At 59.9% G+C, this 115343-nt stretch carries 98 protein-coding genes, 1 other RNA gene and 1 pseudogene (2 of these 100 cut by a window edge); 54 read left to right on the top strand and 46 right to left on the bottom strand.

Going from position 1 to position 115343, the window contains the following annotated elements:
• Window positions 1–748 carry the 5' portion of an NADP(H)-dependent aldo-keto reductase gene (locus tag ACEN83_RS25485; RefSeq protein WP_258682594.1) on the bottom strand. Its footprint begins 293 nt before the window's first position, so the window shows 748 of its 1041 coding nt (coding positions 1–748); it begins with the start codon at window positions 746–748; the stop codon falls past the left edge of the window.
• 246 nt (window positions 749–994) lie between these two features.
• Here ACEN83_RS25485 and rplM point away from each other — a divergent pair, with 246 nt between their 5' ends.
• The 7 genes from rplM to ACEN83_RS25450 all read left to right on the top strand — a co-directional run bounded on the left by rplM (window position 995) and on the right by ACEN83_RS25450 (window position 5882).
• Entirely contained in the window at window positions 995–1423 is a 429-nt protein-coding gene (gene rplM, locus ACEN83_RS25480; RefSeq protein ID WP_003228062.1) for a 50S ribosomal protein L13, read from the top strand.
• Window positions 1424–1437: 14 nt separating this feature from the next.
• Complete coding sequence (gene rpsI, locus ACEN83_RS25475) at window positions 1438–1830, top strand: 30S ribosomal protein S9 (protein ID WP_003228056.1); 393 nt, start codon at window positions 1438–1440, stop codon at window positions 1828–1830.
• A 268-nt stretch (window positions 1831–2098) separates the two neighbouring features.
• Window positions 2099–2692, top strand: coding sequence for a ubiquinol-cytochrome c reductase iron-sulfur subunit (gene petA / locus ACEN83_RS25470; RefSeq protein ID WP_007972576.1), 594 nt, complete (start codon window positions 2099–2101; stop codon window positions 2690–2692).
• Window positions 2692–3903: a cytochrome b gene (locus ACEN83_RS25465; RefSeq protein ID WP_007972577.1), complete on the top strand. Its 1212-nt coding sequence runs from the start codon at window positions 2692–2694 to the stop codon at window positions 3901–3903. The genes petA and ACEN83_RS25465 overlap by 1 nt, the downstream gene beginning before the upstream one ends.
• Window positions 3903–4685, top strand: coding sequence for a cytochrome c1 (locus ACEN83_RS25460; RefSeq protein ID WP_495578751.1), 783 nt, complete (start codon window positions 3903–3905; stop codon window positions 4683–4685). The genes ACEN83_RS25465 and ACEN83_RS25460 overlap by 1 nt, the downstream gene beginning before the upstream one ends.
• A 149-nt stretch (window positions 4686–4834) precedes the next feature.
• Window positions 4835–5452: a glutathione S-transferase N-terminal domain-containing protein gene (locus tag ACEN83_RS25455; RefSeq protein WP_007972581.1), complete on the top strand. Its 618-nt coding sequence runs from the start codon at window positions 4835–4837 to the stop codon at window positions 5450–5452.
• Window positions 5453–5468: 16 nt separating this feature from the next.
• Window positions 5469–5882 carry a ClpXP protease specificity-enhancing factor gene (locus tag ACEN83_RS25450; RefSeq protein ID WP_007972582.1) on the top strand — a complete coding sequence of 138 codons (414 nt, stop codon included), beginning with the start codon at window positions 5469–5471 and terminating at the stop codon, window positions 5880–5882.
• A 151-nt stretch (window positions 5883–6033) separates the two neighbouring features.
• On the opposite strand, the gene ACEN83_RS25445 is transcribed toward ACEN83_RS25450, so the two are convergent.
• The 4 genes from ACEN83_RS25445 to ACEN83_RS25430 form a co-directional block, all read right to left on the bottom strand.
• On the bottom strand, window positions 6034–6612 hold the full coding sequence (locus ACEN83_RS25445) for a BON domain-containing protein (protein ID WP_007972583.1): 579 nt from the start codon (window positions 6610–6612) through the stop codon (window positions 6034–6036).
• The gene (locus ACEN83_RS25440; protein ID WP_007972584.1) at window positions 6609–7202 is read right to left on the bottom strand and encodes a phosphoheptose isomerase; all 594 of its coding nucleotides are present in this window, start codon (window positions 7200–7202) and stop codon (window positions 6609–6611) included. The genes ACEN83_RS25445 and ACEN83_RS25440 overlap by 4 nt, the downstream gene beginning before the upstream one ends.
• A gap of 104 nt (window positions 7203–7306) precedes the next feature.
• A complete protein-coding gene (locus ACEN83_RS25435; protein WP_007972585.1) occupies window positions 7307–7669 on the bottom strand; it encodes a YraN family protein in 363 nt (120 codons plus the stop codon).
• Complete coding sequence (locus tag ACEN83_RS25430) at window positions 7669–9480, bottom strand: penicillin-binding protein activator (RefSeq protein WP_495578750.1); 1812 nt, start codon at window positions 9478–9480, stop codon at window positions 7669–7671. The genes ACEN83_RS25435 and ACEN83_RS25430 overlap by 1 nt, the downstream gene beginning before the upstream one ends.
• A 177-nt stretch (window positions 9481–9657) precedes the next feature.
• Between ACEN83_RS25430 and rsmI the strand changes: the two genes are divergently transcribed.
• The 18 genes from rsmI to lpxC all read left to right on the top strand — a co-directional run bounded on the left by rsmI (window position 9658) and on the right by lpxC (window position 29179).
• Complete coding sequence (gene rsmI, locus ACEN83_RS25425) at window positions 9658–10563, top strand: 16S rRNA (cytidine(1402)-2'-O)-methyltransferase (protein WP_495578749.1); 906 nt, start codon at window positions 9658–9660, stop codon at window positions 10561–10563.
• 75 nt (window positions 10564–10638) lie between these two features.
• Window positions 10639–10992, top strand: an RNA gene (gene rnpB / locus ACEN83_RS25420) — RNase P RNA component class A.
• 356 nt (window positions 10993–11348) lie between these two features.
• Window positions 11349–11804: a division/cell wall cluster transcriptional repressor MraZ gene (gene mraZ / locus ACEN83_RS25415; protein WP_007917012.1), complete on the top strand. Its 456-nt coding sequence runs from the start codon at window positions 11349–11351 to the stop codon at window positions 11802–11804.
• Window positions 11801–12748 carry a 16S rRNA (cytosine(1402)-N(4))-methyltransferase RsmH gene (rsmH, locus tag ACEN83_RS25410; RefSeq protein ID WP_007972589.1) on the top strand — a complete coding sequence of 316 codons (948 nt, stop codon included), beginning with the start codon at window positions 11801–11803 and terminating at the stop codon, window positions 12746–12748. The genes mraZ and rsmH overlap by 4 nt, the downstream gene beginning before the upstream one ends.
• Entirely contained in the window at window positions 12745–13038 is a 294-nt protein-coding gene (gene ftsL / locus ACEN83_RS25405; RefSeq protein WP_007998257.1) for a cell division protein FtsL, read from the top strand. Before rsmH ends, ftsL begins: the two co-directional genes overlap by 4 nt.
• Window positions 13038–14777 carry a peptidoglycan D,D-transpeptidase FtsI family protein gene (locus ACEN83_RS25400; RefSeq protein ID WP_177323526.1) on the top strand — a complete coding sequence of 580 codons (1740 nt, stop codon included), beginning with the start codon at window positions 13038–13040 and terminating at the stop codon, window positions 14775–14777. Before ftsL ends, ACEN83_RS25400 begins: the two co-directional genes overlap by 1 nt.
• Window positions 14777–16240, top strand: a complete 1464-nt coding sequence (locus ACEN83_RS25395; protein ID WP_495578748.1) for a UDP-N-acetylmuramoyl-L-alanyl-D-glutamate--2,6-diaminopimelate ligase — start codon at window positions 14777–14779, stop codon at window positions 16238–16240. Before ACEN83_RS25400 ends, ACEN83_RS25395 begins: the two co-directional genes overlap by 1 nt.
• Window positions 16233–17600: a UDP-N-acetylmuramoyl-tripeptide--D-alanyl-D-alanine ligase gene (locus tag ACEN83_RS25390; RefSeq protein ID WP_495578747.1), complete on the top strand. Its 1368-nt coding sequence runs from the start codon at window positions 16233–16235 to the stop codon at window positions 17598–17600. The genes ACEN83_RS25395 and ACEN83_RS25390 overlap by 8 nt, the downstream gene beginning before the upstream one ends.
• A complete protein-coding gene (mraY, locus tag ACEN83_RS25385) occupies window positions 17600–18682 on the top strand; it encodes a phospho-N-acetylmuramoyl-pentapeptide-transferase (protein WP_008016698.1) in 1083 nt (360 codons plus the stop codon). The genes ACEN83_RS25390 and mraY overlap by 1 nt, the downstream gene beginning before the upstream one ends.
• Window positions 18683–18688: 6 nt before the next feature.
• Entirely contained in the window at window positions 18689–20035 is a 1347-nt protein-coding gene (murD, locus tag ACEN83_RS25380) for a UDP-N-acetylmuramoyl-L-alanine--D-glutamate ligase (protein ID WP_495578746.1), read from the top strand.
• Window positions 20032–21249, top strand: coding sequence for a putative lipid II flippase FtsW (ftsW, locus tag ACEN83_RS25375; protein ID WP_495578745.1), 1218 nt, complete (start codon window positions 20032–20034; stop codon window positions 21247–21249). The genes murD and ftsW overlap by 4 nt, the downstream gene beginning before the upstream one ends.
• On the top strand, window positions 21239–22309 hold the full coding sequence (murG, locus tag ACEN83_RS25370) for an undecaprenyldiphospho-muramoylpentapeptide beta-N-acetylglucosaminyltransferase (RefSeq protein WP_046041926.1): 1071 nt from the start codon (window positions 21239–21241) through the stop codon (window positions 22307–22309). Before ftsW ends, murG begins: the two co-directional genes overlap by 11 nt.
• Window positions 22302–23762, top strand: coding sequence for a UDP-N-acetylmuramate--L-alanine ligase (gene murC / locus ACEN83_RS25365; protein ID WP_057713364.1), 1461 nt, complete (start codon window positions 22302–22304; stop codon window positions 23760–23762). The genes murG and murC overlap by 8 nt, the downstream gene beginning before the upstream one ends.
• Entirely contained in the window at window positions 23759–24742 is a 984-nt protein-coding gene (locus ACEN83_RS25360) for a D-alanine--D-alanine ligase (protein ID WP_007972609.1), read from the top strand. Before murC ends, ACEN83_RS25360 begins: the two co-directional genes overlap by 4 nt.
• 4 nt (window positions 24743–24746) lie before the next feature.
• On the top strand, window positions 24747–25613 hold the full coding sequence (locus ACEN83_RS25355; protein WP_104449356.1) for a cell division protein FtsQ/DivIB: 867 nt from the start codon (window positions 24747–24749) through the stop codon (window positions 25611–25613).
• A 15-nt stretch (window positions 25614–25628) separates the two neighbouring features.
• Entirely contained in the window at window positions 25629–26888 is a 1260-nt protein-coding gene (gene ftsA, locus ACEN83_RS25350) for a cell division protein FtsA (RefSeq protein WP_007972611.1), read from the top strand.
• Between the two features lie 73 nt (window positions 26889–26961).
• Window positions 26962–28155 (top strand): cell division protein FtsZ, encoded by a 1194-nt coding sequence (gene ftsZ / locus ACEN83_RS25345; RefSeq protein ID WP_007972612.1) that lies wholly within the window; start codon window positions 26962–26964, stop codon window positions 28153–28155.
• 112 nt (window positions 28156–28267) lie between these two features.
• Entirely contained in the window at window positions 28268–29179 is a 912-nt protein-coding gene (gene lpxC, locus ACEN83_RS25340; RefSeq protein ID WP_007939852.1) for a UDP-3-O-acyl-N-acetylglucosamine deacetylase, read from the top strand.
• 146 nt (window positions 29180–29325) lie between these two features.
• On the opposite strand, the gene ACEN83_RS25335 is transcribed toward lpxC, so the two are convergent.
• From ACEN83_RS25335 to ACEN83_RS25305, 7 genes are all read right to left on the bottom strand, one after another.
• A complete protein-coding gene (locus ACEN83_RS25335) occupies window positions 29326–30828 on the bottom strand; it encodes a sensor domain-containing diguanylate cyclase (protein WP_495578744.1) in 1503 nt (500 codons plus the stop codon).
• Window positions 30829–31075: 247 nt separating this feature from the next.
• On the bottom strand, window positions 31076–31300 hold the full coding sequence (locus ACEN83_RS25330; protein WP_116581245.1) for a hypothetical protein: 225 nt from the start codon (window positions 31298–31300) through the stop codon (window positions 31076–31078).
• Window positions 31301–31498: 198 nt separating this feature from the next.
• Window positions 31499–32863 carry a heavy metal sensor histidine kinase gene (locus tag ACEN83_RS25325; protein ID WP_495578743.1) on the bottom strand — a complete coding sequence of 455 codons (1365 nt, stop codon included), beginning with the start codon at window positions 32861–32863 and terminating at the stop codon, window positions 31499–31501.
• Entirely contained in the window at window positions 32853–33530 is a 678-nt protein-coding gene (locus ACEN83_RS25320) for a heavy metal response regulator transcription factor (protein ID WP_116581180.1), read from the bottom strand. Before ACEN83_RS25320 ends, ACEN83_RS25325 begins: the two co-directional genes overlap by 11 nt.
• Before the next feature lie 9 nt (window positions 33531–33539).
• A complete protein-coding gene (locus tag ACEN83_RS25315) occupies window positions 33540–36653 on the bottom strand; it encodes a multidrug efflux RND transporter permease subunit (RefSeq protein WP_495578742.1) in 3114 nt (1037 codons plus the stop codon).
• Window positions 36650–37810 (bottom strand): efflux RND transporter periplasmic adaptor subunit, encoded by a 1161-nt coding sequence (locus tag ACEN83_RS25310; RefSeq protein WP_095965524.1) that lies wholly within the window; start codon window positions 37808–37810, stop codon window positions 36650–36652. The genes ACEN83_RS25315 and ACEN83_RS25310 overlap by 4 nt, the downstream gene beginning before the upstream one ends.
• A 621-nt stretch (window positions 37811–38431) precedes the next feature.
• Window positions 38432–39400: a LysR family transcriptional regulator gene (locus tag ACEN83_RS25305; protein WP_102698513.1), complete on the bottom strand. Its 969-nt coding sequence runs from the start codon at window positions 39398–39400 to the stop codon at window positions 38432–38434.
• Window positions 39401–39681: 281 nt separating this feature from the next.
• On the opposite strand from ACEN83_RS25305, the gene ACEN83_RS25300 reads away from it, so the two are divergent.
• The 4 genes from ACEN83_RS25300 (at window position 39682) to ACEN83_RS25285 (ending at window position 44606) form a co-directional block, all read left to right on the top strand.
• Window positions 39682–41181 (top strand): efflux transporter outer membrane subunit, encoded by a 1500-nt coding sequence (locus tag ACEN83_RS25300; protein ID WP_495578741.1) that lies wholly within the window; start codon window positions 39682–39684, stop codon window positions 41179–41181.
• Between the two features lie 154 nt (window positions 41182–41335).
• On the top strand, window positions 41336–43528 hold the full coding sequence (locus tag ACEN83_RS25295; protein ID WP_495578740.1) for an FUSC family protein: 2193 nt from the start codon (window positions 41336–41338) through the stop codon (window positions 43526–43528).
• On the top strand, window positions 43518–43718 hold the full coding sequence (locus ACEN83_RS25290; protein ID WP_015096751.1) for a DUF1656 domain-containing protein: 201 nt from the start codon (window positions 43518–43520) through the stop codon (window positions 43716–43718). The genes ACEN83_RS25295 and ACEN83_RS25290 overlap by 11 nt, the downstream gene beginning before the upstream one ends.
• 24 nt (window positions 43719–43742) lie before the next feature.
• Entirely contained in the window at window positions 43743–44606 is an 864-nt protein-coding gene (locus ACEN83_RS25285; protein WP_495578739.1) for an efflux RND transporter periplasmic adaptor subunit, read from the top strand.
• 163 nt (window positions 44607–44769) lie between these two features.
• Here ACEN83_RS25285 and ACEN83_RS25280 read toward each other — a convergent pair whose 3' ends face one another.
• From ACEN83_RS25280 to ACEN83_RS25270, 3 genes are all read right to left on the bottom strand, one after another.
• Complete coding sequence (locus ACEN83_RS25280; protein WP_495578738.1) at window positions 44770–45168, bottom strand: DUF4440 domain-containing protein; 399 nt, start codon at window positions 45166–45168, stop codon at window positions 44770–44772.
• Between the two features lie 74 nt (window positions 45169–45242).
• The gene (locus ACEN83_RS25275; RefSeq protein ID WP_116581173.1) at window positions 45243–46067 is read right to left on the bottom strand and encodes an SDR family oxidoreductase; all 825 of its coding nucleotides are present in this window, start codon (window positions 46065–46067) and stop codon (window positions 45243–45245) included.
• Window positions 46068–46100: 33 nt separating this feature from the next.
• Entirely contained in the window at window positions 46101–46565 is a 465-nt protein-coding gene (locus ACEN83_RS25270) for a multidrug transporter (RefSeq protein ID WP_116581172.1), read from the bottom strand.
• A 250-nt stretch (window positions 46566–46815) separates the two neighbouring features.
• Here ACEN83_RS25270 and ACEN83_RS25265 point away from each other — a divergent pair, with 250 nt between their 5' ends.
• The gene (locus ACEN83_RS25265) at window positions 46816–49623 is read left to right on the top strand and encodes an RHS repeat-associated core domain-containing protein (protein ID WP_495578737.1); all 2808 of its coding nucleotides are present in this window, start codon (window positions 46816–46818) and stop codon (window positions 49621–49623) included.
• A 76-nt stretch (window positions 49624–49699) separates the two neighbouring features.
• Here the strand turns inward: ACEN83_RS25265 and ACEN83_RS25260 are convergent.
• Window positions 49700–49999 (bottom strand): annotated as a pseudogene (locus ACEN83_RS25260) (mannose-1-phosphate guanylyltransferase/mannose-6-phosphate isomerase); the annotation flags it as partial.
• 31 nt (window positions 50000–50030) lie between these two features.
• Between ACEN83_RS25260 and ACEN83_RS25255 the strand changes: the two are divergent.
• Window positions 50031–52838 carry an RHS repeat domain-containing protein gene (locus tag ACEN83_RS25255; RefSeq protein WP_495578736.1) on the top strand — a complete coding sequence of 936 codons (2808 nt, stop codon included), beginning with the start codon at window positions 50031–50033 and terminating at the stop codon, window positions 52836–52838.
• Window positions 52839–53159: 321 nt separating this feature from the next.
• Complete coding sequence (locus tag ACEN83_RS25250) at window positions 53160–55988, top strand: RHS repeat domain-containing protein (RefSeq protein ID WP_495578735.1); 2829 nt, start codon at window positions 53160–53162, stop codon at window positions 55986–55988.
• A gap of 159 nt (window positions 55989–56147) precedes the next feature.
• Here ACEN83_RS25250 and ACEN83_RS25245 read toward each other — a convergent pair whose 3' ends face one another.
• From ACEN83_RS25245 to yaaA, 13 genes are all read right to left on the bottom strand, one after another.
• On the bottom strand, window positions 56148–57599 hold the full coding sequence (locus tag ACEN83_RS25245; protein ID WP_495578734.1) for a mannose-1-phosphate guanylyltransferase/mannose-6-phosphate isomerase: 1452 nt from the start codon (window positions 57597–57599) through the stop codon (window positions 56148–56150).
• A gap of 205 nt (window positions 57600–57804) precedes the next feature.
• Window positions 57805–58461 carry an alginate O-acetyltransferase AlgF gene (locus ACEN83_RS25240; RefSeq protein WP_116581171.1) on the bottom strand — a complete coding sequence of 219 codons (657 nt, stop codon included), beginning with the start codon at window positions 58459–58461 and terminating at the stop codon, window positions 57805–57807.
• Window positions 58462–58475: 14 nt separating this feature from the next.
• Complete coding sequence (locus ACEN83_RS25235; protein ID WP_495578733.1) at window positions 58476–59651, bottom strand: alginate O-acetyltransferase; 1176 nt, start codon at window positions 59649–59651, stop codon at window positions 58476–58478.
• Between the two features lie 11 nt (window positions 59652–59662).
• A complete protein-coding gene (locus tag ACEN83_RS25230; protein ID WP_495578732.1) occupies window positions 59663–61228 on the bottom strand; it encodes an MBOAT family O-acyltransferase in 1566 nt (521 codons plus the stop codon).
• Between the two features lie 209 nt (window positions 61229–61437).
• The gene (locus tag ACEN83_RS25225) at window positions 61438–62562 is read right to left on the bottom strand and encodes a mannuronate-specific alginate lyase (protein WP_495578731.1); all 1125 of its coding nucleotides are present in this window, start codon (window positions 62560–62562) and stop codon (window positions 61438–61440) included.
• An 8-nt stretch (window positions 62563–62570) separates the two neighbouring features.
• Window positions 62571–64019, bottom strand: a complete 1449-nt coding sequence (locus ACEN83_RS25220; protein WP_495578730.1) for an alginate O-acetyltransferase — start codon at window positions 64017–64019, stop codon at window positions 62571–62573.
• Window positions 64020–64029: 10 nt separating this feature from the next.
• The gene (algG, locus tag ACEN83_RS25215) at window positions 64030–65607 is read right to left on the bottom strand and encodes a mannuronan 5-epimerase AlgG (protein ID WP_116581166.1); all 1578 of its coding nucleotides are present in this window, start codon (window positions 65605–65607) and stop codon (window positions 64030–64032) included.
• 26 nt (window positions 65608–65633) lie between these two features.
• Window positions 65634–67118, bottom strand: coding sequence for an alginate export family protein (locus ACEN83_RS25210; RefSeq protein WP_407799161.1), 1485 nt, complete (start codon window positions 67116–67118; stop codon window positions 65634–65636).
• Window positions 67115–68626, bottom strand: coding sequence for an alginate biosynthesis TPR repeat lipoprotein AlgK (algK, locus tag ACEN83_RS25205; RefSeq protein ID WP_495578729.1), 1512 nt, complete (start codon window positions 68624–68626; stop codon window positions 67115–67117). Before algK ends, ACEN83_RS25210 begins: the two co-directional genes overlap by 4 nt.
• A 9-nt stretch (window positions 68627–68635) precedes the next feature.
• Complete coding sequence (locus tag ACEN83_RS25200; RefSeq protein WP_495578728.1) at window positions 68636–69805, bottom strand: PilZ domain-containing protein; 1170 nt, start codon at window positions 69803–69805, stop codon at window positions 68636–68638.
• A 36-nt stretch (window positions 69806–69841) separates the two neighbouring features.
• A complete protein-coding gene (gene alg8 / locus ACEN83_RS25195) occupies window positions 69842–71323 on the bottom strand; it encodes a mannuronan synthase (protein WP_371924760.1) in 1482 nt (493 codons plus the stop codon).
• Between the two features lie 95 nt (window positions 71324–71418).
• A complete protein-coding gene (locus ACEN83_RS25190; protein ID WP_007972653.1) occupies window positions 71419–72735 on the bottom strand; it encodes a nucleotide sugar dehydrogenase in 1317 nt (438 codons plus the stop codon).
• 810 nt (window positions 72736–73545) lie between these two features.
• Window positions 73546–74325 carry a peroxide stress protein YaaA gene (gene yaaA / locus ACEN83_RS25185; protein WP_218482041.1) on the bottom strand — a complete coding sequence of 260 codons (780 nt, stop codon included), beginning with the start codon at window positions 74323–74325 and terminating at the stop codon, window positions 73546–73548.
• A gap of 249 nt (window positions 74326–74574) precedes the next feature.
• Between yaaA and ACEN83_RS25180 the strand changes: the two genes are divergently transcribed.
• The 6 genes from ACEN83_RS25180 (at window position 74575) to ACEN83_RS25155 (ending at window position 79847) form a co-directional block, all read left to right on the top strand.
• Window positions 74575–75699, top strand: a complete 1125-nt coding sequence (locus ACEN83_RS25180; RefSeq protein WP_495578727.1) for a polysaccharide deacetylase family protein — start codon at window positions 74575–74577, stop codon at window positions 75697–75699.
• Between the two features lie 335 nt (window positions 75700–76034).
• Entirely contained in the window at window positions 76035–77429 is a 1395-nt protein-coding gene (locus ACEN83_RS25175) for a PhoH family protein (RefSeq protein WP_007972659.1), read from the top strand.
• A 217-nt stretch (window positions 77430–77646) separates the two neighbouring features.
• Window positions 77647–78120, top strand: coding sequence for a cyclic pyranopterin monophosphate synthase MoaC (gene moaC, locus ACEN83_RS25170; RefSeq protein ID WP_007972660.1), 474 nt, complete (start codon window positions 77647–77649; stop codon window positions 78118–78120).
• The gene (gene moaD, locus ACEN83_RS25165; RefSeq protein WP_075945584.1) at window positions 78117–78359 is read left to right on the top strand and encodes a molybdopterin converting factor subunit 1; all 243 of its coding nucleotides are present in this window, start codon (window positions 78117–78119) and stop codon (window positions 78357–78359) included. Before moaC ends, moaD begins: the two co-directional genes overlap by 4 nt.
• A gap of 3 nt (window positions 78360–78362) precedes the next feature.
• Window positions 78363–78812 carry a molybdopterin synthase catalytic subunit MoaE gene (gene moaE / locus ACEN83_RS25160; protein ID WP_495578726.1) on the top strand — a complete coding sequence of 150 codons (450 nt, stop codon included), beginning with the start codon at window positions 78363–78365 and terminating at the stop codon, window positions 78810–78812.
• Between the two features lie 258 nt (window positions 78813–79070).
• Window positions 79071–79847 (top strand): ABC transporter substrate-binding protein, encoded by a 777-nt coding sequence (locus ACEN83_RS25155; RefSeq protein ID WP_495578725.1) that lies wholly within the window; start codon window positions 79071–79073, stop codon window positions 79845–79847.
• Window positions 79848–79927: 80 nt separating this feature from the next.
• On the opposite strand, the gene ACEN83_RS25150 is transcribed toward ACEN83_RS25155, so the two are convergent.
• The 5 genes from ACEN83_RS25150 to ACEN83_RS25130 all read right to left on the bottom strand — a co-directional run bounded on the left by ACEN83_RS25150 (window position 79928) and on the right by ACEN83_RS25130 (window position 85247).
• Window positions 79928–80569, bottom strand: a complete 642-nt coding sequence (locus ACEN83_RS25150; RefSeq protein WP_007972668.1) for a helix-turn-helix transcriptional regulator — start codon at window positions 80567–80569, stop codon at window positions 79928–79930.
• A 90-nt stretch (window positions 80570–80659) separates the two neighbouring features.
• Window positions 80660–81787, bottom strand: a complete 1128-nt coding sequence (locus tag ACEN83_RS25145) for an NAD(P)/FAD-dependent oxidoreductase (RefSeq protein ID WP_495578724.1) — start codon at window positions 81785–81787, stop codon at window positions 80660–80662.
• Window positions 81788–81927: 140 nt separating this feature from the next.
• Window positions 81928–82872, bottom strand: coding sequence for an ornithine cyclodeaminase family protein (locus ACEN83_RS25140; protein WP_495578723.1), 945 nt, complete (start codon window positions 82870–82872; stop codon window positions 81928–81930).
• Window positions 82873–82995: 123 nt separating this feature from the next.
• A complete protein-coding gene (gene rhlB / locus ACEN83_RS25135) occupies window positions 82996–84480 on the bottom strand; it encodes an ATP-dependent RNA helicase RhlB (RefSeq protein ID WP_495578722.1) in 1485 nt (494 codons plus the stop codon).
• Window positions 84481–84590: 110 nt separating this feature from the next.
• Window positions 84591–85247, bottom strand: a complete 657-nt coding sequence (locus ACEN83_RS25130; protein WP_495578721.1) for an alpha/beta hydrolase — start codon at window positions 85245–85247, stop codon at window positions 84591–84593.
• Between the two features lie 468 nt (window positions 85248–85715).
• On the opposite strand from ACEN83_RS25130, the gene ACEN83_RS25125 reads away from it, so the two are divergent.
• The 6 genes from ACEN83_RS25125 to ACEN83_RS25100 all read left to right on the top strand — a co-directional run bounded on the left by ACEN83_RS25125 (window position 85716) and on the right by ACEN83_RS25100 (window position 92086).
• Complete coding sequence (locus ACEN83_RS25125; protein ID WP_007972676.1) at window positions 85716–86747, top strand: amino acid ABC transporter substrate-binding protein; 1032 nt, start codon at window positions 85716–85718, stop codon at window positions 86745–86747.
• 65 nt (window positions 86748–86812) lie between these two features.
• Entirely contained in the window at window positions 86813–87994 is a 1182-nt protein-coding gene (locus ACEN83_RS25120; protein WP_104449325.1) for an amino acid ABC transporter permease, read from the top strand.
• A 10-nt stretch (window positions 87995–88004) separates the two neighbouring features.
• Complete coding sequence (locus ACEN83_RS25115; protein ID WP_495578720.1) at window positions 88005–89102, top strand: amino acid ABC transporter permease; 1098 nt, start codon at window positions 88005–88007, stop codon at window positions 89100–89102.
• A gap of 10 nt (window positions 89103–89112) precedes the next feature.
• On the top strand, window positions 89113–89877 hold the full coding sequence (locus tag ACEN83_RS25110) for an amino acid ABC transporter ATP-binding protein (protein WP_007972685.1): 765 nt from the start codon (window positions 89113–89115) through the stop codon (window positions 89875–89877).
• A gap of 249 nt (window positions 89878–90126) precedes the next feature.
• Complete coding sequence (locus ACEN83_RS25105) at window positions 90127–90786, top strand: FadR/GntR family transcriptional regulator (RefSeq protein WP_116581152.1); 660 nt, start codon at window positions 90127–90129, stop codon at window positions 90784–90786.
• On the top strand, window positions 90776–92086 hold the full coding sequence (locus ACEN83_RS25100) for a CynX/NimT family MFS transporter (RefSeq protein WP_495578719.1): 1311 nt from the start codon (window positions 90776–90778) through the stop codon (window positions 92084–92086). The genes ACEN83_RS25105 and ACEN83_RS25100 overlap by 11 nt, the downstream gene beginning before the upstream one ends.
• A gap of 7 nt (window positions 92087–92093) precedes the next feature.
• Here ACEN83_RS25100 and ACEN83_RS25095 read toward each other — a convergent pair whose 3' ends face one another.
• The 5 genes from ACEN83_RS25095 to ACEN83_RS25075 all read right to left on the bottom strand — a co-directional run bounded on the left by ACEN83_RS25095 (window position 92094) and on the right by ACEN83_RS25075 (window position 98001).
• Window positions 92094–92744: a DUF1120 domain-containing protein gene (locus ACEN83_RS25095; protein ID WP_495578718.1), complete on the bottom strand. Its 651-nt coding sequence runs from the start codon at window positions 92742–92744 to the stop codon at window positions 92094–92096.
• A 78-nt stretch (window positions 92745–92822) separates the two neighbouring features.
• Entirely contained in the window at window positions 92823–93440 is a 618-nt protein-coding gene (locus ACEN83_RS25090; protein WP_495578717.1) for a DUF1120 domain-containing protein, read from the bottom strand.
• Between the two features lie 84 nt (window positions 93441–93524).
• Window positions 93525–94667: a DUF1120 domain-containing protein gene (locus ACEN83_RS25085; protein ID WP_495578716.1), complete on the bottom strand. Its 1143-nt coding sequence runs from the start codon at window positions 94665–94667 to the stop codon at window positions 93525–93527.
• Window positions 94668–94677: 10 nt separating this feature from the next.
• Window positions 94678–97161, bottom strand: a complete 2484-nt coding sequence (locus tag ACEN83_RS25080; RefSeq protein ID WP_495578715.1) for a fimbria/pilus outer membrane usher protein — start codon at window positions 97159–97161, stop codon at window positions 94678–94680.
• 111 nt (window positions 97162–97272) lie between these two features.
• A complete protein-coding gene (locus ACEN83_RS25075; RefSeq protein WP_495578714.1) occupies window positions 97273–98001 on the bottom strand; it encodes a fimbria/pilus chaperone family protein in 729 nt (242 codons plus the stop codon).
• Window positions 98002–98473: 472 nt separating this feature from the next.
• Here ACEN83_RS25075 and ACEN83_RS25070 point away from each other — a divergent pair, with 472 nt between their 5' ends.
• From ACEN83_RS25070 to ACEN83_RS25055, 4 genes are all read left to right on the top strand, one after another.
• Entirely contained in the window at window positions 98474–99097 is a 624-nt protein-coding gene (locus ACEN83_RS25070; RefSeq protein ID WP_495578713.1) for a response regulator, read from the top strand.
• Window positions 99098–99207: 110 nt separating this feature from the next.
• Window positions 99208–99678, top strand: coding sequence for a nuclear transport factor 2 family protein (locus ACEN83_RS25065; protein WP_007972702.1), 471 nt, complete (start codon window positions 99208–99210; stop codon window positions 99676–99678).
• Between the two features lie 40 nt (window positions 99679–99718).
• Window positions 99719–100003: a GIY-YIG nuclease family protein gene (locus ACEN83_RS25060; RefSeq protein ID WP_218477595.1), complete on the top strand. Its 285-nt coding sequence runs from the start codon at window positions 99719–99721 to the stop codon at window positions 100001–100003.
• A gap of 84 nt (window positions 100004–100087) precedes the next feature.
• Complete coding sequence (locus ACEN83_RS25055) at window positions 100088–101023, top strand: glutathione S-transferase family protein (RefSeq protein ID WP_495578712.1); 936 nt, start codon at window positions 100088–100090, stop codon at window positions 101021–101023.
• A 102-nt stretch (window positions 101024–101125) separates the two neighbouring features.
• Here ACEN83_RS25055 and ACEN83_RS25050 read toward each other — a convergent pair whose 3' ends face one another.
• Both ACEN83_RS25050 and yejK read right to left on the bottom strand, forming a co-directional pair.
• On the bottom strand, window positions 101126–101476 hold the full coding sequence (locus tag ACEN83_RS25050; RefSeq protein ID WP_495578711.1) for a glutaredoxin family protein: 351 nt from the start codon (window positions 101474–101476) through the stop codon (window positions 101126–101128).
• Entirely contained in the window at window positions 101476–102480 is a 1005-nt protein-coding gene (gene yejK / locus ACEN83_RS25045; RefSeq protein ID WP_007972706.1) for a nucleoid-associated protein YejK, read from the bottom strand. The genes ACEN83_RS25050 and yejK overlap by 1 nt, the downstream gene beginning before the upstream one ends.
• 475 nt (window positions 102481–102955) lie before the next feature.
• Between yejK and ACEN83_RS25040 the strand changes: the two genes are divergently transcribed.
• Complete coding sequence (locus tag ACEN83_RS25040; protein WP_007905514.1) at window positions 102956–103237, top strand: HU family DNA-binding protein; 282 nt, start codon at window positions 102956–102958, stop codon at window positions 103235–103237.
• 304 nt (window positions 103238–103541) lie between these two features.
• A complete protein-coding gene (locus ACEN83_RS25035; RefSeq protein ID WP_495578710.1) occupies window positions 103542–103979 on the top strand; it encodes a DUF3757 domain-containing protein in 438 nt (145 codons plus the stop codon).
• A 126-nt stretch (window positions 103980–104105) separates the two neighbouring features.
• Here the strand turns inward: ACEN83_RS25035 and rlmF are convergent, their stop codons facing one another.
• The 5 genes from rlmF to ACEN83_RS25010 form a co-directional block, all read right to left on the bottom strand.
• Entirely contained in the window at window positions 104106–105137 is a 1032-nt protein-coding gene (gene rlmF, locus ACEN83_RS25030) for a 23S rRNA (adenine(1618)-N(6))-methyltransferase RlmF (RefSeq protein ID WP_495578709.1), read from the bottom strand.
• Between the two features lie 211 nt (window positions 105138–105348).
• The gene (locus ACEN83_RS25025; protein ID WP_007972710.1) at window positions 105349–108195 is read right to left on the bottom strand and encodes a valine--tRNA ligase; all 2847 of its coding nucleotides are present in this window, start codon (window positions 108193–108195) and stop codon (window positions 105349–105351) included.
• 230 nt (window positions 108196–108425) lie between these two features.
• Window positions 108426–109742 carry an MFS transporter gene (locus ACEN83_RS25020; RefSeq protein WP_495578708.1) on the bottom strand — a complete coding sequence of 439 codons (1317 nt, stop codon included), beginning with the start codon at window positions 109740–109742 and terminating at the stop codon, window positions 108426–108428.
• A gap of 241 nt (window positions 109743–109983) precedes the next feature.
• Entirely contained in the window at window positions 109984–111225 is a 1242-nt protein-coding gene (locus tag ACEN83_RS25015) for a transporter associated domain-containing protein (protein WP_495578707.1), read from the bottom strand.
• Window positions 111226–111237: 12 nt separating this feature from the next.
• A complete protein-coding gene (locus ACEN83_RS25010; protein ID WP_495578706.1) occupies window positions 111238–112050 on the bottom strand; it encodes a cytochrome C assembly family protein in 813 nt (270 codons plus the stop codon).
• Between the two features lie 210 nt (window positions 112051–112260).
• On the opposite strand from ACEN83_RS25010, the gene ffh reads away from it, so the two are divergent.
• The 4 genes from ffh to trmD form a co-directional block, all read left to right on the top strand.
• Window positions 112261–113637 (top strand): signal recognition particle protein, encoded by a 1377-nt coding sequence (gene ffh, locus ACEN83_RS25005; protein WP_007972719.1) that lies wholly within the window; start codon window positions 112261–112263, stop codon window positions 113635–113637.
• Window positions 113638–113887: 250 nt separating this feature from the next.
• Complete coding sequence (gene rpsP, locus ACEN83_RS25000; protein WP_007972721.1) at window positions 113888–114139, top strand: 30S ribosomal protein S16; 252 nt, start codon at window positions 113888–113890, stop codon at window positions 114137–114139.
• A 5-nt stretch (window positions 114140–114144) separates the two neighbouring features.
• Window positions 114145–114681, top strand: coding sequence for a ribosome maturation factor RimM (rimM, locus tag ACEN83_RS24995; RefSeq protein WP_007972729.1), 537 nt, complete (start codon window positions 114145–114147; stop codon window positions 114679–114681).
• Between the two features lie 2 nt (window positions 114682–114683).
• Window positions 114684–115343, top strand: the 5' portion of a protein-coding gene (gene trmD / locus ACEN83_RS24990; protein WP_007897583.1) for a tRNA (guanosine(37)-N1)-methyltransferase TrmD. 93 nt of this gene lie beyond the right edge of the window; 660 of the gene's 753 nt are visible here — the first part of the coding sequence; the start codon lies at window positions 114684–114686; the stop codon falls past the right edge of the window.

Here is a 115343-nt window from a genome sequence, read left to right as displayed (position 1 = left end):
GGGCGCCACCTTCGTACTTGCCTGACAGGAAACCGAACGCCAGCGGCGAATAGGCGAGCAGGCCGCACTGCTCGCGGATGGCGATTTCCGCCAGGCCGACTTCGAAGCTGCGATTGAGCAGGTTGTACGGGTTCTGGATCGATACGGCGCGCGGCCAGCCCCGGGCTTCGGCCAGGGCCAGGAAGCGCATGGTGCCCCACGGCGTCTCGTTGGACAGGCCGATGTGGCGGATCTTGCCGGCGCGGACCTGTTCGTCCAGCGCTTCAAGGGTGTCCTCCAGCGGGGTCAGGTTGGCTTCGGTCTGGTGCTTGTAGCCCAGTTGCCCGAAGAAGTTGGTGCTGCGCTCCGGCCAGTGCAGCTGGTACAGGTCGATGTAGTCGGTTTGCAGGCGCTTGAGGCTGGCGTCCACGGCTTCGGTGATGTGCTGCCGATTGTGCCGAAGGTTCTTGTCGCGGATGTAATCGATGGTATTGCCGGGGCCGGCGATCTTGCTGGCCAGGATCCAGTCGGTGCGATCGCCGCGGCTCTTGAAGTAATTGCCGATGTAGCGTTCGGTGGTGGCGTAGGTTTCGGCCTTGGGCGGCACCGGGTACATCTCGGCGGTGTCGATGAAGTTGATCCCGGCGCTCTTGGCTCGTTCAATCTGGGCGAAGGCGTCTGCCTCGCTGTTTTGCTCGCCCCAGGTCATGGTTCCGAGGCAGAGGGCACTCACGTTCAGATTGGTTCGGCCTAGCTGGCGATAGTCCATCGGGGTGCTCCTTGGGCAAAACAATCATAAAAGCAGGTTGAATTATTTTTCGCAATCTGCATAATTGCGCACCTCTTTCTGCAGTGGAAGTGATGCGCCGCCGCCGAAGAATCTTGCCGTTGAACGGACGCGCCGACCCGAGCCCCCGAAAGCGTCTGTATCCGGCTGCCTTTGACTTGTCAAAGTACGCACTATTCAGTAAGATCCGCCGTCTAATTTACAGGGCGGCCCCTGAGGCTATAAAGAATGAAAACTTTTACTGCTAAACCGGAAACAGTAAAGCGCGACTGGTTTGTCGTCGACGCTGCTGGTCAGACCCTGGGTCGTCTGGCCACCGAAATCGCGAGCCGTCTGCGTGGCAAGCACAAGCCTGAGTACACTCCTCACGTTGACACCGGCGACTACATCGTCGTAATCAACGCTGAGCAGATCCGTGTTACCGGTGCTAAAACCACTGACAAAATGTACTACTCCCACTCCGGTTTCCCGGGCGGCATCAAGTCGATCAACTTTGAAAAGCTGATCGCCAAGGCCCCTGAGCGCGTGATCGAGACCGCGGTCAAAGGCATGCTGCCTAAGAACCCGCTGGGTCGCGACATGTACCGTAAGCTGAAAGTCTATGCGGGCGCTGCACACCCTCATACTGCTCAGCAGCCCCAAGAACTGAAGATTTAACGGAATAGTTCATTATGTCGGCGACTCAAAATTACGGCACTGGCCGTCGCAAGACCGCAACCGCACGCGTTTTCCTGCGTCCGGGTACTGGTAACATCTCCATCAACAACCGTTCGCTGGATAATTTCTTCGGCCGCGAAACTGCCCGCATGGTAGTTCGTCAGCCGCTGGAATTGACTGAGACTGTCGAGAAGTTCGACATCTACGTCACCGTGATCGGCGGTGGTGTGAGTGGTCAAGCTGGCGCAATCCGCCACGGCATCACCCGCGCTCTGATGGACTACGACGAGACTCTGCGCAGCGCCCTGCGTAAAGCCGGCTTCGTAACCCGCGATGCTCGTGAAGTTGAACGTAAGAAAGTCGGTCTGCGTAAAGCGCGTAAGCGTCCGCAGTACTCGAAGCGTTAATTCGCTTTCACGTTCAAAAAAGAACGCCCAGTTTCCTCACGGAGCTGGGCGTTTTTTTATGCCTGCGATTTATCAAAGAATTGCGCTGTGACAACTTGCCACATCCGTAGACGCCCTATACTACAAGGCTTGAGGGTGGTGGGCTCCGGTAATTACCTTGTCAGAATTGGGGCTTTTCATTACCATTCGGCAAAATTTTTATAAGTACATAGTTTTACTTAGTAGATGCCTGATTTAACAGGCCACAAAGCTGATGGGAGAGGACTGAATGAGCAATGACGGCGTGAATACAGGCCGGCGTCGCTTCTTGGTAGCAGCCACATCCGTGGTGGGTGCTGCAGGAGCGGTGGGGGCTGCGGTCCCGTTCGTGGGGTCATGGTTTCCCAGTGCCAAGGCGAAAGCCGCTGGTGCACCGGTGAAAGTGAATGTCAGCAAAATCGAGCCAGGTCAGCAGATGATTGCTGAGTGGCGCGGTCAGCCGGTGTTCATCGTCCGCCGTACGCCGGAAATCCTGGGGAATCTGAAAAAGATCGAAGGCGATCTCGCCGATCCTGATTCCAAGCAATCGACGCAACCGGCCTATGTCAACCCGGAAACACGTTCGATCAAGCCAGAGGTTCTGCTGCTGATCGGCATTTGCACGCACTTGGGTTGTTCGCCTACTTTCCGTCCGGAAGTGGCACCTGCGGATCTTGGTCCGAAATGGGTAGGTGGATATTTCTGCCCGTGCCACGGCTCCCATTACGATCTGGCTGGCCGCGTCTACAAGTCGCAACCTGCGCCTTTGAACCTGCCAGTTCCCCCGCATTCCTATGAGACCGATGAGATCATTGTCATTGGCGTCGATACGGAGAAAGCGTGATGAGCAAGTTCATGGATTGGGTTGATGCGCGCTTTCCTGCGACCAAGATGTGGGAAGACCATCTCAGCAAGTATTACGCTCCGAAAAACTTCAACTTCTTCTACTTCTTTGGCTCCCTGGCATTGCTCGTTCTGGTCAACCAGATCGTTACCGGTGTCTGGCTGACCATGAGCTACACCCCGTCGGCGGAAGAAGCGTTCGCTTCCGTCGAGTACATCATGCGCGACGTCGAGTACGGCTCGATCCTGCGTCTGCTGCACTCCACCGGCGCTTCGGCGTTCTTCATCGTGGTCTATCTGCATATGTTCCGTGGCCTGCTCTACGGTTCGTACCAGAAGCCGCGCGAACTGGTGTGGGTCTTCGGCATGCTGATCTACCTGGCGCTGATGGCCGAAGCCTTCATGGGTTACCTGCTGCCGTGGGGCCAGATGTCCTACTGGGGTGCCCAGGTGATCATCTCGCTGTTCGGTGCGATCCCGGTCATCGGCAACGACCTGACCCAGTGGATTCGTGGTGACTACCTGATTTCCGGCATTACCCTGAACCGCTTCTTCGCCTTGCACGTGGTTGCCCTGCCGATCGTCATCCTCGGTCTGGTGGTGTTGCACATCCTGGCGTTGCACGAAGTCGGTTCGAACAACCCGGACGGCGTGGACATCAAGAAGCACAAGGACGAAAACGGCATACCGCTGGATGGCATCGCCTTCCATCCGTACTACACCGTGAAAGATATCGTCGGCGTGGTGGTGTTCCTGTTCATCTTCTGCTCGATCGTGTTCTTCTTCCCGGAAATGGGTGGCTACTTCCTCGAGAAGCCGAACTTCGAAGTGGCGAACGCCTTCAAGACCCCAGAGCACATCGCTCCGGTCTGGTACTTCACCCCGTTCTACGCCATTTTGCGTGCGGTTCCGGACAAGCTCTTTGGTGTCATCGCCATGGGCGCGGCCATTGCCGTGCTGTTCGTCCTGCCGTGGCTGGACCGCAGCCCGGTCAAGTCGATGCGCTACAAAGGCTGGCTGAGCAAGATCTGGCTCTGGGTGTTCTGCATCTCGTTCGTGATCCTGGGCGTGCTGGGTGTTCTGGCCCCAACCCCTGAGCGTACGTTGCTGTCGCAGGTATGTACCTTCCTGTACTTCGCCTACTTCATTCTGATGCCGTTCTACACCAGGCTCGAGAAGACCAAACCGGTTCCGGAAAGGGTGACTGGCTGATGAAAAAACTATTTGCTGTATTGATGCTTGCTGCGCTGCCGGTTTTTGCTTTCGCAGCCGAACACGGTGGTCCTGAGCTGGAAAAAGTCGACATTGACGTTTCCGACAAGGCAGCCATGCAGGACGGCGCGCGTACGTTCGCCAACTACTGCATGGGTTGCCACAGTGCCAAGTTCCAGCGCTATGAGCGTGTTGCCGACGACCTGGGCATTCCCCATGAGTTGATGCTGGAGAAGCTGGTCTTCACGGGTGCCAAGATCGGCGACCATATGAGCATCGGCATGCAGCCTGCGGATGCCAAGGCCTGGTTTGGTGCCGCACCTCCGGACCTGACCCTGGTTGCCCGTGTTCGCGGCACCGACTGGCTCTACAGTTACCTGAAGTCGTTCTACGAAGATCCTGCGCGCCCATGGGGTGTGAACAACAAGGTCTTCCCGAACGTGGGCATGCCTAACGTCCTGGCCGGCCTGCAAGGTCGCCAGGTCGTGGGATGCAAACAGGTTCCGACCGTCGAAGGCGGCAAGAAGCAATATGATCCGCTGACCACCAACCCGTTGACTCATGAAGCGTGCGATCAGTTGACCATTGTGCCGAAAAGCGGTGCTCTGACTGAAGAGCAGTTCGATGAGAAGGTCAAGAATCTGGTAACCTTCCTGGCTTACTCGGCTAACCCGGTTAAGCTGCAACATCAGCGCATCGGTACGTACGTATTGTTGTACCTGGCGTTCTTCTTCGTATTCGCTTACCTGCTCAAGCGCGAATACTGGAAAGACGTGCACTGATAAAGCTTCAAGCTATTGCTGTTAATCGCGCGCGCCCAAGGGCGCCTCTGAATAGGTAGCGAACTGGTGATCCAGTCGTTACGGGAGGCGCCCTCTGGGCGCGCTCGTTTTTCCGCTTTCGATAATTTCTACAAGCGAGGAGGATCGCCATGGGCGTGACCAATCGGTTGGCCTGTTACTCCGACCCCGCCGACCACTATTCCCACCGAGTGCGCATCGTACTGGCAGAGAAGGGTGTCAGCGCCGAGATCATTTACGTGGAAGCTGGACGCCAGCCACCTAAACTGATTGAAGTGAACCCTTATGGCAGCTTGCCCACCCTGGTCGATCGCGACCTGGCGTTGTGGGAGTCGACTGTGGTGATGGAATATCTGGATGAGCGTTACCCGCACCCGCCGCTACTGCCGGTTTATCCCGTGGCGCGTGCCAACAGTCGCCTGCTGATACACCGCATTCAGCGAGACTGGTGTGGTCTGGTGGACCTGATTCTGGATTCGCGGACCAAGGAGGCGGCCCGTGCCGTGGCTCGCAAAGAGTTGCGCGAAAGCCTGACGGGTGTGTCGCCACTGTTTGCCGACAAGCCGTTTTTCCTCAGTGAGGAACAAAGCCTGGTCGACTGCTGCCTATTGCCAATACTCTGGCGATTGCCGATTCTGGGTATAGAACTGCCGCGGCCGGCCAAGCCGCTGCTTGATTATATGGAGCGCCAGTTTGCGCGTGAGGCTTTCCAGGCGAGTCTGTCTGGTGTCGAACGCGACATGCGCTAAGGCTTAAGGAGCCGCTATGAACTCCAGTCGACCTTATCTGGTCCGCGCGCTCTATGAGTGGATTGTGGACAACGATTGCACCCCGCATATGCTGGTCAATTCCGAGTATCCGTCGGTGCAGGTGCCTCAAGGCTTTGCCAGTGACGGGCAGATCGTCCTGAACGTATCGCCACAAGCCGTGCGCCACTTGCACATGGACAACGAGGCGGTCAGTTTCGAGGGGCGCTTCGGTGGCGTGCCGCACACCTTGTACGTGCCTATCGCATCGATCCTGGGTATCTACGCCCGGGAGAACGGCCAGGGCATGGTGTTTGATCTGGAATCGCCGATGGGCGAGGACGACGACATCGAACCGGATGACGACCTTCCGCCACCAGACAGTGAGCCACCGCGTCCAAGCGGTCGCCCCAGTTTGAAGGTGGTGAAGTAATAAAAAAGGCGATCCATCCGGATCGCCTTTTTTATTACTTCACCACCTTCAAACGTAGGAGCTGCCGAAGGCTGCGATCTTTTGATCTTGTTTTTTGGAAGATCAAGATCAAAAGATCGCAGCCTTCGGCAGCTCCTACGCCGCGTGCAGGTCAGTCGATGTACTCGAACAGCTTCACAATCTTCTGCACGCCGGAAACGCCTTGCACCAGGTTGGTCGCCTGCGCAGCTTCCTGTTTGGTCAGCAGGCCCAGCAAGTAGACGATGCCGTTTTCAGTGACGACCTTGATGCGCGAGCCAGGGATGTTCGCGTCAGCGAGCATCTGGGTCTTGATCTTGGTGGTCAGCCAGGTGTCATTCTGGCGCGCCAGCAGCGAGGAGGGGGCCATGACTTGCAGCTCGTTGTGCACCTGCTTCACGCGCTGGACCGCGGCGGCGGCCTGTTCGGCCTTGGCCTTGAGGTCTGCGCGTGGCGTTTGCCCGGCGAGCAGCACGACACCGTTGTAGCTGGTGACGACGATGTGCGAGTCCTTGTCCAGGGCCGGATCGGCCTTGGCGATGTTCACGCCAACCTTGGTGTCGATCAGGGAGTCGTCGATCTTGCTGCCCAGTGTGCGAGTGCCGCGGTCATCTTCAATGGGGGCTTCACGGCTGGCGGTCACCACCGAGGTGCAACCGCTGATGCCGAGGCACAGAGTCAAGGCCAGTAGGCCAAGGCGATTAGGGGTCATTCTTCACTCCCGAACAATTGGCTGTCGATCAAGTCGCAAAGGCAATGGATCGCCAGCAGGTGGACTTCTTGAATACGAGCGGTGACGTTGGCCGGTACGCGAATCTCCACGTCCTCGGGCAACAGCAGCGACGCCATGCCGCCGCCGTCACGTCCCGTCAATGCTACGACAATCATTTCGCGATCATGTGCGGCCTGGATCGCTTGAATTATGTTGGCCGAGTTGCCGCTGGTGGAGATAGCCAGCAACACATCGCCCGGTTGGCCCAGTGCGCGGATCTGTTTGGAGAAGATTTCGTTGTAGCTGTAGTCGTTGGCGATCGAGGTGATCGTCGAGCTGTCGGTCGTCAAGGCAATGGCCGGCAGGCTCGGGCGCTCGCGCTCAAAGCGATTGAGCAGCTCGGACGAAAAGTGCTGGGCGTCGCCGGCTGAGCCGCCGTTGCCACAGGAAAGCATTTTGCCTTCGTTGAGCAGGGCGTTGACCATGACCTGGCTGGCTTGCTCGATGTGCGGTGCAAGAACTTCCATCGCCTGTTGCTTGGTGTCGATACTGGCCTGAAAAAGCTGGCGAATTCGGGATTGCATGTCCATCTGTGTGACCTTAATTAGCGCGGCTGTTCGGCACGTGAATGTGCAGCCCGCAAAGCAAAGAGCAAAAGTGTTGGGTGATAGTGTCCGGTTCGTGATGCCGGTGATCAGCCGTCGAAGGCATTCTGTAGCCAGTTCAGCTGATCGAGGTGGCTGTCGATGGCAATCACGTCGAAGCGGCAAGGGGAATTGGCCCAGCGCGACTCGCGCTGAAGAAAATATTGCGCGGCGAAAATCAGCTTTTGCCGTTTGCGCTCATCGATGCTATCGAGCGCGCCACCCCATTGAGTGTCTTTTCGGTAGCGGACTTCAACGAATACTACTGTATCGCCATCTAGCATGACCAGATCAAGCTCGCCGCGTTTGCACAACCAGTTCTGCGCCAGCAGGCGCAGACCCTGTTGTTGAAGATGCTCGAGCGCGTGGCGCTCGGCATCCATACCGCTTTGCCGGCGTGACCTGTCAGGCATCAGCGGGCGGTGTCCGGCAGGCGCTGGATCTGGCCATTGGCGAACTGGGCCCATGGCAACTGGCGCACGACCCGCTGGCTCTGAGTCATGCCGAGGCTGCCCGACTCACCGTCGATGCGGCTGTCCGGCAGGGACTTCAGCTGACCCAGGCGCGGCGCCAGTCGATAGGCGTCCACGCCCATGGCGTACAGACGTCCCAGGCTACCGGCGGCTTGTGGCCACTGGGCGGTGACCTGGCGGCGCAGTGGATCGTTGGCATCCAGCAGCCAGGGTGTTTCACAGAAACGAATGCCGTTCATGTCGTTGTACTGGTTGACGTCGCCGCTGGCGCTGAACACGTGAGAGGTGGCGTAGACCGGTACATCGCCTGCGTACTGGAAGTTCAGGGTCGGTTTGATCTGTTGGGCCTGTTGCGGTGTTGCGGCGAGGAAGATGAACTCGATGTCCTGGCGACGCGACGGCTGGGCTGCTACTTGCGAGCCAACAGTGCTTTGCAGGCTCTTGGCGCGACCTTCGCTCTGGCGCAGCTGGAACATGTCGGCAATCTGCTGGGCCAACTGGACTGGTTGGTCGACGCGCTCGGTGGCGACGATGGTGCCGCCATTGGCTTGCCAATCCTGGCTGAACGCCTTGAGCACGCGATCGCCCCATTCGCCTTTCGGCACCATGATGGCTGCGCGATGCAGGCCGTCGGCGCGAGCGCGGCGCGACACTTCACGGGCTTCGTCTTCTGCGGCAAGGCCGAACTGGAACAACTGCGCCGGGCCTTGATCGCCTTCGCTGTAGTTCAGCGCCAGGGTGGTGATCGGGAGTTGCGGGCGAGTGCTCAGCTGTTTGACCAGCGGCTTCTCCAGCGGGCCGACGACCAGTTGCACGCCATCGGCCTGGGCCTTGCGGTAGAACTCGTCCATGGATGTCAGGCGCGAGCTGTCATAAAACTCGATGGCGGGTGGTTTCTGTCCGGCCTGTTGTGCCTGGTAGTGGGCAGCCATGAAACCGTCGCGCAATGCTTTGCCAACCGAGGCCAACTGGCCATCCTGAGGCAGCAGCAGGGCGATCTTGCTCAAGGGTTGGCTGGCCAGCTCCTTGAGTTGGGTCAGTGGCTGCGGCAATTGAAGGGCGGCCGGGTGTTTCGGGTTCTGCGTGCGCCAGTTGTCGATAGCGGCCTGTTGCTGCTCCAGGGTGCCGGCAGATTTCACGGCCAGGGCCAGGGCCATCCAGCCGCCGAGATCGTCGTTGGAGCTCGGCTGCAACTGCTCGGTCGGCAGCGAGGCGATCAGGGTCCAGATCGCTTCGTGGTTTTTGCTCGCGGCTTCACCTTTAAGCATCGGGGCAATGAAGATGCGCTCGCGAGCGGCGGCGAGGGTCTGGCCATCGGCTTCCAGGGCTCGGGCGTGAACAGTGCCGGTGCGGACCTGTTGCTCGACGGGCAGTTCGCTCAAGTATTGCATGCTTGGGTGGCTCAGGGCGGTCAGTGCCGCCTTGGGCTGATTGCGGGTCATGGCCAGTTCAGCCGCCAGGGTGTTGGCGAAAATCTGCGGGCCCGGCTTGAGCTGCTCGACCGGGACCTGTTGCAGGATTTGCGCGGACTGGCCGGCATTGCCCTGGCGATAGGCCAGGTCGGCAGCGCTCAAACGCAGAAGGGCGGCATCTTCCGCAGATTTGCTTTGGGCGGCCTTCTCAAGCAGTTGCTCGATACTGGCGTCCGGTGTCCGTGGAAGTTCGCCAAGGCTGGACGAGGGCGAGCTGGCGCAAGCCGCCAGCAAGGCAGCGAGGCAGAGGGCAGATAACAGCCGCAGGCAAGCGATCATGTAAGCGTTCCTGATACTCGATCAAATTAGCGTGGAATTGTACCCAAGCACTGGCCGGGGCGCGATGTTACTGGCGTGAATCGATCAATTTAGCTGGTGTAAATGTTGCGCCAGCGCACAAACGGTTGCCGATGACGCGATTGCATGCGCGTAGCGTGAGTCTCGCTACGCGCTACAATGGCGACTTTTACCGATCATGAGGTGTGCGCTTTGACTGCTCCAGGTGCTTTGAATTCCGCTGCTGGCTCGCTTTATGTGGTGGCGACGCCCATCGGCAACCTGGATGACATCAGTGCGCGGGCGCTGAAGATTCTTCGTGAGGTGGCCTTGATCGCCGCGGAAGACACCCGTCATTCCCAGCGCTTGATGCAACACTTCGGCATTTCGACGCCATTGGCCGCCTGTCATGAACACAACGAGCGGGATGAAGGTAGTCGCTTTATCACGCGTCTGCTCGCCGGTGACAACGTGGCATTGATCTCTGACGCCGGGACGCCACTGATTTCCGATCCGGGTTATCACCTGGTGCGACAGGCTCGCGCGGCAGGCATCAATGTGGTGCCGGTTCCGGGTGCCTGCGCCTTGATTGCGGCGTTGTCGGCGGCGGGGTTGCCATCCGATCGTTTCATTTTCGAGGGGTTTTTGCCGGCCAAGGCAGTGGGGCGGCGAGCGCGCCTCGAGCAGGTAAAGGAAGAGCCTCGAACATTGATCTTCTATGAGGCCCCGCATCGCATCCTCGAATGCCTGCAAGACATGGAGCTGGTGTTCGGCCCCGAGCGCCTGGCACTGCTTGCCCGTGAGCTGACCAAGACCTTTGAAACCCTCAAGGGGCTGCCTCTGGCCGAGCTGCGCGAGTTCGTCGAGTCGGACAGCAATCAACAGCGCGGCGAGTGCGTCGTGCTGGTGGCGGGCTGGTCTGCCCCCGAGGAGGAGGGCGCTGTCAGCAGCGAGGCGATGCGCATCCTCAATCTGTTGCTCGAAGAAATGCCGCTCAAGCGTGCGGCGGCGTTGGCAGCGCAAATCACTGGCGAACGAAAGAATGTGCTGTATCAGATCGCGCTGGATAAGCAGAAGGGCGAGTAAAACCCGACGCGCAGAAGTGCGCACCGGCGCTTAACGCTTGTTCTTCGGGCGCTCTGCCGGTAACCTTCGCGGCGGAGAGTCGATCGGACAGTCGCTGCCCTCTATGAAAATTAGGGGGGGGAGGAAAGTCCGGGCTCCATAGGGCGAAGTGCCAGGTAATGCCTGGGAGGCGTGAGCCTACGGAAAGTGCCACAGAAAATAACCGCCTAAGCGCTTCGGCGCCGGTAAGGGTGAAAAGGTGCGGTAAGAGCGCACCGCACGTCTGGCAACAGTTCGTGGCTAGGTAAACCCCACTTGGAGCAAGACCAAATAGGGTCCCAAGGCGTGGCCCGCGCTGGGACCGGGTAGGTTGCTAAAGATGTCCAGTGATGGCCATCGTAGACGAATGACTGTTCAAGACAGAACCCGGCTTACAGATCGACTCTCCACCTTTTTCTCCCCTCTGCTTAAATCATTGAGCAAGGGGTACGGTGATAGCAGTTTCCCTCCTTACACATTCATCCGCAGAACCTCTTTTGTAATACCAAAAAAATCTTACTCTTAATAAATTACATTAACTTCCGAACGCAGCCTCCTGTGCTGATTCAAGTTATCGGGCAGTTTCATGTGCCGGATTCTCGTTGCCCCTCCGTTAATGCTCCTAAATCTCAGTTCTGTAAGGGTTTTCCTTTAATCCGCGCCTTGACGGTGTGGTGGGCGCATTCCTATAGTGTGCGCAAGTGGCGGAAAGTGGCATGAAGTGGGTTTTTTGAGCTCAAAACGCTAGAATTTGGAGAAACGCTGACGTGTTTCGCGGAGCCAACGCTATCAGTCTCGATGCAAAGGGCCGTCTCGCCATGCCGAGCCGGTACCGTGACGAGCTCGATTCGCGTAGTTCCGGTCAATTGATCGTAACAATTGATGCCGTTGATCCTTGTTTGTGTGTTTACCCCCTCGATGAGTGGGAAATTATTGAAACCAAACTGCGCGCACTGCCTTCGCTTCGCGAAGAGAACCGCCGCCTGCAACGTTTACTGATTGGTAATGCCGTCGATCTCGAGCTCGATGGCAGTGGTCGTTTTCTGGTTCCGCCTCGTCTTCGTGAATATGCCAAGTTGGATAAGCGCGCGATGTTGGTAGGCCAACTGAACAAGTTCCAATTGTGGGACGAGGATGCCTGGAACGCGGTTTCTGCCGCTGACCTGGCTGCTATTCAACAACCGGGCGCGATGCCTGATGAACTGCGTGATTTGATCCTGTGACTATTGATAGCGGCTTTAACCACATCACCGTACTGCTTGACGAAGCCGTCGAGGCTCTCGCCGTACGTCCTGATGGCTGCTATCTGGACGGTACGTTCGGGCGCGGCGGGCACAGCCGGTTGATCCTCAGCCAGCTCGGTCCCGATGGTCGCCTGCTCGGATTCGACAAGGATCCACAAGCGATTGCCACCGGGCAGACGCTAGCGGCCGAAGACGGCCGCTTTGTCGTTGTGCAGCGCAGCTTTGCCGAGCTCGGTTCGGAAGTCGCCGAGCGCGGTCTGGCCGGCAAGGTCAGCGGCGTTCTGCTGGATCTGGGCGTGTCTTCGCCACAGCTCGACGACCCTGAGCGCGGTTTCAGCTTCCTCAACGACGGCCCGCTGGACATGCGCATGGATCCGTCCCGTGGCATCAGCGCCGCCGAATTCGTCAATACCGCGCCCGTGGAAGAAATCGCCCGGGTGTTCAAGGAATACGGTGAAGAGCGTTTCTCCGGCCGCATGGCCCGTGCCGTGGCCGAGCGCCGCGACATCAAGCCATTCGAGCGCACCGGTGACCTGGCAGAAGTCCTGAAGGTCGCCAACCCGGCATGGGAAAAGGGCAAGAACCCCGCAACCCGCGCGTTCCAGGGCCTGCGCATTCACGTCAACAACGAACTGGGTGATCTGGAAACCGGCCTCGAAGCCGCGCTGGAGTGCCTGGAAGTGGGCGGTCGCCTGGTGGTGATCAGCTTCCACTCGCTGGAAGACCGTATCGTCAAACTGTTCATGCGCAAACTGGTGAAAGGCGAAGCCGACAACCTGCCGCGCAACCTGCCGGTTCGGCATGTCGCCTTCGAACCGAAAATCAAAGTCCATGGCAAAGCGCAGACGGCCTCCGACGCCGAACTCAAGGCCAACCCACGTTCGCGAAGCGCCGTCATGCGTGTGGCGGAGAAGCTGCGGTGAGCAAGCTTTTCGCCAAGCCATTGCCCGGCGGAAGCTTTTTCATGCTGCTGCTGTTTGTCGGCGTGCTCGTTTCGGCCATCGGCGTGTCCTACAGCGCGCACTGGAACCGTCAGCTATTGAATTCGCTGTACAACGAATTGAGCGTGCGCGACAAGGCGCAGGCGGAGTGGGGGCGGTTGATTCTGGAGCAGAGCACCTGGACCGCCCACAGCCGCATCGAAGTGCTGGCCACCGAACAATTGAAAATGCACATCCCCGGTGCCGCTGACGTGAAGATGGTGGCGCCATGATGAAACTCGAAGGTGCACTCTTTCCTTGGCGGTTCCGCGTGGTGCTGGGTTTGCTCGGCATCATGGTGGCTGCGATTGCCTGGCGCATCATCGATTTGCAAGTGGTCGACCGTGCCTTCCTTAAAGGTCAGGGCGATGCCCGCAGTGTTCGTCATATTCCGATTCCGGCTCACCGTGGCCTGATCACCGACCGTAACGGCGAGCCTTTGGCCGTGAGTACTCCGGTCACCACCCTTTGGGCCAATGCCAAGGAAATGCAAACGGCCAAAGAAAAGTGGCCGGCGCTGGCGGCTGCCTTGGGGCAGGACCCGAAAGCCCTGGCCGAGCGACTCGAAGCCCAGGCCAACAAAGAATTCATTTATCTGGTGCGCGGGCTGACCCCGGAGCAGGGCCAGGCTGTGCTCGATCTGAAAGTGCCGGGTGTTTATGGCATCGAAGAGTTCCGGCGCTTTTATCCTGCCGGCGAAGTCACCGCCCATATGGTCGGGTTTACCGATATCGACGATCACGGTCGTGAAGGCGTCGAACTGGCCTACGACGAATGGCTGGCCGGGGTTCCCGGCAAGCGTCAGGTGATCAAGGACCGGCGCGGCCGGCTGATCAAGGATGTCCAGGTCACCAAAAACGCCAAGGCCGGCAAGCCCTTGGCGTTGTCCATTGACCTGCGCCTGCAATACCTGGCCAACCGCGAATTGCGCAACGCGATCATCGAGAACGGCGCCAAGGCCGGCAGCCTGGTGATCATGGATGTGAAGACCGGCGAGATTCTCGCGATGGTCAACCAGCCAACTTACAACCCGAACAACCGTCGCAACCTGCAACCGGCGATGATGCGTAACCGCGCGATGATCGACGTGTTCGAGCCGGGTTCGACCATGAAAGCGATCTCGATGAGCGCCGCCATCGAAACCGGTCGCTGGAAACCGAGCGACACCGTCGAGGTGTATCCGGGCTCCTTGCAGATTGGCAAGTACACCATCAAGGACGTCTCCAAGACCGAAGGCCCGGTGCTCGACCTGACCGGCATCCTGATCAACTCCAGTAACGTCGGCATGAGCAAGGTCGCGTTCGATATCGGCGGCGAAACCATTTTCCGTCTGGCGCAGAAAGTCGGCCTCGGCCAGGACACCGGCCTGGGCTTCCCGGGTGAGCGCGTCGGCAACCTGCCGAACTACCGCGAGTGGCGCAAGGCGGAAACCGCCACGCTGTCCTATGGCTACGGTATTTCCGTGACCGCGATCCAGTTGGTTCACGCCTTTTCGGCCCTGGCCAACAACGGCCGCCTCGCGCCGCTGACCCTGATCAAGACCGACAAGGCACCGCAAACCACCCAGGTGCTGCCGGAGGCCGTGGCGAAAACCATGCAAGGCATGCTGCAGCAAGTGATCGAGGCCCCGCGCGGTGTGTTCCGCGCGCAGGTGCCGGCGTATCACGTGGGCGGCAAGTCGGGTACTGCGCGTAAAACCTCGGTCGGCACCAAGGGTTACGCCGAGAATTCCTACCGTTCGCTGTTCGCCGGTTTCGGCCCGATGAGCGATCCACGCTACGCCATAGTGGTCGTCATCGATGAACCGACCAAGGCCGGTTACTTCGGCGGCCTGGTATCCGCGCCGGTGTTCAGCCGCGTGATGTCGGGCACCCTGCGCCTGATGAACATCACCCCGGACAACCTGCCACCTACTCAACAAGCGAACGCAACACCGGTCGTTCCGCTGAAAGCCAATGGAGGGCGCGGCTGATGTCTCTGAGCCTGAACAAGATTTTCCCTCACGCCGGCCACGATCTACTGATTCGCGAGCTCGCCCTGGACAGCCGCAACGTGCGCGCGGGTGATCTGTTCCTCGCCGTGCCGGGCGGGAGGTTCGATGGGCGTGCGCACATTGCCGACGCCTTGCAACGCGGCGCGGCGGCAGTGGCCTATGAAGTGGAAGGCGCCACTGTGCTGCCCATCACCGAGGTTCCATTGATTCCGGTCAAAGGGCTGGCCGCTCAGCTGTCGGACATTGCCGGACGTTTTTATGGCGAGCCAAGCCATCATCTGAACCTGATCGGCGTGACCGGCACCAACGGCAAGACCAGTGTCACTCAACTGGTTGCCCAGGCGCTGGATCTGCTTGGCCAGCACTGCGGCATCGTCGGCACCCTCGGTTGCGGTTTCTACGGTGCATTGGAAAGCGGCCTGCACACCACGCCGAACCCGATTGCCATGCAGGCAACGCTGGGCGACCTGAAAAAGGCCGGTGCCAAAGCCGTGGCGATGGAGGTTTCTTCCCATGGTCTGGACCAGGGCCGCGTGACGGCACTGGCCTTCGACGTGGCGGTGATGACCAACCTGTCTCGCGATCACCTGGATTACCACGGCACCATGCAGGCCTACGGCGAAGCCAAGGCCAGGCTGTTCGCCTGGAACGATCTGAAATGCCGGGTGGTTAACCTCGACGACGACTTCGGGCGGCAACTGGCTGCTGAAAAACGTGAATCGCGGTTGATCACCTACAGCCTGCTCGACAGCAGTGCCTACCTCTATTGCCGTGAAGCGCAGTTCGACGACGAAGGCGTGCGCGCCACGCTGGTCACGCCGCAGGGTGAACACCATCTGCGCAGTACCTTGCTCGGCCGTTTCAACCTGAGCAACGTGCTCGCCGCGGTTGGCGCCTTGCTTGGCCTGGATTACGCACTGGACGAAATTCTCAAGGTGCTGCCGAAACTCGAAGGCCCGGCCGGTCGCATGCAGCGCCTCGGTGGCGGCACTCAACCGTTGGTGGTGGTCGATTACGCCCACACCCCGGATGCCCTGGAAAAAGTCCTGACGGCCCTGCGTCCACACGCCAGGGGCCGATTGCTCTGCCTGTTCGGCTGTGGCGGTGACCGCGACCGCGGCAAGCGTCCGTTGATGGCCGAAGTGGTCGAGCGCCTGGCCGATGGCGTACTGGTGACCGACGACAACCCGCGCACTGAAGATCCATCGGTGATTTTCGATGATATCCGCGCCGGTTTCACGGCTGTGGATAAAGTGGAGTTCGTTGCCGGTCGCGGTCAGGCGATTGCCCGTCTGATCGCCAGTGCTTCGGTGGATGACGTGATTGTCCTGGCCGGTAAAGGTCACGAGGACTATCAGGAAATCAATGGCGAGCGTCATGCCTTTTCCGATCTGGTCGAGGCCGATCATGCCCTGACCGCATGGGAGGTGGCCCATGCTTAAGGCCTTGCAACTGAGCGAACTGACCGGTGCGCTGAATGCTCGCCTGGTGTCGACCGATGCCGGTTTCGACGGCGTCAGCATCGACAGCCGCGCCATCAAGCCGGGTCAGCTGTTTATTGCCCTGACCGGTCCGCGCTTCGATGGTCATGATTATCTGAATGAAGTCGCTGCCAAGGGTGCCGTGGCCGCGTTGGTCGAGCGCGAAGTCGCCGACAGCACGCTCCCGCAGTTACTGGTCAGCGATACTCGCCAGGCCCTCGGGCAGTTGGGTGCGCTCAATCGCGCCGCCTACACCCATCCGGTCGCGGCTGTCACCGGCTCGAGCGGCAAGACCACGGTCAAGGAAATGCTGGCGAGCATCCTGCGCACCCGTGGCCCGGTACTGGCGACCCGTGGCAACCTGAACAACGATCTCGGTGTGCCGCTGACCTTGCTCGAACTGGCGCCGGAGCATACGGCGGCAGTGATCGAGCTCGGTGCATCGCGCCTCGGTGAAATTGCCTACACCGTTGGCCTGACCAAGCCGCACGTGGCCATTCTCAACAATGCCGGGACCGCCCATGTAGGCGAGTTCGGTGGCCCGGAAAAAATCGTCGAAGCCAAAGGCGAGATCATCGAAGGGCTGGAGGCCGATGGCGTCGCAGTGCTCAATCTCGACGACAAGGCATTCGGTATCTGGAAGACGCGTGCCGGTGCTCGCAAAGTGCTGACGTTTGCATTGAGCAACACCAGTGCCGATTTCTACGCCAGTGACCTGACCACCGATGCCCGTGGCTGTCCGGCGTTCAATCTGCACAGCCCTGAAGGTGTAGAGCGCGTTCAACTGAACCTGCTCGGCACCCATAACGTCGCCAATGCCATGGCCGCCGCCGCTGCCGCCCATGCCCTGGGTGTGTCGCTGTTCGGTATTGCCACCGGCCTTGGCGCGGTGCAACCGGTCAAGGGTCGCACCGTCGCGCAATTGGCCAGCAATGGCATGCGCGTGATCGATGACACTTACAACGCCAACCCCACCTCCATGTGCGCTGCCGTTGATATACTGGCCGGCTTTTCCGGTCGCACCGTCCTGGTGCTCGGGGATATCGGCGAGTTGGGCGAATGGGCGGAGCAGGGGCACCGCGACGTGGGCGAGTACGCCCGTGGCAAGGTTTCTGCGCTGTACGCCGTCGGGCCAATGATGGCTCACGCCGTGAACGCATTCGGTCCAGAGGCTTTTCACTTCAGCACGCAGGCTGAACTGATCAACGCCCTGCGCGCCGAGCAAGACACAAACACCACCATTTTGATCAAGGGGTCGCGCAGCGCTGCGATGGAAAACGTCGTCGCCGCCTTGTGCGGGTCCAGTCTGGAGAAACATTAATGCTGCTGCTGCTAGCGGAGTATCTGCAACAGTTCTACAAAGGCTTCGCGGTCTTCCAGTACCTGACCCTGCGCGGGATTCTCGGTGTACTGACCGCGCTGGTCTTGTCGCTGTGCTATGGCCCGTGGATGATCCGCACTTTGCAGAACCGTCAGATCGGTCAATCCGTTCGCAATGACGGCCCGCAGTCGCACCTGTCCAAGTCGGGTACACCGACCATGGGCGGCGCGCTGATCCTGTCGTCCATCGGTGTCAGTACCCTGCTTTGGGCTGACCTGACCAACCGTTACGTCTGGGTCGTACTGCTGGTGACCTTGCTGTTCGGCGCCATCGGCTGGGTCGACGACTACCGCAAGGTGATCGAGAAAAACTCCCGTGGCTTGCCGAGCCGCTGGAAATACTTCTGGCAGTCGGTGTTCGGCCTGGGCGCGGCGATCTTCCTTTATATGACTGCCGCCACGCCGGTGGAAACCACGCTGATCCTGCCGATGCTCAAGGACTACAGCATTCCGCTGGGCGCAGGCTTCATCGTCCTGACCTATTTCGTGATCGTCGGTTCGAGCAACGCGGTCAACCTGACAGACGGCCTCGACGGCCTGGCGATCATGCCGACGGTGATGGTGGGCGGTGGCCTGGGCATTTTCTGCTACCTGTCGGGTAACGTGAAATTCGCCGAATACTTGCTGATTCCTTATGTACCGGGCGCGGGCGAACTGATCGTGTTCTGTGGCGCACTGATCGGAGCCGGCCTGGGCTTCCTCTGGTTCAACACTTATCCGGCACAAGTCTTCATGGGCGACGTCGGCGCACTGGCGCTGGGCGCGGCCCTGGGCACCATCGCGGTGATCGTCCGTCAGGAAATCGTCCTGTTCATCATGGGCGGCGTGTTCGTGATGGAAACCCTGTCAGTGGTCATTCAGGTCGCCTCTTTTAAACTGACCGGTCGCCGCGTATTCCGCATGGCGCCGATTCACCACCACTTTGAACTCAAGGGTTGGCCCGAGCCACGTGTGATTGTCCGTTTCTGGATCATCACCGTGATTCTCGTGCTGATCGGCCTTGCCACCCTGAAGCTGAGGTAGAAACTCGTGTCTCTGATCGCTTCTGACCACTTCCGCATCGTTGTCGGCCTCGGCAAGAGCGGCATGTCCCTGGTTCGCTTCCTGGCGAACCGGGGCGTGGCGTTTGCCGTGGCCGATACGCGGGAAAACCCACCGGAACTGGCCACGCTCAAGCGTGACTATCCGCACGTGGAAGTGCGTTGTGGCGAGCTGGACGTCGATTTCCTGTGCCGCGCCGACGAACTCTACGTGAGCCCCGGCCTGGCGCTGGCGACCCCGGCCCTGCAGGCCGCCGCCGCACGTGGCGTGAAATTGTCCGGTGACATCGAGCTGTTCGCGCGTAACGCGAAGGCGCCGATCGTGGCCATCAGCGGTTCCAACGCGAAAAGCACCGTCACCACCCTGGTCGGCGAAATGGCGGCGGCGGCGGGCAAGCGTGTGGCCGTCGGCGGCAATCTCGGTACACCGGCGTTGGACCTGTTGCGCGACGACGTCGAGCTGTACGTGATGGAATTGTCGAGTTTCCAGCTGGAAACCACCGATCAACTCAACGCCGAAGTGGCGACCGTGCTCAACGTCAGCGAAGACCACATGGACCGTTACAGCGGTCTGCCGGCCTATCACCTGGCCAAGCACCGTATCTTCCGTGGTGCCCGGCAGTTCGTGGTCAATCGCCAGGATGCCCTGAGCCGTCCGTTGATCGGCGAGGGCCAGCCGTGCTGGACCTTCGGCCTGAGCAAACCGGATTTCAAAGCCTTCGGCATCCGTGAAGAAGACGGTGAGAAATACCTGGCCTTCGAATTCCAGAACCTGATGCCGGTGCGCGAATTGAAGATTCGTGGTGCCCACAACCAGTCCAACGCCTTGGCGGCCCTGGCCCTGGGTCATGCGGTCGGCTTGCCGTTCGATGCGATGTTGTCGAGCCTGCGCACCTTCGCCGGTCTCGAGCATCGCTGCCAATGGGTCCGCGACCTCGACGGCGTGGGCTACTACAACGATTCCAAGGCCACCAACGTCGGTGCTGCACTGGCGGCCATCGAAGGCCTGGGCGCGGACATCGACGGCAAGGTCGTGCTGATCGCCGGCGGTGACGGCAAGGGGGCCGAGTTCAAGGACCTGCGCGATCCGGTGGCGGCCAACTGCCGCGCCGTGGTGCTGATGGGCCGAGACTCCGACAAGATCGGCGAGGCCATTGGCGACGCCGTTCCGCTGATCCGCGTCGCTTCCCTGGTCGAAGCCGTCGAACAATGCCGCGCCGCCGCCCAGCCGGGCGACGTGGTGCTGCTATCGCCAGCCTGCGCCAGCTTCGACATGTTCAAGAACTACGAAGACCGTGGTCACCAGTTCGTCCAAGCCGTGGAGGATCTGGCATGAGCCTCAAAGGCATCATCAAGCCTTATCCGTCGCCGCTCATCACCGGGCGCGGTATCGACCTCGACTTCCCGATGCTCGCCGGTTGCCTGACGCTGCTCGGCCTGGGACTGATCATGATTGCCTCGGCATCGACCGAAGTGGCGGCCGTGCAGTCGGGCAGCGCCCTGTATTACATGATCCGCCACCTTGTTTACGTGGTGCTCGGCCTGGGTGCCTGCATCGTTACCATGATGATCCCGATCGCCACCTGGCAACGCCTGGGCTGGCTGATGCTGCTGGGGGCGTTCGGCTTGCTGGTGATGGTGATCATTCCAGGGATCGGCCGTGAAGTTAACGGCTCGATGCGCTGGATCGGCTTCAGTTTCTTCAACGTCCAGCCTTCCGAGATCGCCAAGGTGTTCGTGGTGATCTACCTCGCCGGTTACCTGGTGCGCCGCCAGAAAGAAGTGCGCGAAAGCTGGATGGGCTTCTTCAAGCCATTCATCGTACTGCTGCCGATGGCGGGCCTGCTGCTGATGGAGCCGGACTTCGGAGCCACCGTCGTGATGATGGGGGCCGCGGCGGCGATGCTGTTCCTTGGCGGCGTCGGATTGTTCCGTTTTTCCCTGATGGTGGTGCTGGCTGTCGGCGCAGTGGTGCTGTTGATTCAAATGCAGCCGTATCGGATGGCGCGCCTGACGAACTTCGCCGATCCGTGGGCCGACCAGTTCGGTGCCGGTTATCAGTTGTCCCAGGCATTGATCGCTTTCGGACGCGGTGAATGGCTCGGTGTCGGCCTGGGCAACAGCGTGCAGAAACAGTTCTACCTGCCGGAAGCCCACACTGACTTCGTGTTCTCGGTCTTGGCCGAAGAGCTGGGGGCGGTGGGTTCGCTGTGCACCGTGGCACTGTTCGTCTTCGTGTGTATTCGCGGTATGTACATCGGATTGTGGGCCGAGAAGGCCAAGCAGTTCTTCGCCGCCTATGTTGCCTACGGTCTGTCGTTCCTGTGGATCGGCCAGTTTCTGATCAACATCGGCGTGAACGTCGGCCTGTTGCCGACCAAGGGCCTGACCCTGCCGTTCCTCAGTTACGGCGGCAGTTCATTGGTGATCTGCTGCGCCTGTCTAGGCTTGTTGCTGCGCATCGAGTGGGAGAGTCGTACCCACCTGGGCAGCGAGGAGATGGAGTTCCATGAGAGCGACTTCGCCGAGGAGCCGCACCATGGGCGCTAACGTGATGATCATGGCCGGCGGCACCGGTGGCCACGTGTTCCCGGCGCTGGCCTGTGCCCGCGAATTCCAGGCGCGCGGCTATACCGTGCACTGGCTTGGCACCCCGCGTGGCATCGAGAACGATCTGGTGCCAGCCGCCGGTATCGAGCTGCACCGGATCAACGCCAGCGGTCTGCGGGGCAAGGGCAAGCTGTCGCTGCTCAAGGCACCGTTCATGTTGTTCAAGTCGGTCTGGCAGGCACGGGCGATCATTCGCCGTCTGCAACCGGTCTGCGTCGTGGGCTTTGGTGGCTTTGTGACCGGCCCTGGCGGTGTCGCAGCCAAACTGGCCGGCGTGCCGGTGATCGTTCACGAGCAGAACGCCGTGGCCGGTACCGCCAATCGGTTGCTGGTGCCGTTGGCCGCCCGAGTCTGTGAAGCGTTCCCCGACACCTTTACCCTGTCGGACAGCCGCCGGACCACCGGTAATCCGGTGCGCACCGAGCTGTTCCTCGAGACATCGCGACCTGCCCTGGCCGGTCGCAAGGCGCGTTTGCTGATCCTGGGCGGAAGCCTGGGCGCAGAACCGTTGAACAAGTTGCTGCCTGAAGCCCTGTCGCAAGTCGCTGCCGATTTGCGCCCGGAAGTGTTCCATCAGGCCGGCAAAAACCACGATGAAGTGACTGCAGAGCGCTATCGCGCGGCTGGCGTCGAGGCGCAGGTGCAGCCCTTCATCAAAGACATGGCCCAAGCCTACAGCTGGGCCGACCTGGTGGTCTGTCGCGCAGGCGCGCTGACCATCAGTGAACTGGCCGCCGCCGGTCTGCCCTCGATGCTGGTGCCTTTGCCCCACGCCATCGACGATCACCAGACCCGCAACGCCGAATATTTGGCCCGTGAAGGCGCAGCCTTCCTGATGCCGCAAAGAACGACTGGCGCAGCGGATCTTGCCGCACGCCTGACAGAGGTCCTGATGCAACCACAACGACTCAACGAAATGGCTACCGCGGCACGCCGCCTCGCCAAACCCGATGCCACCCGTAACGTCGTCGATAGCTGCCTGGAGGTGGCCCATGGTTGAGAGTCAGAAAGCCATGCCACAACCGGAAATGCGCCGCATCCGTCGCATCCACTTCGTCGGTATCGGCGGTGTGGGCATGTGCGGGATCGCCGAAGTGTTGCTGAACCTGGGATATGCCGTATCCGGTTCAGACCTGAAGGCTTCGCCGGTCACCGAACGCCTGGAGTCCTTCGGCGCGCAGATCTTCATCGGCCACCGTGCCGAGAACGCCGCTGCCGCCGACGTGCTGGTGGTGTCCAGTGCCGTGAACACCTCCAACCCGGAAGTCGCAACCGCGCTGGAACGCCGAATTCCGGTGGTGCCGCGTGCCGAGATGCTGGCTGAGCTGATGCGTTATCGCCACGGTATCGCCGTTGCCGGTACCCACGGCAAAACCACTACCACCAGCCTGATCGCCTCGGTGTTCGCGGCCGGTGGCCTGGACCCGACGTTCGTCATCGGTGGCCGCCTGAATGCCGCGGGCACCAATGCCCAGCTTGGCACCAGCCGCTACCTGATCGCCGAGGCCGACGAAAGCGACGCCAGCTTCCTGCACCTGCAGCCGCTGGTGGCCGTGGTCACCAATATCGACGCCGACCACATGGCGACCTACGACGGTGACTTCAACAAGCTGAAGAAAACCTTCGTCGAGTTCCTGCACAACCTGCCGTTCTACGGTCTGGCGGTGGTGTGCCTGGACGATCCGGTGGTGCGTGAAATCCTCCCGCAGGTCAAACGTCCGACCGTGACCTACGGCTTCGGCGAAGACTGCGACGTGCGCGCCATCAACGTGCGCCAGCAAGGCATGCAGACTTTCTTCACCGTGCTGCGCCCTGACCGCGAGCCGCTGGATGTGTCGGTGAACATGCCGGGCAACCACAACGTATTGAACTCGCTGGCAACCATTTGCATCGCCACCGACGAAGGCGTCAGCGATGAAGCCATCGTCCAGGGCCTGTCCGGCTTCCAGGGTGTCGGCCGACGCTTCCAGGTCTACGGCGAACTGCCGGTGGACGGCGGCAATGTGATGCTGGTCGACGACTACGGTCACCACCCGACCGAAGTCGCGGCCGTGATCAAGGCCGTACGCGGTGGCTGGCCGGAGCGCCGCCTGGTGATGGTCTACCAGCCGCACCGCTACAGCCGCACCCGTGACCTGTACGACGATTTCGTCAATGTACTGGCCGACGCCAACGTGCTGCTGCTGATGGAAGTCTATCCGGCCGGCGAAGAGCCGATTCCGGGAGCCGACAGCCGCAAACTGTGCAACAGCATCCGTCAGCGTGGCCAGCTCGACCCGATCTACATCGAGCGTGGTGTCGACCTCGCACCAGTGGTCAAGCCGCTGCTGCGTGCCGGCGACATCCTGCTGTGCCAGGGCGCCGGTGATATTGGCGGTCTCGCACCAAAACTGTTGAAAAGCGAGTTGTTCGCCGGTGCCGTTGCCGCACCGGAGAAGGGGAAGTTGAAATGACTGCTGCCTACGCCAACCTGTTCTCCACGATCGCGCCGAAAGACTTCGGCCGCGTCGCCGTGCTGTTCGGCGGCAAGAGTGCCGAGCGCGAGGTGTCCCTGAAGTCGGGCAACGCGGTTCTCGACGCGTTGCTAAGCGCCGGTGTCGACGCGTTCGGTCTCGACGTGGGCGATGACCTGCTGCAGCGTCTGCAGAGCGAAAAGATCGACCGCGCCTTCATCATCCTTCACGGTCGTGGCGGTGAAGACGGCAGCATGCAGGGCTTGCTCGAATGCCTGGGCATTCCGTACACCGGCAGCGGCATCCTGGCGTCGGCCCTGGCGATGGACAAACTGCGCACCAAGCAGGTCTGGCACAGCCTGGGCATTCCGACGCCACGTCACGCAGTCCTTTGCAGCGAGGCCGATTGTATTTCGGCAGCGACGGAACTGGGCTTCCCTTTGATCGTCAAACCGGCCCATGAAGGTTCAAGTATCGGTATGGCCAAAGTGAGTTCCGCGTCCGAATTGATCGACGCATGGAAAGCGGCCAGTACCTACGATTCGCAAGTGTTGGTCGAGCAATGGATTCACGGTCCGGAGTTCACCATCGCCACCCTGCGTGACCAGGTGTTGCCTCCGATTGCCCTGGGCACGACGCACAGCTTCTACGACTACGACGCCAAGTACATCGCCAACGATACCCAGTACCGCATTCCGTGCGGTCTGGACAGCGTCAAGGAACAGGAACTCATGGAACTCACGGCGAAAGCCTGTGAAGCGCTGGGTATCGCCGGTTGGGGCAGGGCAGACGTGATGCAGGACGCCGAAGGGCAGTTCTGGTTCCTGGAAGTCAACACCGCACCGGGCATGACCGATCACAGCCTGGTGCCGATGGCGGCCCGTGCCGCCGGTCTGGATTTCCAGCAACTGGTCCTGGCCATTCTGGCCGAGAGCGTTGCCGGCAATGCTGCCGGTCATCAAGAGTCGACGAGAGGTTAAGGCCATGCAAGGCGCTCAGCTCAGACATCAGCCTCCCGCACCCGGCCGCAAGCCGGTGCCACGGGGTGCCAGCCGAATGGTGGCCAAAGAGCCGATGTCCGCGCGCCTGCCGAAAGCCAACTTCGGTTTTCTCAAAGCGTTGTTCTGGCCGGTGCTGCTGGTGGCCTTGGGGTTCGGTACTTACGAAGGCGCGACACGCTTGTTGCCGTATGCCGACCGGCCGATCACCAAGATCAACGTGCAGGGCGACCTGAGTTACATCAGCCAGCAAGCGGTGCAGCAGCGGATCGCCCCGTACGTGGCGTCGAGCTTCTTCACCATCGACCTGGAGAGCATGCGCACCGAGCTTGAAACGATGCCATGGATTGCCCACGCCGAAGTGCGCAGGGTGTGGCCGGATCAAGTGGTTATCCGCCTGGAAGAACAACTGCCGGTGGCCCGTTGGGGCGACGAGTCGCTGTTGAACAACCAGGGCCAGGCCTTCACCCCGCGCGAACTGGCGAACTACGAACACTTGCCTCAACTGTTCGGCCCACAGCGGGCCCAGCAGCAGGTGATGCAGCAGTACCAGGTGTTGAGTCAGATGCTCCGGCCTCTGGGCTTCTCGATTGCGCGCCTGGAGTTGCGTGAACGCGGCAGCTGGTTCCTGACCACCGGACCCGGCAGTGCCGGCCCGGGGATCGAACTGCTGCTCGGACGCGGCAACCTGGTGGAAAAGATGCGCCGCTTCATCGCCATCTATGACAAGACGCTCAAAGAACAGATTACGAACATTGCGCGCATCGATCTGCGCTACGCCAACGGCCTCGCTGTTGGCTGGCGGGAACCTGTAGCGCCCACGGCAGCCCAACCCGCTGTCGCGAAGAATTAAGAAGAGGCAGGACCCATGGCAAACGTGCAAAGCGGCAAAATGATCGTCGGTCTCGATATCGGCACCTCCAAGGTGGTGGCGCTGGTAGGCGAGGTCGCGGACGACGGCACGCTGGAAATCGTCGGGATCGGTACCCATCCGTCCCGTGGCCTGAAAAAAGGCGTGGTGGTGAATATCGAATCCACCGTGCAATCGATCCAGCGCGCCATCGAAGAAGCGCAGCTGATGGCCGGTTGCCGCATTCATTCGGCATTCGTCGGCGTGGCCGGCAATCACATCCGCAGCCTGAACTCCCACGGCATCGTGGCGATTCGTGATCGCGAAGTCAGCTCGGCCGACCTCGAGCGCGTGCTCGACGCTGCCCAGGCCGTGGCGATCCCGGCTGACCAGCGTGTGCTGCACACCTTGCCGCAAGACTACGTGATCGATAACCAGGAAGGCGTCCGCGAGCCGCTGGGCATGTCCGGCGTGCGTCTGGAAGCCAAGGTCCACGTGGTCACCTGCGCCGTCAATGCCGCACAGAACATTGAAAAATGCGTGCGTCGCTGCGGCCTGGAAATCGACGACATCATTCTCGAGCAACTGGCTTCCGCGTATTCGGTACTGACCGATGACGAGAAAGAGCTGGGCGTGTGCCTGGTGGACATCGGTGGCGGTACCACCGACATCGCGATCTTCACCGAAGGTGCGATCCGTCACACCGCCGTCATCCCGATTGCCGGCGACCAGGTGACCAACGACATCGCCATGGCGTTGCGCACTCCGACCCAGTACGCCGAAGAAATCAAGATTCGCTACGCCTGCGCCCTGGCCAAGCTGGCCGGTGCCGGTGAAACCATCAAGGTGCCAAGCGTTGGCGACCGTCCGCCACGCGAACTGTCCCGCCAGGCCCTGGCCGAAGTGGTTGAACCGCGCTACGACGAACTGTTCACGCTGATCCAGGCCGAACTGCGCCGCAGCGGCTACGAAGACCTGATCCCGGCCGGCATCGTGCTGACCGGCGGTACCGCGAAGATGGAAGGTGCCACTGAACTGGCCGAGGAGATCTTCCACATGCCGGTGCGCCTGGGCGTGCCGCATGGCGTGAAAGGTCTGGATGACGTGGTCCGCAACCCGATCTATTCCACCGGCGTCGGCCTGTTGATGTACGGCCTGCAGAAGCAGTCCGACGGCATCTCGTTCTCGGGCATCGGCAGCCGCGACAGCTACAGCAACGAAGAGCCACAGGCTCCGCTGCTGGACCGCCTGAAAAAGTGGGTCCAGGGCAATTTCTGACGATTTACCGCAACACCGTTACACCGAAGCACGCAGTAGGCGAAAAAACTAGAGAATGTAAAGGAGAGGGAAAATGTTCGAACTCGTAGACAACATCCCCGCAAGCCCGGTAATCAAAGTTATCGGTGTCGGCGGTGGCGGCGGCAACGCTGTCAACCACATGGTCAAGAGCAACATCGAAGGCGTCGAGTTCATCTGCGCCAACACCGATGCTCAAGCGCTGAAAAACATCGGCGCGCGTACCATCCTGCAACTGGGCACCGGTGTGACCAAGGGCCTGGGCGCTGGCGCCAACCCTGAAGTCGGCCGTCAAGCCGCTCTGGAAGACCGTGAGCGCATTGCCGAAGTCCTGCAGGGCACCAACATGGTGTTCATCACCACTGGCATGGGCGGCGGTACCGGTACCGGTGCTGCGCCGATCATCGCCGAAGTGGCCAAGGAAATGGGCATCCTCACCGTTGCGGTGGTGACCCGTCCGTTCCCGTTCGAAGGCCGCAAGCGTATGCAGATCGCCGACGAAGGCATCCGCATGCTCTCCGAAAGCGTCGACTCGTTGATCACCATTCCCAACGAGAAGCTGCTGACCATCCTCGGTAAAGACGCCAGCCTGCTGTCGGCTTTCGCCAAGGCTGACGATGTACTGGCCGGTGCCGTTCGCGGTATCTCCGACATCATCAAGCGTCCGGGCATGATCAACGTCGACTTCGCCGACGTGCGTACCGTGATGAGCGAAATGGGCATGGCGATGATGGGCACTGGCTGCGCCAGCGGTCCGAACCGTGCACGCGAGGCCACCGAAGCGGCCATTCGCAACCCGCTGCTGGAAGACGTGAACCTGCAAGGCGCTCGCGGCATCCTGGTAAACATCACCGCCGGTCCGGATCTGTCCCTGGGCGAATACTCCGACGTGGGTAGCATCATCGAGGCGTTTGCTTCCGAGCACGCGATGGTCAAGGTCGGTACCGTTATCGATCCGGACATGCGCGACGAGCTGCACGTGACTGTCGTTGCAACCGGCCTGGGCGCTAAAATCGAGAAGCCTGTGAAGGTCATCGACAATACCGTTCACACTTCGATGGCTGCACAGCCACAACAACAGGCCCCTGTTCGTCAGGAAGCTCCAGCGGTGAACTACCGTGACCTGGACCGTCCGACCGTCATGCGCAACCAGGCCCAGGCCGGTGCTGCGACTGCCGCGAAGATGAATCCGCAAGATGACCTGGACTACCTGGACATCCCGGCTTTCCTGCGTCGTCAGGCCGATTGATGAAATGTATCAGGGCTATGAAGGTGATTGGTGTTCAGCAAAGGCGTGGTCTGCTATCATCGCCAGCCTTTGTTGATACCAGTTCGCAATTTGCGCTGAAGCGGCCCATGCCATGATTAAACAACGCACCCTGAAGAATATTATCCGTGCCACAGGTGTCGGCCTGCACTCCGGGGAGAAGGTCTATCTGACCCTCAAGCCAGCGCCTGTCGACACCGGCATTGTGTTTTGTCGCGCCGACCTCGATCCCGTGGTGCAGATTCCTGCCCGCGCGGAAAACGTCGGTGAAACCACTATGTCGACCACGCTCGTTAACGGTGACGTCAAAGTGGACACGGTAGAGCACTTGCTCTCGGCCATGGCAGGCCTGGGCATCGATAACGCCTACGTCGAGCTCTCCGCGTCCGAAGTCCCGATCATGGATGGTAGCGCCGGACCTTTCGTATTCCTGATTCAATCGGCTGGCCTGGAAGAACAGGACGCCGCCAAGAAGTTCATCCGCATCCTGCGTGAAGTGACAGTGGAAGATGGCGACAAGCGCGCTACTTTCGTCCCTTTCGAAGGGTTCAAAGTGAGCTTCGAGATCGATTTCGATCACCCGGTTTTCCGTGACCGCACCCAAAGTGCAAGCGTGGATTTTTCCAGCACTTCGTTCGTAAAAGAAGTCAGCCGCGCCCGTACCTTTGGTTTCATGAGTGACATCGAGTACCTGCGCAAGCACAACCTCGCACTCGGCGGCAGTGTGGAAAACGCTATTGTGGTCGACGCCGATGGCGTACTGAACGAAGACGGTCTTCGTTATGAAGACGAATTCGTGAAGCACAAGATCCTCGATGCAATTGGTGACCTCTACCTGCTGGGCAATAGCCTGATTGGTGAGTTCAAGGGCTTCAAGTCTGGCCACGCACTGAACAACCAGCTGCTGCGCAAGTTGATTGAGCAGACAGATGCCTGGGAAGTCGTGACGTTCGAAGACGCCAGCACTGCACCGATCTCTTACATGCGCCCGGTTGCGGCCGTGTAAGCAAAAAACCTCTCTAGTTTTTTAAAGGCTACCTTCGGGTGGCCTTTTTTTATGCCGGCCGAAAAGTGCAAAGATCGCAGCCTGCGGCAGCTCCTACAGGGAAATGCATTGCAAATGTAGGAGCTGCCGCAGGCTGCGATCTGTTTTCAGGCCGCACATACGACCCGGTTACGCCCCCTCTCCTTGGCCTGATACAGCGCCTTGTCCGCGCTGAACAGCAACTGTTCCAGGGTGATTTCGCTGGCCGCCGTCCAGGTGGCGATGCCGATACTCACGCTCATCGGTTGCTCACCGGCGTCGACCAGTGGCAGTTTTTGCACCGCCTCACGAATATGTTCGGCAATCTGCCGTGCACCGTCACTGCCTGTTTCGGCCAGGATCACCGAAAACTCTTCGCCCCCGTAGCGCGCCACCAGGTCGGTGGGGCGGTGGACATTGGCGCTGATGACTTCGGCCAATGCCCGTAACGCTTCGTCGCCGGCCTGATGTCCGTGCCGGTCATTGAAGGCCTTGAAGTGATCGGCATCGATCATCAGCAACGACAATGGCTTGCCACTGCGCTGCGCGCGAAACCATTCATGGCGCAGGGTCTGATCAAGGGATCGGCGGTTGGCCACGCCGGTCAAGGCATCGGTGGCTGCCAGTTGCGACAATTCCTGCTCGGCACTCTGGCGCAGGCGCAACTCGCGGCAGAGCAGCCAGGTCAACCACAGCAAACCGATGCACAGAACCCCGGTAGCACCGCTGATCACATAGGCCGTACGGTTCCAGGTGGCGAACACCTCATCCACCGAAAGCGCCACGATGACAGTCAGCGGCAGGTTGCCGACCCGGGTAAAGGTGTACAAGCGCCGTTGATGGTCGACACTCGACACACTTTCAAAGGTGCCATTGCGCTCCTGCAGCATGCGTACGACGTTGGGGCGGCTGGAGAAGCTTTTGCCGATGGAGTTGGGTTCCCGGTACGGCTTCTGCGCCAGGAGGATCCCGTCATTGTCGATGATGCCCAGGGTGCTGCCGGTGCCGATGTCGAGGCTGTTGAACAACTGATCGAAGTAGCTCATGCGCATCGAGGCGACCGCGACCCCCAGAAACTCACCCGTGGGCGAGGAAATGCGCCGGCTGAAACTGATGCGCCATTGGTCGCTGTCATCGCAGTCGCAGCGCGGCTTGAACGGTCGGCTGATAAACATGCCGGTGTCACGATTGAAGACATGGGCCAGGAAATAATCGCGGTCAGCGAAGTTACCCGGTTTCGGTTCGATCAACGATGAGTCGGCCAGCACGTCGCCGTGCTTGTCCAGCAGCAGGATGTCGCCCTTGTAGCGCGCGGTGGTGGAGCGGTCGAACAGCGCCAGATGACGAATCTGCGGCGAAACCTGTTTCAGGTCGTCCCGTTGGGCGGCGGCGATCAGGCCCTGCAAGGTCAGGTCATAAAGCTCGACCGTACGCAGGACATCGGCATCGATCAGTTGCGCAATGGTGGTCGCGCTGCGTGTGGCGGTCTGCTGGGCGTTGGCGTGTTCGCGGATCAGCAGAAAAGTGACGATGCACAGGATCGAGATGACCGTCAGGGTGCTGCCAAAGATCACCATGATCTCGGGTCGCCCGGACGGGCCTTGAAAATGTGGGGTTCGGCTTGCGGTCATAGGGCTGACGTCTGCTAAAGGGACGCTGTAAGCGTAGTTGCATTAGCGTCGCAGCCGGGGGAATCGTGCTTGTTGCTATAACGATTGATCAATGATGTGGGCGTCAGCGTTTGTCATTGCGAAAATTGCAATGAAAGTTGACTCGCCGCGATAAAAAAAGCCGCTGAAAGCAGCGGCTTTGCAGACAACCTTTCAAAGGGAAGAGCCGATGAAAAGTGTCGTGGGAAGCAGGAGCAAGCGGTGCAGATCAGCTGTCCTTTTCGACCTGTGGCAGCGCCTGTGTGGTCGAGGCTTGCGGGGCTTGGGTGTCTTGCGCAGCCTTGGCCGTCATCTCGATCTGATGCTCTTGGAACGCTGCAGCGCGTGCGGCGTTATGTGCGACGAAAGTCTGCGATTCTTCCGCCATCGCTAATGGCGACAGGAACAAAGAGGACAAAACGAAAGCGCTGGCAATACCCATACTGTTGGACATCTTTAAAACCTTCTTGCTTGGCAAGTGCTGTTTGGTGCGGGCAAAGATAAGGATCTTGGGCGAAGGGAAAAAGAGCGGATTCATGAAAGGACTGTTACAGCAAGAGCAAAGATCGCAGCCTGCGGCAGCTCCTGCAGGGGGAATGCATTCCAATGTAGGAGCTGCCGCAGGCTGCGATCTTTTGACTTTTGTGGCCCATCAGACAGGAAGATGAATCCCGAACGTATTCATCCCATGGTCACTGCGCACGAACACATTGCCGCCATGCATCAACGCAATCGCCTTGACGATGGCCAGCCCAAGGCCATGGTTGTGGCCGCTGTTGCTGCGCGAGGCATCGACCCGGTAGAAACGCTCGAACAGTCGTGGCAGGTGTTCACGGGCAATCGGTGAGCCGGGGTTGGCGACGCCGATGCTGACCTGATGTTCGGCGGTTTCAATGTGCACTTCAATCACCTGACCGGGCGCGGTGTGCTGCACCGCGTTGTTCAGCAGATTGATCAACGCCCGGCGCAGATGGGCGATCTCGATGCTCACTTGCGCGTCACCACTGACCTCTACCTGGACCTGGGCGTCCTCGAGAATGAAGTCCAGGTATTCCAGGGTCGTGGCCACCTCATCGGCCAGCGACGTGGACGTCAGTCTGGTTGCCTTGCTGCCCTGATCGGCACTGGCCAGGAACAGCATGTCGTTGATGATCGAACGCAGTCGCTCTAGCTCTTCGAGATTCGATTGCAGCACTTCGAAGTAATGCTCGGCGGAGCGTCCGCGGGTCAAGGCGACCTGGGTCTGGCCGATCAGGTTGGTCAGTGGCGAGCGCAGTTCATGGGCGACGTCGGCATTGAACGATTCAAGGCGCGAGTAAGCCTGCTCGACCCGTTCCAGAGTCGAGTTGAACGAGCTGACGAACTGATCGAGTTCCGGCGGCAACGGTGACATTCGCAAGCGCCCCGAGCGCAACGGCGGGGCCAGCCGCTGGGCTTCCTGGGACAGTTTGATCAGCGGCTTGAGGCCGATCCGCGCCACCCAGTAACCGAGTGCCGAGGCCAGCAGCACGCCGACAATCGCCAGGCTGATCAGGGCAATCAACAGTTGATGCTGGGTCTGGAAAAACGTCTCGGTGTCGATGGCGATCATGAAGCGCAGTGGTGGGCGCTGGTCCTTGGCCGGGAACTCGCTGACCAGCACTTTCAGCGGATAGGGGTGATCCGGCAGATGCATGTCGCGCATGCCCAGTGGCCCTTGGGCAAAGGTGCGGATCTGCGGGGTCAGGTTGCCGTATTCGTAATGGGGATCGCCGCTGATGATCCAGAAGTTGATGCGCTTGTCTTCTTCGCTCAGCAGGTTGAGCTTGTTGTTGATCTTTACCCAATGCTCAGGCGTGCCGTAACGGCCGACCGTGGATTCGAGCACGCTGTAGCGCGCGTCCAGCTCGGCTTCGGGCAACAGGCCCAGGCCTTTGTCGACCTGCTGGTACAAGGCCCAGCCGATCAACAGGAACACCAGCAGCGCCACCAGCGTGAACATCCCGCTCAGGCGCAAGGCGATGCTGTTACTGGACACCGCGGCTCTCCAGCACATAACCCATGCCGCGAATGGTGTGCAGCAGTTTCTCTTCGAACGGGCCGTCGAGCTTGGCCCGCAGGCGTTTGATCGCGACTTCGACGACGTTGGCGTCGCTGTCGAAATTGATGTCCCAGACCATCTCGGCAATGGCGGTTTTCGAGAGGATTTCACCCTGGCGCCGGGCCAATACGCTGAGCAGCGCGAACTCCTTGGCGGTCAGGTCCAGCCGTGTGCCGGCGCGGGTCGCCTTGCGGCTGATCAAATCTATCCACAGGTCGGCAATGCTCACTTGCACCGGTTCGTGACCGCCGCTGCGTCGGGTCAGCGCTTGCAGGCGCGCCACCAGCTCAAGGAAGGAAAAGGGTTTACCCAGGTAATCATCGGCGCCGTCGCGCAGGCCCCTGATGCGATCTTCCACACGCTCGCGGGCGGTGAGCATGATCACCGGGGTCTGCTTGCGTGCACGCAACGCGCGCAACACGCCAAAGCCGTCGAGGCCCGGCAACATCACGTCGAGGACGATCACCGCGTAGTCGCTCTCCAGCGCCAGATGCAGGCCTTCGACCCCATCCCGTGCCAGGTCCACGGTGTAACCCTGTTCCGTCAGGCCGCGGTGCAGATAGTCCGCGGTTTTTTCTTCGTCTTCGATAATCAGGACGCGCATGACCCCGCCTCAGTCTATGGTCGCCAGCGCCGGTACTGGCGGAGGTGCTGGTGAGAGAGAGTGTCTATGAAATAACCGCTCCAGCCACAAGTATATGACCGGCGTGGTGAACAGCGTCAGCGCCTGGCTCACCAGCAAGCCGCCGACTACCGCGATCCCCAGGGGTTGGCGCAACTCGGCGCCGGTGCCATAGCCGAGCATCAGCGGCAGCGCGCCAAGCAGGGCGGCGAGGGTGGTCATGATGATCGGACGGAACCGCGTGATGCAGGCCTTGAAGATCGCTTCCTCAGGCGACAGTCCGCCATTGCGCTGCGCTTCGAGGGCGAAGTCGATCATCAGGATGCCGTTTTTCTTGACGATACCGATCAGCAGCACCAGGCCGATCAAGGCCATGATCGAAAAGTCCTGACCGCAGATCCACAGCATGATCACTGCGCCGAGGCCCGCCGAAGGCAAGGTCGAAATGATCGTCAGCGGGTGCACGAAGCTCTCGTAGAGCACGCCGAGAATGATGTACACCGCTACCAGCGCCGCCAGGATCAGCCACGGCTGGCTGGCCAGCGAACTCTGGAACGCCTGGGCCGCGCCCTGGAAATTACCGCTGATGGCGGTTGGCATGCCGATGTCGGCCTTGGCCTGGTCGAGCATGATCACCGCATCGCCCAACGCCACGCCGGGCGCCAGGTTGAACGACAGGTTGGCGGCCGGGAACATGCCGTCATGGGCGATGGACAGTGGGCCGATGGTGGGCGCATCGAACCTGGCCAGGGCCGACAGCGGTACCATTTCCCCGCTCAGGGGCGAGCGCAGGTAGAAATAGTTGAGGCTTTCAGCCTTGCCGCGTTGCTGGGTGTCCAGCTCCAGGATCACGTTGTACTGGTTGACCTGGGTCTGGAATTCATTGATCTGGCGCTGGCCGAAGGCATCGTACAGGGCTTCGTCGACGTCGCTGGCGGTCAGGCCGAAACGCGCCGCGGCGCTGCGATCGATACTGATGTGGGTGATGCTGCCGCCCAGTTGCAAATCGTTGGAAATATCGCGGAAGGCCGGGTTGGCGCGCAGTTTTTCCGTCAGGCGCTGGGTCCAGGTGCTCAGGGTCGGTCCATCGTTGCTCTTGAGCACATATTGATATTGGGCGCGGCTCGGGCCTGAACTGAGGTTGATGTCCTGGCCGGCGCGCAGGTAGAGGACGATGCCCGGCACTTTCATCAGTTGCGGACGAATCCGGTCGATGAACTGACTGGCCGAAACATCGCGGTCGCTGCGTTTTTTCAGGGTGATCCAGAAGCGGCCGTTGGCGATGGTCTGGTTGCTGCCAGAGACACCGACCGAGTGCGAGAACGTTTCCACGGCAGGGTCGGCGGCGACGATTTCCGCCATGGCGAGGTGTTTTTTCACCATGTCGCCGTAGGAAATGTCAGCAGCGGCTTCGGTGGTGCCGAGGACGAAGCCGGTGTCCTGGATCGGGAAGAAACCTTTCGGGATCAGAATGTACCCGGCCACGGCCAGGCCCAGTGACAGGCAGAATACGCCGATCATCAAGCGCTGATGGGCGAGGGCGCGGCGCAGGCCTTTTTCGTACCAGGCCAATAGACGCTCACCAAAGCCCGGTTTGTCGTGGGCATGATGCACCGGCGCGCGCATGAACAGCGCGGCCAGGGTAGGCGCCAGGGTCAGCGACACCACCACCGAAATCAAGATGGTCGAGGTGGCGGTCAGGGCGAATTCCTTGAACAGTCGCCCGACCACGCCCCCCATGAACAGCAACGGAATGAACGCTGCTACCAGCGAAAAGCTGATCGACACCACGGTGAAACCAATCTCGCCCGCGCCCTTGATCGCCGCTTCGCGCATGCCGTCGCCGGCCTCCAGGTGTCGGTGAATGTTTTCCACCACCACGATCGCGTCGTCGACCACAAAGCCCACGGCCACCACGATTGCCACCAGCGTCAGGTTGTTCAGGCTGAAGCCCATGACGTACATCAGCGCAAAACTGGCGACTAGCGAAACCCCCAGCACCGCCGACACAATCAGGGTCGCCGACAACTGGCGCAGGAACAGCGCCATCACCGCCACCACCAGCATGATCGCGATCAGCAGGGTGATTTCCACTTCATGCAGGGACGCGCGAATGGTCTGGGTCCGGTCGATCAGCACCTTGACCTGCACCGAGGCCGGGAGCATCGCTTCCAGCGCCGGCAAGGCGGCCTGGATGCGGTCCACGGTTTCGACGATGTTGGCCCCCGGCTGGCGGAAGATCACCAGGTTCACCCCCGGTTGCGAGCCCGCCCAGGCCTGGACGTAGGCATCTTCCGAACCGTTGACGACTTTGGCGACATCGCGCAGATGAACCGGCGCGCCGTCCTTGTAGGAAACAATCAGCTGGCTGTAGTCCTCCGGGTGAAACAACTGGTCGTTGGTGGACAGGGTCGAGATGTTCGACTCCCCGTACAGCGCACCCTTGGCCAGGTTGAGGCTGGTCTGCTGGATCGCCAGGCGGATGTCGGCGAGGGTCAGGCCGATGGCGGCGAGTTTGTCCGCCGAAACCTGGACGCGGATCGCCGGACGCTGCTGACCGGTGATGGCGACCTGGCCTACACCGTCGACCTGACTGAGCTGACGCGATAGCAGGGTTTCCGTCAGGTCGCTGAGCTCCGGACCGGGCATCAGCGAGGAGTTGACGCTGAGGATCAGCACCGGGCTGTCGGCCGGGTTGACCTTGCGCCAGGTCGGCAGGTTCGGCATGTCCTTGGGCAGCTTGCCCGCGGCCGTATTGATCGCCGCCTGCACTTCCTGGGCGGCGGTGTCGATGCTCTTGTCGAGGGTGAATTGCAGGGTCAGGTTGGTCGAGCCCAGTGCACTGCTCGAGGTCATCTGGGTCACGCCGGGAATGGCACTGAATTGCACCTCAAGGGGGGTGGCCACCGAGGACGCCATGGTTTCCGGGCTGGCACCGGGCAATTGCGCGGCCACCTGGATGGTCGGGAATTCTGCCTCCGGCAACGGCGCTACCGGCAGGCGCGGAAACGCGATGACGCCCAGCAGCACCAGGGCGAACGTCAGCAGGACCGTGGCCACCGGGTGGTCGATGCACCAGGCGGATACCGAACCGTGACCCTTCATTGTGCCGCCTCCGATTGCACCACTTGCGGCGGCTCGGTCATCACCTGCACCGTCGACCCCGGTTTGAGCCGCGACTGACCATCGCTGACCAGTACATCCCCCGGTTTCACACCCTTGATGATGTCCTGGCCGCTCCCTTGATAGACCATTTGCACCTGCACGGCTTCGACCTTGTCGCCATTGACCCGGTACACGAAGTGTTGGTCCAGACCGCGTTGTACGACTGTCGGCGGCACCACCAGTGCATCTTTATCCAGGGCTGTCTGAATCTTTACTGTCACCAGCAGACCCGGCCACAGCTTCTGCCCCGGATTGTCGAACTCGGCCTTGGCGCGGATGGTGCCAGTATTGGCATTGATCTGGTTGTCGATCAGGGTCAGGTGACCTTCGCCGAGCAGGTTGCCGGTTTCGCCGTCGGTGTCAGCTCCGATGTAGGCCTTGACCCGGGCGTGCTGTGGGTCGTTGATCAGGCCCTGTAAGGTCGGCAGCATTTGCTGCGGCAGGGAGAACTCCACGGCGATCGGGTCGATCTGGGTCACGGTGAACAGGCCTTGGGTGTCGGTCATGCGCAGGAAGTTGCCTTCATCCACGGTGCGAATGCCGACGCGACCGGTCACTGGGGAGCGAATCTGTGTGTAGGAAAGTTGTACCTGAGCGGCGTCGATTGATGCCTGATTGCCTTGGGCGGTGGCTTTGAGTTGGTTCACCAGCGCCTGTTGCTGATCGTAGGTCTGCTTGGAAACGCCATCGTCAACGCTCAGCAGTTTGTAGCGTTTAAGGTTGACCAGTGCCACTTGCAGCTGCGCCTGGCTTTCGCCCAGCTGTGCCCGGGCCTGGTCGAGGCTGGCGCGGATCGAGCGGTCGTCGATGGTGGCCAGCAGGTCGTCTTTTTTCACCAGTTGGCCTTCCTTGACCATGATTTTGGTGAGGATGCCGTCGATTTGGGGGCGGACCACGACGCTGTGCAGGGACAGCACCGAACCGATGCCGCTGACGTAGCGTGGCACGTCTTTTTCGACGACGGCGACCACGCGCACCGGGATGGCGGTGGGGGTGGCGAGTTTGGTCTTGACCGGTTGGGTGGCGTACCACAGGCCCAGCGCTGCCAGGACGATCAGAAGGGCGACGAGCAGGGCGGGTTTTTTCTGGGTTCGCATGCGAGTGGGGCGCCGGGGCTGGTTTTTTGGTCGAAGGGTAGTTTCCTTTATAAACCTGTTTGGCGGTCAGGAGGGTGACGGCTAACTGACGGCGCTGTCAGTTTTTGTGTCTTGGCGGCCTTTGGGCCGACCATGTTCGTTGGTGATCGAGTACATATCCGTTGCTTCGGTAACGGCGGCTTATGGTTTCGCCCTTACGGCGAGTCCCTTTTGTCAAACGACACAAAAGGAACCAAAAAGTCTCGCCCCTTGCGTACGGCCCCTCGCTTAGGCTCGGGGTTCCTTCGCTCCGGCATTCATCCGGGGGCATTGCCCTCCGGTCGGCTTCGCTTCGACCTACATGCAATGAGTTCGACTGCGTCGAACGGCGCTGCGCGCCAATCCCCGGATGAACGCCTGCGCTCAGCCTTCCGAGGGGGCGGGTGGATCAAGATCAAGAGCGGCAGGCGAGCTAACGCTCGGCCTGTTGAGTGGTGAGAAGCGTGGATGTACGCCGACCCCCTGTAGGAGCTGCCGCAGGCTGTGATCTTTTGATCTTGATCTTCCGCCCTTTCGACATGGTCAAAAATCAAAATCAAAAGATCGCAGCCTGCGGCAGCTCCTACAGGGTAGGGATTTGGTTTAATTCGCCAGCCGAACTCCGCCCAGACTCCCGCTCAATTCATAAGCCGCCAGTTCCGCCTGATGCGCTGCCAGCAACTCCGGCAACGATCCGCGCAAATACTCGACCCAGGTCTTGATCTTCGCATCCAGGTACTGGCGCGAAGGGTAGATCGCATACAGGTTCAGCTCCTGCGAGCGGTATTTGGGCATCACCCTCACCAGCGTGCCGTTGCGCAGGCCTTCAATGGCGGCGTACAGCGGCAGGACGCCAACGCCCATGCCGCTGATGATCGCGGATTTCATCGCGTCGGCGGAGTTCACCAGAAACGGTGAGCTGTTGATGGTGACCATTTCCTGGCCGTCAGGACCGTCGAAGGCCCATTTTTCCAGCGGGATCACCGGGCTGACCAGGCGCAGGCAGGCGTGGTTGAGCAGGTCGCTGGGTTTTTGTGCGCAGCCGTTGGCTTTGACATAGGCCGGCGAGGCGCAAACGATGCTGTAGGTGATGCCCAGGCGCTGGGACACGAAACCCGAATCCGGCAGTTCGCGGGCGAGGACGATGGACACGTCGTAACCCTCGTCGAGCAGGTCCGGCACGCGGTTGGCCATGGTCAGGTCGAAGGTTACGTCCGGGTGGGTCTTGCGGTAGCGGGCAATGGCGTCGATCACGAAGTGCTGGCCGATGCCGGTCATGGTGTGCACTTTCAGTTGCCCGGCCGGGCGGGCGTGGGCGTCGCTGGCCTCGGCTTCGGCTTCTTCGACGTAGGCCAGGATCTGTTCGCAGCGCAACAGGTAACGCTTGCCGGCTTCGGTCAGGGCGATGCGGCGGGTCGTTCGATTGAGCAGGCGGGTTTGCAGGTGGGCTTCCAGGTTGGAGACCGCGCGCGAGACGTTGGCCGTGGTGGTGTCCAGTTGCACGGCGGCGGCGGTGAAGCTGCCGGCTTCGGCCACGTAACTGAAGGCGCGCATGTTTTGCAAAGTGTCCATGGGGTGCTCTCTCGTCGAATGACAAATTGTGACACGAAGTTTCTGTTTATTTACAGGCGACTAAAGATCGACTTACGGATTATCTCGTTAACGGTAACAAAGATTCACAAGAAACCCAGCTTATCGCCATTCAGGCCGCCCCATAGAATTGCGCCCACCTCTGTAGGAGCTGCCGAAGGCTGCGATCTTTTGATGTTTTTTTTTAAGAGCAAGATCAAAAGATCGCAGCCTTCGGCAGCTCCTACGCACAGAACATCTCTCCATCTCAGGAAATCGCAGCAGTGCCGCGTCGCATCAGCAGAGCGCTTAAGCCGCTCAGTGTTTTGGCTTTAACCCTGGCAATCAGCGGCTGCATCGGAACCGGAGGTATTGCCCCGCAGGGCAAGGCGCTGGAGGCCAATTCATTGGCCACCGACGCAGCAATCCAGAGCGCCGCACAAGATGCGAATTGGCCCACTGCGCAATGGTGGCAAGCCTATGGCGACCCCCAACTGAACCGCTGGATCGACCTCGCCCTGCAAGGCAGCCCGAGCCTGGCCATGGCCGCCGCGCGGGTGCGTCAGGCCAAGTCCATGGCTGGTGTGGCCGAAGCAGCCGAGTCGCTGCAGATCAATGGCGAGTCCACCCTCAAGCGCCACAACTGGCCTACCGACCAGTTCTATGGCCCCGGCGAGCTGGCCAACAGCACCACCTGGGACAACAACGCCGCGCTGGGTTTCAGTTATGCCCTCGACCTCTGGGGCCGTGAAAGCAATGCCACCGAGCGCGCCGTGGACATGGCGCACATGACCGTCGCCGAAGCGCGACAGGCCCAGCTCGAGTTGCAGGACAACATCGTGCGCGTCTACATCGAACTCTCGCTGCATTACGCGCAACGGGACATCGTTGATGCGACCTTGAAGCAGCAACAGCAGATCCTTGAGCTGGCGCAGAAGCGTTTGAAGGGCGGCATCGGCACCCATTTTGAAGTCAGCCAGGCCGAGACGCCGCTGCCGGAAACCCATCGCCAGCTCGATGCCCTCGACGAAGAAATCGCCTTGAGCCGCAACCAGCTCGCCGCCCTCGCCGGCAAGGGGCCGGGTGACGGCGCGCAGCTGCAGCGGCCAACGCTGTCGCTGGGGGCGCCACTGAAATTGCCGTCGTCGCTGCCGGCGCAATTGCTCGGCCAGCGCCCGGACGTGGTCGCCAGTCGCTGGCAAGTGGCAGCGCAGGCACGGGGTATCGATGTCGCCCATGCCGGGTTTTATCCCAACGTCGACCTGGTCGGCAGCCTCGGCTATATGGCCACCGGCGGCGGGGCCCTGGAGTTCCTGACCGGCAAGAAGCTCAACTACAGCGTGGGTCCGGCGATTTCGTTGCCGATTTTCGATGGCGGGCGTTTGCGTGCCGAGTTGGGCGAAGCCTCGGCCGGGTATGACATCGCCGTGGCCAAGTACAACCAGACCCTGGTCAATGCCCTGAAAAACATCTCCGACCAGTTGATCCGCCGCGAGTCCATGGACAAGCAGCAGGCGTTCGCCGCCGAGTCGGTGGCCACCGCGCAGAAGACCTACGACATCGCGATGATCGCCTACCAGCGTGGCCTGACCGACTACCTCAACGTGCTCAACGCCCAGACTCTGTTGTTCAAGCAGCAGCAAGTGCAGCAGCAGGTCCAGGCGGCGCGATTGAGTGCCCATGCCGAATTGGTGACGGCGTTGGGCGGTGGTTTGGGTGCCGGCAACGACGTGCCGAATGCCGAACAGACTCAAGTGCCGAAAACCCCGAGTCTTTTGCGTTGAACACAAAACCTGTGGGAGCGGGCTTGCTCCGGGCGGCGTTCCGACGAAGGCGGTGTGTCTGATGACACTTTTGTTGCCTGACACTCCCTCTTCGCGAGCAAGCCCGCTCCCACAGGTTCCGAGTTTTGGCTGATTTTTCACTGAGCAGGATTTGATGACTCCCTTGCCCGCCCCCTTGCGCTGGCTGTACTCCCTTGAATGGCGCCGGGGTTTCTTCGACTGGGCACGCAGCGACGGCGTGACCTGGGTCTACATCTTCAAGGTGCTGTTCGCGGCATTCCTGACGCTTTGGCTGGCCATGCGCCTGGAACTGCCGCAACCGCGCACGGCGATGATCACCGTGTTCATCGTCATGCAGCCGCAGAGCGGCCAGGTGTTCGCCAAGAGTTTCTATCGGTTTCTCGGCACCCTGGCCGGGTCGGCGGTGATGGTGGCCCTGATCGCCCTGTTTGCGCAGAACACTGAGCTGTTCCTCGGTTCGCTGGCGATCTGGGTCGGTATCTGCACGGCCGGTGCCGCGCGCTGCCGCAACTTCCGCGCCTATGGATTTGTCCTCGCCGGATACACCGCCGCGATGGTCGGCTTGCCCGCGCTGGCCCATCCGGATGGCGCGTTCATGGCGGCGGTCTGGCGAGTGCTGGAGATCTCGTTGGGCATTCTCTGTTCGACCCTGGTCAGTGCGGCGATCCTGCCGCAATCGGCCAGCGCGGCGATGCGCAATGCCTTGTACCAGCGCTTCGGCGTGTTCGCCCTGTTCGTCACCGACGGCTTGCGCGGTCGCAGTCAGCGCGAGGCGTTCGAAGCCGGCAACGTGCGTTTCATCGCCGAAGCCGTGGGTCTGGAAGGCTTGCGCAGCGTCACTGTTTTCGAAGACCCGCACATGCGTCGGCGCAATGGCCGGCTCAGTCGCCTGAACAGCGAATTCATGGGCATCACCACGCGCTTCAACGCCTTGCACCAGTTACTCGAACGCCTGCGCAGCAGCGCGGCAGACCAGGTGGTGGAGGCGATCAAACCCGGCTTGCAGGACCTCGCCGAGTTGCTCGACGGCTTCAGCGGTCGTGCCCTGACCAGCGCCGATGCGGCGCGTCTGGTCGCGGTGCTTACCGCCTACAAGGAAGGTCTGCCGGCGCGGGTGCGCTGTCTGCGGGCGACGTTCCAGCAGAGCAATCCGAGCGAGGCCGGGCAACTGGATTTCCACACCGCCTACGAACTGCTCTATCGCTTTGTCGACGACTTGCACAGTTATGCACAGACCCACGCGTCGCTGGCCGATCACAGTCACGAACGAGAGAGTTGGGACGAGCCGTTCACCCCGCAAACCAACTGGATGGCAGCGGCAGCATCGGGGATACGCGCGGCGTTCATTCTGGTGGTATTGGGCAGCTACTGGGTGGCAACCGCCTGGCCGAGCGGCGCGACCATGACCCTGATTGCCGCCGCGACCGTGGGCCTGTCCGCCGCTACTCCGAACCCCAAGCGCATGGCCTTTCAGATGGCGTGCGGGACATTGCTCGGGGCGCTGATCGGCTTCGTCGAGATGTTTTTCATTTTCCCGTGGATCGATGGGTTTCCGTTGCTGTGCGTGATGCTCGCACCGGTGATCGTACTCGGCTCGTTCCTGACCTCGCGGCCGCAATACGTCGGTGTCGGCCTGGGCTTGCTGATCTTCTTCAGCACCGGTTCAGTGCCGGACAACCTCACGGTCTACAACCCCTACACCTTCATCAACGACTACATCGCCATGGTGATGGGCATGCTGGTGTGCGCAGCGGCCGGAGCGATCATTCTGCCGCCCAACAGCCGCTGGTTGTGGCGTCGCCTGGAGCAGGACCTGCGTGGTCAGGTGGTGTACGCCATAAGCGGCAAGCTCAAGGGCCTGGCGTCGAGTTTCGAAAGCCGCACTCGCGACCTGGTGCATCAGGCCTACGGCTTCGCGGCGGGCCAACCGCAGGTGCAGCGGGACTTGTTGCGCTGGATGTTCGTGGTGCTGGAAGTCGGCCACGCGATCATCGAATTGCGCAAGGAGCAGGCGATTCTGCCGGTGCATCCGGCCTATGCCGAATCCCAGCCGTGGCGCCAGGCGATCCGGGTGATGGGGCGTGCGCTGGTGCGGCTGTTTTTGCAACCGAACAGCAGCAACCTTGAACGCGCGCTGATCGCGGTCGATCACGCGATCAGCCGGGTGCAATCCACCGACGAACCTTTCGCCCCGCACTTCGATACCTCGGCGTTGCGCCGGGTGAAGAGCTACCTGCACTTCATCCGCACCTCGCTGCTCGATCCGCAATCACCGCTCGCGGCCTTCACAAGCAGCCAGCCAAAAGGATTAGAACATGCCTCGTGAAATCGCCTTCCACGGCGTGTACATGCCGACCATGACCCTGATGTTTTTCATCGCGGCGGCCCTGGCCTGGGCGCTGGACCGGTTCCTGTCCGGGTTCGACCTGTACCGCTTCTTCTGGCACCCGGCGCTGCTGCGCCTGAGTCTGTTTACCTGTCTGTTCGGCGCCATGGCGCTGACTGTCTACCGTTGACTCTCTATTACTGAGAATGCCCCGATGAAAAAGTTTTTCAGCCTGCTCGCGACCCTGCTGGTGCTGGCCCTCGCGCTGTGGATCGGCCGCTCCCTGTGGGAGCACTACATGAACACGCCGTGGACCCGCGACGGCCGCGTGCGCGCCGACATCATCAACGTTGCCGCCGACGTCACCGGCGAAGTGGTGGACGTGCCGGTGCGCGACAACCAGCTGGTGAAAAAAGGCGATTTGCTGATGCAGATCGACCCTGAGCACTACCGTCTGGCGGTCAAGCAAGCGCAGAGTCTGGTGGCATCGCGCAAGGCGACCTGGGAGATGCGCAAGGTTAACGCCCATCGTCGCGCCGATATGGACAACCTGGTGATCTCCCGGGAAAACCGCGACGACGCCAGTAACCTCGCCGACTCGGCCCTGGCTGATTACCAACAGGCCCAGGCGCAACTGGAAGCCGCCGAACTCAACCTCAAACGCACTGAAGTGCGCGCCGCGGTAGACGGCTACGTGACCAACCTCAACGTGCATCGCGGCGACTACGCGCGCATCGGCGAGGCGAAAATGGCCGTGGTCGACATGAACTCGTTCTGGGTCTACGGCTTCTTCGAAGAAACCAAGCTGCCCCGCGTGCGCGTCGGAGATAAGGCCGACATGCAGCTGATGAGCGGCGAAGTGCTCAAGGGCCATGTGGAAAGCATCTCGCGCGGCATCTACGACCGCGACAACCCGGAGAGCCGCGAACTGATCGCCGACGTCAACCCGACCTTCAATTGGGTACGCCTGGCGCAACGGGTACCGGTGCGCATTCACATCGATGAAGTGCCGGAGGGTGTGGTGTTGGCGGCGGGGATTACCTGTACGGTGGTGGTGAAGCCTGCGGCGGCTGAGTAAACCTGTGGCGAGGGGGCTTGTCGGATCGCCGCACCGCCCCGTTGGGTCGCGAAGCGGCCCTGAATCCCGGCGCCAGATTCTGACTGACACTCCTTGCGCCGTGGTTCTACGACTGCTTCGCAGCCGAACGGGGGCAAGCCCCCTCGCCACAAAAGCATCTGTGTCAGCCCTGGCAAAACGTCTCATGCAGATGCCGCCAGATCACCCGGCCATCGGCGTGTTTCTCGAAGACCACGGTGGAACGACGATCCGAGTGCAGCCCGGTCGCATCGGTCTGTTGCTCGCGGTAGCTCACGGTGGCGCCACCCTCGTATAACGCAATGCCACGCAACTCGCTGAGCTCGATCCTGAACCCGAGTTTTTTGCCACCCGCCAGCGTGAACAGGTCATTCAGCGCGTCAAAATCCAGCACCCGACCGAGCGGCGAGACCATGGAGAACTGCGGCGAAAAACGCGTCAGCAGTTTTTCGAGATCGGACGTGTCGCGCTCCTCGGCCAGCCATTGTTCGATGGCCACGTGGGCCTGGATCACTTCGTCGAAGTATTCGGTGTAGTCGGTCATGGTGTTTCCTGAAATTCTGTGGTGTCTGTTCTGACGCCTTCGCGGGCTTGCCCGCGAAGAACGATGACGCGGTCTCAGAGCTGCCCACGCAACCCGAACCGCTTCATCAGCCCGGATTCGAGCAAACCCTTGGGCAACAAACTGGCCATCAGCGGCAACGCGCGGCTGCCATTGCCCAGGCGGATCAGCCGTGGCGGTTTGGCTTGCTGCACGGCCTTGAGCAATCCGGCGGCAAACTCACTGGCCGGGGTCGGCCTGTCCTGGGAAGCCCTGGCCCGGGCGCGTATGCCTTCACGCAGCGGAAACCATGGCGATTGTTCACTGATCAGTTGCTCGGCTTCGTGCCCGGCATTCTTGGCGAAGCTGGAAGCGATGGCCCCCGGCTGGACCTCCATGACCCGCACGCCGAACGGCGCCAGTTCCATGCGCAAGGCATCACTCAAGGCATGCACGGCAGCTTTCGAAGCGCAGTAGGCGCCGGCGAATGGCGTGACCAGTACACCGGACACGCTACCGATATTCACCACAAGTCCTTTCGCCCGGCGCAGCACCGGGAACAAGGCGCGGGTAACGCCGACGATGGCGAACACATTGGTCTCGAACTGGCGCTGCATGGCCGGTACGCCGCCATCGAGCAACGGCCCCATGGCGCCATAACCCGCATTGTTGATCAGCACATCGAGGCCGCCGGTTTGCTGGTTGATTCGCTCGCTCAAGGTTTCGAGTGCCACGGCATCGTTGACATCCAGTTGCACGGCGGTGAAACCCGCAGCGGTGAGTGCCGCGACATCTTCGGCCCTGCGGGCACTGGCCCAGACTTCATAGCCGGCGACCTTGAACGCATCGGCAAGGGCACGGCCAATGCCGCTGGAGCAACCGGTAATCAACGCAACGGGCATGGCGCATTCCTTGTGCAAAAAATGGGGGAGGGATCAGTCGGAAAAACTACCCTGCAATCGTTCGGCGCGAAACTCCAGGGTTTCCGGCCGGTAGCCAGGGCGCAACGGCGGCAGCGGCAAGCAATCTTCCCAGTTGCCACCAGCCTGCAATTCGCCGGGGCCGCGATAACGCGGGGCGGTGTATTGGTTGTCGGCCAGGTTCACCGTATCGCCCGGAGCATAGGCCGCAACCCGCCAGCGCAGTTCCGTCAGCGGCACGTCATTGCCATTGTTCATCGTCAATTGCAGTGGCCGGTCGGCGGGACACTGCTGCGGCGCGTAACTGATGCGCAACTCCAGGCGTTGCAATTGCTTGAGTTCGCGGTGGTCCATCCAGATGACCCAGGTCGCGACGATCCCCAGCCCCACGGCGGCTGCCACGGATACGGGCAAGGCCTTGGCCGGATAGCGCAGCAACAGGATCAGCCAGGTGATGACCAGCAGGACGCCGATGAACATGACGTAAATCTCGGGAATAGAGAGGGTCATCCTACCTAAGCGCAGGTGGGGTTGGCGATGGGCAGGGCGTGGCGAAGGTGTTTGAGGCCGTCGGTCTGAACTGTAATTTCTGACAGTAGGCAGGTGTCTGAGCGGCGGGCTTCCATGAGGGAGTGATTCCGGAGCGGCTACTGTGCCAGCAACCCCTTCAATCCACCGTCACACCCCGAGCCTGACCGCGATTGACCCTCGTGGGCTGGCGGTGCGTGCCGTGGGTTACTGGCGTGACATCGACGACGTACCTTCTCAGGCACGGGTCAACCGCACGGCCCATGATGGGGCGGGGCGAGCGATTGCGCAGTGGGACCCGCGATTGTTTCTGGACGCTTCAGCGTCGCCTAATTTGCAAACGATTCACGCGCTGTCCGGTGCCGTGTTGTGTACGAACAGCGTTGATGCCGGGTGGCGTGTGGCGCTGTTGGGTGAGGCGGGGCAGCAGGTTCATGCTTGGGATGGCCGTGGCTCTCAGCGCTGGATGCGCTACGACACTCAGCTGCGCCCGGAATCGGTGTTCGAGCAAGCCGTGGACGGCGAAGCGCTTTGCACGGAGCGCTTGAGTTACGGCGCGAGCGATCAGGCTGCTGCCGAGCGCAACCAATGCGGCCAACTGATCCGCCACGATGACCCGGCGGGCTCGCAGCGATTTACCGAGTTCGGACTGCACGGCACAGCGCTGGAGCAGACGCGGCATTTTCTGGACGACCTGACGCTGCCGGACTGGCCCGAGTCGATAGCGGATCGTGAGTTGCTGTTGGAACCGGGCGAGGGCGCCACCACCCGTTCACAGGTCAATGCATTGGGTGAGGTCTCCCGTCAAACCGATGCCAAGGATCACCGCCAGTTGTTCAGCCAGACCCTCGACGGGCAGTTGCGTGAGGCTCGTCTGCAACTCAAGGGCACACCCACCCCGAAAACGCTGGTCAGCGCCATCACCTACAACGCCCAAGGCCAGACCGAACAGGAGGTTGCCGGCAACGGCGTAATCACCACGCTGGAATACGACGCACAGAATGGCCGACTGACTGGCCTCCTGGCGCAACGCGGCAACGAAGTGCTGCAAGACCTGCGCTATGCCTACGACCCGGTGGGCAATGTGCTGAGCATCGAGGATGCCGCGCTGCCGATTCGCTACTTTGCCAACCAACGGATCGAACCAGTCAATTGCTACTTCTACGACAGCCTGTCGCAACTGATCGAAGCTCTCGGCTGGGAAGCGGGCGGCGCCAATAAAGGCCCACAGTTTTCGACGTTCGATGATCCGGCGCCCCGTGCGAACTATCGCCAGACCTATCACTACAACCTGGGTGGCAGTCTGCTGGAACTGACCCACAAAGGTCCGCAAAACCATGCTCATCGGCTGATGTCGGCGGCGCACAGCAACCGCTGTTTGCCGGTGCTGGAGGGCATGGAACCGGGTGAGGACGACTTCCGCCGAGGCTTCGACGGCAACGGCAACTTGCTCAAGTTACAACCGGGGCAAGCCTTGGCCTGGGACCTGTGCAACCAGTTGGTCGAAGTACGTCCCGTGGTGCGCGATTCGGGTCTCGATGATCGCGAGCGCTACGTCTACGGCGCCGACGGCATGCGCCAGCGCAAAGTCCGCGAGACGCTGGCCCATGGCTGGACATTGGTCGCTGAAACCCGTTATCTGCCGAACCTGGAGCTGCGCAACTACAGCGGTACGGGCGAAGTGTTGCAGGTGATCAACGTCCAGGCCGGGCGCAGCAGTGTGCGGGTGTTGCATTGGGAGTCCGAGACACCGACCGGCATGGGCAATGATCAGTATCGCTACCACCTCAACGACCATTTGGGCTCCTGCACCCTGGAGCTGGACAAGGACGGCGAAGTGATCAGCCAGGAGTGTTATCACCCGTATGGCACCACCGCGTGGTTCGCCGGGCGGGGGGAGGTGGAGGCGAGTTACAGAACGGTGCGTTATTCGGGGAAGGAGCGCGATACGACGGGGCTTTATTACTATGGGTTCAGGTATTACGTGGCAGATTGGCAGCGATGGTTGAATCCAGATCCATTGGGGGCGGTTGATGGATTGAATGTCTATGGGATGACTCTGAACAATCCCATCAGATTCATAGATAGAGTCGGCACAATCAGCGAAGTCCCCCGGGAAATCAATTGGATATGGTTGGGCGGACCTTTGCCCGTAGAGGCTGCAATGAACATCAATAATGTTGTGGACGCGGTTCCCGACTATAGCGCCACGCTCTGGGTCGATAGCAAAGCTTGGTCGAGTGGACACGGACAAGCGCTGGAGAATTTGAGCAGACGGGTTCGTATTGCTGATGTTTCAGATGCTTTTCAGGGACTTAGTCAACAAGTACATGCGGCCTTTGAGCGGGAGCGTTCCGGGCCATTGAAAAATTATCCGGCGGCTAGCGATATCGCCCGAATGGCAGTGCTTTCAAAAGCTGGAGTTTATTTCGATGTTGACGTGGAACTAGCACGGGCTTTCCCCGCGTCATTGAGTGCTCCAGATGGGATGCTTCTATATTTGAATGAGGATGGCCGCTTTGGAGGCGCTATCTTGGCTGCAGGCTCGGATTCTCCCGTCGTTTCCCGCGCCCTTGCCAAGATTGCGAATGAATACTCAAATCCAACCTCTGTCACATGGATGGAAAAAAGGGCTTATCCCGGGGCTGCTGAAATAGCTGTTCAGGAGGAAACCAAGGCGGCCTATTTACAAGGCATGAAAAGTGAAATGCTGGCAATGTGGCCAGCAATCCAATCCGCCTCACCTTCTGAGCGAAAGTCTTTAGTAGAGCTTCTCAGTAAACGACGTGACGATTACGAAGATGCTAAACTTGCGGGATCAGAGGAGTTCTCTCGTTCCACTCGTGTTGACGAAACGGTGAGAATCACTGGACCCGGTTTGTTGTATTTTTCCTTGGATAATCCAAATTCGGGCACCTTTGCCTTTGAGCCTGGACAGTTTAAGCCAATGGGCGTGCGCGGTGAAGCCATGTTCCGCAGACCAGCAGTAATGCGTAGGGCATCTTTTTAGTTAATCAAAGAACCACTCAACCCACTGCGGATAGGGAGCGCAGTGGACTGAATGGGGGCTATTTTTTACCAATCGCTTATTGCGAGATCGTCTTCACCGCAATTCCCCGCTCAACCGGCGTCGATCGCCCGTAGATATCCTCAAACTGCTCGATATCGTCTTCAGTCAGATAACTACCCGACTGCACCTCAATGATCTCCAACGGAATCTTCTCCGGGTTACGCAGGCGCGCACCGAAGCAATCGGTAGTTTTGGAGTTTGTAAGCAAAAACTCGTTTTTTCGCCGATACACCAATAACCATGTGTTGCATTCGCAACCTCGTGACCGTTTGTCCTGTAATTTCTGACAGTAGCCGGACCCTTGATCGACAGGCTTAGATGAGGGGGATTATTTCGGAGCGAATACTGTGCAAGTCACCCTTTCAGTACACCACCATACCCCGAGCCTGACTGTAAATGACCCTCGTGGATTACCTGTACGCGCTGTGGGTTATTGGCGTGACATCGACGACGTACCTCCTCAGGCACGGGTCAACCGCACGGTCCATGATGGGGCGGGGCGAGCGATTGCGCAGTGGGATCCGCGATTGTTTCCGGACGCTTCGGCTCCAGCCAATCTGCAAACGACTCATGCCCTGTCCGGTGCCGTGTTGTGTACGAACAGCGTTGATGCCGGGTGGCGTGTCGCGCTGTTGGGTGAGGCGGGGCAACCGATCCAGCACTGGGATGGCCGTGGCTCGCAGCGCTGGATGCAATACGACGCTCAGTTGCGCCCGGAATCGGTGTTCGAGCAGCCGCTGGACGGCGACGCACTCTGCACGGAACGCTTGAGTTACGGCGCGAGCGATCAGGCTGCTGCCGAGCGCAACCAATGCGGCCAACTGATCCGCCATGATGACCCGGCGGGCTCGCAGCGATTTACCGAGTTCGGACTGCACGGCACAGCGCTGGAGCAGACGCGGCATTTTCTGGACGACCTGACGCTGCCGGACTGGCCCGGGTTGATAGCGGATCGCGAGTGGCTGCTGGAACCGGGCGAGGGCGCCACCACCCGTTCACAGGTCAATGCGTTGGGCGAGGTCTCCCGTCAAACCGATGCCAAGGATCACCGCCAGTTGTTCAGCCAGACCCTCGACGGGCAGTTGCGTGAAGTCCGCCTGCAACTCAACGGCAAACCCACCCCGAAAACGCTGGTCAGCGCCATCACCTACAACGCCCACGGCCAGACCGAACGGGAAGTGGCCGGCAACCGCGTAATCACCACGCTGGAATACGACGCGCAAAATGGCCGCCTGACCCGCCTCAGTGCCCAACGCGGCAACGACCCCCTGCAAGATCTGCGTTATGACTACGACCCGGTGGGCAATGTGCTGAGCATCAAGGATGCCGCGCTGCCGATTCGCTACTTCGCCAACCAACGGATCGAACCGCTCAGTTGCTACTTCTACGACAGCCTGTCGCAACTGATCGAAGCCCTCGGCTGGGAAGCGGGCGGCGCCAATAAAGGCCCACAGTTTTCGACGTTCGATGATCCCGTGCCCCGCGCGAATTACCGTCAGACCTATCACTACGACGCGGGTGGCAATCTACTGGAACTGACCCACAAAGGTCCGCAAAACCATGCTCATCGGCTGATGTCGGCGGCGCACAGCAACCGCTGTTTGCCGGTGCTGGAGGGCATGGAACCGGGTGAGGACGACTTCCGCCGAGGCTTCGACGGCAACGGCAACTTGCTCAAGTTACAACTGGGGCAAGCCTTGGCCTGGGACCTGCGCAACCAATTGGGCGAAGTGCGCCCGGTGGTGCGCGACTCGGGCCTCGATGACCGCGAACGTTATGTTTACGGCGCCGACGGGATGCGCCTGCGCAAAGTCCGCGAGACGCTGGCCCATGCCCGGACGTTGGTCGCTGAAACCCGCTATCTGCCAAACCTGGAACTGCGCAATTACAGCGGTACGGGCGAAGTGTTGCAGGTGATCAACGTGCAGGCCGGGCGCAGCAGTGTGCGGGTGTTGCATTGGGAGTCCGAGCCGCCGAAAGACATGGACAATGACCAATACCGCTACCACCTGAACGACAACCTGGGCTCCTGCACCCTGGAACTCGACGAGGACGGTGAAGTGATCAGCCAGGAACGTTATCACCCGTATGGCACCACCGCGTGGTTCGCTGGACGCGGGGAGGTGGAGGCGAGTTACAGAACGGTGCGTTATTCGGGGAAAGAGCGGGATGCGACTGGGCTTTATTATTATGGCTTCAGGTATTACGTGGCGGGGTGGCAGAGATGGTTGAACCCGGATCCGGCGGGGGGCGTTGATGGGATAAATGGCTATGTAATGGTAGGCAATAACCCTGTCACCTACCATGATTGGCTGGGTTTGCTGAAGGTTAAGGATCTGTTCGAAAGTTATATTGATATACCGCAAGTGGTCAGTATGGCTGCTAAACTTGACCGTTACGTCAGCCTTCAGGCAGATGTCAATTATTCTGAGTCGTACCGTCGGGATGGCGATAAACATACGATCAGTTTGAGTTGGACAGAACTGTATCCGCACTATACTCCCGGTTCTGAAGCAGCCAGCGATATGAGCCCTTCGGCCGACGGTTCGCCGAGGAAATACTCGACGGGATTTATCAAGGATTTGTCGAGATCAGATTATTCCGTTTCCGGTGGTTCTAAACACGGCGGTTCAGCCGGCTTTGAGGCTTCTTTGAACGTGCTTGAAACTATTACTGAAAAATTGAATTTTCTAAAAGATAAAATTCCGGACCCGGATAATCGTGCCCGTGTATCTGAAGTTGCCTTTCAAGTCAGTCTCAGTGATACCTTTCAGGTGGCCATGAAACATTCAGAGGGGACGAACTATATGTTTTCAGATGCCTCAAGGCCAAGCTACAACATTCATCTAAATGAAGACGAAAGCGTGACTGTTACATCGAGTGTGACCTACAACATGAAGGAGCTCGAAAATACAACAGTAATACCCGGGCTGCGTTTGGCAGCCTCGATTGAAACGAGGATTGGAGCTATCAATGGACGCTTGACGCATGAAGCGTTGGCGGATGAAAAGATGAAAGGCCACTACACAGTGAGCTTTGAAATGACCCCAACTTCTCACTCACCTTCTCCCGTGAATAAAAAAGGATTTTTCAAACAATTTTTTAAAGGTGCAGGCAGAGCTTTCAATCCAGCGGGGCGTCAATCCGGTGCCTGAAGAAAAACACCGAGTCGACTGCGGATAGCCAACGCAGTCGGTTCGGTGCCTTGTACGGATCAATCACTGCGCAATGGTCCGCATCGAAACTGCGCCAACTACGCACGCGGAGTAATCGGAATGCAAGTCGACGGGCTCTTGCTCAACAGAAACACGTTTTTCATTTCAGGTAATTGGGCCATGCCGCTGATCGCGATTCAGCGTCCAGTGCCGTGGCGCCATCGTCTATTCGAGCCTATCTTGGTCCGGACTGTAACTTCTGACAGTAGCCACCGATAAGCTTTCGGTATTAGCTGGTTTGAATTAATCAGGCGGTTACCCATGCGGCCACGTACTCCGTCAATTCAACGCAATACTCCAACGCTGAGCGTCGCTGATCCGCGCAGCCTGGCTGTGCGTTCGGTGGCTTATTGGCGGGGAACAGAAACCGCGGCGGCTGAAGTGCGGATCAATCGTTCGGTCTATGGCCCGGCCGGGTATGTTGTCGCCGCGTGGGATCCGCGGCTGTTTCAGGAGGAGTCGGCGCTGGCTAATCTGCGCGAGGTTCGTGCCCTGTCTGGCAGCGTGTTGGCTTCGAGCAGTGTCGATGCCGGTTTGCGCGTCAGTCTGTTTGGTGAGGCCGGTCAAGCGCTGCACAGTTGGGATGGCCGGGGTTCCCGGCGCTGGATGCAGTATGACGAGCAGTTGCGCCCGCTGGCGGTGTTCGAGCAAGCCGTGGGCGGCGAAGCGCTTTGCACGGAGCGCTTGAGTTACGGCGCGAGCGATCAGGCTGCTGCCGAGCGCAACCAATGCGGCCAACTGATCCGCCACGATGACCCGGCGGGCTCGCAGCGATTTACCGAGTTCGGACTGCACGGCACAGCGCTGGAGCAGACGCGGCATTTTCTGGACGACCTGACGCTGCCGGACTGGCCCGGGTTGATAGCGGATCGCGAGTGGCTGCTGGAACCGGGCGAGGGCGCCACCACCCGCTCACAGGTCAATGCATTGGGCGAGGCCTCCCGTCAAACCGATGCCAAGGGGCACCGCCAGTTGTTCAGCCAGACCCTCGATGGCCAGTTGCGCGAGGTTCGCCTGCAACTCAACGGCACACCCACCCCGAAAACGCTGGTCAGCGCCATCACCTACAACGCCCACGGCCAGACCGAACGGGAAGTGGCCGGCAATGGCGTAATCACCACGCTGGAATACGACGCGCAAAATGGCCGATTGACTCGCCTCAGTGCCCAGCGCGGCAACGAAGCCCTGCAAGACCTGAACTACGCCTACGACCCGGTGGGCAATGTGCTGAGCATCAAGGATGCCGCGCTGCCGATACGCTACTTCGCCAACCAGCGGATCGAACCGGTCAATCGCTACGCCTACGACAGCCTGTCGCAACTGATGGAAGCCACCGGCTGGGAAGCGGGCGGCGCCAATAAAGGCCCACGGTTTTCGACGTTCGATGATCCCGCGCCCCGAGCGAACTATCGCCAGACCTATCACTACGATAGGGGTGGCAATCTGCTGGAGCTGATCCACGAGGGGCCGCAAAGTCATGGACATCGAATGGTTGCGGCGGCGCAAAGCAACCGTTGCCTGCCGGTGCTCAATGGTTTGGAACCGGGCGACGACGACTTCCTCCGGGGCTTCGACGGCAACGGCAATCTGCTCAATCTGCAACCGGGGCAGGCCTTGGGTTGGGACCTGCGCAACCAGTTGGGTGAAGTACGGCCGGTGACGCGAGAGTCAGGTCTCAATGACCGCGAGCGTTATGTCTACGGCGCCGATGGCATGCGCCTGCGCAAAGTCCGCGAAGCCCAATCCCATACACGGACGCTGATCGCTGAAACCCGTTATCTGCCGAACCTGGAATTGCGCTACCACAGCGGCACCGGCGAAATGCTGCAGGTGATCAGTGTGCAGACCGGGCGCAGCAGTGTGCGGGTGTTGCGTTGGGAATCGGCGCCGCCGAAAGGCAGCGCCAATGATCAATACCGCTACCACCTGAATGATCATCTGGGCTCCTGCACCCTGGAACTTGACGGTGAAGGCGAAGTGATCAGCCAGGAGCGTTATCACCCGTATGGCACCACCGCGTGGTTCGCCGGACGTGGGGAGGTGGAGGCGAGTTACAGAACAGTGCGTTATTCGGGGAAGGAGCGGGATGCGACGGGGCTTTATTATTATGGGTTCAGGTATTACATGGCGAGGTGGCAGAGATGGTTGAATCCGGATCCAGCAGGATATGTTGATGGTAATAATCTGTTCGCTTTTGTCAGTGATAATCCACTGAGATACAAAGATATACATGGAGAGACGGGAATTGATCTAAATGCGCTGACATCAGAGCAGACTCATGCTGTACGTCTTGATGGTCCGCAGAATTCAATTGCTGACGCGCTCAACTCATACGATTTTGTGAGCGAGCCGAAATATGATGTTTGGATAGTTAAACGTGAAACTTATAAGGGTCTTAAGCTGGCGCATGTTTCAAACTTAATAACAAAAACACTGCTGGTAGAGGGGGCGCCTAATCAAATTGTTGACCTGTGGAGGGCGCGTCGAGAACCTCAAGTCATGCAAGATACGCTTAGTGAAATTCGCTCGGAAAGTCGTGAAAATAGAGTGACGGCAGCGATTGGAGCTGGATTAGGTAACTGCGGTGAGCATGCAAAGGTAAGCTTTCACCTTCTGGCCAGTACCAAAACGAAACGGCCGGTTTTCCGGGTTTCCGCTGCAAATGAAATTGATCACTCATTTGTAGTTATAGGAGATCCGCGAGTGCTATCACTCGATGAAATTGTGATCGCTGATGCATGGCCAAATTTTCCTAGGGCTCATACTGCAGATGTTGGACTTTTTGAAATTGGTAGAATCATAGAAAGTGCTTCTGCTGAGGCCGATCCGAAGTACCAGATTGATGATGGAGAATTAATAAAAAATGGCCAGATTGAGTTTCCAGATGCAGGGTCATCTCGACGTTTAGAATCAATTGAAGGTATGTCCAAAAAATATATTCAGTTGTTTTCAATACAAGATGAGTTTCTCGGGGTGGATTATAAAGTGAGCGGCTCGCGTCGCGGGCGATTTTATAAACTTCCAGGAGAGTATGTTTATGATCGCGTGAAGCATCTTCGAAGCTATGACAATGCTCGCAGCGCTATGTGAATGTACACACTGGGTGCTTCTGGGGGCGGATAGTTAAACGCAACTCAGTAATAAGTTTTTAAACGAAATGCGCATAAACATGAGTGCATAAAAGCCCCCACCCACCCCACTGCGGATAGGGACGCAGTGGACTGACTGGAGGCTATTTTCACCAACCGCTTACTGCGCGATCGTCTTCACCGCAACCCCACGATCAACTGGTGTAGACCGCCCATAGATATCCTCAAACCGCTCGATATCGTCTTCACCCAGATAGCTGCCGGATTGAACCTCAATGATCTCCAACGGAATCTTCCCCGGATTACGCAGGCGATGCACCGAAGCAATCGGAATGTAGGTCGACTGGTTCTCGGTCAGCAGGAACACATTCTCATCACAGGTCACTTCGGCGGTGCCACTGACCACGATCCAGTGTTCGGCACGGTGGTGGTGCATCTGCAGCGACAGGCAGGCGCCCGGTTTGACCGAGATGTGCTTGACCTGGAAGCGGCCGCCCATGTCCACCGAGTCGTAGGAGCCCCACGGACGGTAGACTTCGCAGTGGTTCTGGGTTTCGCTGCGGCCCTGTTCGTTGAGGGTGTTGACCATCTGTTTCACGCCTTGGACCTTGTCCTTGTGGGCGATCATCATGGCGTCCTTGGTTTCGACCACGACGATGTTTTCCAGGCCGATCACCGACACCAGTTTGCCGTTGCCGTGGATCATGCAGTTTTTGCTGTCCTGGATCACCACGTCGCCTTTGGTGACGTTGCCGTTGGCGTCTTTCGCATTCACTTCCCACAGCGACGACCAGCAACCGACATCGCTCCAGCCGGCGGTCAGCGGCACGACGCAGGCGCGTTGGGTTTTTTCCATCACCGAGTAGTCGATGGAATTGTCCGGGCAGCAGGCGAAGGTGGCTTCGTCGAAGGTGATGGTGTCGGCGTCCTGGTGGCTGCGTTCCAGGGTCAGCAGGCAGGTGTCGTAGATGTCCGGATCGTGCTTTTTCAGCTCTTCGAGGAAGCGGCTGGCGCGGAACAGGAACATGCCGCTGTTCCAGAAGTAACCGCCGGACTGGACGAACTCGGTGGCGCGCTTCACGTCGGGTTTTTCCACGAAGTGCGAGACGCGGCTGACGCCTTCGGGCAGCAGCGAGTCGTTGGTCGACTTGATGTAGCCATAACCGGTTTCCGGCTTGGTGGCCGGCACGCCGAACAGCACCATTTCACCGTTTTCGGCGGCGACTGTGGCCAGGGCCAGGGCGCGTTGCAGGGCTTTCTGGTCTTCCAGGACGTGGTCGGCCGGCAATACCAGCATCAGTTCGTCGCGACCTTCATTGACCAGCATCATCGCGGTCAGGGCCACGGCCGGCGCAGTGTTGCGACCGAACGGCTCCATCAGGATGCGCTGGGACTCCAGTTTGCGTGCCGCTAATTGCTCGTTGACGATGAAGCGGTGGTCCTTGTTGCAGACCACGATGGGCGTGTCCATGCCTTCGAACACCAGGCGTTCCAGGGTTTGCTGGAACAGGGTGTGTTCGCCGGTCAGGGCCAGGAACTGTTTAGGGAATTGTTTGCGGGAAAGCGGCCAAAGACGTGAGCCACTACCACCTGACAAGATCACCGGAATCATGTTGTTACTCCTTGAATATCGATTGGTTAGAGCTACTGCGTTCTGTCGTTTCACTCTTGTTTTTGTTCCGTGCCCGGAGGTGACGCTGCCTGTGTAGGAGCTGCCGCAGGCTGCGATCTTTTGATCTTGATCTTTAAAGCAAATCAAAAGATCGCAGCCTGCGGCAGCTCCTACAGAGGTTGGCGTTACCTCTGTGGCGAATTCATTAGCGCGTCGATACCGGGCGTTTTACCCAGACCGGCGACAGGCTGCTGCCGCTGCCGGTGACGTACAGCACCGCGGCTTCACCGCGTTCCAGGGCGACCGGTTTCACGTCGCCGACTTTGGTGCTGCCGTCATAGAGCGCCAGGCTGACTTTCACCGGGTTGATTTCACGTTCGCCGCGACCCTTGGGTGCAACGTTCGGGACCACGTCGGTCTTGCCGTCGGCGGTCTTCAGGGTCAGCGCCTTGTCGCTGAGGTTTTGCACGCGGACCAGGGACTTCTGTTTGTTTTTGAACGGCGGCTCTTCGATCAGTTGCGGTGCGCCGCTGGCGTTGTTGACCAGGGTGTAATAGTGGTCGCCGGCCAGCTTCACCGGCAAGGACTGGCTACCGACCTTGGCGCTGTAGTCGCCGCCCGGCATGAAGCTGAAGTCACTGCTCGACAGAGGCGCGACATCGCTCAGGTTGGTGCTGCCGACGGTGGCGCTGACTTCGGCGTTGCTGGCGTTGTAGATACGCACGAAGGTCGAGCCTTTCGGCGCGGTCGGGCCGTACAGGGCGGCGTCGCCAGCGGCGAAAGCCTGTACCGACAGCACGCTGAGGCCGGCAACCAGGGCAAGGCGTTTGGCGAGACGACGAGGAGTTGTAGTGAAAGTCATGGTGTACCTCTCTTTCAGTTTTGCGCCCGGTCGGGCGTCTCGGATTTAGTGTTTGCAGCTACGTTTTGTTGGCGGGCGCCGGCTTGTTTAAGCTCTGCGACCCACTGCGGGTCGGCGTCGCCGATTTCGTTGTTCACAGGCAGATATCGTTCAGGGAACTCCCAGATCAGCACCTGTGGCGGGCTGTTCTTGAAGGCATCGCTTTTCAGGTAGCTGAGCATCGGCAGAATCGGGCCGTGACCGTCTTCGGCGTAATTGACCACATCGCTGTGCAACGCCTGCTTGAGCGCTCCCACAAAATTCCAGTTGGGGTTGGCGCTGTAGCTGGTGCCGATCAGGGCCACCGGTACTTCGGTGTTGGCGAACAGTGCGTCGTCGCCGGCGGGCTGATCTTCAGCGGCAACCGTATTGCGCTTGTGCAAGGTTTCTTGCTTGGGCATCAGGTTTTCGAACAGCGGGTCCAGTGGCAGGAACAGGCGCAGGTCGCCCTTGTGGGTGACGGTTTCGGCCGGTTCGGTGACGAAGCGCTGCGGTTCGCCGCTCAGCGGGTACTTGTCGGCAATGGTCCTGGCCAAACGATTGGCCGCGATCTCGGCCCCTTCCGGGGTCCAGTGGGTGTCGGTGCGCAGGAACACTTGCTGACCGTTCTGCTTGGCCTGTTGCAGCGGGCCGAGCAGGTCGGGGGCCGGAATCCGGTCGGCGGCCAGGCGCTGGTGGAAGTCCTTGTAGAGGTTGGCGTGGATGCTCGCCGGTTTCACCTCACCGAGGTGTTCCGGGTACAGACGTACCTTGGCCGGCACTACCGCCATCACCAGTTGCACGCCTTTCTCTTTCAGGGTCTGGCGCACGCCTTCGACCAGCGCGTAGTTGCCTTGCAGGTTCAGCTCTTCGTTGACCACCGGATGGAATTCTTCATCGCTGTACAACCACTGGTCACGGCCGAGCACCACGCCCGGACGACCTTCGTTGAACAGTTTGAAATCCAGCGCGGCCCAGAGATTGGTGCCCAGGCGCTTGATCGGGAACTCGTCGTCGTAGTGGGTTTCCACGGCCTTGGTCCAGCGACCGTTGAGCACCGTCGCATCGGCGTTGGTACTGAAGCCGAAGAAGCTGCGCACCGACCACAGACCGAGCACCAGCAGGGTCACCAGGAACAGCGCGATGTAGAAGATGCGTAATGAGCGGGTCATGGTCAGATCCCTCAGAACTGGAAGTAGAGGAACGGCGAGAAGCTTTGCGCCGAGAGTTTGAGAATCGAGGCGATGAACAGCAGCAGCACCAGCGCACGCATCACGTAGCGCGACCAGTCAGCGGTCCAGTAGGCCGGTTGCACCTGGGCTTCGACGCCGACGGTGTAGCCAGGCTGGTGGATGCTCGCCGGGTTATCCCCAGGCACGGCCTTGATCGTTCCCGGTGTCGCAGCGGCCGGGCCGTCGGCGTCGACGTTCACAGCGGGCTTGGTCTTGACCGGAGGCTGATTGGTGTAGAAGTCGCGCAGGCCGAAAAACGCCAGGGTCACGTAGGCCACGATCAGCGTTGCCACTTGCAGGCCGGTGAGGCTGGCCTGGTTGAGTTCCGACAGCGACCAGTCGCTGAAGCTGAACATTGCGCCGTACATGCGCCCGGCGACGTGCAGGTTTTCCGCGCGGAAGATCACCCAGCCCATCACCACCAGCAGGAAGGTCAGCACCCAGCGGATCGGGTTGAAGCTGCGTGGCGAAGTATTCAGGCCGATGGCTTTTTCAATCGCCAGCCACATGCCGTGCCATGCACCCCAGACGATGTAGGTGATGTTCGCGCCGTGCCACAGACCACCGAGCAGCATGGTCAGGAACAGGTTGCGATAGGTCATCAGCGTGCCTTTGCGGTTGCCGCCCAGGGTGATGTACAGATAGTCACGCAGCCAGGTCGACAGGCTGATGTGCCAGCGCCGCCAGAACTCGGTGATCGACTGGCTGACATACGGCTGCTTGAAGTTTTCCATGAAGCGGAAACCCATCATCAAGCCCAGGCCGATGGCCATGTCGCTGTAGCCGGAGAAGTCGAAATACAGCTGAGCGGTGTACGCCAGGGCACCGAGCCAGGCATCGCCCGTGGTCGGGTTTTGCAGGGCGAAGCAATGGTCAGCCACCACCGCGAGGGTGTCGGCGATGAAGACTTTCTTGATGAAACCCTGCATGAACCGCGTGCAGCCCTCGGAGAACTTGTCGAGGGTGTGGGTGCGGTTGTTGAACTGGTCGGCCAGGTCGCGAAAACGCAACACGGGACCGGCGATCAAGTGCGGGAAGATCGCCACGAACGCCGCGAAGTCGATCAGGTTGCGGGTTGCCGGAGTGTCGCCACGGTAGACGTCGATGATGTAGCTGATGGACTCGAAGACGTAGAACGAGATCCCGATCGGCAGCAGCACGTGGGTCAGGATGAAAGGCTCCAGGCCCACCGACGTCATCATCGCGTTGATGCTGTCGACGCCGAAGTTGGCGTACTTGAAGTAGCCGAGGATGCACAGGTCGACGGCCACACCGAGCAGCAGCCAGCGCTGCGCCGGTTTGGTCTTGACCCCGGCGGCACCGACTTTCAGGCCGATCCAGTAGTTCCACAGCGTGACGCCGACGAACAGTGCGAGGAAGTCCACACGCCACCAGGCGTAGAACACGTAACTGGCAATCAGCAGCAGCAGATTGCGATAGCGTTGCCCGCTCAGGTAGTACAAGCCGAGGAAGATCGGCAAGAACAAAAACAGGAACACGTTGGACGAAAAAACCATCCCGATCTCTCCTTGTTTGAACCAACAGTCAAGGGCCAACGGCCCCCCCAAACCCCCCAAGAAAACCTGGAGGGCAACACACAAAAAACTCACACCAGACGCTGACTCTGTAGGAGCTGCCGCAGGCTGCGATCTTTTGATCTTGATCTTTAAAAGCAAGATCAAAAGATCGCAGCCTGCGGCAGCTCCTACAGGGGGTTGTGTCTGGTCTAGGATCCCTTATTGCCCTTTTCATTGGCCGGGTCGTAGACCTTGGTCAGGTCGCCGCCGAGGCGGAAGGTCTTGAACGGTTGCATCTTGTGTTTCTTCGCCAGCACCTCGGGCGAGCAGGTGTAGAGCGAGCAGTACGGTTCGAGCCAGGCGAATTTCATGTCCTCTTTGAGGTCGGTCATGTCCTGTTCCTTGCCGTTCTTTTTCTCGAACTCATCCGGGTCTTTCACCCCGGACAGCACGCGGTCGCCCAGGCGTTTGAGTGCGCCGTTGTTTTCCTGACGCAAGTCCACTCCGTTGACCTGGGCGAAACTGGCGATCATCGCCAGCGGCGGCAGGGCGTAGTTGTGGTAGGCCAGGGCCCGTTGCTGACGCTTGAGTTCATTGGGCAGGTAGCCGTCGGCGTCGACCTGATTGGCGCCGACCTTGTATTCCTTCACCGCCCAGTCGAACAGGTCGCGGCGGTTGGTGGCGACGGAAGTGGCCATCACCGACCAGGCGGCCCAGTACGAGTGGTTGTTGGTCTGTTCGAGCGGCAGGTTGTCCCAGTCGCTGACCACCTGGTCGGCCATCTTGCTGAACCAGGCTTCGATCAACTGCGCTTGCTGTTGATGGGTGGCCAGCGGGTGGGAGTCGGAAAACTTCAGGCGGATATACGCCGAAGCCATGCTGCCCAGCGCCCATTTGCGCATCGACTTGCCGGTGTGGTTGAAGTCCTTGGACATCAGCGCGTCGGCCTGGGCCCAGGCGGTCAACCAGTTGAGCGTGCATTCCAGCTGCTCCGGACGACCGTCACGCATGAACTGCATCACGCGCTTGCTGGTGCCGCGCTCGATCTTGGTGATGTCGGCAGTACTTTCGCGGAAGGCTTTTTCCGACTGCACGTTGAGGGTCGCGCGGGCCTTGTCCGAACCTTCGTACTTGCTGCGAAATTGCAAAGAGCCGGTGTAAGGCGTCGGCATTGCATCGCAGCCTTCGCTCTTGTCGCCCGTCTTGAATTTATCCACAGGCGCAAAATAGCCCTGGGGTGGACGCAGTGGCGCCGCCGCTTGCGTGGCCCCGGCGAACATCGCCAGGCTCAGGAGCGTCGGTGCCAACAGTGTTGATAATTTCGGATTGCGCATGGCAGACCTCATTGCCCGACCGAAGCAGTACGCTGCTCGGTGCCCGGGAATACGTTGCGTTTGCAAATTTTCGCTTCGACTTTCTGAGGCGCGGCACCGGCTTCGGGGCCCTGGACTTCAACGGCCAGCAGGTTCTGCGAGGCCCAGTCTTCGTCCGTGCGCAACTCGAAAGCGAAACGCCCGTCAGTCTCGGAGGTTTCCGGTTTTTCGATCTTGATGTCCTCGTGGCGACCGTTCATGTACCAGAGGGTGGCTTGCAGGGTTTTCACCGAGGTGTCGGCGAAGCGGATGTCGACCTGGTGGCTGCTGTTGCGCAGGTCCATGTTCTTGCTGTTGACCATCAACTCGTTTTTGCCCGGCTTGAGCGTGGCGCTGCCGGACATCTGTGCATCCTTGCCTTCGCAACCGTTGTCCAGCAGCGCCATCATCTGGCGGTAGATGGTTTCCTGGTCGAGGCGGTACAGCGGCGAGAATTCCCAGATGAGAATCTTCGGCGGGTTCTTCTGGAACTCGTCGCTGCCCAGGTACTGCAACATCGAACCTTCCAGGCCGCCGCCGGGGAACGCCACGTTGAGGATGTCGGCGCCGATGGCCTCTTCGAGGAAACCGGCGAAGTTGTAGTTCTTGCCACTGTGGGAGGTACCCACGAGGGTGATTTGCGGGTTGCCGGAATCACCGAACAGATCGCCATCGCCCGCTTCGCCCTTCGGCTCGGTGGTGAACTGATCCATGTACTGGATCGCGTAGCTGGTGCCACAGAGTTGACCGGCCATGTTGTGCAACGTTCCGGTCTTGCCCATGCGCCCCGACTTTTTGGTCTCGAATTCGCGCTTGGGAATGTCGGCGAATTCAGGCAATTGCTTGACCTTCTCGGCGACGATTTTCGCCGTGCGCTGGGCACCGTACGGCGTCCAGTGCTGGTCGCCACGGAAGTAGAAATCGTGGGCGGGCAGGGTGTCCGGCAAAGACTCGTTGGTCAGCGGCGACAGGTCCGGAACGACGTAGCCCATCTGCGCGAAACGGCCGAGCATGGACTTGTAGTTCCGCAGCGCCTTGTCGAAGTCGAAGCTGGCCTTCTCCGCCGGGTTGAGCTTGTTGCGGTTCACCAGGCCACGGGTCGGCTGGTACACGACAACCAGTTCCACGCCTTTGCTCTTGAACGCATCGTGCAGTTGCTTCATGCGTTTGTAGCCGGCGGGCGTGGTGTCGAATTCGGTGCGCAAGTCTTCCTGCGTACGGAACAGCCAGTCGCCCTGGGCCTGCACCAGCGTGGTGAAGTTCTGCTGATAACGGGTGGTGTAGTTCTTCGCGTCATGGGCGGCCGGGCACAGGCTGCAGCACGGTTCAGCGCTGAACTTGGGCGCTTGAACTTCATCGGCACGCGCGCCAGTGCTGGCCGCGAGAATGCCGGCGGTCAGGGCCGACAGGCTGAGTAATTTGATCAAGTGTGGGTGCATAAGATTATCCTCAGTCCCGCATTTCGGTCTGGCGTTCGACGGGGTCGATCAGCACGGCTTTCTGCTGGCGCACCAGCAGGTCGAGAATTTCATCCTGGCGCTCGCCAAGGATGCCGGTGAAGCTGATGCCGCTGGACTTGGTCGGTGCGAGCATGGACACGCGATACAACTCGACACTCAGCGGCGAGTCGATGGACAGTGGGCCGCTGCCGTTGGCCGCCAGCTCACCGCCGACCACGATCAGCGACACCTGGGCGTCGAACGGGTCGAGCTTGATGTCACGGTCGGTGTTGCTCAGGTCCTTGATGTGGCCGTAGACGCCGGTGAGGCCGTTGGCCATGGCGACGTTTTCGTACAGGCGAATGTTCACGCTGTTACGAATGCGGATGCCGTGGCGCCGGTTGCTCAACACACGATTGCCCCACAGCAGGTTGTCGGCACTCTCGTAGAGGGTGATGCCGTCGGTATGGTTCTGGTAGATCTCGTTGTGGGCAATCAGGTTGTTCACGCTGTTACGGTCGATCACCAGGCCCGACAACTTGTTGTCGTAGCTGCGGTTGTTGAAGATGAAGCTGTCGTTGACCTCACGGGAAATAATGATCCCGTGCTTCTTCTTGGTCCCGTACACCGTGTTGTCGGCAATGATCAGACCGTGGGAACGGTCGTGCGGGTCGATGCCGTAGACGATGTTGTCTTTGTAGGTGTTGCCCTTGACCACGAAGTCGCGGGTTTCGTAGCAGTAGAAGCCGTACCACATGTCCGAGAACTCGGAACCGACGATCCAGCCGGTCGGCTCAGGACGCTTGAGCACCTTGGCCATGTTCGGCGTGTACTGGGAAATACTCACGCCGTAGGACTTACTGTTGGCGTAGCCGAAGCTGGCAATCTTGCTGTTGGCGATGTAGGTCTCGGTACCACCCCAGGCCAGCAGGAACGGACGGAATTCCTTCGGCGAATTGAACGTCGCCGGACCGTTGTCCTTCTCCCGCCAGCCAGTGATTTTGGTGTCACGCACGAACAACTGGCCGTCGTTGACCAGGAACGCACCAGCCTCCTGGGACAAGCGCAGTTCCTGGGTCTGCTTGTCGATTTCGAGGATGCCGTGACGACCGACCACGATCGGCAGCCTGGCGAGGTACACGCCCGGTGACGTTTCGATGACGTACTTCGGCAGTTTCTTCGCCACGTCCTTGAGGTTCATGTAGCCGTCGTCGACGAAGATCGCCTGCGGGATGCCGTGCTGACGCACCACCCATTCGGCCATCTTGTTGTCCCCGCCGATGAAGTCCTTCAGTGCGTCTTCCTGCATCATCCGGCGCACGCTGACTTTGCCGACCTTGCTGCGCACGATTTTTGCCGCGATGGCTTCGGCTGTGTAGCCGGAAACGTCCGGCAGTTTCGGCTTGGCCAGTTCCAGCGGCGCGGTCGGCGCGCTGCTGACGGTGTAGGTCTTGGCTTGTTGCAGTTCCTTGGCAACAGTGGCCGGCTTGGCGGGCGCAGCGGGCTCCACAGTCGCGAAGGCAGCCGCACTTGCCAGTAGCATCGCGCCGGCCAGCAAGGTCAAGGAACCTTTCTTGGCACTGTTCATGTCGGGGACTCCCTTCGCGCTCTGCATCAGAATTTCCAGACCACGTCGATGAACGCGCGATGCATGTACGAATCGACTTCTTTGCCATAGGCGTCGCCGGGCTTGAACACACCGCCACGGAACCGCACCAGGGCCGAAGGTTCATCGATTTTCTGGCTCAACGCCGCTGGCAACAGGCCTTGCTTGAAGTACTTGGTGACCACCAGGTCCATTTCCTGGCCGAGGTCTTTTTCGCCATCGTTCAGCGGCAGGGAGGTGCTGGACAACACGGCGCCGGTCACGTCGTCGGTGTTGTTCTGCACAGCGTCGATGCCGTCGCTGGTGATCGGCTTGTTGCCGTCGACGCGCCAGAATTTGTGGTAGATCAGGCTGGCGTCGTATTCGTCGTTGAGCATCCACGAACCGAACAGCGTGGCCGATTGCATGTTGTTCATTTCACCACGGAAGGCTTCGCCGAAACGGTGCACGCGCGAGCGGGTGCCGGTGTAGTTCGAGCGGTTGCTTTCCAGGCCGTTCTGTTCGTAATCGGCGCTGGCCCGGGCGTAGGCCGCACCGACTTGCCATTGCGGATCGAGGCGCAGGCGCACGCCCAGGTCGGTGGCCCAGCCATCGACATTGCCGCTGCTCTTGGGTTGTGCGGGAGCGGTGCCATCAGCGTTCAGCGGGTTGACCGTGTCGCGGTCGCCACTCATGCCGGTGATGCTGCCCCAGTAGTTGAAGGTATTGGTGTTGCGCCAGTTGTAGGCATCGCTGTTGGCCTGCAAGCCCAGCCAGCTGATGTCGCCATTCTGTTTTTTGTCCAGCGAATCGGAAGGTACGCCCGGTTCCGGATAGTCGAGCTTGCCGTCATCGTGAGTGTGGTGACCGCGAATGCCGGCCCAGTGACCCGGTGTCCATTGGTATTCGGCATCGGCGTAGGCGTGCAGGCGATCCTTGTCCTTGGGGGACAGTTCTTTCAGGTCAGTGCGGTACTCGCTGAAGCGCTCGGCGACACCCGCGTTGGCGCGCAACAAGGTGGTGTCGAAGGTCCAGTTCAGGGCTTCGATGTTGGTATCGCGCCATTGACCGTCGTCGTTGTGCAGACGCTGACGACCGAGTTTCAGGATCTCGCCGGGGTAGGGCGTGAAACCGCTGTAGCCGACCCAGAATTCGCGCATCGCCAGGTAGTTCTTCTTGGTCTGGCGATCATTGTTGCTGGTGTTCTCGGTGCCTTCGGACTCTTGCAGTGTGTCGGTCTCGATGATGTCGGTGGACGTCACCGCCTGACCCATGGCGTAAGCGCTCCACGCGCCGCTTTCGCCATACACCCACGGGCGCAGGTCAAGGCCGAGGCCGTTGACGTCGCCGCCGCGCTGGGTGCCGAGGTCACGGTCGTCCTCGGACTGGCCGGTGATTTTCACGTCCAGGCCGAAGTTCTTGGTTTCTTCCGTCATCGCAGCAAGCGTCGGGCAAGACCAGATCAGCGCGAATGTCAGGCCGATGCCGGCCTTCATGAATGGATTCAACTTCATTGGGTTTCCTCGCTGACTTCTTCTTGCAGGGTGTGCAGTTCCGGCGTGTTCGGGCTCAGGGCACCGCGCACGGCCTGTTCTTGTTTCAACAGGCGTTGGGCTTCGGCCAACCTGTCGGGCGGCAATTGCGTTTGGATTGTTTGCGCAAGCTCGGTGGCTTGCGGCGTGTTCTGGGCCAGGGCCAGTTGGCTGAAGACGTAGGCGTTCAGCGGATCAGGCTTGGTGCCCTTGCCTTGGGAAAACAGTTGGGCGATGGCGAAGTCGGCGCTGTTCTGGCCGTTGCGCGCAGCGGTCAACAGATGGTCGAGGGCCTTCTGCGGATAGACCTTGCCCAGGTAGCCACGGCGATAGATCTGGCCGAGGTAGTAATCGGCGGCGACTTCACGGCCGACGGCTTTCTGGAAATGCTCCTCGGCGACCTTGGCGTCGGCCGGCACCAGTTTGCCTTCGAAGTAGAGCTTGCCCAGCAACAGCTCGGCGCGGGGCTGGTCGGCGGCGCGGCCGTTGTCCAGGTACTTCATCATCTGGTCTACGTCGCCGAGTTCCGGGAAGTCGTAGATCAACTGCGCGAGGGTGACCCACGACGCCGGGTAGCCCGGGGCGATCGGTTCGAGCAGCGACTGCGCGGTCTTCTCGTCGGTCTTGCCCAGGGTCGCATCGGCGAGCACACGGGCGACGCTGTCGACGCGCTGCGCCGAAACGCTGCCGCGAGCATGAGCCGCTTGCATCTGCTTGATTAGCTCGGCCTGTTGTTCTGGCTTGGCCTGTTTCTGGTAGACCGTGGCCAGTTCGACGTAGCAGATGTCGCTGGTGTTGAGCGCGGCCTTGCAGATCTTTTCCACGTCATCCAGATGCTGGTCGTAGGTGCCTTGGGTGCGATAGAGCAGCACTTGCGCCAAGCCGGCTTCCGGCTTGTTCTCGGCACGCCATTGGCTGATCTGCTGCTGGGCATTCACGTTGGGAAAGCTGTGCGGGTATTGCAGGTACAGCATCGCCAGCGGAATCAGCGTGTTGCCTTCGCCTGCGGCGGCGGCTTTTTTCAGCAGGGTTTCGGCTTCGTGCTGCTCGGCTTCGGTGGAACCGGGCTTGGCCACCAGCAGGCGACCGAGGCGAGCCTGGGCGCGCGGCGAAACGCTGGCCGCGGCGCGGTAAGTCGCCTCGGCCTGTTTCATCTGCGCCGGGTCATGGCTGTCGACCTGGATATCGGCCAGGCCGACTTGTGCTTCGCTGTAGCCCAGGTCTGCCAGTTGTCGGTAGTTCGCCGCAGCGGTGGCGGTATCGCCGCGCTTGAGCGCTTCATTGGCCAGGCGCTGGTCGGGGAGGCCGGCGCAACCGGCGAGGCTCACCGCCAATGCCACTGCACACAGCGAGCCCATGTGGGAGCGGGCTTGCTCGCGAAAGCGGTGTGTCATCCCGCATTGATGTTGAATGTTAAACCGCATTCGCGAGCAAGCCCGCTCCCACAGGGGCTGCGGCGTGTTTTGAGTTTTTGTGATGGTCACAGGCATGTCCTCGACTTAAAGACCGACAGCCATGGCTTTGTCGATCAGCCAGTTCAGGTTCGGGCCACGATCGCTGCTCACTTCCACCGGGCGGCCGGCGAGGGAGCTGTCCAGGGTTTCGTCCGGCTGGATCAGCACGCGGATGTCCGACGACAGGTCGGCGCTTTTCAGGCTGGTGCTGCTGACGATCTTGCCGGTGCGGCTCATGTCCTCGCCGGCGATCTGGAAGCGCACCGAAGTACCCGGGCGTACGTCGCCGAACTGGCGATAGGAGAAGCGCGCCTCTACATTGGCTTCGCTGTTGCGCGGGACCAGTTGGAAGATCACGTCGCCCTTGCTGGCGTACTGACCGTTGGCGACCATTTGCTGGGCCACGGTGCAATCGCAAGGCGAGGTCAGGGTGCCGGTCATCTGCTTGCCGAACAGTTCTTCAACCTTGGCCGGCTGCAGTTGGTCTTCGTCCAGATGGCCCTTGAGCACGTCGAGCATGCTGGTGCTGAAGGTCGCCAGCGGTGCGCCTTTGGCGGCCACGCCGTCGGCTTTCACCAGGCTCTGTACGGTACCGTCGCGGGGCATGGTGATGTTCACGCCCGGCACGCTGACCAGACCGGCCTGGGCGTGACTGACGAAGTACATGCCATACACCGATTTGAAAACGAAGCCGAAGGCGGCAACACCCACCACAAAGACCCCCAGGCTGAAGGTCACGGCTTTCAGGCGTCCGAACGCGGTCATGCCGTGGCCGCCATCCTTCATCTTGCGCGCCTTGGTGAAGTTGTCGCGCTGCAGGGTCGCCAGCATTTCACCGACGCTGACGATGTCGCCAGCCAGGTGCGAAGTGATCAGGTGGCGCAGGGTCGAGATGTCCCGTGGTTCCAGGTTCTGGAACTGGCAGCCGGCGCGTCCCGTCTCGCGGTCGAAGGAGCGGACCTGCAACTCGACGTCCATGGCCAGGCCGAGGTTGTCGATGACGAACTGCAGGCGGGCCTTGTACACATCGCCAGTTTTCAGCGGCAACTGACCGGCGTTGAACGCCAGGCCACCGGCGGACAGGTCGATCACCCGGGCTTCGACCGGCGTCCGGTCAGGGCCGAAGAAACGCAACTTGGCCGGGATTTTCACGCGGGCGTGTTGGCGCTGGGCTTCGGATTCGTGCACTACGTTGGCGTTGACGGCGGTATTCATAAGGGCGATTTCCTGGTTAATTCAATAAGGGGGCGGTCAGACCATCAACAGCAGCACGGCGACAAAAATGCTGCCGGCAGAGAAGGTCATGGTCCGAGACGACCAGGTGTTGAACCAACGTTGAAAGCTGGCGAGATCACGGGTCAGAGAAGTGGGTTGGCGAGTCCAGGACTGTTGGTCGAGGCGGAAGAACACGTAGATCTTCACCAGCGCGCCGACGATCTGGTTGTAATAGAGAATTGCCGGGTAGGCCGGGCCGATCCGGTGTCCGGAGCACGACAGCAACAAGGTCAGGATGAACCGGGTGATGCCGATCCAAAGCAGGTACACCAGGATGAACGCGGTGCCGTACTTGAAGCTGGCGATCAGCGCCACGGTCAGTCCCAGCAGCGAGGTCCACATCGACACGCGCTGGTCGAACAGCACCACTGAGGTGAACATGCCGAGGCGTTTGATCCCCAGGCCCAGGGCACGGGAGTTCTGCCGCAGGTTGTTGCCGTACCAGCGGAACATCAGTTTGCGGCTGGCCTTGATGAAGCTCTTTTCCGGCGGGTGTTCAACGGTGTTGATCGCCGCGTCGGGCACGTAGAAGGTGTCGTAGCCCAGGCGCATCAGGCTGAACCAGCTCGACTTGTCGTCGCCGGTAAGGAACTTGAAGCGGCCCAGGCGCCAGTGTTGCAGCGAGTCGCTTTCCACATCGGCGATGAATTCCGGGTTGGTAACCACGGTGGCACGGAACACCGACATGCGCCCGGTCATGGTCAGCACGCGCTTGGACAGGGCCATCGAGCACATGTTGATGTGACGCTGGGCGAAACGCAGCTTGTGCCATTCGCTCATGATGTAGCCGCCGCGCACTTCGCAGAATTCGTTGGTGGTCAGGCCGCCGACGTTGCCGAACAACTGGAACCACGGCACGGTCTTGCGCACCACGCCTTCGCCGAGCACGGTGTCGCCATCGATCACCGCGACCACCGCGCGATCGTCCGGCAGGTGTCGGGAGATGGCGCGGAAGCCGTAGGCCAGGCCATCGCGCTTGCCGGTGCCGGGAATGCGCACGAAGTCGAGCTTGACCCGGGCCGGTGGGTTCATCCGGTTCCACAGGCTTTTGACCAGCAGCTCATCGGACATTTCCACGATGGAGCAGACCACGGTGGTCGGCAGGTCGCAGTCGATGGCTTCGCGGATCACCGAGCTGTAGACCTGCGCAGTGGTCAGCGCGTCGATACGAAAGCTGGTGACCATCAGGAATACGTGGGACGGGTCAGCCGCTTTGCCCAGCTTGCGCACTTTGCGCCGCAGGTACGGGTAGACGACGTACAGAAAAATCATGCCGCGCACAAAATGCGTGGCACCCATCGAGTAGCGCCAGATACCCACGGCGCCAATCAGGAAAATGAAGTCCTTCGACTCGGAGTCGAACGTGGACACGGGCAACGCCATGGCGAGGCCCATCAGTAAACTCAGGTAGAACAGCCAACCGGCGGCCTGGAGTAGGCCGTGCTTTAGCCTGTGCATAATCGGAATCCTAAAGTCAGTTGCAAGCCCCAAGCTTCAAGCCCCAAGCGAGGAGCTTTGAACTTGCGGCTTGGAGCTTGAAGCTTGCGGCTGCTTTACCAGCAGATACCTTCGGTGCGACCTTTGACGCTGGTGGCCTTGGACATGAAGCCCACCAGGTCGATCACCTGCTTGCCGTGTGGAACGTCCTGTACCAGGGCACGGAATTTCTCGTCACGGTTGCCGAGGATGATCACGTCGGAGTTGTTGATCACCGCGTCGAAGTCGGCGTTGAGCAAGGACGAGACGTGCGGGATCTTCGACTCGATGTAGTCCTTGTTCGCGCCGTGAACACGGGCGTACTCGACGTTGCTGTCGTAGATGCTCAGGTCGTAGCCCTTGCCGATCAGCATTTCCGCCAGGTCAACCAGCGGACTTTCGCGCAGGTCGTCGGTACCTGCCTTGAAGCTCAGGCCCAGCAGGGCGACTTTGCGTTTGTCGTGGCTGGAGACGATGTCGAAAGCGTTCTGCACCTGGGATTCGTTGCTGCGCATCAGCGAGTTGAGCAACGGTGCTTCCACGTCCAGGGAGCCGGCGCGGTAGGTCAGTGCGCGCACGTCCTTTGGCAGGCACGAGCCGCCGAAGGCGAAGCCCGGGCGCATGTAGTACTGGGACAGGTTGAGGGTCTTGTCCTGGCAGACCACGTCCATCACTTCGCGACCGTCGACGCCGACCGCCTTGGCGATGTTGCCGATTTCGTTGGCGAAGGTGACCTTGGTGGCGTGCCACACGTTGCAGGTGTACTTGATCATCTCGGCGACCGCGATGTCCTTGCGGATGATCGGCGCGTCGAGCTCTTCGTACAGCGATTGCAGAACGTCACCGGACGCTTTGTCGAACTCGCCGATGACGGTCATTGGCGGCTGGTCGTAGTCGGCGATCGCGGTGCTTTCGCGCAGGAACTCAGGGTTCACGGCCACGCCGAAATCAACACCGGCCTTCTTGCCGGAGCAGTCTTCGAGAATCGGGATGACCACGTTGGCCACGGTGCCCGGCAACACGGTGCTGCGCACGACGATGGTGTGGCGGGTGGTCTTGTCACGCAGGACAAAACCGATTTCGCGGCACACTGCCTCGATGTAGTTCAGTTCCAGGTCGCCGTTCTTTTTGCTCGGCGTACCCACGCAGATCATCGACAAGTCGGTGTCGCGAATCGCCTCGGCGAAGTTGGTGGTGCCACGCAGGCGGCCGGTCTGGATGCCCTGGGCCAGAAGTTCGCCCAGGCCTGGTTCAACAATCGGCGATTTGCCGGCATTGATCATATCGATCTTGTCTTTGGCCACATCGACGCCAACGACGTCATGACCCCGTGCAGACAGGCAACCGGCACATACTGCGCCAACGTAACCCAAACCAAATATGCTGATGCGCATCGCAATTACCTCTGTATTGATCAAGCCATTAGAAGGCCGGAGTTAATGGTGTTCAGCGTGTTTTAGTGCACTCGCAAGTGCGCCTTACAGGCGCGGCAATGCCCTGTGCTGGCATATAAGTTACGAGTGTCTAAATAAATGCACTCAAGGGGTGCGCAACTAGGCCTTGTTGTTATGTTTTGCCCTGTTATGCAGCCGATCCTCCTTCCGAAGGATGCAGGTGCAACGGCCTTGCACGCTTGATGTCAGGCCGAAAGCCCGTAGATCAAGCGGTTGGGTGCTCGGGGGAGCACGTTTATAGGGGCGCTGCCGTGGCCTTGTAGGGGATAGTCATACCGCGTTATCTCCTGTCCGCTCGCTGTTGTTCAAATCAGTGATTAGTCAGCGCAAGTTAGTATTGCAACTTCGCTACAAGAATCGCTTATCTGCGTAAGTTATCTCGTACAGGCTCGGCGAGAATCGTTACCGGTGGTATGAGCGGCGCGTTTGGACATAGTTCCAGTCCGCTCATCGTGAAATCTGAAATTTCTTGAAATATTGATAAAGATGGCACTGCTCTCAAATTGATAGCACTTGCCGTTTGGCCCTTTATATATAGGCGGATAATTGGGGCGGATAGTTTTTTGCCACTACTGTTAAAAAAAGTCAGTGCCACTACGCAAAAAAATGATTGAAGTCGAGTGAAACTAAAGTTAGGAAAATGATCGATGGTTTTTTGACGCCAATAGACTGGCGATCAGGAGGGGGAATTGTCGGACGATCAATGGGCAGCGCATGAGGGGGTGTTCGCTCATGCGCCGACCGGCTGCATCACTCTGGTGCGTGATCGCGCAGAAACACCAGGTTGTCCGGTTTGGACTGTTCAGCGCTGTAGCGATAGCCTTGAACGTCGAACTGCTTGAGGGTGGCCGGGTCGTTGATGCGCTCTTCGATGACGAAGCGGCTCATCAAGCCCCGGGCCTTTTTCGCGTAGAAGCTGATGATCTTGTACTGGCCGTTCTTCAGGTCCTTGAATTCGGTATTGATGATGCGTGCGTTCAAGGCGTTGCGCTTGACCGCCGAGAAGTACTCGTTGGACGCCAGGTTGAGCAGCACGTCATCGCCTTGATCGGCCAGGGCTTCGTTCAGCCATTCGCTGATGCGTGTACCCCAGAAGGCATACAGGTCCTTGCCCCGGGCGTTGGCCAGCCGGGTGCCCATTTCCAGGCGATAGGGTTGCATCAGGTCCAGTGGCCGCAGCAGGCCGTACAGGCCGGACAACATGCGCAAATGCTGCTGGGCATAGTCGAAATCGGCTTCGCTGAAGGTTTGTGCATTCAGGCCGGTGTACACATCGCCCTTGAAGGCCAGTAGCGCCTGCTTGGCGTTTTCCGGGGTGAACGCGGGCGTCCAGCTGCCGAAACGCGCGGCGTTGAGCCCGCCGATCTTGTCGGAAACGTGCATCAATTCGCTGATCTGTGCCGGGGACAACTCGCGCAACTGCAGGATCAGCTCCTGGGAGTGGTCGAGGTACTGCGGCTGAGTGAAACGCTGGGTCGCCGGCGGTGTTTCATAGTCGAGGGTCTTGGCGGGTGAAATCACCATCAGCATGAAGTCGTCTCCTTTAATCGTGGCCGCGATTCTAGGGGGTTGTCGGCGTTGACTCCAGCTATCGGGGCAATAGGTGATCGGTGGTGTCATGGGACAGGATCGCAGCCTCGCTTCGCTCGACAGCTCCTACAGAGGTTGGCATACAGGGGGTGGCGTACACCTGTAGGAGCTGTCGAGCGAAGCGAGGCTGCGATCTTTTGATCTGCCCGCGATATAGTGCCGCGCGGGTTTTGTTATGGAGACATCCCATTGCGCATCGCTTTTCTCATCTCGATCTGGCTACTGAGCCTCGGCGCCATCGCGGCACCGGGCGATGTGGCGACGCTTGATCGCAGCACCTGGCCAGAAAAAATCGTCAGTCCAACGCTGTTCGACGTGGCGTCGAGGGCCGAGATCCTGATGTTTTCCAGTGTCCTGTTGGCCAGCGAATCGCTGGACGAACCCGCCCTGGCCCAGCGCCTGGGCTTGCGCACCATCAACCTGGAGTCGGTCAACCGGGTTCGCCAGCATCTGTGGCAACGGCTGCTGGCCAACTACAACTACGCCCAACAGAGTTGCGACCAGGATGCCTCCTTCTGTTTTCTGGTCGAAGACATGCCCACCCTGCGCGAACAAGCCGCCAAGTTCCAGGTCAGTGCAGACAGCTACTACATCAAGTGGGCCGAACCGAGTCGTGCGTTCCACACCCAGTACCTGGACGAACAATTGCGCAAGGCCGCGCTGTTCCCGCAAACCAGCAGTGAAGTCGATCATTTTGGCGACTATGAGCGCTCCGGCGACGGGATGCACGACCGGCTGTTTCTGCTGACCTTCGACAGTGCTGCCAACGCCGCGCCGGACAACACCGCCTGGGTCACCGATTACCTGCGCAAGTCGAACATGAGCGGGACGTTCTTCGTCCTCGGCAAGGACATCCAGGCCCGTTTGGCCGAGCAATCGGTGAGTCACCTGCAAGGCACCTACTCGACCCAGTGCATCGGCGTGCAAGGCTGGGAGTTTCGCTCCCACAGTCACTGGCAGGACTGGCAGGACTCGGTGCGCCGCAGCGCCGAACTGGTCAAAAGCAAGCTGCCGGAGAACTTCGTGCCTCTGTTCCGTCCGCCCGATGGCCAGCGCCGTTCCGATGCCGAAGGTTTCTTCAAGGCTCAGGGTTTGCAGGTTGCGCTGTGGGACATCGACGCCCAGGACGGCGCCGGCAAACTCAAGGGCAACCCGAGTGCGCAACGGGTGCTGACCCTGATGCTGCTGTGGCGGCACGGGGTGATCAATTTCAATGTGAAGCAGGATGGGGTGAAAACGGCGTTGCCGTGGCTGGTCACGCAAACGGCGCCGGTCGGGATCGGTTGGGAGGATTGCCAGGATGCGTTTCGCTGAAACGGCCAGACCCAGTAAACATTGGGTTTTTGCCGATTTTGGAAGAGGATTCGTTGCAGGTGGACTTCCGACTTTAAACGGGTGATGGCAGTCCGCCAAGTGCTATTGGTCAATCTGCAAAATAAACTTCAAAAAAGCGTCAAAGTACTTTTTTCTGTCACACGTTTTGGAGTATTACGAAGACAGACCGCCGAAACCTGCAACACAGGTGGCGTCTTCCAAGACCCCGCATGTATGCAGAACACTTGAGTCCCCGCAGGTGTATTCGGCAGTCACTTCGAGGCGCAGCACCGTCAAGGTATTGCGTCGAATGGCTCCCACAAAGGTGACCGAGTATGGATGATCACGGACGTAGCTCTTCTTCCAACCAGCCAATCCTTTATGTACTCGATACCAACGTATTGATTCACGATCCAAACGCGCTGCTCAACTTCGAAGAACACCACGTCGCGATCCCGATGACCGTGCTTGAAGAGCTCGACAAGCTCAAGAGCGGGCATCACAGCGTAGCCGCCGAATGCCGCCAGGCCATCCGCCTGATCGACAAGACTCTGGGCGATGCCTCACCCGAGGATGTCGAGCAGGGTGTGCCGATCCAGCGTGGCAAAAGCGGACCCAAGGGTTTGCTGTCAATTCTGATGAGCAAGCATGCCGAGCCGAACCTGATTCTGCCCGAGCACCTGAATGACAACAAAATCATCAATCAACTGATCGATCTGCACACACGCGACCCGAAAAAGCCCGTGGTGCTGGTCACCAAAGACATCAACATGCGCCTCAAGGCGCGCGCCTGCGGGATCGCGGCCGAGGATTACAGCACCGACCAACTGGTCGATGACGTGTCCTTGCTGCCCAATGGCTACCACAACATGACCGGCTCTTTCTGGGACCGTGTGAGCAAGGTCGAAACCCGTCAGGACCACGGCCGCACCTGGCATCAGGTGCAGTTGATCGACAACCTGCCGGCGGTGCACATCAACGAATTCATCATTGATGAACAGGGCTTTGTCGGCTGGATCAAGGAGATCGAAGAGGACCGCTTGCTGATCCTCGACCTGCACCAGGAACCGTTGCTGCACCAGGAGGCCTGGGGCCTGAAACCGCGTGATATCTATCAGAGCCTGGCGTTGTACGCCTTGCTCGATCCGGACATCCACCTGGTCAACCTGTCGGGTGCCGCGGGTTCGGGTAAAACCATCCTGGCGCTGGCTGCTGCGATCGAGCAGACCATGGTCAGCAAACGTTATCGCCGCATCATCGCCACCCGCAGCGTGCAGGGCCTGGACCAGGAAATCGGCTTCCTGCCCGGCACCGAGGCGGAAAAAATGGAACCATGGCTGGGCGCCATTACCGACAACCTCGAAGCCTTGCACATGGATGACGAAAGCACCCATGGCAGCGTCGACTACATCCTCAGCAAAGTGCCGTTGCAGTTCAAATCCCTCAACTACATCCGGGGCCGCAGCTTCCAGCAGAGCCTGATCCTGATCGACGAATGCCAGAACCTCACGCCGCACCAGATGAAAACCATCATCACCCGTGCCGGCGCCGGTTCCAAAGTGGTGTGCCTGGGCAACCTGGCACAGATCGACACCCCTTACCTGTCCGCGACCAGCTCCGGGCTGACCTACCTCACTGAACGTTTCAAGGACTTCCCGAACGGGGTGCACATCACCCTGCAAGGGGTGCCACGTTCGATCCTGGCCGAATACGCCGAATCGCACTTGTAATCAACCGGGCGGCCTCAAAAGCCGCCCGGTTTTTTATGGCGAACAACAATCCCTGTAGGAGCTGTCGAAGGCTGCGATCTTTTGATTTTGCTTTTTAGGGCAAGATCAAAAGATCGCAGCCTTCGGCAGCTCCTACAGGGGGGCACGTCCGATAATCGTGCGTGCGAAAAATTGACCCACAGGTTTACAATCGACGCTCCTGATCAGGAGTAATCCCGTGCTGACTCATCTCGATTCCCAAGGCCGCGCCAACATGGTCGACGTCACTGAAAAAGCCGTGACGTTCCGTGAGGCGACGGCCCAAGCGCTGGTGCGCATGCTGCCCGAGACCCTGCAGATGATCGTCAGCGGCGGCCACCCCAAGGGTGATGTGTTTGCCGTGGCGCGCATTGCCGGCATCCAGGCGGCGAAGAAAACCAGCGATCTGATTCCCCTGTGCCATCCGCTGATGCTGACTGGCGTCAAGGTCGAGCTCAGTGCCGAAGGCGACGATTCGGTGCGCATCGTGGCGCGCTGCAAGCTGTCCGGGCAGACCGGCGTCGAGATGGAGGCCCTGACCGCCGCCAGTGTCGCCGCGCTGACCATCTACGACATGTGCAAGGCCGTGGACCGTGGCATGACCATCGAAAGTGTGCGTCTGCTGGAGAAGGTCGGCGGCAAGAGCGGACATTTCCAGGCGGAGCAGCCATGAACGTGACCGTGAAATTTTTTGCCCGTTATCGTGAGGCGCTGGGGCTGGACTCGGTGAAGGTTGAAGGCAACTTCGCCACCGTCGACGATGTCCGCGCGCTGCTGGCCCAGCGTGACGGTGCCGAGGTATTGAGCGAGCAGAACCTGATGTGCGCCCGCAACGAAGACCTCTGCCAGCTCGACGAGCCGGTCAGCGAGGGTGATGAAGTGGCGTTCTTTCCGACTGTGACCGGAGGCTGAACCATGGCCATTCGCGTGCAGTCCACGCCGTTCGATCCGGGCGCCGAGGTCAACGCCATGCACGACGCCAATGTCGGTGTGGGGGCGGTGGTGAGCTTTGTCGGCTATGTGCGCGACTTCAATGACGGCCTGGACGTCGCCGGGATGTTCCTCGAACACTATCCCGGTATGACTGAAAAGGCCCTGGGCAAGATCGCCGTCGAGGCCGAGCAGCGCTGGCCGTTGCTCAAGCTGGAAGTGCTGCACCGCATCGGCGCCCTGGAACCGGGCGAGCCGATTGTCTTCGTCGGCGCGGCCAGCGCTCATCGCCAGGCGGCATTCGACGCCTGCGCCTTTGTCATGGATTACCTGAAAACCCGCGCGCCGTTCTGGAAGAAAGAAAACACCAGCGACGGGCCGCGTTGGGTGGAAGGGCGTGACAGTGATCATGCGGCGGCGGATCGCTGGAAATAACGGTTTACCTGAAAAGATCGCAGCCTTCGGCAGCTCCTACATGAATGACCTGTAGGAGCTGCCGAAGGCTGCGATCTTTTGACTTTCAATTCTCAACTTTTCGATCTGCGATAAGCGGCAGCGAACAACCCCGTTTGCCTCATTGACGGCCAATACATAAAAGTCCAAGATGGAATTATAAGTACAAAAAAGGTTTCCATCCCGTTCCAGCTTTTTCTTCTGTCTTGCCAAACCAACAACAACCGCGAGAAAACGAACATGAAGAAGTTCCCCCTCATCACCGGTCTGGCCCTGAGCCTGTTGGCGTGCAGTTCTGTGTTCGCCGCCGAGAAAACCCTGCGCATCGGCATCGAAGCCGCGTATCCACCGTTCGCTTCGAAAACCGATAAAGGCGAGATCGTCGGTTTCGACTATGACATCGGCAATGCCCTGTGCGCCCAGATGAAGGTCAAGTGTGTGTGGGTCGAAGGCGAGTTCGACGGTCTGATTCCTTCCCTGAAGGTGAAGAAAATCGACATGGCGCTGTCGTCCATGACCATCAATGAAGACCGCAAGAAGTCGGTGGACTTCACCCACAAGTACTATTTCACTTCGTCGCGCCTGGTGATGAAGGACGGCGCGGTGGTGGATGACCAGTACGCCAGCCTCAAGGGCAAGACCATCGGCGTGCAGCGCGCCACCACCACGGACCGTTACGCCACCGAAGTGTTCGAGCCCAAGGGCATCAACGTCAAGCGCTACAGCAATAACGAAGAAATCTACATGGACCTGGCGGCCGGTCGCCTCGACGCGATTTTTGCCGACACCATTCCACTCAATGACTTCCTGTCGATGCCGCGTGGCAAGGGTTACGCCTTTGTCGGGCCTGAGCTGAAAGATCCGAAGTATGTGGGCGAGGGGGCGGGGATTGCCGTGCGCAAGGGCAACACCGAGTTGGTCAGCGAGCTGAACACGGCCATTGATGGCATTCGTGCCAGTGGTGAGTACCAGAAGATTTCCGAGAAGTATTTCAAGTCGGATATCTATGGCGACTGATTAAAAGATCGCAGCCTGCGGCAGCTCCTACAGGGGAATGCGTTCCTGTAGGAGCTGGCGAAGCCTGCGATCTTTTGATGTTAGCCCTTCAATTCCTTCAAATGCTTGTACACCGTCGCCCGGCCCATGTTCAGCACATTGGCCACGTAGTTCGATGCGCTTTTGCCCTTGAACGCGCCTTCGGCGTGCAACGCCAGCACCAGCTCACGCTTGTGGTCACGGGTCAGCAGGTTCAGGCTCAACTGACGTTCGCGCAGCCAGGCGTGGAGGAAGGTGTTGATCCGTTCCTGCCAGTCATCGCGGAACAGTGCATCCGGTTGCGGGATCAGTTTGGTCGGCGACAGGAACAGGTCCAAAGCGGCCTTGGCATTCTCGAACAGCGAAATATTCAAGTTGATGCACAACACCGCCAGCGGATGGCCTTCGCTGTCGCGCAGTACCGTGCTGAGGCTGCGAATCTTCTGGCCATCCCAATTGAGTTTTTCGTACGGCCCGATGTTTCGTTCGCTGACATCGTCGCTGAGCATGTCCTCCAGCGCCGAGTCGTCGCCGATTTCACGCTTGGACAGGTTGTTGGCGATGTAGTCGACCTTTTGCGTGCGCAGGTCATGCAGCACCACTTCGGCGTGGGGGAAAAACAACGTGGCGATGGCATCGGCGATCGCGTGGAAGTTATCCAGGGACGTGTCGTCCAGGGCCGAGTCTTTTTCGGGGGCGTTCATACAGTGGAACTCCAGGCAGCGTCAGCGCCCCATCAAAGGGGCGCTGAAAGTGTGCCGTAATCGTGGGGGCACGTCACCTGAGGATCAGGCTCAGCCGAGGCGGGCAGGGGAGAGCATGTCGGCATTCAGGCCGAAACAGCCGAGCGACTCGGGCAGTGCGGCGCCGCGCACCAGTGCCGCGCTGGCCTGGCCCATGGCCGGCGAAGTCTGGATGCCATACCCGCCTTGCGCCGCGACCCAGAACAACCCTGGTACCTGTGGATCGAAGCCGGACAGCAAATCGCCGTCGCTGACGAAGCTGCGCAGGCCGGCCCAGGTGCGGGTCGGGCGGCGAATGGTCAGGGTCGTGGCTTCTTCGATCTGGTAGATGCCCATGGCGATGTCCAGCTCTTCAGGCTGTACGTCATGGGGTTCCACCGGGTCGGCGTTGGCCGGCGAACCGAGGAACATCCCGGCGTCGGGTTTCATGTAGAAGGATTCGTCGAGGCTGACCAGCATTGGCCAATGATGGATGTCCACGCCCTCCGGGCCGGCGAAGATGAACGCGGCGCGACGTTTCGGTTGCAGGCCCAGGGGCCTGGCGCCGGCCAGTTCGCCGATCCTGTCGGCCCAGGCGCCGGCGGCGTTGATGATGACCGGGGCGCTGAACGACTGAGTGCCGGTCTGGACGTGCCATGTACCCTGGTCATCGCGGCTCAGGCTGACGACTTCGGCATCGGTGTGGACTTCACCCCGGTTGCGGCGGATGCCGCGCAGGTATCCCTGATGCAGGGCATCGGTGTCGATGTCGGTAGCGGTCGGATCGTAGATCGCACCGTGGACTTTTTCCCGGCGCAGGATCGGTACCAGCGCGCAGGCCTCGTCGGTGCTGAGCAATTGCATCTCCGGCACCGTGGCCTTCGCGCTCAGGTATTGCCTGTTCAGTTCGTCCGGGTCACCGGTGAAATCCACGGTCATTTCGCCGCGTGGCGTCAGCAGCGGGTGTTCGCAGAAACCGCTGGGCGGATTGTCGAAAAAGTCCCGGCTGGCCAGGGTCAATGCGCGAACCTGCGGGGTGCCGTAGGCGGCGGTGTAGAGCGCCGCCGAACGTCCGGTGGAATGGTAGGCCGGATGGGATTCGCGTTCGAGTACGATCACACGGCCATGCTGCGACAGCCAGAAACCGGTGGAAGCGCCGGCGATACCGCCGCCGATGATGATGAAATCTGCCTGGCTCATGAACGTCTCCCAAGAGCACAAATATTGTCGAATTCCTTTGTAGGAGCTGACGAGTGAAACGAGGCTGCGATCTTTTGACTTTGCCTTTTCAAAGATCGCAGCCTCGTTTCACTCGTCAGCTCCTACAGGTTGGGTGTGGGTCAGGGCTGAAGGCGGTAGATCGCGTTGGCCAGCGCAATGTCTTCCAGGCCCAGGCCGATGGAGCGGAAAAACACATGTCGATCGTAACCGGGGCGCTGGACTTTATCGCTGAGCAGGTCGGGCAGGTCGCCGACAATCGCGCCCTTGTCCCAGCCGTGTTGTTCGCCGGCGATCAGCATTTCACCGGCCGCGCCCGGAGTGGTCAGGCGATAGTCGCAGAACACCTGCATGGCATTGAGGCTTTGCGGCGGCACTTCGTGGGCACGCGGGGCGTTGGTGCTGATGGAGGTGATCAGCGCCGGTTTGCGCAAGCTCGACGGATCGATCACCGGACCTGCGGATGAGGTGCAGAGCATGATCACGTCGGCGTCCTGCACGGCAGCCTCGCGACTCTCGACGATGTTCAGGCGTGGCTCGATGTTTTTCAGTAGGCTCACGGTTTGAGCGTCATCGCTCAGGTTCGGCGCGTACAGGCTGATGCTCTGCCAGTCGCGCAGGTCTTTGACGTAATGCAGGTGCGCCTGGGCCACTTTGCCGCTGCCGATGATGGCCAGGCGATTGGCAGTCAGCGGCGCGAGGGCATCGACCGCCACGGCGGTGGTCGCGGCGGTGCGTGCGGTGGTCAGTTCGCCCGCGTCGCACAGCAACAGCGGCTGGCCGGTCTGCATCGACATCAGCACAGTCCACGCGGTCACCAAGGGTCCCTGCTCGCGGACGATGTACGGCGAAGTCTTGATGCCGTACACGCCGTCTTCGGCCAACACCCCCAGGTAGTTGATGAAGTCGCCGGCGCCCTGGGGAAACTCCACCAGTTGCTGTGCCGGTTGCACGGCTTGCCCGGCCGCCAGGTCACGGAACATTTTGCGCAGGATCTGCGGCACGTCGACCTGTGCCAGCAACTCGCGAGCCTGGTTCTGGTTGATCACTTGGGGCGTATTGGACATGGTCGGCTCCGGGACTGAAAGTAAACTAATTTGTCTATTATGGACTTTTAGTTGTATCTCACAATATCCGGGCGAAAAAAAAGCGCAGTCCGTTTCCGGCTGCGCTTGTCTTTTCAGCGTCGTTTAGTGCGGACGCTTGCGCTCAACCGCCCGCAACAGATGCGTCGGTGGTGTTTCACAGCTGATCTTGCGCCCCAGTTTTTCCTCGATGGACGGTAACTGGTAGGAGTCGTCTTCACCGGCAAAGCTGATGGACACACCGTCGGCGCCAGCACGACCGGTCCGTCCGATGCGGTGCACGTAGTCGTCCGGTACTTCCGGCAGGGTGAAGTTGATCACGTGGCTGATGCCGTCGATGTGGATACCGCGACCGGCCACGTCGGTGGCGACCAGGACGCGGATCTTGCCTTCGCGGAAGCCTTCGAGGGTCTTGATGCGCTTGTGCTGCGGCACGTCACCGGACAGTTGCGCGGCGTTGATGCCGTCGCGCACCAGGCGTTCTTCGATGCGCCGCACTTCATCCTTGCGGTTGGCGAACACGATCACCCGCTCCCAGCCATTGTCGTTGACCAGGTTGTAGAGCAGTTTGTACTTGTCGGCAGCGGCCACGGTGTAGATGTGCTGCTCGACGTTTTCGTTGGCCACGTTGGTGACTTCGATTTCGACGATGGCAGGGTCAGTGGTCCATTGCTTGGCCAGGTTCATCACGTCTTCGGTGAAGGTCGCGGAGAACAGCAGCGTCTGGCGCTCGGCCTTGGGCGGCGTCTGGCGAATGATCTGGCGCACTTGCGGGATGAAGCCCATGTCGAGCATGCGGTCGGCTTCGTCCAGCACCATCACTTCGACCATGTCCAGATGCACGTCGCCGCGCTGGTTGAAGTCCAGCAGGCGGCCCGGTGTGGCCACCAGGATGTCGCAGTGGCGGGCTTCGAGGTGCTTGAGCTGCTTGTCGAAGTCCATGCCGCCGACGAAGGTCATGACGTTGAGGCCGGTGTACTTGGTCAGGTCGGCGGCGTCCTTGGCGATCTGCACCACCAGTTCGCGGGTCGGCGCGATGATCAGCGCCCGTGGCTCACCCATGTAGCGCTCTTTCGGCGGCGGGGTTTGCAGCAACTGGGTGATGATCGAGATCAGGAACGCAGCGGTTTTGCCGGTGCCGGTCTGGGCGCGACCGATGGCGTCTTTGCCGGCGAGGGTGAAGCCCAGCACCTGTGCCTGGATCGGCGTGCAATACGGGAAGCCCAGGTCCTGGATGGCGTGCATCAGTTCAGGGGCCAGCTTGAAGTCGTGGAAGCGGGTTTTGCCTTCCTGGGGCTCGACAACGAAATCTTCGAGTTTCCATGGGATGACCGGCGCCTTTGGCTTGGGTTCGCGGCGCGGTTTGGCGGGTTTCGGCGTTTCGCTGAGCGGCTGTTCCGGGGCTGCTATCGCCACAGGCTGGGCAGCGGGCTTCGGCTCATGCTTGGGTGCCGTGGTGGTGGCGGCCCGTTCAGACTGATTACCGTCGGTGCGGTGGCTGGGAGCGTGAGACGGAGCGCTGGGGACTGGCGCGAGTTGCTCAGTCTCGCTTTTACCGAACATTTTCTTGAGTGCTTTGAGCACGGTCATCTCATCAATTGGTTAAGGAATGTACGCCGGCCAGTGTAATGCAAGAATCGGGCGCGGCGTAGTGGGATGGATCAAAGGGGCCTTTTAAACAAAGAAAGGAACCTCAAGGGTTAACGCAAGCGCTCGGTGAGCCAGGTGCCGATGTCGCGAATTTCCTCGGGTAACACTTCGTGGCCCATTGGGTATTCCTGCCATGTCACGGTGACACCACGATGCTTCAAGTGCTCGTAGGCGCTGCGTCCCATCGAGTTCTGCACCACATCGTCGTATTGGCCGTGCATCGACAGTACCGGAATGCGCTGCTGGCTGGCGGACAGTTCCAGATCGTCACTGAAGGTCGGTGCATAAGTAGAAAGGGCAACGACGCCTCCCAGCGGTCCCTGCCACTTCAGAAACGCGGTGTGGAACACCACGGCACCGCCCTGGGAGAAACCGGCCAGGAAAATCCGCGAGGCGTCTATTCCGATGGCTCGCTGGGTGTCGATCAATTTAATGACCCGCTCCGACGACTCTTCCAGTTGCTCGCGGTTGATTGCGCGCGCGGGGCTCATGGCCAAGATGTCGTACCAGCTCGGCATCTCGTATCCGCCATTGATGGTGACGGCGCAGGTGGGGGCCTGAGGGAGAACGAAGCGGGTGGTCAGCAATGTTTCCTGCAGCGCTTCGGCCACGGGCAAGAAGTCGTAGCGATCGGCGCCCAGGCCGTGGAGCCAGATGACGCAGGCGTCTGCGGGCTTGACGGGTTCAAGAATCAGGGGGGCGGTCATGTCTGCTCCAATGTTGTGCGTGCGCGCCTATTAGGTGCGTGACCCAAATGCGCGTCAGGTTGATCTGTTAAGAAGATGTCGCAAGCGTACAAGTTTTGCTATTGACGCGCAGCTGAACCGCTTTGGCGGGCTGTGTGGTACGGCCTTTGCTATGTCGAAGGCTGTATGAAAAATCCTACGACCAGCGGTAACACTATCAGTGTACTGCCGACTGTGGGATAGCAATGAATCCGGTGATGGATGTTCGCCAATGGCCGCTACGGGGCTTCGCGAACGTGAAAGGGCTACCGCCCGTTCGGCCGACTGGTGAGGGTGAGTTTTCCATGATGTGGATTTTCTCCTACTAGACTCATAGCTAACGTCTTACGTCGGTTGACCCTAAAACAAGCCAACACGGGTCGACTACGCCTCAAAAGGGTGCGACAGGACTCACGCTCCGACACAACAAGAGCAAAACTGGAGGTTTGAATGAAGATGTTGAAATCCACCCTGGCGATCGTGACTGCAGCCGCAGTACTCGGTGTCAGCGGGTTTGCCCAGGCAGGTGCAACCCTGGATGCAGTGATGAAGAAAGGTTTCGTGCAGTGTGGCGTCAGCGATGGCCTGCCAGGCTTCTCGGTTCCGGATTCCACCGGCAAGATCGTCGGTATCGATGCTGACTACTGCCGTGCAGTGGCGGCGGCTGTCTTCGGCGACGCGACCAAGGTCAAGTTCAGCCAGTTGAACGCCAAGGAGCGCTTCACCGCGCTGCAGTCCGGCGAAATCGACATTCTGTCGCGCAACACCACCATGACCAGCTCCCGTGACGCGGGCATGGGCCTGAAATTCCCAGGCTTCATCACCTACTACGACGGCATCGGCTTCCTGGTAAACAACAAGCTGGGCGTGAAAAGCGCTAAAGAGCTGGACGGCGCAACCATCTGCATCCAGGCCGGTACTACCACCGAGCTGAACGTTTCCGACTACTTCCGCGGCAACGGCCTGAAATACACCCCGATCACCTTCGACACCTCCGACGAAAGCGCCAAGTCGCTGGAATCCGGTCGTTGCGACGTACTGACCTCCGACAAATCCCAGCTGTTCGCCCAGCGCAGCAAGCTGGCTTCGCCGAAGGACTACGTGGTTCTGCCGGAAACCATTTCCAAGGAACCTCTGGGCCCGGTCGTGCGTAATGGCGACGACGAGTGGCTGGCCATCGTGCGCTGGACTGGCTACGCCATGCTCAACGCTGAAGAAGCCGGCATCACTTCGAAGAACGTCGAAGCCGAAGCCAAGGGCACCAAGAACCCTGATGTTGCCCGTCTGCTGGGTACCGACGGTGAATACGGCAAAGACCTGAAAGTGAAGAAAGACTGGGTCGTGCAGATCGTCAAGCAAGTGGGTAACTACGGCGAAGTGTTCGAGAAAAACCTCGGCAAGAGCACTCCGCTGGAAATCGACCGCGGGCTGAACGCTCTGTGGAACGCTGGCGGCATTCAATACGCACCACCAGTGCGCTGATGGTTCTATCACCCGGTGGGCCAACCACCGGGTGATGTTCTGTTCCATTATTTCCGGGGCACTTCATGCAAAATTCAATCGGCGCACCAAAGCAGAGGCTCAGCCTCAGCGATCCACGAGTGCGCGCGTGGGTATTCCAGATCATCACGATTATCGGGGTGGTCTCGCTGGGCTGGTATCTGTTCGATAACACCCAGACCAACCTGCAGCACCGGGGCATTACCTCCGGTTTCGACTTTCTGGAGCGCAGTGCCGGTTTCGGCATCGCTCAACACCTGATCGACTACACCGAAGCGGACACATATGCCCGGGTGTTTGTCATCGGCCTGCTCAACACCCTGCTGGTGACCTTCATCGGCGTGATCCTGGCGACGATCCTGGGTTTCATCGTGGGTGTGGCGCGGCTGTCGAAGAACTGGATCATTGCCAAGCTGGCGACGGTGTATGTGGAAGTTTTCCGCAACATTCCGCCGCTGCTGCAGATCCTGTTCTGGTACTTCGCGGTGTTCCTGACCATGCCGGGGCCGCGCAACAGTCACAATTTCGGCGACACCTTCTTTGTCAGCAGTCGTGGCCTGAACATGCCGGCAGCGTTGATGGCGGACGGTTTCTGGCCGTTTGTGGTCAGCGTTGTAGTCGCCATCGTCGCCATCGTGCTGATGAGTCGTTGGGCCACCAAGCGCTTCGAAGAAACCGGCGTGCCGTTCCACAAGTTCTGGACCGGCCTGGCACTGTTCCTGGTGATCCCGGCCTTGTGCGCACTGATCTTCGGCGCGCCGCTGCACTGGGAAATGCCGAAGCTGCAAGGCTTCAACTTCGTCGGTGGCTGGGTGCTGATCCCGGAACTGCTGGCGCTGACACTGGCCCTGACTGTGTACACCGCGGCGTTCATCGCCGAGATCGTGCGCTCGGGCATCAAGTCGGTCAGCCACGGCCAGACCGAAGCGGCGCATTCCCTCGGCCTGCGCAACGGCCCGACACTGCGCAAGGTGATCATCCCGCAAGCCCTGCGCGTGATCATTCCACCGCTGACCAGCCAATACCTGAACCTGGCGAAGAACTCCTCGCTGGCGGCCGGTATCGGTTATCCGGAAATGGTCTCGCTGTTCGCCGGGACCGTGCTCAACCAGACCGGCCAGGCGATCGAGGTGATTGCGATCACCATGAGCGTGTACCTGGCGATCAGTATCAGCATTTCCCTGCTGATGAACTGGTACAACAAGCGCATTGCGCTGATCGAGCGGTAAGGAAAAGCGCATGAGCACTCATACTTTCAAACCCGACATGCCACCACCGAGCAGCAGCATCGGTGTGGTGGCGTGGATGCGCGCGAACATGTTCTCCAGCTGGCTCAATACCCTGCTGACCCTGTTTGCGTTCTACCTCATCTACCTGGTGGTGCCGCCGATCCTGCAGTGGGCCATCCTCGACGCCAACTGGGTGGGCACGACCCGCGCCGACTGCACCAAGGACGGCGCCTGCTGGGTGTTCATCCAGCAGCGCTTCGGCCAATTCATGTACGGCTACTACCCGCCGGAACTGCGCTGGCGCGTAGACCTGACGGTGTGGCTGGCGATTGTTGGCGTGGCACCCTTGTTCATCTCGCGCTTTCATCGTAAAGCGGTGTATGGCCTGAGCTTCCTGGTGTTGTACCCGATCATTGCCTACTTCCTGTTGCACGGCGGCATCTTCGGCCTGACCCAGGTAGCGACCAGCCAATGGGGCGGCCTGATGCTGACCCTGGTGATCGCCACTGTCGGCATCGCCGGCGCGCTGCCGCTGGGGATTGTCCTGGCGCTGGGCCGTCGTTCCAACATGCCGGCGATTCGGGTGGTCTGCGTGACCTTCATCGAGTTCTGGCGCGGCGTGCCGTTGATCACGGTGCTGTTCATGTCCTCGGTGATGTTGCCGCTGTTCCTGCCTGAAGGCATGAACTTCGACAAGCTGCTGCGGGCCCTGATCGGCGTGATCCTGTTCCAGTCGGCCTATGTGGCCGAAGTGGTGCGCGGTGGCCTGCAAGCGATTCCCAAGGGGCAGTACGAAGCGGCTGCAGCGATGGGGCTGGGCTACTGGCGCAGCATGGGCCTGGTGATTCTGCCGCAAGCCCTGAAGCTGGTGATCCCCGGCATCGTCAACACCTTCATCGCGCTGTTCAAGGACACCAGCCTTGTGATCATCATCGGCCTGTTCGACCTGCTCAACAGCGTCAAGCAAGCCGCCGCCGATCCAAAGTGGCTGGGCATGGCCACCGAAGGTTATGTGTTCGCTGCCCTGGTGTTCTGGATTTTCTGTTTTGGTATGTCGCGCTATTCCATGCATCTGGAACGCAAGCTCGACACAGGCCACAAGCGTTAGGAGTTCTTTTATGAGCGAAGCAAATAAAAAGCCTGTGAGCCCTGAAGGCATTATTCAGATGCAGGGCGTGAACAAGTGGTACGGCCAGTTCCACGTGCTGAAAGACATCAACCTCAACGTCAAGCAGGGCGAGCGTATCGTGTTGTGCGGCCCGTCGGGTTCCGGCAAGTCCACCACTATCCGCTGCCTCAACCGTCTGGAAGAACACCAGCAGGGCCGCATCGTGGTCGATGGCGTGGAACTGACCAACGACCTCAAGCAGATCGAAGCGATCCGTCGTGAAGTCGGCATGGTGTTCCAGCATTTCAACCTGTTCCCGCACCTGACCATCCTGCAGAACTGCACGTTGGCGCCGATGTGGGTGCGCAAGATGCCCAAGCGCAAGGCCGAGGAAATCGCCATGCACTACCTGGAACGTGTACGCATTCCGGAGCAGGCGCATAAATACCCGGGGCAGTTGTCCGGCGGTCAGCAACAGCGTGTGGCGATCGCCCGCGCGCTGTGCATGAAGCCGAAAATCATGCTGTTCGACGAGCCGACGTCGGCCCTCGACCCGGAGATGGTGAAAGAGGTACTGGACACCATGATCGGCCTGGCCGAAGACGGCATGACCATGCTCTGCGTGACCCACGAAATGGGCTTCGCCCGCACCGTGGCCAACCGCGTGATCTTCATGGACAAGGGTGAAATCGTCGAACAGGCCGCGCCGAACGACTTCTTCGATCACCCACAGAATGATCGCACCAAGCTGTTCCTGAGCCAGATCCTGCATTGATCGAACCCAGGCACTGAAATAAACCCGGACTGAGTTCCGGGTTTATTTTTGCCCGCGATTTTGTGCACATCCCTGTAGGAGCTGCCGAAGGCTGCGATCTTTTGATTTTGCTTTTTCAAAAGCGCAGATCAAAAGATCGTCCGAACGCGGCCCGAGCCTTCGGCAGCTCCTACAGGGGTTGTGTCGATGGATTAAGCTGACTAACATGTCAGAAAATTCATCCTATGATTGGATGATAGGGTGAATTCCATGTCAGAAATAGCTCCCCTGGTAAAACGATCCCTGGTCGATCAGGCCCTGGACCAACTGCGCCAGCGTATCAACCAGGGCATTTGGGTCGTTGGTCAGCGTTTGCCCACCGAGCCCGAGTTGTCGGCGGAACTGGGCATCAGCCGCAACACCGTGCGTGAAGCCATGCGCGTGTTGGCGTTTTCCGGGTTGATCGAAATCCGCCAGGGCGACGGCAGTTATGTGCGGGCGGTGGTCGATCCGCTCGATACCCTGAAGGCGCTGTCCCGTTGCTCCCTTGAGCAGGCCCGGGAAACCCGGCACATCCTTGAAGTCGAGGCCATCGGCCTGGCAGCCATGCGCCGCACCGATGAAGACCTGGTGGCATTGCGCGAGGCGCTGGGTGTCAGCGGCAGTCACTACCATGGCGATCTCGACACCTACATCGCCTGCGATCTGGTGTTCCACCGCCGTCTGGTGGACGCCGCGCACAACCCGACACTCAGCGAGTTGTACCGCTACTTCTCCAGCATCGTCGGCGCGCAGTTGCGCCAGACCCTGAGCATCGTCCCGCGCCGCCAGGAAGTGTTCGACCTGCATATCGAATTGCTCGATGCCGTCGAACAACGGGACCCGGAGCGGGCCAAATCCTTGTCGAGGCAGTTGATCAATGAACCTTGAAACCGAGAAGTCGTTACCGCGCGGTGATTTATCCACAGCCGCAAAACGTTCGGCAGAGCTGGAAGAGTTGCTGATCGACGCCGAGGCCGATGATGAACAGGTTCAGCAAACCCACCCGGTTCTGCGCCGTCCGTGGCTGTTGCTGCTGGGCCTGATTCTGGTGGCGCTGAACCTGCGCCCGGCGCTGTCGAGCATGGCGCCGATGCTCAGCGAGGTCTCGAAGTCCCTCGGCTTGTCGGCGTCCGCGGCAGGATTACTGACCACGTTGCCGGTGCTTTGCCTTGGCCTGTTTGCGCCCTTGGCACCACTGCTGGCCAGACGCTTTGGGGCTGAGCGGGTGGTGCTGGGCATTCTTCTGACCCTGGCTGGCGGGATCATCCTGCGCAGTTCATTCGGTGGGATCGGCCTGTTTGCCGGCAGTGTACTGGCCGGTGCCAGCATCGGCGTGATCGGTGTGTTGCTGCCAGGCATCGTCAAGCGCGATTTCCCGAAACAGGCCGGGACCATGACCGGCGTCTACACCATGGCCCTGTGCCTGGGCGCGGCGATGGCGGCGGGCGCGACCGTGCCCCTGAGCGAGCACTTCGACAACAGCTGGGCGCTGGGCCTCGGCTTCTGGGTTATTCCGGCATTGGCGGCGGCGCTGTTCTGGCTGCCGCAAGTCAGCCAGAAACACGGCGCGCACAACGTTGCCTACCGCGTTCGAGGCTTGCTGCGCGATCCGCTGGCCTGGCAGGTGACCTTGTACATGGGCCTGCAATCGTCCCTGGCCTACATCGTGTTCGGCTGGTTGCCGTCGATCCTGATCGGTCGCGGCCTGACCCCGACCCAGGCCGGGCTGGTGCTGTCGGGTTCGGTGATCGTGCAACTGGTCAGCTCACTCGCCGCGCCATGGCTGGCTACACGTGGCAAGGACCAGCGCCTGGCGATCGTGATCGTGATGGTCCTGACCCTCGGCGGTCTGTTCGGTTGCCTGTATGCGCCGATCGAAGGCTTGTGGGGCTGGGCAATCGTGCTGGGGCTGGGGCAGGGCGCCACGTTCAGCCTGGCATTGACCCTGATCGTGCTGCGCTCGCGGGACTCCCACGTCGCGGCGAACCTGTCGAGCATGGCCCAGGGCTTCGGTTATACCCTGGCGTCCATGGGGCCGTTCGCGGTCGGTCTCGTACATGACTGGACCGGTGGCTGGACGGCGGTAGGCTGGATCTTCGGCGTCATCGGCCTGGCTGCGATCATCGCCGGTCTCGGTGCCGGGAGGGCGCTGTACGTGCAAGTCAGCAGCGAGAAAATTCAACCGTGACGGATGCCTATAAATAGACAACCTCCAGGGTCGCGGAACCGTCGAGTATTGCATCGTCACTCAGGTCCAGCGTTGAGGTGGGAGCAATGATGGCGACGAGCGTGACCCGGCTGCTCAGGTTCTTGATCTTGACAGGTCCTGCGGTGCTGCCCGCCACGTCGGTGAAGCCCAGCCAGCTGTTGGCGGCAATCGGTATGGGACTGGACCTTGATGTACTCCACGCCCGCCCTTCAGTGGTGGAGTCGGTTCGATACACTTGCGGCAGAGCGTCCGCTACAGTGCGGGCAGGATCGAAGTGCAGTGAGTACAGACCGATCCGGTTGCCGCTGCGGTCGAGGTTCAGGCCGTAATAGATCTCACTGTTGACGATGGCCGAGCCTTCGCGGTTATCGCGCATGATCAATGCGAAATGCGCCGCTGTGTTGCAGTTGATGTCGAGGTCGAGGAATTCGTCACGCAGTCGCGTCCTTTGGTCGATGTTCAGGTCCTGTCGGGAGATTTTTCCGTAGTCGACAAGACCGTTGTTGGAGAACGTCGGGGTGCAGGCGACCGGGGTGATGGTGCCTTTGACCAAGAGTGCATTGGGGGACACCGCAATGGCAGCAGTCGTCATGCCCATCAGCAGTCCGGTGGTCAGCGCCATGGGAATACGCTTCATCGATAAATTCCTTTTTTTCGTAGAGGTATAGGTGCTGAACCGTTCATTCAGACAACGAACGGTTCAGTGCCTTGACGCTTAGTAGTAAACCACGTCGAACGTCGCGGAGCCTTCAAAGGCGATTTCGTCAGTCAGGTCCAGCGAGTCGGCGCGAGCGATAAAGGTGTCGACCGTAAAATCATAGGTGACATCTGTAGCTTTAATCGGTTGGGAGCCGCCAGTAGAGGTAAAGGACAAGAAATATCCCGGTTTGGCCACGGTGGCTTTCACCCAGGATAATTCGTCGGTTGATTCGATTGCCTCCGCTTCAGCTGCATCCGCTGTAACTTTCGTGACGTTGGGGACAAAGAAGCCCAACTTTTCGTTCTTAGGGGTCAGACCGAGGCCAAACGCAACCGGACCAACCGGTGATGAGTTGCCGGTATTGTCAGTTGGCTTCAGTGCGAAACTGATTTCACCATCACAGGCTATGGTCAAGCGCATCGGATGTGCATCCCCAACCTTCGTATTCTCATCTTCCTTAAGCTGTGATGTCGAGATCTTGCCGATATCAATGAGACCGCTATTGGAGAATGTCGGTGTGCAAGCGACTGGCGTGATAGTGCCTTTGACCTCCAGGGTATTGCCCACGGCGAAGGCCTGAGGGGCGGTGCCGATCACGGCTGTTGTAGCGAGTGCTGCAAGGTACTTTTTCATATAAAACTTCCTTTCTTTCATTGTTGGCCTTGAATGTTCCGAGGGGCGAAAGTGCTCCGCGGCTTCAACGAGGCAGGGTGGGTGTTACGGGTAAAGAATTTCGATCGTCCCCGAGCCGTCGAGGTGAACGGCGGTGCTCAGGTCCAGGCTCGCGGTGGGGGCAATGACGGCCTCGACCGTCACCGTGGTTGTGAGGTTCTGGATAAAGGCCGGGCCTGCGGTGCTACCGGCGCTGTCGGAAAAGCCCAGATAGCTTCTCTGGGCGAAGGGTATGGGGGTCGAACTGGAGGTGCTCCAGGCCGCGCCCTGGGTGGTGGAGTCGGTTCGATACACGCGGGCGAAGCTGTCGGCGCTGGCGTTAGCGGGATCGACATTCAGTGAGTACAGGCCGATCTTGTTGTTGCGGTGATCCAGACCCAGCCCGTAGTAAATCTCGCTGTTGACGGTTGCCGTGCCTGGGCGGTTGTCATGCATGACCAGGGCAAATTCCATCGGGGCGTCGCAGTCGACCCGCAGGGTCAAATCCTTGGGTGGCAGTCGGGTGCTTTTGTCTGCGTTCAGGTCGTTTTTCGATAGCCGACCGAAATCCACCAGGCCGCCATTGGACAGCTCCACTTTGCACGCGGTGGGCGCGAAACTGGCGCGCAGGGTTATCTCCCTTGAAAGACCCGTCGCGACTGCGTCGAACAGGCCGGTGGTTTCCCAGACGACAGCGTCACGTACCTGCAAGGCTTTTTCCGACGCCCAGGCTGTCAGCTCCAGTTGCGCCGAAAGACTTTGCCCTTGCGCCGCCACACCGCTCCGGACCGGAACGATGGCCTGCTGCGGTTGCCAAAGCAGACTCGAAGCGGATGCTTCCGGTACTTGGCCGATGGCAGAAATAAAGCCCAGGTCCACCGGTTGCCCATCGAGCACGGCGTCACTCATGCGCACGGCATAGCTGCCGTGTTCGGCAAAGCGAAAGCGCTCGGCGGTCGCGGCCATGGCACGGTAGAACAGGGTCATGTCAGTGGGTTGGGGACAGCTCAGGTTCAGGCTCAGGTGGCGCTCGCCCAGGGTTTGCTCTGCGGAGCCATTGGCGCGTATGGCCCGATTCGTCAAACCGTAATCGACTACCGGCTGACTCAGGGTGAGCTTGCATTCATCGGCGAGGGCCCAGGCGTGCGGCGCAAGTCCGCTCAACATCAACGTGCCGAGTGTCAGCAACAAAGGGTGGGACAGCTTCATGGGGATATCCTCAAAGTGTGCGGCACCGGGCGGCAGCGGTCTCGTAATACACCTGGGTATTGGCCTTGGCCGGCAGTTCGAAACGCAGTTCGCAGCGCTCCAGCCCTGGTGCGGTTATCCACAGGTCGCGGGTGTTCAGGACGTTGGGCAGAAACACCAATCCACCTTCTTGAGCGAGCGTGATGAACTCACCGTCTGCGCTGCTTACCGTTGCGCCACGGGGCAGTGGGGCACCGTCGTCCGTGGTGACTTTGAGCAGGGCACGACGGGTCAAGGTGACACCGAACTCGACCTTGTCGACGGCACCGCGTCCGGCGGAAACCACGGCCAGTCCGTTGTTGATATCGAGGTTGCGTGGCAGCGAGCGGGTGTCGACTTCTACCGGGCTGCGCCCATAGGCGCTCACCTGAGGCACCACGGCCTGACCTTTCCAGTCGGTCCAGACCGGACCGCTTGGGGTCGAGACTTTGATGGCGCTTTCATCGCCAACCGAAAGCAGCGCGAAGGTGTCCCTTACGGCGTATGGCGATAACGTCAGGCCGTCGCCGTGCAGAACGGCCCCGCCACGCGCGCCAACCTGATAGCTGGAACGTTCGGCGTCGGAGCGGGTGTAGTTCAAGTCCAGTTGGCTGTAGCGCGGCAGCAGGGAAACCCCCGCCGAGGACTGCACTTGTTTGTCTCGTGTGTCGTGCTCGACACCGACCCGGTAGCTCAACTGGTCGTTGATCTGCTCGTTCAAGCCGATACCACTGCGATATTCGCCAGCGGAACTGCGTACCCAGGTGCGCGCCCGACGACGTTCACCCAGTGGAATGCTGAGGCTCAGGTAGACACTGTCGTCGCTACGTTGGGTGCCGCTGACTTGCCATTGCGCGGTGGCCGACACCGACACGTCGCCAATCCGGGTGCCCCAGGACGCCAGGGCGCGGCTGCTGTTTTGCCCGTCGAATGTCGTTGAACGATTGAAGCCGCTGCTGAACGCGCCAAGCCCGGGGTGTGACCAGGCCAGCGAAAGGCTCTGCTGATCGCGGTAGCGCGACTGGCTACGCTCGGACTGAGTATCGAACACCGCTTCGGACAAGTCGCGATAGCCGAAGGTCCGGTACGAAGTTCCAGCATTGATCGACCACCGTTCACCCAAGCGTTGCGAAACATTCAGGTCGGCCTGAAGCCCCCTGTCGGCCTGGCGGGTGCTGGTGTCGGCCGCTTGCAGGGTGGTCTGGATCTGTGTGGCGGGCCCTGGCAGCAGGCTCAGGTCAGCACCCGCAGCACGGTAATCGGCGGAACCGGTGGCACCGGTGCTGAGCAAGACATTCGGGTTGAGTGCTCCACTCCAGCCGCCGCTGATCACCCAGGGTTCGCCGCTCCGGGCGTCGCCGAGACTGCGTACCTGGCCGGCGGCCAACGAAAAGCCGGGAGCCGGCAGGCCAACGCCGAGCATGGCGACGGGGACCGTGAAGCGTTGCTCGCTGCCATCCGCTTCCTTGACGGTGACTTCAACATCGGAGCGACTGTCGAGCCGACGTACGTTACTCAGGGAAAACGGTCCGGCCGGTACTACTGTCGAGTGGATCAGCGAACCGTTCTGGCGTATTTCGACCTGGGCCTGGCTGCGGGCAATCCCTTCGATGGGATTGCCTTGGCCTTCGACCTGGAGCGCTTGCTCCGTCATGACCTGAACGCCGGTGATCTGTGCGCCGGCCAGTACCGGGTTGTAGAGATTGACCTGACCCGCTTGAAGCACTGTTTCGTGGCGGGCAAAGGTGCGCTGGGCGTAAGCCGCCAGGTGAGTGGTGTGCGACATATCGTTCTGCCAGGTCTGCACCTGACGGCTGCGCACAATCCAGTCGCCGGCATTGAAACCGGCCTCGGTGTTGGCTGAGAGGTAGCGGCTCGATCGATTGCCGTACTGGCTGTGGAGGCTGTTGATGTCGTAGTTGAGTAACCCGGCGATACCGCCGGTTTGATAACCGGAGATATCCCGGACCACCGGGCGTATCGCCTGGGTGGGCACTATCAAGGAAAGGCCGAGATTGGCCGGATCCTGTTCGATTCGGGCCTGCGGCCAGGTGGCGAGTACATCGAAACAGCCTTTGTCGTTGGCCGGAATCGATGGCTCGCTCAGGTTTGCCGCATCCAGCAGGGAACGGTCAAAGCACAAGTCGCCCTCCCGGTTGAACGTGACGTCGACCCGGCCGCGACGTTGGCCATTGACCGTGAGGGTGATCGGATGTCGGCCGGCGGTGAAGCTCGGGGCGGCCAATAGTTGGGTTGCGAGACTGGGGTCGATACCCCTCTGAATCAGCGTTTTCCGGTCGAACGAAGTCAGCAACAGATCGGCATTGAGGTCTTCGGCATTGGCTTCGAGTCCTGTCAGCACGTTGCCAAGCAGCAACACCATGCCGGTCCGGACTCGCGACAGATGAGGGGACGTGCTGGCCGGCCGAATCGCAGGCAAGGCTTCGCCATCACGGTATTTCAATACGGTGTTCATGGGGTTCACTTGGGTTCTGCCAGGGTGCCGGATTGATCCGCTTCGGCTTCCGTCACGCTGAATTGTCGACGCCTGCTTTTCCCTGCATGGCGCTATCGATGATGTCTGCTCTTAGAGGGCGATCGGCGCGTCATAGGGAGGCACGGCAAAGCCATAGACGGTCGCTGGATTGATTCGAACCTGGGTGGCAGCCTTTGCAGGGACCGTAATGCTGATCTTGTCACCGGGCAGTACGTAGGTTCGCGGTAGCGTCGCGGCGCTTCCGGAAGGCAGCAGTTGTATTTCCTGAGCCAGGCGTACGACATAAGGTGTTTCGTTGCGTACGGTCAGTTGACCCTCCTGCAGCGACCATTTCAGGTCGGTCCATGGCGTGCGGTTGGGCGCCAGGCCAGCGGGATGAAGGATGATCGGCAGGTTCTGGCGCACTGTCACACCCACACGCGCATGCCCGGCTTCGGCAGCAGGTTTGCCTTGGGGGATGCCTTCAAAAATCGCCCGCTTCAAACGCTGGGTGAGCAGGGGCTTTTCCGATTGCAGGATGAAGCGCACCAACTGCGTCTTGGCGGCTTCAACGCGTGCCAAGGGTGGCGTCACGAATACCAATGGTTCGGTGTCTTCGGGAATGTCTTCTATGGTGACGTGTAGCAGTGCCAGGCTGGCGTCGGTATTGGTCACGGATACGGCAGTTTCCCCGTTGGCTTCATTGACGATGATCACGGAGGTATCGGGCACCATGCCGTCGGCGTGGGCCTGTACGGTCCAAATCAGAGCGCACGCGCCGATACCCGTGCGGGTCAGGCGGCGCAACTGCTTCAGAAATATTGTCTTGATGTCGCTCATTGGGTTTCCTGGATAAAAGACTGTTGGCATGGCTCGCAATACAGGTAGCGCAGGGAATCCGTGAGCAGGCAGGCAGTGCTCAGGGGCGTAGGCGTCTTCTTCATGTAATGGGTAGTCAGGCAAAGAGTGAGCGCAGTTCTAGGCAGGGGTGGCCGGACTGCTTGGAAGGCGACAAGTTAGTGCGCAAGGGGCGCTGGAGGAATGCAACTAATACGAAAAGAGAGTGGGCGTGTATGAAAGAGTGTTACGGACTACGCAGCGGTTTCTAAGGAGGGTTCTTTTAGTTGTAGTCCTCCTGCGTAGTCTTCAGCGCGCTGCAATGTAGGAACCATCTGTTTGTTGGATGGGCAAAGAGTTAGTCCATTGAATACATTGGGGATGCGACGTCAGAGGAAGTTTCGAGGCGTTGTGGAAGGGGCAGGAACGGCGCTACTTTCCGCGCTTTTGCGCCACCAGCAGGAGGTATCCCACAATGCGAGTCGTTATTGCTGACGACCATTCCGTCGTTCGTGTCGGGCTGCGCATACTCATCAACGCCAGTCGACGATGCGTGATCGTCGGCGAGGCCGACAGTGTCGACAACTTGATGGATCTGCTTTCAAGTACGCCCTGCGAACTGCTGATCACCGACTTCTCCATGCCGGGAGGGCAGCAGGCTGATGGCTTGAAAATGTTGAGTACGATTCAGCGTCATTACCCGACCTTGCCGATCATTCTGGTGACCATGTTTACCAGTGTGGTGACGGCAAGGGCTGCACTGGCGCAAGGGGTGATGGCCATCGTCGCCAAAACCGCATCGGCGACGGAGTTGCCCCTGGCAATCAATGCGGTGCAGGAAGGGCGCCATTACCTCAGCAAGTCCCTGCGCACACTGTTGGCCAATACCCGCGATCAGTTTCACGAATCACCTTTGTCAGCCAAGGAGCACGAAGTGGTCCGAATGCTCGCCAGTGGCATGACCGTCAGCGAAATCGCCGTTCACTTCAATCGCAGCGTGTCGACCATCAGTAAACAAAAGAAAATGGCCATGCACCGGTTAGGCATTTCCACGGACGTTGATCTTTTTTCCTACGCCCGGGACTGCGGAATGACCTGAATAGTCATCGCGTTATTTTCGTCGTGAATGCCGATAGTGTTCGATGCATTTGCAGACTATCGTGCGGGTGCTCTTTCGAAATCATTATGCAAACCCAGGGGAACCCGCAGATGAGTGAAGCCCATAGCGCCTTGATCACCCGTTTCTACCAGGCTTTCCAGCGCCTGGATGCCGAAGCCATGGCGGCTTGCTACACCGACGACGTGGTGTTCAGTGACCCGGCGTTCGGTGAGCTTCGCGGTCGCGATGCCGGTGACATGTGGCGCATGTTGACTACGCGGGCCAAGGATTTTTCCCTGACCTTCGATCATGTTCACGCCGACGGGCGCACCGGTGGTGCTCATTGGGTGGCAACCTACCTGTTCAGCCAGACCGGCAACACCGTGGTCAACGACATCCAGGCGCGTTTTATCTTCCGTGACGGCAGGATCTGCGAACATCACGACAGCTTCGATCTCTGGACCTGGTCACGTCAGGCCTTGGGTTTCAAAGGTCTGCTGCTGGGCTGGACGCCACTGGTGCGCAACGCCGTTCGCGCCCAGGCATTGAAGGGGCTGAAGGCATTTCAGGCCGGTCGCTGATAAGATCGCGGCTCGTTTCCTTTCAAGCCTTGATCGTGCCGTGACCACCCCAAGCGAGTCTCCCGTCAGCAAGCCCTGGTTCGTCTACCTCGTTCGCGCGGCCAATGGCTCGCTGTATTGCGGGGTCAGCGATGATCCCGTGCGCCGCTTCGCCAAGCATCAAAGTGGCAAGGGTGCACGGTTCTTTCTGTCCAGCCCGGCCATGGCGCTGGTCTACACCGAACGTTGTCGCGACAAAAGCGAAGCGCTGCGCCAGGAACGGTTGATCAAGAAACTGCGCAAAAGCGCCAAGGAGTGTCTGGTCGCGTCTTATCAATCTGGTTGATCGGCTCCCATCAGGCACATCTGTAGGCTGCCAACCGATTGCGCGCTAAGCTGCGGATTCCTAATTTGTGCGGCGGAGCCGAGCATGTCCGAGTTGATTCTTCATCATTACCCGACGTCCCCCTTTGCCGAAAAGGCCCGGCTGCTGCTGGGTTTCAAAGGGTTGTCCTGGCGCTCGGTGAAGATCTCGCCGGTGATGCCCAAACCGGACCTTACGGCATTGACCGGTGGCTATCGCAAGACACCGGTGTTGCAGGTCGGTGCAGATATTTATTGCGATACGGCATTGATTGCCCGGCGACTGGAACAGGAAAAAGCCTTGCCGGCGTTCTTTCCGGAAGGTCAGGAAATGATCACCACGTCTTTTGCAGCCTGGGCTGACTCTGTTGTGTTCCAGCACGCGGTCAGCCTGGTGTTCCAGCCGGAATCGATAGCGGTGCGTTTTGGCAATTTATCGCCGGAAGCGATCAAGGCATTTCTGGCCGACCGTGCCGGTTTGTTCAGTGGTGGTAGCGCGACAAAATTGTCTACCGAACAGGCCAAGCATCAGTGGCCAACGATCATGTCGCGGCTGGAGCTGCAGTTGCAGCGTGAAGAGGGTGATTTCCTGTTCGGTGAACCGTCGATTGCCGACTTTGCCCTGGCCCATTGCCTCTGGTTCCTCAAGGCCACAGCGGTGACGGCTCCGCTGGTTGAGGCTTACCCGGCAGTCAATGCATGGCTCTCTCGGGTATTGGGCTTTGGTCATGGTGCCTCCAGCGAGATGACGTCCGAAGAGGCACTGGAGGTGGCGCGCAGGTCCACGCCAGCGGCATTGCCGGATGAGCAGTTCGTCGATCCCAACGGATTCACGGCGGGTCAGCAGGTGGTGATCGCCGCCACGGACTACGGCGTTGATCCGGTCGTGGGAGAGCTGCTGTTTGCCGGCAGTGAAGAATTGATCATACGACGCAAGGACGAGCGTGGCGGGGTGGTGCATGTGCACTTCCCGCGGTTTGGTTTCCGGATCGAAGCTTGCTGACATTTCTGTTGATAGCAAAAACGAAAAGATCGCAGCCTTCGGCAGCTCCTGCACCCATCTCATGTAGGAGCTGCCGAAGGCTGCGATCTTTTGATCTTTGGGTTACTTCAGTGCAGCCAGAATCGCATCCGGGTCATACCCGCGAATCAGGGTTCCGTTCACATCGATGATCGGAATCCCTCCGCCACCCAAGGCCTCATAGTCCCCGCGCGCGACGGCATCCTTCTCGATATCGAATTCCTTGTACGGAATGCCTTTCTGATCGAGAAAGCGCCGGGTCAGCTTGCAGTAACCACACCATTCGGTGGCGTAGAGCACGACGTTGGCCCGGGCCTGCGTCTGTGCAGGCACCACTTGCGAAGGGTTGAACACCCGCTCGATCTTGCCCCAGTTCTGGTAAGCCACGACCACCAGCAGGATCAGCAGGAATTTTTTCAGTACGCCGCCGAGCATCAGTTGCGACGCTTCAGCTGATCGGTGAGCGAAGTGGGCAGGCCCTTGATGATCAGGGTGCCGGCTTCTTCGTCATACTCGATCTTCGAACCCAGCAGGTGCGCTTCGAAACTGATCGACAGGCCTTCGGCACGGCCGGTGAATCGGCGGAACTGGTTCAGGGTGCGCTTATCGGCCGGGATTTCCGGCGACAGGCCGTAGTCCTTGTTGCGAATGTGATCGTAGAAGGCCTTCGGGCGTTCTTCGTCGATCAGCCCCGACAATTCTTCCAGGCCCATCGGCTCACCGAGCTTGGCCTGGCTGCTGGCGTAATCCACCAGGGTCTTGGTCTTCTCGCGGGCGTCGTCTTCCGGCAGGTCTTCGCTTTCAACGAAATCACTGAAGGCCTTGAGCAGGGTGCGGGTTTCACCCGGACCGTCGACGCCTTCCTGGCAGCCGATGAAGTCGCGGAAATACTCCGAAACCTTTTTGCCGTTCTTGCCTTTGATGAACGAAATGTACTGCTTGGATTGTTTATTGTTCTGCCACTCGGAAACGTTGATCCGCGCCGCCAGGTGCAATTGGCCCAGGTCCAGGTGACGGGACGGGGTCACGTCCAGCTCATCTGTCACGGCCACGCCTTCGCTGTGGTGCAGCAGGGCGATGGCCAGGTAGTCGGTCATGCCTTGCTGGTAGTGTGCGAACAACACATGGCCGCCGACGGACAGGTTCGATTCTTCCATCAGCTTTTGCAGGTGCTCGACCGCCACGCGGCTGAACGCTGTGAAATCCTGGCTGCCCTCGAGGTACTCCTTCAGCCAGCCGCTGAACGGAAATGCACCGGATTCCGGATGGAACAGGCCCCAGGCTTTACCCTGTTTGGCGTTATAGCTTTCGTTGAGGTCGGCGAGCATGTTCTCGATGGCTGCGGACTCGGCCAGTTCGGAGTCTCGGGCGTGGAGAACTGCAGGTGTGCCGTCGGGTTTTTTGTCGATCAGGTGGACGATGCAATGACGGATCGGCATGGGCTTCTCGGCTGAATGAGGAGAGGAGGGCGTGCTCCCCCGAAAAAGCGCTCAGTGTACCCGCATCCCTCTGTGGGAGCTGCCGAAGGCTGCGATCTTTTGATCTTGTTTTTTAAAATACAAAGGCAAAAGATCGCAGCCTTCGGCAGCTCCTACAGGAGGGATAGAGGGCAATTGGCAGGCGACCGACGGCGCTTATGCGTTTTTTTCCTGTTTTAGCGCAATAAAGCTGACCAAATGGGTAGCTAGAGGCGGATATTTCCACGTCTGTGTGCTAGCTTTGCCCGGTCTTGCGCGAAGTCACTGCGTTAAGCGTGCAGTCAGCATTTGTCAGGTCGAACCAAACCCTGATTTCGGTATCTATAACCCCGATCCCGAGGTTATTTGGCCGAGGGTGCCAGATCCAGAAGATCGGGCTCGATGGCTGACATTGCACTCTGCAATCCATATGAATTTGATAGGGAAGGAACACTAAATGGCTCTTACTAAAGACCAACTGATCGCCGACATCGCTGAAGCTATCGACGCGCCGAAAACCACCGCGCGTAACGCTCTGGACCAACTGGGCCAAATCGTTGCCGATCAGCTGGAAAACGGCGGCGAAATCACTCTGCCAGGTATCGGCAAGCTGAAAGTGACTGAGCGTCCTGCCCGCACTGGCCGTAATCCTTCGACTGGCGCTGCCATCGAAATCGCTGCCAAGAAAGTGATCAAGCTGGTTGTGGCCAAAGGCCTGACCGACGCTGTTAACAAGTAAGACTTGTTAAGAAAAAACCGTGCGCCGGAGCGATCCGGGCACGGTTTTTTTATGGGCGTTGAAAAAGTTTACGCAAGGTAAACTTTGGCAATGATTTTTTTGTGGAATCGGTTGTTTTCGCGCGTTTCATCGAGATAGCTCGGTTGTTCTGAAATAACACTTTTCTCCCTGTATAAAACGAACGCTCCTACAGAACTGACAGTTGAGTGCGCGCCTTGGGTCGGTAGTATCGATAAGGCGTAGCGCACGGCTTTGCGTAAAAGCCAAAACCAAATTTCAGTTGTTCGTTACAGGGACGTTTTTTATGAAAGTTAAACAGTTGTTGATGTGCGTATCGTTTCTGGTGTCCGGTCAGGCGTTGGCCAATGTGACCGAGTACTGCCCAAGCCCTGCTGACATCAAGGAGTTGGCAGCCGGTGCCTATAAAGCCCCGACAGCCAGTGGTGACGGGGAATGGTACGGCGTTTCGCAAACCGGGCGCGGGCCGGTAGGTGAGTTCGAACTGGCGATATTCGCTCCTCGCATAGCGGCCGAGATCAGCACTGTAGCCGGCGAAATTCTGCGTTGCGGTTACATGCTGAAAAATGGAGGCGAACTGGATATGAGATACAAGCGAGAGGGAACTGTCGTGAGCATTGATACTAACGGGCCATGGGAGGAATGGTTTGGTCAGTATTACTGCGATAGCAAGGAGGCGCGGGCCTGTGCGTTCAAAGAGAATGTTCGTGTAACAAAGCGCTGAGTTGCCAGGAAAGTTATCAGGTAGTTTAGGGTGTGGGACTAAGCTTCACCGTTAACCGCCAAGGCTCGTAAAAAAAAGCCGTGTACAGGAGCCATCCCGACACGGCTTTTTTGTGCGTCCGGTTTTTTACTCTGCAGTAGCTTTGGACCATCGCGTCTGACGCCAGGCCTGTTGCTGCGCCTGGGTCTGGAAGGTCCAGGCGACGAAGCGGCTCTGTTTCTGTCCCTGACCCATTTCCACGACTCGACTGTCCAGCGCGCCGGCCTTGCTTAGGGCCGTCTGGATCGCCGGCAGGTTCGATGCTTTCGACACCAGCGTGCTGAACCACAGCACTTGTTGCGCCACCTGCACGCTCTCGCTGACCAGTTGCGTGACGAAACGCACTTCCCCGCCCTCACACCACAGTTCCGCCGCCTGCCCGCCAAAGTTCAGCACCGGCAGCTTGCGTTTCGGATCGGCCTTGCCCAGGGCTCGCCATTTGCGCGTACTGCCCCGCGTGGCCTCGTCCAGCGAGGCATGGAATGGCGGGTTGCACATGGTCAGGTCGAACCGCTCTGCGCTCTCCAGCAGGCCTGTGAGGATCTGCTTGGGGTTGCTCTGCTGGCGTACCTGGATCGCCTTGTTCAGGCCATTGGATTGAATGATGGCCTTCGCCGCGGCGATGGCGGTCGCATCGATGTCGGAGCCAAGGAATTGCCAGTGATAATCGCTGTAACCGATCAGCGGATACACGCAGTTGGCGCCCATGCCGATGTCCAGCACCTTCACGGCAGCACCACGGGGGATCGCTCCGTCATTCCCGCTGGCCAGCAGGTCGGCGAGGAAGTGCACGTAATCGGCACGGCCTGGCACTGGCGGACACAGGTAGTCGGCCGGAATGTCCCAATGAGCGATGCCATAGAACGACTTGAGCAGCGCCCGGTTGAACACCCGCACGGCCTCCGGGCTGGCGAAGTCGATGCTTTCCTTGCCGTACGGATTGATGATCACGAATTTTTTCAGTTCCGGCGTGCTTTTGATCAGCGCCGGAAAGTCGTAGCGACCCTGATGGCGATTGCGCGGGTGCAGGCTGGCCTTCTCACGCGGCGCAGCGGCTTTGGCCGCAGGCGCGGATTCAGGCTTTTTGCGCGCAGGTTTTGGTGTGCGGGGGGCGGTCATGGCGGTGGTCGATTCGGGTATGGCTAAAAGTGGCGGGCATTGTCCCACATCCAGGTGTTCCCTGTAGGAGCTGCCGCAGGCTGCGATCTTTTGATCTTGTTTTTTAAAAAGCAAGATCAAAAGATCGCAGCCTGCGGCAGCTCCTACAGGGGGGGATGCGGCATAAAAAAGGGAGGCCGCTTGGACCTCCCTTTCTCATTGCGATCTGCCGTTACAGGCTGGCAATTCGCGCGTGCTGCTCGGCCAGCTTGCCCAAGGCCTGTTCGGCCTCGGCCAGTTTGGCGCGTTCTTTCTCGATGACTTCGGCGGGCGCCTTGTCTACGAAGCCGGCGTTGGACAGCTTGCCGCCGACACGTTGCACTTCACCCTGCAGACGCTGGATTTCCTTGTCCAGACGCGCCAGTTCCGCACCTTTGTCGATCAGGCCGGCCATTGGCACCAGCACTTCCATCTCGCCGACCAGTGCGGTGGCGGACAGTGGTGCTTCTTCGCCGGCAGCCAGCACGGTGATCGATTCGAGGCGCGCCAGCTTCTTCAGCAGGGCTTCGTTTTCGGTCAGGCGACGCTGATCTTCGGCGCTGACGTTCTTCAGGAACAGCGGCAGCGGTTTGCCCGGGCCGATGTTCATTTCGCCACGGATGTTACGGGTGCCGAGCATCAGGCCCTTGAGCCATTCGATGTCGTCTTCGGCCGCCTGATCGATGCGTGTTTCGTTGGCCACTGGCCAAGGTTGCAGCATGATCGTCTTGCCTTCGATACCTGCCAGCGGCGCGATGCGCTGCCAGATTTCTTCGGTGATGAACGGCATGAACGGATGCGCCAGGCGCAGGGCGACTTCCAGTACGCGCACCAGGGTGCGACGGGTGCCGCGCTGGCGTTCAACCGGAGCGTTTTCGTCCCACAGCACAGGCTTGGACAGTTCCAGGTACCAGTCGCAGTACTGGTTCCAGATGAACTCATACAGCGCTTGTGCCGCCAGGTCGAAACGGAACTGGTCGAGTTGGCGGGTCACTTCGGCTTCGGTGCGTTGCAGCTGCGAAATGATCCAGCGATCCGCCAGCGACAGCTCATAGGCTTCGCCGTTCTGGCCGCAGTCTTCGCCCTTGTCCAGCACGTAGCGCGCCGCGTTCCAGATCTTGTTGCAGAAGTTGCGATAGCCCTCGACGCGGCCCATGTCGAACTTGATGTCACGACCGGTGGACGCCAGCGAGCAGAAGGTGAAGCGCAGGGCGTCGGTGCCGTAGCTGGCGATGCCTTCGGCAAACTCGTCGCGGGTCTGCTTCTCGATCTTCTTCGCCAGTTTCGGCTGCATCATGCCGGAGGTGCGCTTCTGCACCAGGGCTTCGAGCTCGATACCGTCGATGATGTCCAGCGGGTCCAGGACGTTGCCCTTGGACTTGGACATCTTCTGGCCCTGGCCGTCACGTACCAGGCCGTGAACATACACGGTCTTGAACGGAACCTGCGGCGTGCCGTCTTCGTTTTTCACCAGATGCATGGTGAGCATGATCATCCGGGCAACCCAGAAGAAAATGATGTCGAAGCCGGTTACCAGGACGTCGGTGGAGTGGAATTTTTTCAGGAATTCGGTTTTTTCCGGCCAGCCGAGGGTGGAGAAGGTCCACAGGCCCGAGCTGAACCAGGTGTCGAGAACGTCGTTGTCCTGTTGCAGGGCAACGTCCGGGCCGAGGTTGTGCTTGGCACGCACTTCGGCTTCGTCGCGACCGACGTAGACCTTGCCCGACTCGTCGTACCAGGCCGGAATGCGGTGGCCCCACCAGAGTTGACGGCTGATGCACCAGTCCTGGATGTCGCGCATCCACGAGAAGTACATGTTTTCGTACTGTTTCGGTACGAACTGGATGCGGCCGTCTTCAACGGCGGCGATCGCAGGTTCAGCCAAAGGCTTGGTGGACACGTACCACTGGTCGGTCAGCCACGGTTCGATGACGGTGCCGGAACGGTCGCCTTTCGGCACTTTCAGGGCGTGATCATCAACGCTGACCAACAGGCCGGCAGCGTCGAACGCGGCCACGATCTGCTTGCGCGCTTCGAAGCGGTCGAGACCGGCGTATTCGGCCGGGATCTTGCCGTCGATGGTTTCGTTCAGCGTGCCGTCGAGGTTGAACACCTGGCAAGCCGGCAGAACCGCTGCGTTCTTGTCGAAGATGTTCAGCAGCGGCAGGTTGTGACGCTTGCCGACTTCGTAGTCGTTGAAATCGTGGGCCGGGGTGATTTTCACGCAGCCGGTGCCGAATTCAGGGTCGCAGTAATCGTCGGCGATGATCGGGATGCGGCGGCCAACCAGTGGCAGCTCGACAAATTTGCCGATCAGGGCTTTGTAGCGTTCATCGTTCGGGTTCACGGCCACGGCGGAGTCGCCGAGCATGGTTTCCGGGCGAGTGGTCGCGACGATCAGGAAATCGTTGCCTTCAGCCGTCTTGGCGCCGTCGGCCAGCGGGTATTTCAGGTTCCACAGGAAACCTTTCTCGTCGTGGTTTTCCACTTCGAGGTCGGAAATCGCCGTGTGCAGCTTGGTGTCCCAGTTGACCAGGCGCTTGCCGCGGTAGATCAGGCCGTCTTCGTGCAGGCGTACGAACGCTTCTTTAACGGCTTCCGAGAGGCCGTCGTCCATGGTGAAGCGCTCGCGGCTCCAGTCGACGGACGAGCCGAGGCGACGGATCTGACGGCTGATGTTGCCACCGGACTCATCCTTCCATTCCCAGACTTTCTCGAGGAACTTTTCGCGGCCCAGGTCATGGCGGCTCTGGCCCTTGGCTTCGAGCTGACGCTCGACCAGCATCTGCGTGGCGATACCGGCGTGGTCGGTGCCCGGCTGCCACAGGGTGTTGCGACCCTGCATGCGGCGGAAACGGATCAGGGCGTCCATGATCGCGTTGTTGAAGCCGTGACCCATGTGCAGGCTGCCGGTGACGTTCGGCGGCGGGATCATGATGGTGTAGGACTCGCCCGCGCCTTGCGGGGCGAAGTAATTCTCTGACTCCCAGGTGTTGTACCAGGAAGTTTCAATGGCGTGCGGCTGGTAGGTCTTATCCATGCGCGGCGGGACCCTATTGGCATTTATTCAGGAAAAGCCGGGAAGTATAGCGGGGATGAGCCGATGCGCGTAGAGCGAGGTGACAATGGGCGGGGGAAAAGTTGTGGTGGGTGTTTTGTCTGGGAGGGCCCCTTCGCGGGCAAGCCCGCTCCCACAGGTCTTATGTCGAACCACTATTTTGTGATCGACACCAACCCTGTGGGAGCGGGCTTGCCCGCGAAAGCGATCTGTCAGGCGACCTGATTCAAATCGTTATGCCGCGTTTCCTTCAGGCACAGCACCGCAATCAAACTCAGCACCGCCGCCCCGGACACATAGCCGCCGACGTAGCTCAGTCCGCCCATGGCCACCAGTTTCTGGGCGAAGAAAGGCGCTGCGGAGGCGCCCACGATACCGCCCAGGTTGTAGGCCGCCGAGGCACCGGTGTAGCGCACGTGGGTGGGGAACAGCTCTGGCAGCAGCGCGCCCATGGGCGCAAATGTCACGCCCATCAGAAACAGTTCGATGCACAGGAACAACGCCACACCCCAGGTCGAACCTTGGGTCAGCAGCGGTTCCATGAGGAAACCCGACAGGATCGCCAGCACGCCGCCGACGATCAGCACCGGCTTGCGCCCGTAACGGTCGCTGGCCCAGGCCGACAGCGGCGTGGCAGCCGCCATGAACAGCACCGCAAAGCACAGCAGGCCGAGGAAGGTTTCGCGGCTGTAGCCGAGTGTGGCTACGCCGTAGCTCAGGGAAAACACCGTAGAGATGTAAAACAGCGCATAGCACACTACCATCGCGCCGGCGCCCAGCAAGACGGGCGCCCAGTATTGGCCGAACAGCTCGAACAGCGGGATCTTCACCCGTTCCTGGCGCGCCATGGCGTTGGCGAATACCGGGGTCTCATGCAGCTTGAGGCGCACGTACAGGCCTACCATCACCAGCGCGGCGCTGAGCAGGAACGGAATACGCCAGCCCCATGAGCGGAACTGTTCATCGTTCAGCACCACGGCCAAAGTCAGGAACAGGCCGTTGGCCGCCAGGAAACCAATGGATGGGCCCAACTGCGGGAACATGCCGAACCACGCGCGTTTGCCTTTCGGCGCGTTCTCCGTGGCCAGCAATGCCGCGCCACCCCATTCGCCGCCCAGCCCCAGGCCCTGGCCGAAGCGCAGCGCGCACAACAGGATCGGTGCCCAGGCGCCAATGCTGTCGTATCCCGGCAGCACGCCGATCAGCGTGGTGCACACGCCCATCAGCAGCAGCGAGGCGACCAGGGTCGACTTGCGGCCGATACGGTCGCCGAAGTGGCCGAAAAGGGCCGAACCCAAGGGGCGTGCGAGGAAGGCGATGCCGAACGTGAGAAACGCCGACAGCATCTGGGCGGTGCCGGATGTCTGCGGAAAGAACACCGGGCCAATCACCAGCGCTGCAGCGGTGGCATAGACATAGAAATCGTAGAACTCGATGGCGGTACCGATGAAGCTCGCAGTGGCCACGCGGGTAGCGGAGTTCGTCGGTTGTGCAGGAGTGGAGTCGCTGTAAGTCGTGCTGGTCGTCATGCGGTGATCCCTGACAGTCATGTGCCCCAGTGGAGCGAATTATTATGGTCGAGAACCCAGGGATGTGGGCTTAACGCAGAGTGCGGGTGGCACAGGGTGTGGCGGGGCTTGGGTAAGCGGTTCGATTATAGGAAGGTGGCTAACGATTCAACAAGCGCAAAAGATCGCAGCCTTCGGCAGCTCCTACAGGGGAAACGCGTTCCAATGTAGGAGCTGCCGCAGGCTGCGATCTTTGAACAATCTAACGGGCGGGTAAAGCAGCGAGAGCCGGGTTGGTCTGCCAAATCAACACCCGCGTGACACGGTTTTCCTCAGTCGCGAGAATTTCCAGGCGATAGCGGCCGATTTTAAGGCAGACAGGGCAGTCCGGGATGGTTTCCAGCGCTTCGGTGACCAAGCCGTTCAGGGTTTTCGGGCCATCGCTGGGCAGGTGCCAGCCGAGGCTCTTGTTCAGTTCGCGGATGGACGCGGCTCCGTCGATCACCAGGCGTCCGTCGGCTTGCGGATGAATGTGCGGGTTGTCCAGGCTGTGCTGGCTTTCGAACTCGCCGACGATTTCTTCGAGAATGTCTTCCAGGGTGACGATGCCCAGCACTTCGCCGTATTCATCGACCACCATGCCCAGGCGTCGCTGCTGTTTGTGGAAGTTGAGCAGTTGCAGCTGCAGCGGGGTGCTTTCCGGCACGAAGTACGGCTCGTGGCTGGCCGCCAGCAAGGCTTCCCTGGTCAGGCTCGCATCGGGCAGCAAGTGCAGGATGTGCCGGGTGTTGAGGACGGCTTCGACCTGGTTGATATCACTGTGGAACACCGGCAGGCGCGTGCGCTTGTTGTGGCGCAACTGTTCGATGATTTCTTCGATGGAGTCATCGAGATTGATGCCGTCCACGTCGCTGCGCGGTACCAGGATGTCATTGACGGTGATGTTGTCCAGCGCGTGGATGCCGGGCAGCGGGTGAGGGCGGCTTACGGTTTCGGAGGGCGCATGCCGCTCCGTCTGCGTTTCGTCCTCACTTTGTTGCACCACTTTGGCTTTACGGACAAATGGGCGCGTCAGCAAGCGGCTGATGCTGGTGAGCAGCCATGCCGCGGGATAGATGACTTTTAGCGGCAACCGCAGCAGGTTGTTGCCCTGGGCCAGGATCGCATCCGGATAGCGAGCGGCGAGGGTGCGTGGCAAGTAGTCGGAAAACACCAGCAAGATGGCGCCCGCCCCGAGGCAGGCGACCCACGGGCCGTTCTCGGCCCAGGTGAAAATGGCCAGCAAGGTGCTGATGACCACCACGAGTGCACGGCACAGTGTGTTGCAAAAAATCAGGCTGGCCAGGGGGAAGCTGAGTTTCGCCACCGGCTTGTCGCTGGAACGCGTTGCGGTGCGCTGGGCCAGCAAATGCTGGTGCGCCGCTTCGATGGCGGTAAACAGCCCCGACCATAAAACCAGCAGGGTCACTACCGCGAGCATCGGCCCTATGGGCAAGTCGTCCATTAATGCCGCCCGTCAGATATGCAGGATGTATTCACGAACCAGCTTGCTGCCGAAATACGCCAGCATCAGCAGGCAAAAGCCGGCCAGGGTCCAGCGAATGGCTTTGTGCCCGCGCCAGCCGAGGCGATTGCGCCCCCACAGCAGCACGCTGAAAACGACCCAGGCCAGGCAGGCCAGCAGGGTTTTGTGCACCAGATGCTGGGCGAACAGGTTCTCGACGAACAGCCAGCCGGAAATCAGCGACATTGACAACAGCGTCCAGCCGGCCCAGAGAAAACCGAACAGCAGGCTTTCCATGGTTTGCAGCGGCGGGAAGTTCTTGATCAGTCCGGAGGGATGCTTGTGCTTGAGCTGGTGGTCCTGGACCAGCAGCAGCAAGGACTGGAACACCGCGATGGTGAACATGCCATAGGCCAGGATCGAAAGCAGGATGTGGGCGAGGATGCCCGGCTCCTCATCGATGACCTGTACCGTGCCGGCGGGGGCAAAATGCGCCAGCATCACGGTCAAGGCCCCAAGCGGGAACAGCAGGACCAGCAGGTTTTCCACCGGAATCCGCGAGCAGGCCAGCAGGGTCAATGCGATGACTGCCACGGCAATCAGGCTGGCGGCACTGAAGAAGTCCAGGGCCAGGCCGGTCGGGGTCAGCAGGTGGGTGAGCAGGCTGACGCTGTGGGCCAATACGGCGAGCACGCCGAGCATGACCAGCAGGCGTTTGTTGACCTTGGCGCCGGACGCCAGGCGAGTGCCCTGGTAAATGGTCGCAGCGGCATACAAGCAGGCGGCGGCGAGGGTAGTTAGCAAGCTGGGTGACAAGGGGAGCATAAATCCTGTTAGGCAAGCCCGAAAGTCGCTGAGTTTGGCATAGAACCCCTGCCACACGAAAGACCGCGCAACCCGACGGCGAGGTGTCCGCCAGCCCCAGTCTTCGCTATAATCCGCGACCTGCCCACGCCGCAGGCTCGCCGAGCACACATTTAGTCCGGTCCGGGCCGCCATTATCCCGGTCTACACAGGGCCTGAAAGGATCGCGCAATGTTTGAAAACTTAACCGAACGTCTCTCGCAGACGCTGCGCCATGTCACCGGCAAGGCCAAGCTGACTGAAGACAACATCAAAGACACCCTGCGTGAAGTGCGCATGGCGTTGCTCGAAGCCGACGTCGCCCTGCCGGTGGTCAAGGATTTCGTCAATTCGGTCAAGGAGCGTGCCGTCGGTACCGAGGTGTCGCGCAGCCTGACGCCGGGCCAGGCCTTCGTGAAAATCGTCCAGGCCGAACTCGAAAGCCTGATGGGCGCGGCCAACGAAGACCTGAACCTGAGCGCAGTGCCGCCAGCGGTCATCCTCATGGCCGGTTTGCAGGGCGCTGGTAAAACCACCACCGCCGGCAAGCTCGCGCGCTTCCTTAAAGAGCGCAAGAAGAAGTCGGTCATGGTCGTGTCCGCCGACGTTTACCGTCCGGCGGCGATCAAGCAGCTGGAAACCCTGGCCAACGACATCGGCGTGACCTTCTTCCCGTCGGACCTGAGCCAGAAGCCGGTCGACATCGCCAATGCGGCTATTAAGGAAGCAAAACTCAAATTCATCGACGTGGTCATCGTCGACACCGCCGGTCGCCTGCACATCGATGAAGAGATGATGGGCGAGATCAAGGCCCTGCACGCCGCGATCAACCCGGTCGAAACCCTGTTCGTTGTCGACGCCATGACCGGCCAGGACGCCGCCAATACGGCCAAGGCCTTCGGCGATGCATTGCCGCTGACCGGCGTGATCCTGACCAAGGTCGACGGCGACGCCCGTGGCGGTGCCGCGCTGTCGGTGCGCGCCATCACCGGCAAGCCGATCAAGTTCATCGGTATGGGCGAGAAGAGCGAAGCGCTCGATCCGTTCCACCCTGAGCGTATCGCCTCGCGCATCCTCGGCATGGGCGACGTGCTCAGCCTGATCGAGCAGGCGGAAGCGACCCTCGACAAGGACAAGGCCGACAAGCTGGCCAAGAAGCTGAAGAAGGGCAAGGGCTTCGACCTCGAAGACTTCCGCGATCAGCTGCAACAGATGAAGAACATGGGCGGCCTTGGCGGGCTCATGGACAAGCTGCCGAACATGGGTGGCGTGAACCTGGCGCAAATGGGCAACGCCCAGGGTGCGGCAGAGAAACAATTCAAGCAGATGGAAGCCATCATCAACTCGATGACCCCGGCCGAGCGCCGCGATCCCGAGATGATCAGCGGTTCGCGCAAGCGCCGGATCGCCATGGGTTCCGGCACCCAGGTGCAGGACATCGGCCGCTTGATCAAGCAGCACAAGCAGATGCAGAAGATGATGAAGAAATTCTCTGCAAAAGGCGGAATGGCCAAGATGATGCGCGGCATGGGTGGAATGTTACCCGGCGGCGGCATGCCCAAGATGTAAAGAATTCGCGCCGACCATCAGGTCGGCGCAGCCCCACACGGACGTGGGATACACAGCAAACCCGCACTTGGCGGGAGCTGACCGGCCGTTTTCAACGACGGCTCTATAGCAAATCTGCATGGCGGCCGATAGACCGCCGGAAAAAGTCATTTGCAAAAGTCCGGATATTCCTTAGAATATGCGGCCTTTCGGGCACCCATGCCCGCTGTGCCTTTAGATTTGCAGCACCGACTACAGGAACGATGTTCACATGCTAACAATCCGTCTTGCCCTTGGCGGCTCCAAAAAGCGCCCGTTTTACCACTTGACCGTAACCGACAGCCGCAACCCGCGCGACGGTTCGCACAAGGAACAGGTTGGCTACTTCAACCCTGTTGCCCGTGGTCAGGAAGTTCGTCTGTCCGTGAACCAAGAGCGCGTAGCCTACTGGCTGAGCGTTGGTGCACAACCTTCTGAGCGCGTTGCTCAGTTGTTGAAGGAATCTGCTAAGGCTGCGGCCTGAGCAATATGAACGCGACGCCAGCTGTTGCTGATGATTTGATCGTTATCGGCAAGATTTATTCTGTTCACGGCGTTCGCGGCGAAGTGAAGGTGTACTCCTTTACTGATCCGATTAAGAACCTGCTGGATTACAAAACCTGGACGCTCAAGCGTGACGGCAATGTAAAGCAGGTAGAGCTGGTCAGCGGACGCGGGAATGACAAGTTCCTGGTCGCAAAGCTCAAGGGTCTCGATGATCGTGAAGAAGCTCGTCTTCTGGCCGGTTATGAGATCTGCGTGCCGCGCAACCTGTTCCCTGAACTCACCGACGGCGAGTACTACTGGTACCAGCTGGAAGGTCTCAAGGTCATCGACACCCTCGGACAACTGTTCGGGAAGATCGATCACCTGCTGGAGACCGGCTCGAACGATGTCATGGTGGTCAAGCCTTGCGCTGGCAGCCTGGATGATCGCGAACGCCTGTTGCCCTATACCGAGCAATGCGTGTTGGCTGTCGACCTGGCGGCAGGCGAGATGAAGGTGGATTGGGACGCGGATTTCTAAGCGTGGCTAACTTGCGCGTAGAAGTGATCAGTCTGTTTCCCGAGATGTTCTCTGCCATCAGCGAGTACGGCATCACCAGTCGTGCGGTGAAACAGGGGCTCTTGCAGCTCACCTGTTGGAATCCGCGAGACTACACGACGGATCGACATCACACTGTGGACGATCGCCCGTTTGGCGGTGGTCCGGGCATGGTGATGAAGATCAAGCCCCTGGAAGATGCTCTGGTTCAGGCCAAGGCAGCAGCCGGGGAGGCGGCGAAGGTAATTTACCTGTCGCCCCAAGGCCGCCAACTGACTCAGTCGGCGGTACGCGAGTTGGCGAATCTGGATGCATTGATCCTGATTGCCGGCCGCTATGAAGGCATTGACGAGCGTTTTATTGATGCTCATGTCGATGAAGAGTGGTCGATTGGCGACTATGTACTGTCTGGCGGCGAGCTGCCGGCGATGGTCCTGATCGATGCGGTTACACGACTGCTGCCTGGAGCTTTAGGGCATGCGGACTCCGCCGAGGAAGATTCCTTTACGGATGGTTTGCTGGATTGCCCGCACTACACCCGACCGGAGGTGTATGCGGATCAGCGTGTTCCCGACGTATTGCTAAGTGGCAATCACGCGCACATCCGGCGTTGGCGTTTACAGCAGTCCCTTGGTCGGACCTTT

This window comes from Pseudomonas sp. Pseusp49, from assembly GCF_059491875.1.
Note: the sequence above shows the minus strand (reverse complement) of the source record. Positions and strands in the feature narration are given on the sequence as shown.

What these genes read in the sequence shown, in the direction of transcription:
- rplM (WP_003228062.1), top strand. Translation starts at nt 995, where the DNA reads ATGAAAACTTTTACTGCTAAACCGGAAACAGTAAAGCGCGACTGGTTT.
- rpsI (WP_003228056.1), top strand. Translation starts at nt 1,438, where the DNA reads ATGTCGGCGACTCAAAATTACGGCACTGGCCGTCGCAAGACCGCAACC.
- petA (WP_007972576.1), top strand. Translation starts at nt 2,099, where the DNA reads ATGAGCAATGACGGCGTGAATACAGGCCGGCGTCGCTTCTTGGTAGCA.
- ACEN83_RS25465 (WP_007972577.1), top strand. Translation starts at nt 2,692, where the DNA reads ATGAGCAAGTTCATGGATTGGGTTGATGCGCGCTTTCCTGCGACCAAG.
- ACEN83_RS25460 (WP_495578751.1), top strand. Translation starts at nt 3,903, where the DNA reads ATGAAAAAACTATTTGCTGTATTGATGCTTGCTGCGCTGCCGGTTTTT.
- ACEN83_RS25455 (WP_007972581.1), top strand. Translation starts at nt 4,835, where the DNA reads ATGGGCGTGACCAATCGGTTGGCCTGTTACTCCGACCCCGCCGACCAC.
- ACEN83_RS25450 (WP_007972582.1), top strand. Translation starts at nt 5,469, where the DNA reads ATGAACTCCAGTCGACCTTATCTGGTCCGCGCGCTCTATGAGTGGATT.
- ACEN83_RS25445 (WP_007972583.1), bottom strand. Translation starts at nt 6,612, where the DNA reads ATGACCCCTAATCGCCTTGGCCTACTGGCCTTGACTCTGTGCCTCGGC.
- ACEN83_RS25440 (WP_007972584.1), bottom strand. Translation starts at nt 7,202, where the DNA reads ATGGACATGCAATCCCGAATTCGCCAGCTTTTTCAGGCCAGTATCGAC.
- ACEN83_RS25435 (WP_007972585.1), bottom strand. Translation starts at nt 7,669, where the DNA reads ATGCCTGACAGGTCACGCCGGCAAAGCGGTATGGATGCCGAGCGCCAC.
- ACEN83_RS25430 (WP_495578750.1), bottom strand. Translation starts at nt 9,480, where the DNA reads ATGATCGCTTGCCTGCGGCTGTTATCTGCCCTCTGCCTCGCTGCCTTG.
- rsmI (WP_495578749.1), top strand. Translation starts at nt 9,658, where the DNA reads ATGGCGACTTTTACCGATCATGAGGTGTGCGCTTTGACTGCTCCAGGT.
- ACEN83_RS25400 (WP_177323526.1), top strand. Translation starts at nt 13,038, where the DNA reads ATGAAACTCGAAGGTGCACTCTTTCCTTGGCGGTTCCGCGTGGTGCTG.
- ACEN83_RS25395 (WP_495578748.1), top strand. Translation starts at nt 14,777, where the DNA reads ATGTCTCTGAGCCTGAACAAGATTTTCCCTCACGCCGGCCACGATCTA.
- ACEN83_RS25390 (WP_495578747.1), top strand. Translation starts at nt 16,233, where the DNA reads ATGCTTAAGGCCTTGCAACTGAGCGAACTGACCGGTGCGCTGAATGCT.
- mraY (WP_008016698.1), top strand. Translation starts at nt 17,600, where the DNA reads ATGCTGCTGCTGCTAGCGGAGTATCTGCAACAGTTCTACAAAGGCTTC.
- ftsW (WP_495578745.1), top strand. Translation starts at nt 20,032, where the DNA reads ATGAGCCTCAAAGGCATCATCAAGCCTTATCCGTCGCCGCTCATCACC.
- murG (WP_046041926.1), top strand. Translation starts at nt 21,239, where the DNA reads ATGGGCGCTAACGTGATGATCATGGCCGGCGGCACCGGTGGCCACGTG.
- murC (WP_057713364.1), top strand. Translation starts at nt 22,302, where the DNA reads ATGGTTGAGAGTCAGAAAGCCATGCCACAACCGGAAATGCGCCGCATC.
- ACEN83_RS25360 (WP_007972609.1), top strand. Translation starts at nt 23,759, where the DNA reads ATGACTGCTGCCTACGCCAACCTGTTCTCCACGATCGCGCCGAAAGAC.
- ACEN83_RS25355 (WP_104449356.1), top strand. Translation starts at nt 24,747, where the DNA reads ATGCAAGGCGCTCAGCTCAGACATCAGCCTCCCGCACCCGGCCGCAAG.
- ftsA (WP_007972611.1), top strand. Translation starts at nt 25,629, where the DNA reads ATGGCAAACGTGCAAAGCGGCAAAATGATCGTCGGTCTCGATATCGGC.
- ftsZ (WP_007972612.1), top strand. Translation starts at nt 26,962, where the DNA reads ATGTTCGAACTCGTAGACAACATCCCCGCAAGCCCGGTAATCAAAGTT.
- lpxC (WP_007939852.1), top strand. Translation starts at nt 28,268, where the DNA reads ATGATTAAACAACGCACCCTGAAGAATATTATCCGTGCCACAGGTGTC.
- ACEN83_RS25335 (WP_495578744.1), bottom strand. Translation starts at nt 30,828, where the DNA reads ATGACCGCAAGCCGAACCCCACATTTTCAAGGCCCGTCCGGGCGACCC.
- ACEN83_RS25330 (WP_116581245.1), bottom strand. Translation starts at nt 31,300, where the DNA reads ATGTCCAACAGTATGGGTATTGCCAGCGCTTTCGTTTTGTCCTCTTTG.
- ACEN83_RS25320 (WP_116581180.1), bottom strand. Translation starts at nt 33,530, where the DNA reads ATGCGCGTCCTGATTATCGAAGACGAAGAAAAAACCGCGGACTATCTG.
- ACEN83_RS25315 (WP_495578742.1), bottom strand. Translation starts at nt 36,653, where the DNA reads ATGAAGGGTCACGGTTCGGTATCCGCCTGGTGCATCGACCACCCGGTG.
- ACEN83_RS25310 (WP_095965524.1), bottom strand. Translation starts at nt 37,810, where the DNA reads ATGCGAACCCAGAAAAAACCCGCCCTGCTCGTCGCCCTTCTGATCGTC.
- ACEN83_RS25305 (WP_102698513.1), bottom strand. Translation starts at nt 39,400, where the DNA reads ATGGACACTTTGCAAAACATGCGCGCCTTCAGTTACGTGGCCGAAGCC.
- ACEN83_RS25295 (WP_495578740.1), top strand. Translation starts at nt 41,336, where the DNA reads ATGACTCCCTTGCCCGCCCCCTTGCGCTGGCTGTACTCCCTTGAATGG.
- ACEN83_RS25290 (WP_015096751.1), top strand. Translation starts at nt 43,518, where the DNA reads ATGCCTCGTGAAATCGCCTTCCACGGCGTGTACATGCCGACCATGACC.
- ACEN83_RS25285 (WP_495578739.1), top strand. Translation starts at nt 43,743, where the DNA reads ATGAAAAAGTTTTTCAGCCTGCTCGCGACCCTGCTGGTGCTGGCCCTC.
- ACEN83_RS25280 (WP_495578738.1), bottom strand. Translation starts at nt 45,168, where the DNA reads ATGACCGACTACACCGAATACTTCGACGAAGTGATCCAGGCCCACGTG.
- ACEN83_RS25275 (WP_116581173.1), bottom strand. Translation starts at nt 46,067, where the DNA reads ATGCCCGTTGCGTTGATTACCGGTTGCTCCAGCGGCATTGGCCGTGCC.
- ACEN83_RS25270 (WP_116581172.1), bottom strand. Translation starts at nt 46,565, where the DNA reads ATGTTCATCGGCGTCCTGCTGGTCATCACCTGGCTGATCCTGTTGCTG.
- ACEN83_RS25250 (WP_495578735.1), top strand. Translation starts at nt 53,160, where the DNA reads ATGCGGCCACGTACTCCGTCAATTCAACGCAATACTCCAACGCTGAGC.
- ACEN83_RS25245 (WP_495578734.1), bottom strand. Translation starts at nt 57,599, where the DNA reads ATGATTCCGGTGATCTTGTCAGGTGGTAGTGGCTCACGTCTTTGGCCG.
- ACEN83_RS25240 (WP_116581171.1), bottom strand. Translation starts at nt 58,461, where the DNA reads ATGACTTTCACTACAACTCCTCGTCGTCTCGCCAAACGCCTTGCCCTG.
- ACEN83_RS25235 (WP_495578733.1), bottom strand. Translation starts at nt 59,651, where the DNA reads ATGACCCGCTCATTACGCATCTTCTACATCGCGCTGTTCCTGGTGACC.
- ACEN83_RS25230 (WP_495578732.1), bottom strand. Translation starts at nt 61,228, where the DNA reads ATGGTTTTTTCGTCCAACGTGTTCCTGTTTTTGTTCTTGCCGATCTTC.
- ACEN83_RS25225 (WP_495578731.1), bottom strand. Translation starts at nt 62,562, where the DNA reads ATGCGCAATCCGAAATTATCAACACTGTTGGCACCGACGCTCCTGAGC.
- ACEN83_RS25220 (WP_495578730.1), bottom strand. Translation starts at nt 64,019, where the DNA reads ATGCACCCACACTTGATCAAATTACTCAGCCTGTCGGCCCTGACCGCC.
- algG (WP_116581166.1), bottom strand. Translation starts at nt 65,607, where the DNA reads ATGAACAGTGCCAAGAAAGGTTCCTTGACCTTGCTGGCCGGCGCGATG.
- ACEN83_RS25210 (WP_407799161.1), bottom strand. Translation starts at nt 67,118, where the DNA reads ATGAAGTTGAATCCATTCATGAAGGCCGGCATCGGCCTGACATTCGCG.
- algK (WP_495578729.1), bottom strand. Translation starts at nt 68,626, where the DNA reads ATGCCTGTGACCATCACAAAAACTCAAAACACGCCGCAGCCCCTGTGG.
- ACEN83_RS25200 (WP_495578728.1), bottom strand. Translation starts at nt 69,805, where the DNA reads ATGAATACCGCCGTCAACGCCAACGTAGTGCACGAATCCGAAGCCCAG.
- alg8 (WP_371924760.1), bottom strand. Translation starts at nt 71,323, where the DNA reads ATGCACAGGCTAAAGCACGGCCTACTCCAGGCCGCCGGTTGGCTGTTC.
- ACEN83_RS25190 (WP_007972653.1), bottom strand. Translation starts at nt 72,735, where the DNA reads ATGCGCATCAGCATATTTGGTTTGGGTTACGTTGGCGCAGTATGTGCC.
- yaaA (WP_218482041.1), bottom strand. Translation starts at nt 74,325, where the DNA reads ATGCTGATGGTGATTTCACCCGCCAAGACCCTCGACTATGAAACACCG.
- ACEN83_RS25175 (WP_007972659.1), top strand. Translation starts at nt 76,035, where the DNA reads ATGGATGATCACGGACGTAGCTCTTCTTCCAACCAGCCAATCCTTTAT.
- moaD (WP_075945584.1), top strand. Translation starts at nt 78,117, where the DNA reads ATGAACGTGACCGTGAAATTTTTTGCCCGTTATCGTGAGGCGCTGGGG.
- moaE (WP_495578726.1), top strand. Translation starts at nt 78,363, where the DNA reads ATGGCCATTCGCGTGCAGTCCACGCCGTTCGATCCGGGCGCCGAGGTC.
- ACEN83_RS25155 (WP_495578725.1), top strand. Translation starts at nt 79,071, where the DNA reads ATGAAGAAGTTCCCCCTCATCACCGGTCTGGCCCTGAGCCTGTTGGCG.
- ACEN83_RS25150 (WP_007972668.1), bottom strand. Translation starts at nt 80,569, where the DNA reads ATGAACGCCCCCGAAAAAGACTCGGCCCTGGACGACACGTCCCTGGAT.
- ACEN83_RS25145 (WP_495578724.1), bottom strand. Translation starts at nt 81,787, where the DNA reads ATGAGCCAGGCAGATTTCATCATCATCGGCGGCGGTATCGCCGGCGCT.
- ACEN83_RS25140 (WP_495578723.1), bottom strand. Translation starts at nt 82,872, where the DNA reads ATGTCCAATACGCCCCAAGTGATCAACCAGAACCAGGCTCGCGAGTTG.
- rhlB (WP_495578722.1), bottom strand. Translation starts at nt 84,480, where the DNA reads ATGACCGTGCTCAAAGCACTCAAGAAAATGTTCGGTAAAAGCGAGACT.
- ACEN83_RS25130 (WP_495578721.1), bottom strand. Translation starts at nt 85,247, where the DNA reads ATGACCGCCCCCCTGATTCTTGAACCCGTCAAGCCCGCAGACGCCTGC.
- ACEN83_RS25125 (WP_007972676.1), top strand. Translation starts at nt 85,716, where the DNA reads ATGAAGATGTTGAAATCCACCCTGGCGATCGTGACTGCAGCCGCAGTA.
- ACEN83_RS25120 (WP_104449325.1), top strand. Translation starts at nt 86,813, where the DNA reads ATGCAAAATTCAATCGGCGCACCAAAGCAGAGGCTCAGCCTCAGCGAT.
- ACEN83_RS25115 (WP_495578720.1), top strand. Translation starts at nt 88,005, where the DNA reads ATGAGCACTCATACTTTCAAACCCGACATGCCACCACCGAGCAGCAGC.
- ACEN83_RS25110 (WP_007972685.1), top strand. Translation starts at nt 89,113, where the DNA reads ATGAGCGAAGCAAATAAAAAGCCTGTGAGCCCTGAAGGCATTATTCAG.
- ACEN83_RS25105 (WP_116581152.1), top strand. Translation starts at nt 90,127, where the DNA reads ATGTCAGAAATAGCTCCCCTGGTAAAACGATCCCTGGTCGATCAGGCC.
- ACEN83_RS25100 (WP_495578719.1), top strand. Translation starts at nt 90,776, where the DNA reads ATGAACCTTGAAACCGAGAAGTCGTTACCGCGCGGTGATTTATCCACA.
- ACEN83_RS25095 (WP_495578718.1), bottom strand. Translation starts at nt 92,744, where the DNA reads ATGAAGCGTATTCCCATGGCGCTGACCACCGGACTGCTGATGGGCATG.
- ACEN83_RS25090 (WP_495578717.1), bottom strand. Translation starts at nt 93,440, where the DNA reads ATGAAAAAGTACCTTGCAGCACTCGCTACAACAGCCGTGATCGGCACC.
- ACEN83_RS25085 (WP_495578716.1), bottom strand. Translation starts at nt 94,667, where the DNA reads ATGAAGCTGTCCCACCCTTTGTTGCTGACACTCGGCACGTTGATGTTG.
- ACEN83_RS25080 (WP_495578715.1), bottom strand. Translation starts at nt 97,161, where the DNA reads ATGAACACCGTATTGAAATACCGTGATGGCGAAGCCTTGCCTGCGATT.
- ACEN83_RS25075 (WP_495578714.1), bottom strand. Translation starts at nt 98,001, where the DNA reads ATGAGCGACATCAAGACAATATTTCTGAAGCAGTTGCGCCGCCTGACC.
- ACEN83_RS25070 (WP_495578713.1), top strand. Translation starts at nt 98,474, where the DNA reads ATGCGAGTCGTTATTGCTGACGACCATTCCGTCGTTCGTGTCGGGCTG.
- ACEN83_RS25065 (WP_007972702.1), top strand. Translation starts at nt 99,208, where the DNA reads ATGAGTGAAGCCCATAGCGCCTTGATCACCCGTTTCTACCAGGCTTTC.
- ACEN83_RS25055 (WP_495578712.1), top strand. Translation starts at nt 100,088, where the DNA reads ATGTCCGAGTTGATTCTTCATCATTACCCGACGTCCCCCTTTGCCGAA.
- ACEN83_RS25050 (WP_495578711.1), bottom strand. Translation starts at nt 101,476, where the DNA reads ATGCTCGGCGGCGTACTGAAAAAATTCCTGCTGATCCTGCTGGTGGTC.
- yejK (WP_007972706.1), bottom strand. Translation starts at nt 102,480, where the DNA reads ATGCCGATCCGTCATTGCATCGTCCACCTGATCGACAAAAAACCCGAC.
- ACEN83_RS25040 (WP_007905514.1), top strand. Translation starts at nt 102,956, where the DNA reads ATGGCTCTTACTAAAGACCAACTGATCGCCGACATCGCTGAAGCTATC.
- ACEN83_RS25035 (WP_495578710.1), top strand. Translation starts at nt 103,542, where the DNA reads ATGAAAGTTAAACAGTTGTTGATGTGCGTATCGTTTCTGGTGTCCGGT.
- rlmF (WP_495578709.1), bottom strand. Translation starts at nt 105,137, where the DNA reads ATGACCGCCCCCCGCACACCAAAACCTGCGCGCAAAAAGCCTGAATCC.
- ACEN83_RS25025 (WP_007972710.1), bottom strand. Translation starts at nt 108,195, where the DNA reads ATGGATAAGACCTACCAGCCGCACGCCATTGAAACTTCCTGGTACAAC.
- ACEN83_RS25020 (WP_495578708.1), bottom strand. Translation starts at nt 109,742, where the DNA reads ATGACGACCAGCACGACTTACAGCGACTCCACTCCTGCACAACCGACG.
- ACEN83_RS25015 (WP_495578707.1), bottom strand. Translation starts at nt 111,225, where the DNA reads ATGGACGACTTGCCCATAGGGCCGATGCTCGCGGTAGTGACCCTGCTG.
- ACEN83_RS25010 (WP_495578706.1), bottom strand. Translation starts at nt 112,050, where the DNA reads ATGCTCCCCTTGTCACCCAGCTTGCTAACTACCCTCGCCGCCGCCTGC.
- ffh (WP_007972719.1), top strand. Translation starts at nt 112,261, where the DNA reads ATGTTTGAAAACTTAACCGAACGTCTCTCGCAGACGCTGCGCCATGTC.
- rpsP (WP_007972721.1), top strand. Translation starts at nt 113,888, where the DNA reads ATGCTAACAATCCGTCTTGCCCTTGGCGGCTCCAAAAAGCGCCCGTTT.
- rimM (WP_007972729.1), top strand. Translation starts at nt 114,145, where the DNA reads ATGAACGCGACGCCAGCTGTTGCTGATGATTTGATCGTTATCGGCAAG.